Genomic DNA, 115,343 nt, shown 5'->3' on the forward strand with positions numbered 1-115,343 from the left:
CGGCGCAGCATATTCCGAGCGATACGACAACCTCTTTTGGCAACGGAAAAGGTCTGGGTGGTTCTCAAGCTACGCTCAGTATGCCGGGCGAAGATATTTTGGGACGCCTGAGCGGAACCGTTCGAGAGATTGAAGAAGTCACAGAAGCGACAGCCATCGGGCAGGTGGTCAGTGTGGAGAAAGATACGCTTACACTTGAAGTGTCCAAAAATGAAGGGTCGAATAACAAATCTGAAGGATCTATGCCGCATAAAAAACTAAAGTGGGACGAGCTAACTATGATTGTGGGCGATTCACAAAATCGCGGATCAGTAGCAGAATTAAGCACAAGTCTGATCGGGCAAACAGTAAGCGTTCAATACGAGAAAGAAACCGACCGGATTATAGAGATACGTTTTATTCATCGCCGTAAATGAAAAGCAGCGACTACATTTTCTAATGATGCTATACTAGACAGAACTTAACGACGAACGGGGGAAATGGATATGAGGGACTTCACACAATCATCCAATCAACAACAAGGTGCAGGGCAAGTAAGTGAATAATGGAAAAAGACTTACTTGAACCGGCTTTCTATAAAAAAACCGGGAGAGTGAAGTTTTGAAAAATTTATCCGTAATGATCGCTGAACACCGTTATTTAAAAGGAAAGCGTATTTCGCTGCGCCCGATTGAACTTTCGGACGATGCCCAAATGACTGAATATACGTCTGATGAAGAAACGACACGTTATATTTTTGCCGAACCCAAAAATTTAGAGCAAACCCGTCGATTGATCGCAGGCTACTATTTGCGTGAACCGATCGGTAAATACGCAGTCGTCTTGAACGATAGCGGTAAACTGATCGGAACGATCGAATTTCGGATCGAAGACCAGACGCGCAGCGGCGATCTAGGGTTTACGCTTAGTCGTCATTATTGGGGACACGGTTATATGACCGAAGCGGCCGAATTGATCTTGGATTTGGCATTCCGCGTACTTCAACTTGAGCGCGTCCATGCCGCCCATGAGACCGCGAACTTGGCATCCGGTCGATTGCTTCTTCGTATCGGAATGACCCATGAAGGCACTCGCCGCAAAGACCATCTTGCAGGCGGACGCCTGGTTGATAGCGCATATTATTCGATTCTAAAAGAAGAATATGAAGCTTAAAAAAGTTCTCTAAAGAGATATTTTTGCAGAAATTCTAACGTAACTAGAAGTGAAAAGGTGGAGAAGGAAATTCAGTGAAGGAATGTAATGTTCGCCTTTGAAATCGGGAAAATTCCAATCAAAATTTAATCCTTTTTCCCGATTTCAACACGCGACCGGAACGAATTTTCTTCGGAATCTTTTCACTTCCCGCGCAAAAGCAAATTCTCCAAAATCTAAGCTCTCTTAATGAGAGCTTTTTTTAATGAAATCACACAATTAAGCCGATATAAATTGAATTGGAGCGCATTTAACCTTCTCAGGTCAAAGAATAGGAAAAATCGCGAAGAAAGTAGAAAATATTGTCTGAAATGCGGAGTGACGCTTGCTTGCTTATCGTCTATAATGGGCGTATATACCTATGATTAGTAAATCTTAAGACTCATGGAGGGTTTTTATGAAACCGATGAAGGAACAGCGTGAGGATTTGATTCGTGTCACATCCAAGACGCTGTTTTCGCTATTGGACTCCGTTATCGATGCGAACACCTTTTTTATGGCTTATAACAATGGCAGACAAAATACAATTTTAAGTGCTTGGAATCGCGATGAAGAACTGATTACAGAAGGAGCCGTCTTACCTTATTCCGCTTCTTATTGCAGTCTGGTTGGCGAGAAAGACGCTCTCGTGATGATTGAAGATACGACCCAATCGCCGCTCACTTGCGATATGCCGGTTACTGTAGATATGGGCAAAGTCAGTTTTTTGGGCGTGCCGATTCGTTTGAAAAACGGAGATCTATACGGAACGATCTGTTCGCTGGATCGCGAGCATATTTTTACCGATCAAGATGGAGAGCGGTTAATGCACGTTGCTTCGGTCGTATCGGGTCTGATCCAATTGGAAGCTACGACGTATTTTGACGATTTGACCGGATTTTTGCGGTATAGCGCATTGGAATCGCTTTACGAACGAGAACTATCGGACGTAGCGACCTCTGTTATTTTTATGGATTTAGATAATTTTAAAGAAGTGAACGACGGCTATGGACATTCTACAGGAGACCGGGTTCTTCAGTCGCTGGCGCGCGCGATTCGCAAAGCGGCTGAACCGGATTGGTTATTGTGCCGCTATGGCGGCGATGAATTTGTCGTCGTATTGCCTACGAACGATGCAAATAAAGTTCGAAAAGCCGTAGACGATCTAGTAGAGGCGTTTCGGGAAGAAGATATGCCGCTAACGGATGAAGAAGAATCGCCGACGTTATCGATTGGCGTATGCCTCGAAGCGGATTCGCTACGTGAATATATCGAGCGCGCAGATATGGCGATGTATCGAATTAAAAAAGGTGGCAAAGCAGGCGTCAGCATCTTCCGCGTCGAAGACGAGCAAGCGGAACTCGATATGAGACAAGCGCTTCAAGGCGGCGAATTAGAACTTCATTTTCAACCGATTGTCGATGCGGAAGACGGACATTCTCTGGCTTACGAAGCTTTGCTTAGATGGAATCACCCGACGCGCGGCAGCGTACCTCCCGGAGAAGCGATCGAAGCAGCGGAAAAAGCGGGTCTGATCCAACAAGTCGATTTGTGGGTTCTGCGTGAAGCTTGCATGGCGACCCATCTGCTACGTCCGATTGAACGGATTCATGTCAATATTACGGTGAAATCACTTCGTGATCCGTATTTTGTCGAACAAGCGGAACAAGTTTTTTTCGAAACCGGTTGTTCGCCAGACAAAATCGAAATTGAGTTGAATGAAACGACGCAACGTTTGGATGCTTCGCATATTTTGCCGCAGCTTCTTCAATTACGTGAATGGGGCGTGACGTTCTCGCTGGACGATCTGGGAAGCCAATCTTCTTCGGGAATCGGTCTGCTGCAAGAACTGCCGATCTCGACTTTGAAAATCGATCGCGTGTTATCTCAAAATGCGGAGCATAACCCGATTAGTCGAGCGATGATTCGCGGAGTTGTCGCTATGGCGCAAGAACTGCAACTTTCTGTAGTGGTCGAAGGAGTCGAGACAGACAAGCAACATCGATTACTGCTATCGCTTGGATGTTTGCATATGCAAGGGTACTATTTTTCCAGACCTAAGCCGCTTCGGCAATTGCGTTTGGAAGAAAAACAAAGAAATAAAATCGCTTTTACCTCATAAGCCAAACAGGGTTTCCGAAAAATACGGGAATCCTGTTTTTATTTTTTTGAAAAATGTCTACAAGCTACCCCAAATTGTATCGTTTAAATCGCTAACGTCGCGGTTACATAACAAACGAGACACCATGGAAAATCGAGATTCGTATACCCGAGGAGGAATTCAACATGAGCGACTTGTACAAAATGCAAGACCCTACAACTCAGTTTACGAAAGCCGGACCGGAATTCGAACAACAACAAGAAGGTCCAGGTCTACAAAAAGACATGACTCCGATTCCGGATTCAGGTGAAACGTCTTATGTCGGCAAAGAACGTCTAGTCGGTCGTAAGGCTGTCGTAACTGGAGCGGATAGCGGGATTGGTCGCGCCGCAGCGATCGCTTATGCAAGAGAAGGCGCCGATGTGGTATTGTCGTATCTGCCGGAAGAAGAAGCCGATGCGCAAGAAGTCGTGAAGTTGATTGAAGCCGAAGGACGTAAAGCGGTAGCGATGCCGGGGGATTTAAAGGACGAAAGCTACTGCGTGAATTTGATCGAAACTTCGGTAAAAGAACTTGGCGGTATCGATATTCTGGCGATTGTAGCGGGTAAGCAGCAGTTCCGCGAAAGTATCGAAGAAATCACGACCGAGCAATTCGACGAAACGTTCAAAACGAATGTATATTCGATGTTCTGGCTGTGCAAAGCGGCGATTCCGCATATGAAGCCGGGTAGCTCGATTATCAATACTTCTTCGATCCAAGCTTATAGCCCATCGGAAATTTTGCTGGATTATGCGACAACCAAAGCCGCAATCAACACATTCAGCAAAGCATTGGCACAACAATTAGGTCCGAAAGGTATCCGTGTCAACGTGGTTGCTCCGGGTCCAGTCTGGACACCGCTGCAAGTCGCAGGCGGTCAACCACCGGATAAGTTGCCTGAATTCGGTTCGCAAACGCCGCTGGGTCGTCCGGGTCAACCGGTCGAAATGGCTCCGGCTTATGTCTTCTTGGCAAGCCAAGAGTCCAGCTACGTAACAGGCGAGACGCTGAATGCCAATGGCGGTATGGTTTCTCCATAACTATGAGTTCTGTATCAATAAAAAGGATGTTTCCCACATGGGAAACATCCTTTTTGTATTTATTTCTTTTACAGCGTCTTCGTCATAAATAAACTATTTACATCCAATACATAATCTCCAAAAGGTTCACATTCGACAAAACCATGCTTTTCATACAAGCGACAAGCCGGTGCAAAAGCTTCCATCGAACCGGTTTCCAGACTGATGCGTTGATATCCACGAGCACGTGCTTCTTCAAAGATATGCAGTAATAACTTCTCGGCGACGCCTTTACGCAGATGATTGCGGTCGGTCTTCATTGATTTCAGTTCGACATGGTGGTCGTCCAACTGTTTGATCGCCCCGCAGCCCATCAGTTCGTTGTTGTCCCACAACGTCCAAAATGTAATCTCCGGTTTGCGAAGCTTTTCCAAATCAAGCGCATGTACACTTTCCGGCGGCGAATGTAAGTGCATTTGCTGAAGATGATCTTCCAGTAATGCTGCGATCTCAGGTCCTTGCAGGTCGTCTATTTTGATTTGCAATGCGTTCCACTCCTTTAAGTGTCTCCAAAAGACAAGTTAGAGATCAATCATTTCTACTATTTAACGCGAATTTTTATGGAAAAACAAGAATAAACCTAACACCAGATCTATCTTTTATTTTAGCTCGCGATGAAATTCGATTTCATTTTTCTAACAAGGTGAAAGGTAATCGTGCAAGCGGCGACCAATCTCTTTTTAAATGCTTTATACGGAAGTTTGTTCAAGTACGATAAAGATCAAATGGAGTAAAAATAGGAGAGATAACTGTGATGAATATAGGAACGATAGGTACAGGCTCAATCGTAGAAGCTACTTTGTCTGCAATCGAACGATTGGAAAAAGTCACATGTACAGCGATGTATTCTCGGAAAAAAGAAAATGCAGAGATGCTCGCGAATCGATATCAAGTAGAGAATATCTATACGGACTTAAATTCTTTATTTACAGATTCCAATATTGATTTGATTTATATCGCTTCGCCTAATAGCCTGCATTATGAACATGCGTATCAAGCGCTGCAGCACGGCAAACATGTCGTCTGCGAAAAGCCTTTTACTTCGACGCTGCAAGAAGCAGAGCAATTAATCGCCTTAGCAAAAGAAAAAAACTTATTTTTATTCGAAGGTATCTCTAATATCCACCTGCCTAATTTGAAGATCGTACACGAACAATTGGACAAATTGGGACCGATTAAACTCATCCAGTGCAATTACAGTCAATATTCGCAGAGATATAACGATCTATTGGCAGGGCATACGCCGAATGTATTCAATCCTCGATTTTCCGGCGGCGCGCTGATGGATATTAATAATTACAATCTTCATTTGATCGTTGATTTGTTTGGGTTACCTGATTCTGTATCATACACCGCTAATCTTCATCCTAACGGAATCGATACTTCCGGTGTTGCAATATTGAAATATCCGCAGTGGATTGCGACTTGTACAGGTTCCAAAGATACGAGCGGGCTGAATTTTGTCTTGATCCAAGGAGAGCAAGGGTATCTTCATATTGTAGACGGAGCGAACGGCTGCAAAGAAGTTCGGCTGCATTTCCGGCAAGAGCCTGTCCAGATTTTTAACGCGCAGACTCAAGACGATCGGTTGTATTACGAATGGGAGCATTTTCGAGACGTATATATAAACAATGACGTAGCCAGATGCCATGAATTACTTGAACATAGCTATAGAGTGATGAATGTACTTACAACTGCTCGAAAAGACGCAGGGATCGTTTTTGCAGCAGACCAGTATCGATTGCGATCAATACGTATCGGTAATACTGCTCATATACAACATATCGAACAAATACAATGTAGAGATCATGGATGACATTTTGGAAAGGCGCAATTGTTCGTGATAGCCATGCGTGAGTAGCGTTTCGGTGCAAAGTGCAGCTAACGTCGAATCGTTGGCGGAGGTTACAGCGACCGTATTCATATTTTTATCACGAAGCGATGCAGCGACTTCGATCATCGAACGATTTTCTCCGGTATTGGAAACGATAAAAGACAACGTCGATGTATCGGGCTTCAAAGTCAGCAAGTAATGTTGATTCACATGGTTATGAGGAATAGCCGCAATACCGAGTTCATTCCATTTGATACAAGCTTGCTGCGCGATATAGTAATTGGTGTCGCTACCGTAGATATCGATCCGATCGGCGCGTTTCACCCAATCCGCGATTTTGGTCAACGTCGAAAGATTGAGCGAGCGACGTGTATCGTCTAAGGCTTGTCCATACAGATAAGGAACCGAATCGATAACTGCTTGGATATCACCTTGTTGAAGCGGAGGTTCTTTTTCAGCTTTCATCGAAGAAGACGTTTGCCGATATTGCAAAGCAAGCTTAAGCTGAAAGTCTGGATACCCTTGGGTACCCAGCTTTTTGCATAGGCGAACAATAGTCGATGCGCTGGTTAACGTTTGCTGAGCTAATTCATGCGCGGTAGAATAAAACACAACTTCGGGATCTTTTAAAATATAATCAACGATATGCTTTTCTTGCGAAGTCAGCTGAGAAGCATATTTTAATCGTTGCAGTAGATCGAACTCCATATTTTGCTTCATTCCTTTCTCAAGCCGCAATCTGTATCTATTTTATACTAAAATGTCTGATTTTCATGTACAGCATAGGAGGACGCCATATGTCCGAAGCTCGCGGAAGTCTGTTTCAACAGAACTTGTTACACAGCGGATTCAGCCCTTTTTTCCATGCCTACTATTATAAACAATGGAATGCTTATCAAATGGATTATCATATTCACGATTCGACCGAGATTATGTATTTGATGAGCGGAAGTTGTAGGGTCGACGTGAAAGTCGACGAGCGCGAAGAACATTATCGGTTAAAAAAAGGCGAGTTGATCGTACTGGACGCCAACGTGCCGCATCGATTGATTGTGGAGTCCGGTATGACGTGCCGGATGCTGAACGTCGAGTTTTCTTTTGCTCCGTTATCGTCGGACGAAGAATCTTCGCTGAGTATTCAAAAATTAGCCCATCAAGAATCGGTATTGGAGGAATTTCTATATACGCCTTTCTCAAGTCTGGTATTGCCCGATCCTGAAGAAGTCCTTTATACATTAAAATCGCTCGTACTGGAGTTAGATCGGCAGCATAATAAGTCTAGTATCATGGTGAATTTGTTATTCGCTGAATTATTGCTGCGTCTTGCACGATTGCACCGCGAACAGATTAATCCAAGTCGTCAGCAAGCCCATCATTATATCCGCAAAGCGACCGAATATTTGCACCAAAACTATGACCGAAATATTCGAGTCGAGGATATAGCGTCGGCGGTGAATTTGCATCCGGGATATTTGCACCGTTTGTTTAAACAGCAGACTGGGCGCACGTTAACCGATTATTTGAATCAACTTCGGATCGATAAGGCGAAAATGTTGCTTGCGGGAAGCGTGATTCCGATTGCCGATATTGCGGACTATGTAGGGATTGGTAGCCGCCAATATTTTCATCTGCTTTTTCGAAAATATACACAGTGTACGCCGACCGAATACCGAGCGCGCAATGAAGCAAACTCGTGGGCGAATGATTCGGAACTTTCAGACGAAATAAAAAGTGAGGATTTTTGACACTTTTTCATCCAAAGAGTCACGATATTGATAACGCTTCCCGATTCCCCTTTGGTAAGATGAGAACGTTAAGGTTCAGCACCAGAAAGCATCTACCAGCGGATATAGGGGGAATAGAAGATGGCGTTCAAAGTAGCTTTTATCGGGGCGGGAAGTATCGGATTTACACGAGGGTTGCTGCGCGATCTACTCAGCGTAACGGAGTTTGCCGATATCGATGTATCGTTTATGGATATCGATCAACGGAATTTGGATATGGTGACTGAGCTTTGCCAACGCGATGTGAATGAGAATGGGCTGTCCATTCAGATCCATTCCACGACGGATCGCAGTGAAGCCTTGCAAGGCGCCAAGTACGTATTTTGTACAATCCGCGTGGGCGGGTTAGAAGCTTTTGCTACGGATGTCGATATCCCGCTCAAATACGGCGTCGATCAATGCGTGGGCGATACGTTGTCGGCGGGCGGCATTATGTATGGACAACGCGGAATCGTAGAGATGCTCAATATTTGCCGAGATATTCGTGAACATGCGGCGCCGGATGTACTGCTGCTCAATTATTCGAACCCGATGGCGATGCTGACTTGGGCTTGCAACGTGTATGGCGGCGTGCGTACGATAGGGCTTTGTCACGGCGTACAGCACGGTCATCACCAGATTGCGGAAGTATACGGTTTGGAGAAAAAAGACGTCGATATTATCTGCGCGGGGATCAATCATCAGACGTGGTATATCTCAGCTACGCATGAAGGGCGCGACCTGACCGAAGGATTGCTCGAAGCTTTTGAAAATCACCCGGAATATAGCCGCACAGAAAAAGTTCGGATCGATATGCTGCGCCGATTCGGCTATTACAGCACAGAGTCAAACGGGCACCTCAGCGAATATGTGCCGTGGTATCGGAAACGCAGCGACGAAATCCAAGACTGGATCGATCTGAGCAGCTGGATCAACGGCGAGACCGGAGGATATTTGCGCGTATGCACCGAAGGCCGCAACTGGTTCGAGACTGATTTTCCGAACTGGCTCAAAGACCCGGCGTTCGAATACGGAGCTGAACATCGCGGCGAAGAACACGGTTCGTATATCGTAGAAGGTCTGGAGACCGGGCGCGTATACCGCGGGCATTTCAATACGATTAACGGCGGCGTCATTACGAATCTGCCTGCGGATGCGATTATCGAAGCCCCGGGTTATGTGGATCGCAACGGCATTTCGATGCCAGTCGTCGGTGATTTGCCGCTTGGAGCCGCGGCGGTCTGCAACGTGAGTATTTCGGTGCAGCGTCTAGCCGTCGAAGCAGCCGTACATGGCGACGACAAACTGCTGCGTCAAGCGTTTATGATGGACCCGCTTGTTGGCGCAGTCTGCAATCCGAAAGAAATTTGGCAGATGGTTGACGAGATGTTGGTCGCGGGAGAAGCATGGTTGCCGCAGTATGGCGATGCAATCGCATCAGCGAAAGAACGTCTGAACGCAGGTAATCTGATCCCGACGCGCGAAGGCAATCAAGGGGCGGCACGTCTCAAAGTCAAAACGGTCGAAGAAATGCAGCAAGACCGCGAAGCGGCGAACAAAAATGCGGGAGAATCGGATAAAGGCAAAGACCGCGAGAAAGTACAAGAAGTCTAAAATGGTCACGTCTGCATAGAGATGGATGAAACGAGCATCGTTCGCCTTAAAGCGAGCGGTGTTTTTTTCGATTTTGCGATAAGGATCGGGTACACTTAAAGAAAAGTTACATTTACGTTTTCTGATCGAGTTTGATAGAGAAAGGATCGAATTGAACATCATGAACAAAACGATTGGCATGCTCGCTCACGTAGACGCAGGCAAAACGACGTTCGCCGAGCAATTGCTTTATCATACGAACAGTATTCGAAACCGTGGACGGGTCGATCACCGGGATGCTTTTATGGATAGCCATGAGATTGAAAAAGCACGCGGAATTACGGTATTCGCCGGGCAAGCGGTAATGAGTTACAGGGATTCTATCTATTATATGCTCGATACGCCGGGTCACGTCGATTTTTCTGCCGAGATGGAGCGGGCGCTGCGCACGATGGATTATGCGGTACTGCTACTCAGCGCGGCAGAAGGCGTCGAAGGGCATACGGAGACAGTCTGGCAATTGCTGCGGCGTTACAACGTTCCGACATTCTTTTTTATCAATAAAAGTGACCGGGAAGGTGCCGATGTAGAGCGGGTACAGCATGAGATTCGCAGCCTGCTTACAGAAGATATGATCGATCTAAGTACGCATCTGGAGATCGACGAACTGGGGGACGCTCTAAAATTAAGCGAGACGCTGCAAAACTTTTTGGCGGAACGAAATGAACCTCTGTTAGAAGCTTATTTTGAAGAAAAAGTTACGAATGAGCAGTGGGACGCTGAATTGATTGCGATGATTGCACAGAGCCGTATTTTTCCGTGTCTGCATGGTTCGGCATTGCTTGATATCGGGATTTCCGATTTTTTGCACAAGTTCGATCGGCTTACGACCACGGATTATCCGTTGCAAGAACAAGCGCTTCAGCATTCTTTTGCCGGATATGTGTACAAAATCGGGTACGATGCTAGCGGAACACGGCTGACGTATATCAAAGCGCTGCAAGGTTCGCTCGGGGTACGAGAAACGGTAAGCTACATCAAGCGAAACGAGGAGCAGCAAAATTCGACTGAGGAAAAAGCAACGGCTCTTCGAATCTATAACGGCGAACGGTATACGCAAGTGGAGCGTGTATATGCCGGAGATCTATTTGCCGTTGTAGGCTTGAGTGGCACATATGCCGGCGGTTCAGTGGGTGAAACGATAAATGAACCGCTGCCTTTTGAAATGACGCCGACATTGACCGCTCATGTCTCTTTTCCAAAAGAGCTGCCGGTCAAAGACGTCCTGCATGTTTTTCGTATGCTAGAAGATGAAGATCCGGCGCTAGGTGTGATCTGGGAAGAAGAATTGCAGCAGCTCCATATTCGCGTAATGGGTTCGATTCAGCTTGAAGTGTTGACCGTCGTGTTGAAAGAAAGATTCGGCATCGATGTGGGATTCGGAACACCGGAAATCTTATATCGGGAAACGATTGCTGCGCCGATTGTCGGATATGGTCATTTCGAGCCGCTACGGCATTATGCGGAAGTCCATCTGCATATTCAGCCTGGCGAACGGGGGAGCGGCGTGATTTTTGAAGATCGGTGTCATGCCGACGATCTATCGGTAGGGTATCGGAATCTAGTCGGTCAGCATGTGCATGAACGCGAGCATCATGGGCTGTTGGCAGGAGCGCCGCTGACCGATGTGAAGATGACGCTACTGACAGGACGCGCGCACAATAAGCATACGCATGGCGGCGATTTTCGCGAAGCGACGTACCGGGCGATTAGGCAAGGGCTGGAGAAAGCGGAGAATATTTTGCTAGAACCTTGTTACCGATTTCGGATTCGCGCCGAATTGGAGCATATCGGGCGCATTATGGCAGACGTGCAGCAAGCGCATGGAATATTCGATCCTCCAGAAACGAGCGAGACGCATATGCTATTAACGGGAACGGTACCAGCTTCGACGTTTATGGATTATGCGGCGGAACTGGCTTCTTTTACACGGGGAAAAGGAACGCTGAGTCTGACCTATGGCGGCTATCAGCCTTGTCATAATTCAAGCGAAGTGATCGAACGCCGCGGCTATGACAAAAATGCCGATCCGATGTACACGTCTTCGTCGATCTTTTGCGCCAAAGGCGCGGGGTATTCGGTGCCGTGGGATGAAGCGGAAGCCGCGATGCACCTTGAGCTTCATTCCTAGGATGTTGCAAGCGTCCGCGTTGCGCGTTATCCTTGTAGATATACTTAAATTTATAAGGAATCGAGCGATAAATCGATGATTACACTGAAAAGCGAACGTGAAATTCAGAAGATGGACGAAGCTGGCGATTTGCTCGCCGCTTGTCACAAAGAAATTGCGAAGATGATCAAGCCGGGCGTAACGACGATGGAAATCGATCGTTTTGTCGAAAAGTTCTTGAAGCAACATGGCGCAACACCTGAGCAAAAAGGCTACAACGGTTATGAATATGCAACATGTGCGTCGATCAATGACGAAGTTTGTCACGGTTTTCCGCGTCGTCAACCGCTCAAGACCGGGGATATCGTAACGATCGATATGGTCGTGAACTTGAACGGCGGCTTAGCGGATTCGGCTTGGACGTATGCAGTCGGCGAGATTTCGGAGCAAGATCAGCGCTTGATGGACGTTACGCTTCGCGCACTGGAACTTGGAATCGAGCAAGCCGTGGTCGGTAATCGCTTAGGCGATATCGGGCATGCGATTCAAAGTTATGTGGAAGGCGAAGGATTTTCGGTCGTGCGCGAATTTACGGGGCACGGAATCGGGCCGACGATTCACGAAAAGCCGCAAGTTCTGCATTACGGAGAACCGGGCAAAGGGCAACGACTCAAAGAAGGTATGGTCATTACTATTGAGCCGATGGTGAACGTGGGAGTCTGGCAGACTTCGCGCGATGACAATGGCTGGACAGCGCGTACGCAAGACGGATTGAATTCCGCGCAATATGAGCATACGCTTGCGATTACCAAAGACGGCCCACGAATTTTGACGTCGCAAGATTGAGTCGTTTTTTGCAAAAAGAGGTACGAAAAAAGCACGGGATCCGATGAATATCGGGTTCCGTGCTTTTGATTTATCTTTAACTTTCCTCCATGCCGAGTTGTTGTTTGAGATGAGCGATGACCTGATCCTGGCTAAATTCCTCTTCGTCAGACATTGCATGGGCATACACTAAAGTGCGTCCGTTTACATCAAAGTAATCGGCATGTACATAAAAGTCGTCGCCATTGGCTACTAACGGTCGATCTTCAATCGCGACATAGGCGCTCGCGAAAATATGTTTCTCCGTATAACTTTTCTCGCCCCAATTTTTGACGATCGGCAGATAAACGGAAGCAAATTCGCCGTCTTGCGGATTTTCCAAAATCGAGACAATCGGATCATGTTCCCAGACGCCTAGGCCTTTACCGTCTAAAACAACAATCCCCATTCGTTCTTCATTGGCAAGCAACATGAGTTTGGTCGGATGCTCGGCATCGGTCGAATATCCTTCGTCCACGATCGTATCATCGGGATGAAACCCGTATGTTCGCAGATTCGAAGAAATATTGAAAATAAAGAAGTAAGAAAAGAGCAGGGCGGCAATCGCAACAACTAGAGTGAGCTCAACGCTGCGGCGTACTCTCATGTGATCCCTCCTTTGTATGTTGGGGCAACCTACAAATTAAGCAAAAAGCCCCTCCCTTTTATTGTAAAGGTCAGCAGTACAAAAGACCAGAAATTTCGCGATTTTCGGCGAAAAAAAGCCGCTTAACGGGAAAATTAACCGTTAGCAGCTTTTTTTGCGTTATTATGGCCCTAAAAGAACTTTTTTAGCGAAAATTTAACCTTATTTATGCATATGTCCAAAGTTAGATACTACCTGCACTGCCGTCTGTTGGTTTACCGCCTACGCCGGAAGTACGCATCGAATCTTGAACATCCGATTTTACGTCACGAGCCGCAGATACCGTATCTTCTTTCAATTCTTTGACTGCGCCCAGTGTTTCTTTGACAACTCCGGTCACTTCTTGGCTTTTTTCAACCAAAGCATGTCCATGTTCATTGATCGTTGGGCCGCTAGCACGTAGCGATTCTACAGCGTCCATTACCGTCAGGCGAATTTGCTCTCCTTTTTGCGTAGAGACGAGTACCGCTGTTCCGGCACCGATCAAAGCACCAGCCGCTGCTCCAATAACCGCAGTTGAAACAAAAGATTTATCCATAATTAAAACGCTCCCTTCGATTATGTTCTCTGCTCGTTATTACCCCAAGAAGAGCGGTTGTAACAAGAACTCTACATCGACCTTTTTACTTTTTACAAAAATCGCGATTTTTGAAAACCGCTGCTTAACATTTCATTGGTATCGTTGTACCGGACTGGATACGGTTTCCAGAATACAGATCGGGGAGCGGATTATGCTTAAAACTTACACACGTACACTGTTTGTCGTTCTAGCTTTTGTTTTATTATTAAGCGTAATGTCTCCGGCTTTATCGATGCGGTACGCATCTGCTGAAAATGAAGAACTTTCGACCAATGTGGCATCGCAAATCAGCAAAGTCACAGCAACGTTCCACGGAAATACGCAAACATCGAAAGGCTTCACTTGGCATACGCCATCTGACGTAACGAATACCGACGTAGAAGTCATTGAACAAGGTACAGCCGACTTTTCGGAAGCACTTAAATTCAAAGGGGAAAGCTACACTTCTACGAACTCCAATCTGGAAACGGTACATAAAGCAGTTGTAACGGGGCTGAAGCCAGGTCACGTTTATCAATATCGCGTTGGTGATGCTGAGCTTAACGTATGGAGTGCGGTCGGTACATTCCAAACCGATGATGGCAATCCATCGTTTACTTTCGTCGACCTTGCAGACACGCAAGCGAAAGAAGAAAGCGAAGCGATGTTATCCGCCCAAACGCTGCAAAAAGCGCTCCAAACCGTTCCGAATGCTGAATTTATCGTACATAACGGCGATATCGTAGATACAGGAACGAAAGAATCGCAATGGGATTGGCTGCTTGGTCATTCGCAAAATAGCCTGTTGCAGACGACGATTGTTCCGTCCGCAGGTAATCACGAAGACGAAAACTATGCGTTTATCGATCATTTTAACTTGGATACGCCGGAAGGTTCGGCAACCGAGACCGGAGCTTATTACTCGTACGATTACGGTAACGCTCACTTTATCGTATTAAACTCGAACGAAGATTCGGAGCAATACGCGAACTTCTCGGTCGATCAGGTGGAATGGATGAAAAAAGATGTCCAAACTGCAAAAGCAGCAGGGGCAGAATGGATTTTGGTCAATATTCATAAAGGGCCTTATACCACATCCAATCATGCGACAGACTCCGATATTATGGGTCCAAACGGGGTTCGTAACCAAATCGCTCCGCTGATGGCAGAGCTTCAAATCGATTTTGTTATGCAAGGGCACGATCATATCTATGCACGTACGAAGCCTATTAAAAGCGACGGCACGGCGGGGCAAGCGACTGTAATCAAAGAAGTCGTCGATGGGCAAACGGTTGAATACACAGTAAATCCAGACGGCAGTATCTATCTGATTCCTGCTACGGCTGGAGCGAAAGTGTATTACAAAAATGCAAAACCTGCACTCGGCGATGCTTATTACGCACTGTTTGAACGCGCTGAAGAAAATCACGCGGCTGAATATGGTCCAGATCCATCGAATAATACTCGCCCTGTACGCGGACAAGTTCAGAACTTTGTTGCGATCACGATTGACGGCGGTCGTATGACGGCAACGACGTATGAGATCGATCAAAATAAAAATGATGCAACACCGTTTGTAATCGATCGATTCGGAATCATCAAAAAAACCGAGTCGCCGGGTGGAAATGTACCGACGGTTCCTTCGGAACCATCGAACCCAGCGCCGACGACTCCGGCACCGACGTTCCCGGTTCCGTCTTCACCGGAACCATCTGTACCGGCGCCGTCGCCAACGCCTAACGTGCCGACGCCGGCTACTCCGGTTCCAAGCAATCCGGTTCCGGCGCCTACGAACCCAACGCCTGCACCGACAGACAACGGAAGCACGCCGCAACCTGCGCTGACGGACATCGCTGGGCATTGGGCGGAATCGGCAGTACGCCGAGCGCTGTCGGCTGGATTCGTTACGGGTTATGCTAACGGCGATTTCCGCCCGGAAGCAAAAGTCACTCGCGCTGAATTCGTTACGATGATCGTTCGCGCGCTTGATTTGCCCGTCGATCTTGGCACGTCATCGTCGTTCAAAGATCAAAATCGTCTCGGCACTTGGGCAGCGCCTTCTGTCGTTGCCGCTCTTGAAGCCGGGCTGATTAATGGCTATGCCGACGGCACTTTCCGTCCAAGCACCGTGATGACTCGCGCTGAATTGACGGCTACAATCGCACGCGCAGCCAAGCTGCCGATCGATCCTGCGGCGAAGTTGTCTTTCGCGGATGCGAACGACATCCCGAAATGGGCAGTTCCATATATCGCGGCGGCTCAAAAAGCCGGTCTTGCGAGCGGTACAGGCAATAGTCGTTTTGCTCCGAATCAACAAGCGACGCGCGCCGAAGCGGTAAGCATGATTTTGGCAATGGTGAACAACGGATAAACGTTTACTAGCTAACCACCAACATGATTCAATCAAGACCTCATTTTCGTAATTATGAAAATGGGGTCTTTAATTTGTTATGCTACATATACCGAACTATGCAGATTATCTGAAGGAGCTATCCTATGAATATTCAGTATCAGGATCAAACGATTTCTTTTCATGTCGAATACGCCAAACGCAAAAAAATTCATATCCATATCGAACCGAATGGCTTAATTACGGTAAAAGCGCCGAACGGAACGACTGACGAACATATTATTCAGGCCGTTACCGGGCAAGGGGATTGGATTTTGAAAAGTCTGGCGCAGCAACAAAAAGCACGTCAAGCTCCAAAACCGAAAGAGTACCGCGAAGGTAGCGAAGGCGATTTTCTGCATCTAGGTCGCCGCTGTCGTCTGGACGAATTGATTCACACCGAAGGGAGAACCGAAGAACAATTACGCGTCGATCTGAAAAAGTTTTATTTTGCTAGCTGCAAAAAAGTCGTCCATGAACGGATCGCCGCTTATGCCAAACAACTCAAAGTCGAGCCGAAATCGATCGAAATTATGGAATCGACCACCAAGTGGGGGAGTTGCGATTCGAAAAAACGACTCAACTTCAACTATCTACTGGCGATGGCACCCGTGCCTTTGATCGATTACGTCATCGTGCATGAACTTTGCCATATCCATCATATGAATCACGATCGCTCATTTTGGCGCAAATTGGGCAGTATCATGCCGGATTACAAAGAACGCGAACAACAATTGAATCGATATGGTAGTTTTATGGTGATGTAAAAAAGGATTTAACAGAGTTATGACCGAATTTTAACCTTAAAATGACAATGCACATGCGTACTGTCACTTTCGATCTTCCAGAGTTTGTTATACTGGCGGCGAACGAGGAGGTTAAACAAATGAACAAATATCATCGCTTTTTTATACATGTAGGTTGGTTAACTTCTTTGGTCGTTGCCGGAGGGCTGATTGCAGGAAGCACTTGGGACGATCAAATGACGGAGCCTAGCTCACCGCCTTTATCTATAGCTCCTTCTAATATCGCTTATGATCTACAAATCGATTCAACGAATTCTTTACAGAATCAGAAGCAAGTTTCCACTACACCTTTCAAACCTTCGCAAGAAATTTATTTGGACAATGGATGGACGGGGTGGAAAATAGAATCGAAAATCGATACGGATGATGAAGTTCAGAATATCCTGTACCGAACAGAAGATGCCGGAGCGACATGGATAAAGCTTGGCGATTCGGGCACAAAGACATTTCCGTCTGGAATAGTCGGAGCGATTCGTCTGGTGAATGAGCAGCAAGGTTGGATTGCGATTGATAACGACCAACCGGGCGAGCCGAATATTTATTCGACACAAGATGGAGGAGTCAGTTGGAGCGTTGCGGAGATGAAGATTCCTGCTGACTTTCGGCAAGCTAGATTTGAACCGAAAACTCCGATTTTATTCGATGGAACACAACTAGGGATCTATATCGCACAGACTGGATATGCAGCCGATAGGCACGACGTCAACCCTCTTTTGTTTTATGTGACAGCCGATGGGGGAAAAACTTGGTCAGATCCGCTTCAGAGCGAAAATGGCGAATGGAACGGTCTAGTATGGAAAACAAAGCGAATGGCTGATGGTGTCGGACGAAATTGGTCGATTACGATTGATGGACGTACCTGGACATTTGAACGCAATGGTTCGGTGAATAAGGAATAATCGAAAAAGTAAAAAGAATCCCTCCCAAATGGTTAGATAGCGGGTAAAATAACGGTAAGAAGAAGGGAAGTTGGCTTAGCCGAACCTAACCTTCGAAACTGTTATCCACTAGCCGATAGGGAGGGATTTTTGATGTGGAGAGTATTTTTCGGACCGAAGCAAAAAAAGCAGCCCAAGCGCCATATACCAACCCCAGAAGAAGTCGAAGAAATGTGGTTTCGCTACTTCTATGAAACGCATCCGAGACTTGAATTGAAAGAATGGGCACGCAGATTGCATATTTTTCGGTTTTGTCGTGCCAATGCGGATCAGACGGGAGACCGGGATCGCTTGATGGCGGCTTTTCGCGTGAACTCGTTGCAAGAACTGGAGCAGATCTGCGCTGAACTAGGCATTACGCTGGAACATTTGCCGGAAGTCGATGAAGCAACAGCGGCTGCCGACGGATTCCGTATTCCGAACTATATTCATTTGCGTCAGCCCGGTCATCTCAAGTTGTTCGGATTGCCTGCACATGTCTGGGTACGCCGCGAACGTCTGCTCATTACGATCTCGGATGCAGATAAGCCTTTCGATGTCACGCCGAGCACCATCAAAGCAGTCGAAAAAATCGAACGTAAACTTTTAGAACTGGGTCTGACCGAAAAAGTCGTCGATCCTCCGCTCAATGACAAACATTGTTTGGCGCCGAAATTTTATCCTGAATATTTCAACTGAGTTTCGGTTTTCTCTTTCTTCTCTTTCTGTAGCGTGCTAAAATACATCAGTTGTCTATAGAGAGAGTACCAAGAATTTAGGGGGAGAAAGAGCGCATGACACTTGCACCACGTATGTATGCCACGATTCAACATTTGTTTATGAAAGGCATTATTGAGACGGTTGAACTTCGCGAACAGCCAGAGAGTGAAGACGAAGGAAAACGGACTTACCTGCTGACTGCCGATGGCAAACCGAAATATACGCTTCGTATGGACGCACCGGAAGAAGTCGCGATGACGGAGCAGTTGTATAAATCGTACTCGGAAAGCCCGTTGTTGCCGAAAATGTTATATGCCGATCCGGTCAAAGGATATTGGGTTCAACCTTATATGAACGGAGAAACAGGCGAAATATTTGAACATCGAGGTTCGAAAAAAGTCTGGTTACCTCTGCTTGTCAGCGAGTTGCTGAATAAATATGAAGCGGACGAAGCCGGAGGCAAATGGGGACGGTTAACCGAACCTTGTTCGTCTTGGAGCGAATTCAACGAGCATGAATTGTCTAAAGCGCGCGAAAATCTGGAAGGGTTACAACCTGCCGAAGATTGCGAACGTGTTGCGTTACTGCTTGAGCCTCTAGCTCACACCGGAGATAAGTTCTTGTTGCATGGCAATATGGATGCGAGAAGTTTTGTTTTCCAAGAGCAAGAACTGGTGAACATTCTTGAATCCAAGCCGACAGCGGGACCGGTATTGTATGAGTTGGTACAAGCTTTCTGCTCGACGCCGGACGATCTTTCGCTCGAAGTGCTATTCGAAGCCTACGGGATGCTAGAACACAAAGCTGTGGATCAAGAGCGTTTGGTACAAGAAGCGTTGCTGCGCCTTTACTGCCAGATGGGCGTATGCGCCGCTGAAAAACGCAGCGAGTTAAGCGAGTATATGGCGGCTTGGCAATTTTGGCGGATGCTGTTGCCCGAAGCGTAATGCGTCGAAGATTTAATTTAGGTATCGAAAAAAGAAAATAAGCAAAGCGTTGGCTAAATTATAGCTAGCGCTTTTTTTGCGTTGACAAAATAAACATTCACGATTAATATCTAATTTAACGAATGACTAATTAGATATATGTTGAATTTGATAAAGGGGGTTAAATGATGCCGCAGGAGCAAGATCACAAACAAAAAGATTCGATCATCCGTAATTTTTTTGATGCCGAAGGATGCTTGAAAAGTATTCCGTCTCAATTGAAAAAGAAGCTGATTATACTGGAGCATTTGGTGGATCAACTAGACATGGATAGAGTGTATGAAGAAAAAGAAATCAACGAATTTATTCGGCGCTATCATGCGGATTTTGCCACGATTCGGCGGGAGTTTATTGTGCAAGGATTCATGACGAGAGAGAACGAAAAATATATTCGTCATCCATTGTCGAAAGCGCGTCGTTGGGAAGAACTATCTTGATTTGAAAGGAGTGCACAGCCTATGCAATTAGAAAAATTAGTCGCCTACCATAAAGCATTAGCCGATCCTACGCGTATACGTATGTTGATCTTGCTCAGCGAAGGTGAGCTGAATGGGCAGACGCTAGCGCAGCGCCTTAGCGTCACGCCTGCTACGATTACGCATCATGCGACAAAGCTCCGTGCAGCGAGTTTAATTCAAGAGCGGCGGGATAAAAATACGATTTATTTTTCGCTTGACGATTATTTTATTCGCACAAGCGGTTCGGCGACAGCGGATCTGATTTATCGGCGTACGGCTGAAGGTAGTGCGGGAGAAGTCGATCCGACGATCAGAGAGAAACGGGAAAAATTACGCGTCTCTGTATTAAAAAACTTTTTTACCACAGAAGGCCGCCTGAAAAGTATCCCGGCGCAGCTTAAGAAAAAGTTGATTGTGTTAGAAGAGTTGGTACAACGACTGGAACGAGGACGCAAATACGAAGAAAAAGAAATCAATACGTTTATTCAAACGTTCCACGAAGATTTCGCTACCTTGCGCCGCGAATTTATTATGCACCAGTACATGTTCCGCGAAAACAACATCTACGAGCTGAATCCGCCAGAACTTTGGCAGCGTTGGGAGACGTTGAAGTAAAAAAGCTGCCGGAAAAGTCCGACAGCTTTTGCATGATCGATTTACCGCTTGTCTTTCGGCACCGAAGTTGCCCACATGATCCACCAGATGAATAGCGGCTGAACAAGCAAGCGAAGCCACAAGTAAATCGGCGACGTGTAATGTTGACCCGGCATCGGAATATTCATGATTGCCGAGTAAATGTTCGCCGGGAAAACCGCGATCAGGAAGATCGAAATGATAATGCCCATCTTTTTGCGAATCGGCGGCACGAATAATAGAATCGCCAATATCCATTCGGCAACGCCAGAGATCCAGATGATCCATTTACGCAGTGGCACAAAATCAGGCAGCATTGCGGCAAAGCCGATCGTTTCTTGAAAATGATAAATTCCTGCTGCTATGAAAAGTAAAGCGAACAAGATCCGTCCAATCGTACGCGGGACGGTAGTGGGGGGATTACGGTCGGTCACGGCGTTCATCTCCTCATTGATGTAATCAGAGCTGTAATGGAAACTACCGTTTATTACCCGACTGAAGTTTGATGTACGCGCAAAATTATCTATAAAAAGGTATTTTGTATGAGTCTATCCAATTAGGTTTTCAGGATTCAATCCAGCTAAAGAATCGATGACAAATTTTCCGTCTTGGCTGATCAGCACATCGTCAAAATAAATCTCGCCACCGCCAAATTCTTTTTTCAAAAGCAAAACAAGATCCCAATGGATATCGGAACGGTTATCGTTGTCTGCATTTTCGTAGGCTTGACCCAGTGCGATATGCAGACTTCCGTTGATCTTCTCGTCAAAGCCAATATCATTCATGACCCGATTGATCGTCGGATGGGTACCGATTGCAAATTCTCCGATAAATCTAGCGCCTGCATCGGTATCTAGCAGCTCATTGAGCTTGATATTGTTGTCGCTACGGCAGTCAACGATCTTCCCTTGTTCAAACGTAAACGATACATTGTTAAAGTTTTGACCGAGATAAGAAGCGCGTGTGTTAAAAGCAATCGTGCCTTCTACCGAGTCGCGTACCGGCGCCGTATAGACTTCGCCGTCCGGCAAATTGACTTTACCGTCGCATTTGATTGCAGGCATATTTTGAATCGAAAAACGTAGATCGGTACCCGGCGCAACGATTCGCACACGTTCCGTTTTCGTCATGAGTTCTGTGAGCGGGTTCATTGCTTCCGACATTCGGCTGTAATCCATGGTGCAGGTATCGTATAAGAATTGCGTGTAGCTTTCGGTGCTCATCTCCGCCAATTGCGCGTAGGCTTTCGTCGGATAATTGAATAAAATCCATTTTTTCTTCGTTTGTTCTTCATTCACGGGGCGATACCATTTACGGTAGCTGTCACGCTTTTCAGCGGGTACGTCCGCATATTCCGAAATATTGTTTTCTCCTAAAATTAAGACGACAGCATCCATTTGCTTCATTTGTTCTAGTTTCATTTGAGCATCTAATCGGAATTGTTCTTCCGTACCGCTCAGCATCATGCGACGGTTCACCGCATAATCGCCATAATCGAGAAACGCGTAACCGCCTGCTGCATGGATTTCATCGATAAAAGGAGCCAACACATCGGCATTGTGAATATCCAGCGCACGAATTAAGACTTTTTCCCCAGGTTGAACACTTGCTGAATAATGAACAACAGTGCGAGCCAGTTGACGCAAACGCGGATCGGTCATGATTAAATTCCCCCTAAACATCTCATTCTTCGTTTTATCATAAAGTAAAACAGCAAACTTGTCTGTTAGCAAAAAAAGCCGCTCGAAATCCTTGATTTCCAAGGGTTCGAACGACTGCATAGAGAGCTTGCCGATTAAGGCGTAGGCTGTCCGGTCACGTTTGAAGCATTTTTTGTAACCGTATAGTTCAATGTATCTCCGCTCCAGAAGTAGAACGTTAATTTTACGGTTTCGCCGTCTCTAAGCGTATCTAGCAAAGCCGGTCGCAAAGTGATCGTACCCTTGTCGTAATCCGGGCTGAATGTCGATTCGAATTCTTTGAACGACGTCCAATCGTTAGGTCCTGCATTACCGCCTGACACATATACCGCTTCCATCGTCGCAAGCTTATCTCCGTTCCAAGTCACCGGAATAGTGAAGTCGGCATGCGTGCCTGCTGCGGCTTGAAGGACAGGCGTCTGATGAACGGTCACATAAAAGTTCCAATCTGGGCCTTTAGTAAATCCTGCGGTGATCACGCTATTGGTGCCCAATTTACCCGAAGACGTCAATTTTTTCAGCGTTGCGGCTGGCATCGTAAGGGTCTCGCCGTTTAACGTATAATCTTTGTTTTTCGTCAATCGCTTGCCGTCCGCTTTGAGAGAAGTGAGCTTATTGCCGTTCAGTTGAAGTTTTACGGCTTGATCTTGAATGGCTTCACCTTGTCTCAACTGAATCAGATCCGATTCCGCTACGGAAGAACGTTGTTTTTGACCAGAACGAATGATTTCATAGAGTTCCGGATCAGACCATGTGTACGCAGTACGGTTAAAATGCTGCCCGTTGTCCCACCACATCGTGGTCATCTGTTTTTGTTTGGCATAATACGTGAGGAATTCGAAAAACTTGAGCTTCTCGCCTTGCTCGATCGTATTGATATTTTTGTCGAAGCCGAGTAGCCCATATTCACCGAGAATGACCGGGATACCGCGAGCGGTGAACGTATCGTACACACGGTCGAAAGTCGTCACGAGATCGTTTCGCGTTGTCTCATCAAAAGTCGTCGTTCCCGCAATATTCACGCTAAAAGGCCAGTATCCATAGTAGTGGACGGTTGCAATCAGGTTTTTATCAGCTTTCAATTGGTCGAATGTTTGGTATAGCTCAGTCATACGCTCTTGGCTGGGCGAAGATTCAAGAGTAGGCAACACCAGCGGACGATCTACGTTTTTGCCGCCCGAGCTGCGTACGATTTTATGGAAAGACAAGTTTAATTCATCCAGTAAATCTTGCGCGACTGCTTCGTCTGTCGTTCCGCCATCGGTGAAGCGAGGTTCGTTCACGCTTTCAAAAGAAAGTTTGTGCGACTCGTTTTTGAATTTGTTCGCGATTTGTGTCCAGACTGCATTGTACCTAGCTAACGTCTCATCATGATTGTTTTCCATTTTGCTGATCCAGACCCACGAATCGTGATGTACGTTGATCAGCACATACAAATTCTCGGAACGTGCCCAACCGACCACTTCTGCGACGCGGTCCAAATAAGCCGGATCGATTTTGTAATCGGGAGCGGGTCCAATATGATTGTCCCATGTGACCGGAATCCGAATACTTTTGAATCCTTGCCGGGAAATTTGCTTGATTACCTCCCGCGTCACGCGCGGATTGCCCCAAGCCGTCTCGTCTGCACCGACAGAATCGAGCGTGTTCCCTAGGTTCCAACCCGGCTGCATCTGATCGACGTATTTCTGCATCTTGCTTTTCGGAGCGGGCTTGGCGGCGTTAGCGGTTCCTGTACTTAAAGGCGAGATGACCGTCAAAAGCACAGCAGCGAGCAGCAAAGCAAAAGCCGATTTTAAACGTTTCTTAACCATGTAAGCCTCCTTGGTATGTAGAAAATTTTAGCAGACAAACTTTTTTTGTAACCGCTTTATTATTACCCTGGCGAAGGTTAGATGAATATAAAACGTTATCGAAACAATACGGAAGATTTGAAAAAGCGTTGAACTCAATTTCACTGAGTTCAACGCTTTTTCTATGGCCTCATTACATTCTAAACCGCTTCATGTTCTACGCCGTCTTTACTCCACAGCTCTCTAAAATATTCGCTACGCTCCAATAACTCTTCAAAACTCCCTTGATCGATCAGTTGACCGCCGCGCATCAGCAAGATCAGATCTACTTGTCGAATGGCATGTAGACGGTGAGCGACGATGATTAGCGTGCGATCGCGGAAGGTCTCAAGCACGGTCTCCATTAACTGCCGTTCGCTGATATTGTCGAGTGCCGATACCGGCTCGTCGAGGACGATCAGATCGCGGCTTTGAGCCAACATTCTAGCGAATGCCAAGCGCTGCTTTTCGCCGCCGGATAGCTTAAGCCCGCGTTCGCCGACTTGCGTATCCAGACCTTCCGGTAAACTGCGTACTTTCGATTCCAATAGCGCGAGACGCAGAATATCATACAGCTCTGAGTCGTCTTTGACTTCGTCAAAGATCAGATTACCGCGCAGTGTATCGTCGAAGATCGGCGCATCTTGCGAAATATAAGAAAGATGCTGATACAGACTATCCAATTGCAGCTCGTCGATTTCGGTTCCATCGATGGTCAAACGACCGGAATCTTTTTTAAGCAAGCCAAGCAAAAGTTTAACAATTGTCGATTTTCCGCTACCGCTTAGTCCGACAATCGCAGTCGAAGAACTAGCCGGCAGTGAAAACGAAACTTGTTTGAGCAAAGGCTGATCTTTCTCATAACCAAATGATACATCCTCAAATACAATCTTCCCTTGGAGCTGATTCACTTGCATGCCTTGCTCCAAGTTACGGTCAGAAGGTGCATTTAATCCTTTTTCAAAGCGACGGTACGTGAGCGCATCTAATTTGTAATCGATATAGATCACATTGAATATCGCAATTGGCGAGTAGACTTTGTCGATCAGCAGCAGTAGAGCAAGCGTTACTCCGAGCGTAGAACGTCCGGCTACAATGTCTGTGATACCAACCGCAAGTACCACGATTTTGACTCCAATGATCAACAGTTCAAATAGCGCAAAAAAGGACTCATGGATCAACCGAATCTGCACGTTTTGATGTACGATCTGATTCGCGGTTCCGGTAAGTTTGTCGATTTCTTTTGAATATCTGCGATTTAAACGAAATACAACAAGCTCCATAAAGCCGCGAACCGAATAGCGGGAGAGCTTTTCTTGATGAGCAAGTAACGATTCTTTGATCGAATACAAAAATCGTAGCAGCAGCCGAGTCATCAGAAATACAACGATATAGCCGCCTGCAATGACCCACATGATCGTGGAGCTGTAAAATCCGATAAATACTAGGCTGAATAATAAGGTAGGTAGTAGTTCGGCGAAAATCCGCAAATAAAAGTTGTAGACGATGCCGGATCCGGCGCGTGCACCGTTCTCGATGACTTGAATCCATTCGCCTGTTCCGATATGGCTGTACGCTTGGTAATCCATCCGAGAGATTTTGCCTAGCGCCAGCAATTTGAGACGTTCTGTGATGCTTTTAGGAAGAGAGGTTTCCGGAGAGACCATGACGTAATTCAAAATAGCGCAACCTGCAAGAGCCAGTCCATATCCGATTAGCAATCCGGTAAGCTCGTTGATCCCCGAAGAAAAAGGAATGGCATCCAATAGACGCTGAAACGTATGAATGCCGTAAGCACTCAATAATTGCAAAGAAAAGCCCAACACAATATAGAAGAAAATGATTTTTTTATAAGGAGAAATCGAAGATTTTAACATGACAAATCCGCCTTTCGAAAATAGGTACGCGCAGTTAAGCGCAGCAAAAAGAGAATGCTTCCGCCGATGTGAAATTAAAGTGAATATGATCCAGAAGGCAGACTGCCCCCTTGATAGCCGGTACGCGTTTAAATCCGGCCCGAAATTCACTTACTCACAATCGTGTGGCGGAACATTCTCCTATTCACCCCGTTTCGAAAAGTTACATTTACTATAGCAAACGAGAGAGTGTAAAAAAAGAATTAAATTATTTTTAGAAACATGCAACTAAATCAGCAACTTGTCCGTCTAATAGATAACAGAAGATGATCGGAAAATATAAAACCCGTTCCCCGGCTCATGCGCCGAAAGGAACGGGTAAATGGAAAGGTCTAGTTTGCAATTGATAATTAGATGCTAGTCATTTGACCGAATGTCCATTCGCTAGTTACACGCTTCGCTGTGACATAACGGTTCGCCCAATACGAATTGGACAGACTTGCAATACTAACGCCTTTGCTGCTCGACGAATTGGCGAATTTGCCATTACCTACATAAAATCCTACGTGAGAAATACCGCGCCCCGTTGTGTTGAAGAACACAAGGTCCCCGACGCGAAGATTCGACTTTGCTACTGTTGTCCCCTGTTGTGCTTGACTAGCAGCGGTACGTGCGAGAGTAACCCCGAACTTTTTGAAGATGTACCGAGTGAATCCGGAACAATCAAAGCCTGCTGTAGTTGTGCCGCCATACTTATAAGGAGTTCCCGAAACTTGACTAACTGCTGAATTGATTGATGTAGAGCTGGCAGCATATGTGCTTGTTGCTCCAGATGTTAATACGATTGCTGCACCCAATACTGAAATCACGAGCTTCTTCAAAAATTTTTCCCCCTGATGCCTACGGAGTTAGCTAAGGGTTCGGTGGAAGGATTTTCCCTATATTCCCTCTGAGACAAGAATAATTCACCCGACATGGTTCCCCCGTTTTCTTGCAAAAAGAAATTCGGCAGTTATTAAGATTTTGTAACTATTGATACTTTAACTTATTGCCTGCTATTTTGTCAAACCTCGGTTTAAAGTTTCTTCTACCGCATGATTATAACAGTCCAAAAATGAAACACAAGTGACAAATTTGTAATAAACGCTAGGAAAAACGTCTGATTTTGTTACAATTGACGAAAATGAATTCAAATTTTGCCCATATTCTACAACTGATGTATGATAGGCTTATTCAAGCGGATGGCTAAGTTCTATCAAACTTTGTTACAAAGAAACCTTTTATGTTTTCGGCAGATCGACACGATTTGCAAAGAGGTTTTTCAAATAAAATTAGATTGGATATCAAATCCTTTCTCTAAGATTTGCGGATTTAACGTTACAAGATGCAGGATTCGAGCCTGGGAGGGCAGGGCGATGAACAGCAAAGAAATTCAAACAGAAATGGAACGTCAACGCATTATTCTTCATCAATTGGCGGATGAGTTCGGTTTTTTGGATGAACGTGTTTTGATGCAATCGCAAAAGCTGGACGAATGGTTGAATGAGTACGAGCGACATAAAAATCCGTAGACCCTATTTTGCGTGCTTCTATATAGAAGCATGCTTTTTTTATTTTTCAGGGTATACTCATGTATAGAATGAAAAAGAGCAGGAGGAATCCATATGGCTTTAGAAATCGAACGTAAATTTTTGCTGGATCGGACTCCGGATGAATTAATTGCCGAAGGCATATTTAATCGTCATTTGCAGCAGCGGATTGATCAAACGTATCTGGCACTCGATGAACAGCAAGAAGTTCGCGTACGTCGTCTGGTAGATACCGATACAGGCAAAGTCGAATATACGCATACGTTCAAGCAAGGCAACGGGATGAGCCGAGAAGAAATCGAATATTCCATTACAGAAAGTATTTACGAGCAGTTATTTAATGCTTCTGGCGCCGTGCCGTTAACCAAGACGCGTACAACTGGCGAATGGAATGGCTTGACGGTGGAATTGGATCATTACGATCAGCTCAATCTCACCGTTGCGGAAGTCGAATTCGATTCGATGGAAGCTGCCGAAGCTTTTGCTCCGCCGCCGTGGTTTGGCGAAGATATTAGTTCTCAGCGTCAGTATAGTAACAAGAAAGTATGGAAAGACCTGCAAAAGCAGCACGGAAAATAAAGAACGCTTATCGATTCGTCGCTGTAACTACAATCCTGTGATACACTAGGCAAGACGAATCATTAGAAAGAACATGTCTATAGAAAGAGGTGAGGATCATCGCAGTTCAAATTCATATCCAACACACGCCGAATCCGAACGCGGTTCGGATCGGAGCAGATGCGGTACTTTTCGAAGGTCCAAAAAGTACATCGGTGAAAGCAGGAGAAGAGACTGACCACGAACTCGCTGCAGTGCTTGTTACGATCGACGGCGTCGATAACATTTTCGGTATGCGTGATTTTGTAACGGTGACTAAACTTCCGGATGCAAGTTGGGACGATATTCTTCCACAGGTGGAAGAAGCGTTCAGCCAAGTCTACGCTTAAATTCGAAAGCGCTCCTTATAGGAGCGCTTTCGTTTTTTTAAATCCTGTATATTTTCCGATTAAGGTTGCAAGCATCGGTTATTACTATATATGAAGCAAAGTCAGCAGTAAGGCAAAAAGAAAGTAGGTATCACGTTGCGCATCAACAAATATGTGAGTGAAACAGGCTTTTGTTCTCGCAGAGCGACAGATCGGTTGATCCGTGAACAGCGTATTACGATCAATGGCGAAATTTGCGTAGCCGGAGCAGAAGTGGAGCCGGGAGACCTTGTTCAGATCGATGGACAAAATCTTCCTCCCAAAGAAGCGTCGGTATACCTAGCGCTTCACAAACCGAGAGGCATCGTGTGCACGCATGCCGAAGATGTAAAAGATAATATAGCGGATTACATGAATTATCCGGTGCGCATTTTTCCGATCGGTCGTCTGGACAAAGATTCGGAAGGATTGATTTTGCTGACGAACGACGGAAGTATCGTCAATCGAATGATGCGCGCCGAACACGGTCATGAAAAAGAATACGTCGTAACGGTAAATAAAGAAGTCACGGAAGAATTTTTGCAGCAAATGGCGGAGGGCGTCGAGATTTTGGATACCGTGACGCTGCCTTGCCGAACGTACCTGATTTCACCCGATCGTTTCGGTATTGTACTGACGCAAGGGATGAATCGCCAAATTCGCCGTATGTGCAAAGCTCTTGGATATCGTGTCACTAGACTTCGCCGGGAACGCATCATGAATATCGAATTGAGCGATCTACCCCTTGGGCAATGGCGCAATCTAACGGATCAGGAATTACAAGATTTGCTACAATTGCTGACCGAAAAAACCGAGTTAGTAAGATAAGCCGCCGCAAACCGCGTAATCCGTGGTAAAGTGGTGCAAAAGGCTACAACTGACTTAGAAGATAATCTATCTAATAGAAGCGAAGGAGCTGCTTTCCATGTTCGAATTCGACCAAATACCGTTTGCCGCAGAGTTTGCGGAAAATCCTGAGCCGAGATGTCCTTGTATTTTGCTACTCGATACGTCTTACTCCATGAGCGGACATCCGATCGAAGAGTTGAATCGTGGACTTTCTTCGTTCAAAGAAGAATTGATGACCGACAGTATGTCTGTGAAAAGAATTGAACTTGCAGTCGTTAGTTTTGGACCGGTGCAAGCCACTTCTGATTTCGGTACACCCGATGACTTCTATCCGCCAAGACTTACGGCGAGCGGCAATACCCCGATGGGAGCCGCGATTGAAAAAGCAGTCGCGATGCTGGAAGACCGCAAAAATGTATACAAGCAAAACGGGATTTCGTATTATCGTCCGTGGATCTTCCTGATTACTGACGGTGCGCCTACCGATGATTGGCAGCGTGCAGCTGCACTTGTGCGTGAAGGCGAAGCCAATAAATCGTTTATGTTTTTCGCAGTGGGAGTCGAAAGTGCCGATATGAATGTACTGAGTCAGATTGCGACGCGTACTCCGCTTAAGCTCAAAGGATTACGTTTCTCCGATCTGTTCTCTTGGTTGTCGAACTCGTTAAACTCTGTATCGCATTCGACGCCCGGCGATCAGATTCGGTTAGAAAATCCAGCTACGCCAGAAGGATGGGCATTGATCTGATGTGGAAGTACAGCAACGCTTCGGTCACAGGCACGTCGCACGCGAAAAAGGATACGGGATGTCAAGATTATTCGTTGTGCCGAACCTTGACCGATCCAGAAGGAACAGAAGTGCTGCTTGCCGCGGCTTCGGACGGAGCGGGTAGTGCTTCGTATTCGGATATCGGTTCCGGGCTTGCTTGTTCCACGTTTGCCGAAGCGGTAGAGCAGCATTTAAAAGACGGAGGCAAAGTCGAGACGTTGACTCGGCAATTTTGCGAAGATTGGCTGAGCCGTTTTCAACGTGCTATTCGCGCTAAAGCAGCTAAAATGAATTCGCGTTCGCGTGAGTTCGCCTGCACGTTTTTGGCAGTTGTAGTCAGCGGGGAAACTTCGGTTTTTCTACAAATCGGAGACGGTGCGATCGTACATTCAGAAAAGGAGGACGCGTATATGTGGGAATTTTGGCCGCAGCAAGGCGAATATGAAAATACAACGTATTTTGCTACGCAAAAAAGCGCAAAAACTTTTTTGCAGCACCAGATGTATGTCGATCGCTCTTTTGAAGAAGTGGCGGTCTTCACCGATGGGTTGCAACGTTTGGCTTTGCATTATCAGACGAAAACCGCATACGCTCCTTTTTTTCGTCCGTTTTTCTCTGTGCTGCGCCGCTTGGAAACGGAGCATGACGACCGTTATGACGAATCGCTGCATGCTTTTTTGAATTCCAATCGTGTGAATGAGCGGACAGATGACGATAAAACGTTAATTCTGGCAACTCGAATGACGCAAAAGGAAGAGTTGTCATGAAACGGGCGGCGCGTATCGTAAATGGGAGCGGCGTAGAAGTTCGTTTTGGTCAAGAGCTGGGTCGAGGCGGAGAAGGATCTGTATTTGCGATTGAAGGTCATTCCGACTTGGTCGCAAAGGTATACCATAAGCCGCTGTCCAAAGACAAACAAAGCAAGATCGAAGCGATGGTCAGACTTAAAACGGAGCAGTTGTTGCGTTTTACCGTCTGGCCGGTCGATGTGCTACGCGATGCAACGCGCCATGTGATTGGATTTGTCATGCCATGCTTGAAAGGGCAAGAGATTCATAAGCTTTACGGACCCAAAACGCGGCTCACCGAATTTCCGCAAGCCGGTTATTCGTTTTTGGTACATACTGCTGCTAATCTGGCTCGTGCTTTTGCAGCTGTACATGAAGCCGGGCATGTCGTAGGCGATATTAATCACAGTAATTTCTATGTCACCGATCAAGCGACTATATTGATGCTGGATTGCGACAGTTTTCAAATTCAATCCGGCTCGACTCGCTTTGGATGCGATGTCGGCATTCCGATGTATATGCCGCCTGAACTTCAAGGCGTGACGTCGTTCCGTGATATGGTTCGCAGCCGCAATCATGATAATTTTGGTTTAGCCGTCTTTATTTTTATGCTGCTTTTTATGGGACGTCATCCTTTTGCCGGTAAATATTCGGGTGCTGGGGATATGCCGATCGAACGTGCGATACGCGAATTTCGATTCGCTTACGGGGCGACAGCGCGTACGAAGCAGATGGAGCCGCCGCCAAGCGCTTTGCCGATCCAAGTGTTACCGGCAAATGTACGAAACTTGTTCGAACGTGCTTTTGCCCAAGAGTCTATGACGCGCAGACCGGATGCGCAAGAATGGATCACCGCCCTGCAAGAAATGAGTGCAACGCTCGTTACATGTACACGCAACCCTGCGCATCAATATCCAAGTCAATCTTCGGCTTGTCCGTGGTGTGCGATGGAATCGGCTACCGGCGGATTATTGTTTCGCTCCGCCGATCCGGCGCGCCGAACTTCTTCGCAACATGGAGCATCCCATCATACGTCGTCGGCGCACGGCAATCACCGCGTTGCTGGATTTCAATTATTTCAGGTTTGGACACAAATTCAGCGTGTACCTACGCCTACACCGGCTCGAACGCTTCCTGAACCGGCTACTCTGGCTTCGCAACCTTCGGCGCAAGTCGCTGCTTATTTGAGAAAAAGAAAATGGCGTGGTGCTTTATCGGTAATCTCTCTAGTCTCCGCAGTCGGAATTTATTTCTGGTTGCCGGGATTTTGGATGATTACAGCCGGAAGTTTTGTAGGGTTTAATCTGTTGCTGTGGCTTGCTGGATTCGGACGCCGTTCGCTACGCGACACGCGCAGCGAAGAGCGTGATCGGTTGCGAGAAAAATGGAACGACGTTTCTCGCCGATACGCAGAAGCATGCCGTTCCACAGCGTTCACCAAAAAGCTTCAAGAACTGGAGCAGGCGAAGCAAGATTATATGAGTCTGGAAAGCTTCAAAGCCAAAGAGTTAAAACGACTTGAGAAAAAGCAGCGCAGCGGACAAATCCAAGCTTATTTACGGCGCCATCGGATCGAACAAGCTCAGCTTGACGGAATAGGGCCAGGACGCAAAGCATCGCTTGCGCTATTTGGGATCGAAACGGCGTTGGAAGTTGACCCTAAGCGTCTGGCTAGAGTCCCGGGATTCGGACCTGCGAATACGCGTATGCTGCTCGCATGGCGGGATCGCATTGAGCGTCGCTTCGTATTTGATCCTACATTGAGTCGGATTCCGCAGACCGAGATTTTAGCGGTAGAGCGCGCGGTCGAAGCCCGAACCCGAGAACTAGAGCGTAAGTTGAGTCTGGGAGAATCGGAATTGACCCGGTTGTCGCTCGGTATCCGTTCGCGCCAAGAAACAGCGTTGCGCGAAGCCGGCGAAGCCGCGCAAGCTTTGGCACAAGCCGAACTCGACGTGCATATTTTATAAACAAAACAGAACTTTCAAAAAATGCAAAATCGGCGATCTATCTAGGTTGTCATGATTTTGCATTTTTGAATTTTAATTTCTACGTATTTTGCTATCGCATATTGAAAGAAGTTACAGTATACTAAATTGGAATGCTCATATTCGGCTGCCTCAATATTGGGTCGTAGAGCCGATGTGTCCGAATTCTGGGCATATCTTGATAAGCTGGGCCGGTGCTATTATGAACGAAAAGGAAACAATCAGCCTGGTGACGAGTTACGTCGGAAAGTTGCTGAGAAGACGCTTCGGTAAAGGCCCCGAATCCGTTAGCGTATTTTTGAATGAGCGTTGTATCGTGTTTCATTTGCGTAATTTTATGGGACCGGTCGAAAAGTTTTTGCTCACTCAAGAAGAAGAAAAAGCATTTCGGTATACGCGCGAACTTCTTATGGAATCGCTGCTGCCGGAATTACAAGTTTTTTTAAGAGAACATGCTGAGATTCAGGTGTCCGAATTTTATTACGACTGGGGCGTACATAATGCTTCCGGTGCAATCGTGGGACTGTTCCATCCTGTATCCGAACCTGCACCCGATTATCCGGGCAAAGCGGATGTTCATGAAAAAGTAATCGAAGTCACTGCTGCTATTCAGAAAGTTCCGGAGTATATTGATTCCTGGTGGGTCAATGCTCGAATGCTTGCCGTCTTTAGACAGGGTATAACCGTACTGCTGGAAAAAGAAATGGTGGAGCTAGGCTACACGGAAGTCTTAAAATCGGCAAAGCGAAGATTGGAAAAACGGATGTTGGAACAACAAGCCGATGCCGGCATTATTTTAAACCGAACCTTAACAGATTTGTATGCTGATTGGGACTTCAATATCGACCGAAGCATCGTCATTTACATATTTGAGGAATAAATTCGATAACGACTAAGATCGGTAACGATTCAGACATCTTATAGATGCGCTGATTAATCGGGCCGAAGAAGAGGTGCTGGCAACCTCTTCTTCGGTCTATTTTTATGGGGAAAGGATGGTCGGAATGCAGGAAAATGCGCGATATGTACTTTACATTGAAGACGATCGCTCTAGCATGTTGTTAATGCGTCACATTTTCAGGAAAAAATTATCTGAAATCAGGCTGTTGGAAGCAGAAACGATGGAAAAAGGCATGCAGCTTATTGCTCTGCATCGACCTAGTCTGATCCTTATGGATATTCAGCTTCCCGATATGGATGGGTACGAGGGGCTGCAACGATTATATGCCGATCCGAATACGTCGACGATTCCGATATGGGCGATCAGTGCAAGTGCGCTAAATGACGATGTGGAAAAAGGATTAACAGCGGGATTTCAGAAGTATCTAAGAAAGCCGCTGATGATGGAGCCGTTTGTTTATCAACTTCGAACTAGCCTTTTGCTTCATGAAATTGAAGAATAAACCTAACATGAATAAAGAAAATGTTCGTAAATCGTCGTATAATGGCGTTGAATGCTCACGTTCGATCATCTTTCGTCGTAGCTATACGTACAGGCGATCTTTACCGACTTTCTTTTTAGAATGTTAAAAGGCTGTACGCCTGCGCTTGGCTCAATCGTGATATAAGCCAAGCGCAGGATTCTGAACGCCGGGTATATCTTCGAAACATGAATGCGGGTGCTAAATTACACATGAATCATCCTGAAATCGTAGCTGCGACGACTCGCCACGTCGGAAAAATGCTCAGACAAAGTTTCGGTAAGGGGCCCGAAGCGCTGGACGTTTTTTTGGACGAGGTCAGTATTGTGATTACGCTGAAACGTTTTGCCAATCCGGCAGAAGACGCTTTATTAGCTCGAAAAGACGAGAAAACATTTCGGTATACGCGAGAATTGTTGATGAAATCGCTAGTTCCGGATCTCCAAACTTTTTTCGAGCTGGAGCTGGGTCTTCCGCATATGTCGATCTTTTACGATTGGAATATCGACCAAGCTTCAGGTGTGCTTGTCGGATTGGTGCAAAACGATTCTCAAACAAAAGAAGTCACGCAACCGTACAAGGGTCAAGAAGAAGTGCATGCACAGATTGCTGCTTTATTGGGCATGGTGCAGCGCGTTCCTGATGTTGTGCGGTCTTGGTGGGTAGATCCAAGCACGCTGCTTGTTTTTCGTAAAGGGCTGACGATTTTGCTTGAAAAAGAACTAAACGAAATCGGACAAGCAGATGCGTTAAAGACTGCCAAGCGAAAATTAGAAAAAAAACTCTTATGGCAAGAAGCGAAAATCGGCGATGCACTGGATCGAACGCTGACAGAGCTATATATCGATTGGGATTTTGATCGAGACGACAGTGTGATCGTATGTCGATTTAAGTGATGAGTGAGACTCTTGGGGGAGTCTCTTTTTTGTTTTGGGTGAGAGAGTAAATTTAAAATGCTTATCCGGTTTAGTGTGGAGCTGTGATACAATGTTGTACGGTGTCCGGCGGTAAGTCGGCGCTTTAATTTCAGGACGAACCGTAAGAGCGGTTGAAGAGGCAGGAGGCTTCCTATGAATCAAGTTCCTTTTATAGCGGTGGAAGGGGCGATCGGGGCAGGTAAAACAACGCTTGCTTCGATGCTTGCCGCAGAGCTGAATATGCCTTTGTTGAAAGAAATCGTGGAGGAAAACCCGTTTCTGGATAAGTTTTACCGGAATATCGACGAGTGGAGTTTTCAGTTGGAGATGTTCTTTTTGTGTAATCGCTACAAGCAGCTCGGCGATACCCAGTCGCAATTGATCGGGCAAGGAAAGCCGGTCGTATCGGATTATCATATTTACAAAAATCTGATTTTTTCCGAACGCACACTCAAAGGGCGAGAACGCGAGAAATACCGTCAGATTTATCATGTGCTGACTGATGATTTGGCTAAGCCGGATATTATTGTGTATATCAAAGCGAGTCTGGATACGTTACTTGCACGAATCGCCAAGCGCGGTCGTTCGTTCGAGCAAGCGATGGATCATGGATATCTGGAGCAACTGATCGAAGATTACGAATCGGCGATGGCTTCGCTTGCGATTACGGAGCCGGAAACGACGATTATTACGGTGGATGGCGACGATCTGGATTTTGTTGCGGAAGCCGACCATTTTGCCTATATTGCGGAGCAAGTGAAATCCAAGCTTGCCAGCGAGCACCTTCGCTAATCGTTGATTTGTTTTTTTATGAAATGATTTGATAAAAGGAGTTTGACTTTAATGACGACATATCCCTTGATTCCCAACGATGCTTTGATTACCGTAGCCGGTACAGTCGGCGTAGGCAAATCGACACTGACAGCGGCTCTCGCTGAACGATTGAGTTTTCAAACTTCGCTGGAAAAAGTTGACCATAACCCTTATTTAGAAAAGTTTTACCATGATTTCGAACGTTGGAGTTTCCATTTGCAAATCTATTTCCTCGCAGAGCGCTTCAAAGAACAAAAAGCGATTTTCGAAGCAGGCGGAGGGTTTGTACAAGACCGTTCGATCTATGAAGATACCGGTATTTTCGCAAAAATGCACGCCGATCAAGGTACAATGTCGGCTGTCGATTACGAGACGTATTCCAGTCTGTTCGAAGCGATGGTCATGACGCCGTATTTCCCGCATCCAGACGTACTGATTTATTTGGAAGGTAGCTTGCCTTCAATTCTAAGTCGCATTACCGAACGTGGTCGCGAGATGGAGATTCAGACCGACGTGACATATTGGGAGAAAATGCACGGACGTTATGCGGATTGGATCGAAGGATTTAATGCTTGCCCGGTGCTGCGACTCAATATCGATGAATACGATGTGCATGATCCGTCTTCGCTGGACGATATTATTGCGCGTATCGGAGTGGCAATCGAGCAATCCCGCAAAGTGAAAGCCAGCCTGAACGTCTGATTTCAAAGATCTGATTTTATTTCATTATCGGAGTTGATCGGCTATGAAGTTGTTTCGCCTATCGGCATGGATTCAAGATCGCAACCGAATTCAAGAGTTTTTACAAGATTGTTTTGTGAGTATCGACGTAGCAGGTGAACCGCAAAAAGAGTCGCTGTCGAACAATCTGGAATTTTTCAAAAACGAAATCCATGATGGCGACTACGTAATCGTTCCGATTGGCGGAAGTGTCTGGCTTGGCGATCTGGGCGATTATTATTACCGTGAAGATTACGAGCATCCAAGTGAACAAACGGCTCATCGAAGAGGCGTAACTTGGCTTGGCGTATTGCCGCAGGAAGCTCTAAATCCGCAATTACGCCATTTCATCGCGGAACATGAAGAAAATGAAGCTGAAATAGCCGAATTTTCGTATCCGATTGGACTTGCAGGGCTAGATGTTTTCGCTGCACAAGCACCGGGCGGGATGCTTCCTGGAATCGAACCTCACTCGACGGGTTCTACAGAAAGGTCAGATTCGTTCGCTAACGAGCATCAAGCCAAAAAGTCTACTTCGCTTATCGATGATGAGAGTGTGGATGCCGCGATTACAACATTGCGTGAGCTGCTTCAAAATGATGATCCCGAGCTGCGTCTTCGCGCAGCGGAGATCTTGTTGAAGTATGCCGCATCAAGCAAAAATTCTTTGCCAAACAAGTAAATAATCAGAGCTGGAAACCGCAGGGAGATGGGGTTTTCGGCTCTTTTGACGTAAACTGGTTTATGAGCTTCCGGCGTGCTAATATGAGTTGAATCAGACAAAAGAAAGTGGAGAGGCGTGAGAGAGTGGATTGGGATTTATTTTCGTTATTTAAATCACTGATTCTTGGGTTCGTCGAAGGGATGACTGAATTTGCACCTGTTTCCTCAACAGGGCATATGATTATCGTCGACGATCTGTGGCTGAAATCGAAAGAGTTTTTTGGTTCATCTTATGTAGCCAATACGTTCAAAATTGTCATTCAATTGGGTTCGATTTTAGCGGTCGTTATTTTGTTCCGAGAAAAGTTTTATGAACTTTTGGGACTCAAAGGTCGTCATTCCGGTGCTCCAAAAGGTACGCCGAAACTGAACTTGCTGCATATCTTTATCGGCTTGTTGCCAGCGGCTGTACTCGGACTGTTGTTCGACGATTATATCGATGAACATCTCTTCTCTCTTGCTACGGTACTGGGCGCGCTTGTGATCGGCGCAATCTTGATGATTGTAGCGGATTTGGTCATGCGAAAATCCAATCGTCGGGTTATTGAAAATGTAGATGAGATTACCTACGGAAAAGCGTTAGCGATGGGGCTATTCCAATGTATTTCGCTCTGGCCGGGATTTTCCCGCTCAGGAGCTACGATCTCCGGTGGTGTATTGGTTGGCATGAGTCACCGCGCGGCTGCCGATTTTACGTTTATTATGGCAGTTCCAATCATGGCGGGGGCAAGTCTATTGTCGCTGGCGAAAAACTGGCAGTACTTTACCCTTGATGCGCTGCCGTATTTTATCGTTGGTTTCTTAAGTGCTTTCGTATTCGCAATTATTTCGATTCGTTTCTTCTTGAAGCTGATCAACCGAATTAAACTGATTCCGTTTGCGATTTATCGGATCGTATTGGCGGCAGTCATTTACTTCGTATGGTTTTTCTAAAATGACAATTCAATAAAAATAAGTCCGTATGGCTTTGATGCCATGCGGGCTTTTTCATATCGGACAAAGGAGGTATCAGATTCAGATGAGGGTATCCGCTGCACTCAAAAATATACTTAAAGCATTCGTGTTTGTGATTTATTTTCCGATTTATCTCATTCAGACGGTCGGCGGTTGGTTATGGTCCAAAGTGCTAGAGCCTGTTATATCTTGGTTGATTGTACGAATTATTTATCCGCTCGTCGCTTGGGTCTGGACATCTATATTAGAGCCGATTTGGCGCTACGTACTGGAAATTCCGGGGCGTTGGATCTGGAAGCAAGTGCTGAGACCGCTACTTCGTTCATTATGGACCTATATCGTCTACCCGATTTTTTATACCTTGATCTACATCCCATTGCGGTTTTTGTGGAAATACGTGCTTAGAGGGTTTTATATTCATATTTTGCATCCCGTGATCCGTGCTTGTCGCCAAGTCGTACTCTGGATTCTTAAACTTCTACGTACAATCTGGACTTATATCGTCGTACGTCCGTTGGTTTGGCTATGGAAACACGTACTTTCGATTCCTTTTAAATGGTTAAACAAAGAAGTCGTGCAACCTATTATCCGTCAATTTCGCAAGTGGTTCCGATAAAAGTCCAATAAAAATGTTTACGATTCGGATACATTTCGTTGGCGTTTTCGAAACAAGGGGTGTTTACAATACAGGTATAGCAAACGTCAGCATCTTAGGAAAAGATACAGTTTTGACGCTTTTGTTCAAAAGCATAGCAAGCCGTTTGGTTTGGGGTAAAATAAGAAAAGAGGTTGGTTGATATGAATGAATAAGGGAAAACTTGTCGAATTGTGCAACTTATTTTGGTTAACTGACGTCTAAAAGGATTAGTAGTCTTTTCTTTATCACCTATACAGCGCATGACGCATCAGGAGGAATCAATATGAAGCATTTAAAACAATGGATGACGGTACTTACTTTGGTCGCTTTGGTTGTCGGAAGTTTTTCTTTTGCCGGAGCTGCGCAAGCTGCTGAAAGCACAGGGCAACTGATTATTATCAATAAAAAGACGAATCAACTCGCATTTTTCGATAACGGAAAGTTGAAAAAGACTTACTCGGTCGGAACAGGTCGTACGAATGATCTGACACCAGAAGGTAAATTCAAAATCGTAAACAAAATCAAAAACCGCCCGTATTACAAAGACAACATTCCAGGTGGCGATCCAAAAAACCCTTTAGGCGATCGTTGGCTCGGTCTTGAAGTCGGCAACACTTACGGTACGACTTATGCGATTCACGGCAATAACAAAGAAAGTTCGATCGGCAACTATGTAAGTTCGGGCTGCATTCGGATGCACAACAGCGAAATTCGCAGCTTGTTCGAGCAAGTCGACAAAGGGACATATGCGGTCATCACAAACTCAAGTCTGAGCTTCCAACAAATCGCGGCTAACAATGGCTACTCGGTAAGCGGCGATGGCGAATTTAAAGGCAACGTATTCGTAAACGGTAAGCTGCAAAAGATGGACGACAAAATCATGAACATCAATTCGACGTTGTATGTACCGCTTCGCGAAGGGTTCGAAATGCTGAACGGTAACGTAAACTGGAATGCCAAAAACATGACAGTAACCGCGACGGTCGGCAATAAAACGATCGTTCATACAGCAAAATCGAAAACAGCCAAAGTAAACGGCAAAACGGTGAATATGACAGCTTCACGTTTTGTTGGTAACAAATTGTATATCCCGCTGCGCGATGTATCGAAATTGTCGGGTTATACGGTGAAATGGTACGGGAAAGAAAATGTAGTGTCGTTGGTGGCGCCGAAGAAGTAAGGCGCTGCGGGGAATATTCGTTTCGGTCGCGTGTTGAACATTTCATTCCTTCGCTGAATATTCCCCTCCGCTAGTATTCTTCGTTGGGTATAGGGTCAAAAAAGTCCGTTTTCCACAATCGTGGGAAAGGGCTTTTTTTGTTGTTTATGCAAATACTATTCATTAATGCCTGCTAAATATCGATAATAAAGTGTTATTCCTTTTTTTAAGAAAGGAACGATCCATATAAAGATAAAAAGCACAAGGTGCAAAAAAACTTAGGGGGCTTACAGATGTCATTTTTTCGCAACACGAAGCTCGCCGTAAAGCTGGGATTGCTGCTTGGATTAGTACTCTTTTGCTCGATCGGTGCATTGATTGCTTTTAACACCAAAGCCGTCTACGACAAAAGTCTTCAGTATGGGGAATCGGTAGCGGGACAATCCGCGAACACAGCGACAAGCGAATTTATGACCGATATCAATCAAGTGACGAATACGCTGGAGAGTTTGAGTACGACATTGCTGGACGCTTCGAAAAATGGAACCATGAGCCGCGAAGATATTGTTCGCCTTTTGGAAGAGTATTTAAAGAAAGACGAAAAGGTATTTGGTTTTTATACCGGATGGGAGCCTAATGCTTTTGACGGCAAAGATTCCGAACATGTAAGCAAAGATGCGTACGATGATACAACAGGACGGTTTGTCCCTTACGTTGTGCGAGACGGAAGCACATTCCATTTTGAACCGATGCCTACGTATGAAGGGGCTGGCGAAAGCAGTAAATATTATGAGGAACCGAAAGCGACCAAAGCGATTTATTGGTCGGAGCCAACGACGTACGAAGTTGCCGGCAAAGAAACGTTGCTCGTATCGATCGTCGTACCTCTGCTAGACGAAAGCAATAACTTTGTTGGCATTGTCGGAGCCGATTTTACGATTGACGGGTTCCAGCAAAAGATTGCTTCACTGAATCCCGATGAAGGTTATGCGATGCTGGTGACAAGTGAAGGGTATATCGCTGCGCACGGTTCTAACCCTGAACTGACCAAAGCGGATGCTGAATTATCTGCCAGTGCTCAAGCTGTTATTCAGCGCATCAAAACGAATGAAACAAGGTTCTATGCTACAGTTGACGAGGGCAAGCCTGAATTGTTTATTTCTGAACCTGCCAAGCTGCAAGGCTCTGACGCTAACTGGCATCTCGTATCCGCATTACCGAAAAGCGTAATCCTTGAACCTTTTTACGATAGCTTAAAAGGGTCGGTCATCATCGCGATCTTGGCGGTACTTTTGCTAGCAGGCGTAGTTGCTTACACGATTGCATCGATTGTGAAGCAATTGAATCGTGTCAATGTTGTCGCAGGGCAGCTTGCACAAGGCGATCTGACACAAGAACTGCCTGTAAAATCGAAAGATGAATTTGGAGTTATGGCTGTGCATATGAATGAGATGATGAACACTTTGCGCCATACCATTTCGGTCATATCGGAACATGCTTTATCGGTCGGCTCGACTTCCCAGCAGTTAACCGCAGGAGCGGAAGAAACGAGTAAAGCCGCCGAACAAATGGCACTTACCGGAATCGAAGTCGCAAACAAAGCAGAAAAGCAGGTTGAGGAGTTAGTTCATTCTTCTCGTTCGATGAACGAAATTTCTACAGGCATCGGACGGATCGCGGAAGCAGCTTCCGAAGTCAGCAGTGCTTCTAAATCCGTGACGGAGCGAACTTCGTATGGATCCGAAAAAATGCAATCGGCGATCCATATGGTAGAGCGTGCCAATACATCGGTTCAATCTTCGATGACTGCGCTAGAACAATTTAAAAAGCGTTCCGAAGAAATTGGCCGCATCACGGGTATGATTACCAATGTAAGCCGTCAAACGAACTTGCTTGCGCTTAATGCTTCTATCGAAGCTTCGAGAGCAGGGGAGCATGGACGCGGATTTGGCGTTGTCGCTTCGGAGATTCGCAATTTGGCTGAGCAATCCAGGCAGTCGGCTGAAGATATTGCGGAGTTGATTCAAGCGGTTCAACAAGAAGTTTCGGCGATCGTTGAGAATATGGAAAAAGGAAGTACCGAGGTAAATCATATTGCCGAGGTGATGGACGAAAGCGGACAGCTATTCTCCTCTATCTCTTCCCAGATTGCAGACGTCAATCAACAAATCGAAGAAGTCTCTGCAATCGCCAAACAGATGTCGAATGAGTCCAATCAAGTCGATTCTTCACTGGAACAACTTAAGGCAATTGGTCTTGAAACGGCAACGAATGCCAATGAGGTCGCTTCATCCTCCGAGAAACAACTCGCTTCGATGGAAGAAATCTCAGCTGCATCGACTTCTTTGGCTAATCTCACACAGGAACTGCTAGAGTTGATTCAGCGTTTTAGAACTTAAGGCTGACAGGAATATAAATCTTTTGACTATGTACTTTTTGATATCGAACTTAAGGCTGGGCTGCGAATATGCAGTTCCAGCCTTTTCTTTTTACAGCTTTTAATTTTGCTGGCTTCCATCTAGCAATTGACGCGTATATGCGTTACCGTAGAAGAATAGATCGATAGGGAAGTACGGGTTGTGGAAAGGGGAAAAAGAATGGAACATATCGTAGAAATTCAAGGAGTCCGCATAGGCGAAGGAACACCGAAAATTTGCGTATCGCTGACCGGCTCAACTCAAGCAGAATTGAACGCGGAAGCGAAAAGTTTAGTCGATATCGAATTGGATATAGCCGAGTGGCGCGTCGACTTTTTTGACGAAGTAGAGCAGGTTGAATCTGTACTTGCTCAGCTTAAGGAGCTGCGGGAATTGCTTGGTGAGATTCCGCTTGTTTTTACATTCCGCAGCGCGCGTGAAGGTGGACAACGTGAGTTGCCGCAAGACTTGTATATTCAGTTGAATATGGCTGTAGCGGCTTCGGGGCATGCGGATCTGATCGATATCGAACTGATGATCGGAGATGATGTCGTACGTGAGCTTGCGGCCGAGATTCATCGTCTTGGCGCATCTACCATCATATCGAATCATGATTTTCACGAAACGCCTGCGCGAGAAGAATTGGTATCGCGTTTGCGCCGCGCACATGAATTGGGCGCGGATTTGCCGAAGATCGCCGTGATGCCTCAGCATCCGGGCGATGTACTGGCTTTGCTCGCTGCAACGTACGAAGTGAGTTCGCAGCTTCAAGCGCCGATCATTACGATGTCGATGGGCAAGATGGGCGCCGTTAGCCGAATCGCCGGAGAAGCGTTCGGGTCTGCGGTAACTTTCGGCGCCGCGAAAAAGGCGTCTGCACCAGGGCAGATTGCGGTATCGGAACTGCGTAGCATGTTGAATACACTGCATGATTGATGGTCTGAGAGTCTCGCAATTGAAATAAAAATCATATGTATAGATAGTAAAAAGCTGCGAACCGATAATGCGTTCGCAGCTTTTTTACATGATTACATAAGAGTAGCCGAAATCGATCTTCAAGTTTTGTACGATTCATTTACGAACCTAAATATCGATACAAGGTCGTTTTGCTAATCCCTGTTTTTTCGCGTATTTCAGCGATGCTAAATTCTTTACTTTCATACATTTGTATAGCTTTCATCACATTAGCATCCAATTTACGCGGGCGACCTAGCTTTGTGCCTTTTTCTTTGGCTTCGTCCATGCCTTTTTTGGTCTGTTCGCTTGTTAAATCAGCTTGCAAATCGAGCAGAGCTTTGACGTGTTCCAAAAAGTGATACCCTGAGCCGTCTTGAGTATTTATATTTTCGTTTAACGAATAAAGGTTAACTTTTTTTTGCTCAAGCTTTTTTAACAGATCGGCAAGATGTTTCATCGAATCGGCTAAAGAAAATAAACGAGTGACTACAAGTATATCGCCAGCTTCAACAGTATTCATCAGTTTATCGAATTGGATTCTCTGTTTGGCGGAAGAGTGTTCTTCTTTCAGAATCCGATCGCAAGATTTGCGTTTTAAAAGTTGGTTCTGATTTTCGCAGTTTGGGTCGTCTTGAGAAGGTCGCATGTAACCAATAATCATCTTAAAACTCCTAACTTCGTGTAGATAAAAAAATTATACCACATGTTTAGTTCCAAAATGGTTCCTTTTTGGTTCGAAAAGTGATAAGATCGGATTATTCGAATGACTTACACTCAAAATGAACCGGTCACATATCAAATAAAGGAGTAGATAGACATATGGTAGAACAGATTAAAAAAGATTGGTTTTCTAATATTCGTGGTGATGTATTAGCTGGAATCGTAGTGGCTTTGGCTTTGATTCCCGAAGCTATTGCTTTTTCAATCATTGCGGGGGTAGATCCTATGGTAGGTTTGTATGCGTCATTTTGTATCGCGGTCATTTTGGCGTTTATCGGTGGAAGACCGGGTATGATTTCGGCAGCGACCGGAGCGATGGCATTGTTGATGGTTCCTTTGGTTAAAGATCACGGTGTGCAATATCTATTGGCAGCGACTATTTTGACCGGTGTTATCCAATTGCTTTTTGGTATAGCTAAGGTCGGTAAATTAATGAAATTCATACCGAGAGCCGTGATGATCGGTTTCGTCAATGCTTTGGCTATTTTGATTTTTATGGCACAAGTTCCTCACTTCTTGGGTAGTTCGGTTTTGACTTATATTTTTGTTGCCGTCACTTTATTGATTGTGTATATGTTACCGCGATTTTTTAAAGTGATTCCAGCTCCTTTGATTGCAATTGTCGTTCTTACCGCTGCCGCGATTTTTGGGAGTTTGAATTTAAAAACAGTTGGAGATTTAGGGATCATCACGCAATCGCTACCTCAGTTTTTGATTCCGGATATTCCATTGACTTGGGAAACGTTGAAAATTATTTTTCCGTATTCGATCTCATTGGCAATCGTCGGCTTGGTGGAATCTTTGTTAACAGCTTCGATCGTCGATGACATGACCGGTACGGACAGCGAAAAAAACAAAGAAGCTCGCGGACAAGGCATTGCCAACATGGTTACCGGCTTTTTCGGGGGTATGGCAGGTTGCGCGATGATTGGGCAATCCGTAATCAATATCAAATCAGGCGGGCGGGGTCGGTTGTCTACGCTAGTTGCCGGAGTGTTCCTGATGTTTCTCATTTTGGTGCTTGGCAATATTGTCGTTCAAATCCCGATGTCCGTTCTTGCCGGGATCATGATTATGGTAGCGATCGGAACTTTTGAATGGTCTTCGTTTTCCTATTTGCGAAAAGCGCCTAAAAGCGATGCGTTGGTCATGATTGTTACCGTTGTGATCGTCGTAATGACTGATAATCTGGCGATCGGCGTTATCGGCGGTGTTATACTCAGTATGATATTTTTTGCCACTCGACTTTCTAAAGTAAGCGTCCAACGTATTTCTACGCAAACAAATATCACTTTCGAAGTGAGCGGGCAACTGTTTTTCGCATCGGCCGAAAGTTTTGTGCAAGCTTTTGCGTTTGACGTATCGGATGCCGATATTGTGATTGATTTTTCGAACGCGCATATTTGGGACGATTCAGCGGTAGGCGCAGTCGACAAAGTTGTATTGAAATATCGTCAAAAGCTTAACCGAGTTGCGATCATAGGGCTAAATACCTCCAGCGAAAAATTGATTCATCGGCTAGCGGTATGCCATGATCCGAACGCGTCGCTCAAATTACATTGAAGCGTTACTTATAGAACTGAAATCAATAGATGCAGGATATCAAAAAACGACCTCCGAATCCACATGAATATGGAATCAGAGGTCGTTTTGTATATGGCGTTATGCAGTAACTCGGTTATTCGCAGTCGCCTTGAGCCGCTCTTTTTAGATCAATCTTCGGATTCAGCGTGATCTCGAACGCCCGCCACCAGATAAAGCCCGGATCGTTTAGCGGAAGCGAAGCGCTGTCGTATTTCGCGAAGCGCCAGTCGTTAGAGTTCGGCGCTGCCTCGCCTTGCGGAACGCCAAAGCGGCGAACCACGCAAGTCGGAGCAGAGGTACCGATTCCGAATGCGGGCATAGCCGCGAGTTCGGCTGTGCGTGTCTGCATGTTGGTACGCAGCAGTTGCGTCAAATCATCGTAATCTTGCGGCGTATTGAAGATTTTCATGTTTTGATCGGCGGTCACATTCGTATACGGCGTGCGAGCACGAGATTCGGTGCGAATATTCGCGATCTCGATCGTTTTATACGAATAGTCTTTCAAGAAACGTTTGAACAACAGCGAGCCGTGCGCATCCAGCGCGATGCCGAGCGGTCGTTCCTGCGTTTCTTTTTTGAGGAAAAAGAAGCGGGACAATGCCATGCCAAGTCCCATTCCGATCTTGTTCCCCGCTGTATTCCAAGCGCTATACCCGAACAGACTGCCTGTTGCTGGCGAATTGAGAAGTTCCGGCGTCGTGACCAAGCCTGCCGAGCCATTGCGCGTGAAATCGACGACAATCGTTGGCATTTTAGCCTCGCGGTTAGCTTCCAGATACGCAATCGCGGCACCGATCTGATCTTCGCTCGTAAGCGCCAGCAATTCTAGTTCATAATTCGGATTGTTGATCGAACGGCCGTCTCCGGTAAACGTTGCGCCGACAATCTCGATATGGCGCAAAATATTCGTATGCACATCCATGTATTCGTACGTGTTCACAATTTCCGAACCGTCGCGGCCGAAATAGCGCACCGCTACAACCGGCTTGACCGGTTGAGTTGGAGCTTCGGTATGCAATTTCCCTGCCATACGAGCCATAAGCGAATGACCAAGACCGTCTGCATCCGGCAAAATGATCGCACGTTCTGGATTTTGCCCGCCGTTTCCGCTGAGCCATTCGTCGATATGATTTTCGATCCAATGAATTTCATTGGCTTGTACGCCTTGCGTCGAAGCATCGTCTACACCAAAAGCGACAAAATCAACGCCGGCATCGCGCACCAAAGCTTCCAGTACATAACGGTTGGTTTTGAATTTATGTTTGCGAGCATTGTAATAGTCTTCTTTGGAAAAATGAATCGTATCTTCGTAAGGCGTACCGTCTGGCTGTAGATCGTAACCGCTCAGCACATCGTCGAATTCGCTTTGAGCTAGACGAGGCTTCATCATGAGCGCGCGAGATTCATTGTAGGCTTCGATACTGAGACTTTCCGCCATCGTAGTCGTTGCAAGACGCATAACGGTATCTAGCAAAAAGACTGGTTTATTCGGATACTCCGTCTTCAATTGAGCGATGGTATCAAGCAACGTGGTTGTGGTTGGGTCGTAGGTTGGATAATCGCCGCCGCCATCTTGGCGCAATCTGCGACTGCCGATTAGACCGCCGTAAGCGAGCATATCGATCGACAAAATAAAACCGTCTGCTTCCGCGGCATGATCCTGTACAAATTGCCCGGCAGCGGAGGTATCGCCATACACGGCACCGCTTGTACCCACGACTTCGGTTCCTTCAATTTCTCCGGTGTCATCCATACGGTTTCGAATCACAGACGCATCCGGCGTCAACACTTCCAAGCCTGCCGCGTGTCCTTGCACAATCACATCATCCAGATTAGCTGGACGATCATCTAACGGAATATATACGATTTTTTTCATCAGAAACACTCCTTCGATTTTTGATTTGACGGTTCTTGCTACGGATCGATTGAGCAATTTGTCCGCCTTTACTCAATAAGGAGAAAATTCGGAACCTTTTACAACCGCTCACCCAAATAAATTTTTCTTCTCCAACCCCTCTACACGATGTACGCGAGATCACTTGTAGGGTTGTGCCTTTTTCGAAAATGGTTCTATCCAAATAGCAAAGGTTATAGTATGTTAATAAGAACAAGTGTTCTATTTTTGGTTGGCTAAAAGTTAATAGGAGGAGAAAAATATGCAAAATGAAACGATTGATCAATATCGACAAGAACTTCAACGTATCGCATGGCGAGCGTCTTATCAGGAGCGGAGACGCTATCGAAATGAAAAGATCGGTTTTGACGAGGCTATGCAGATTCAAGCAAATCTATCTTTTTACGAACCTATAAGATCTGATTTGAACGAGTATATTGAAATGATCCCTTTTGACAAAGGTAAGCAAGTAATCGAATCTTTATTTGCAAAAGGAAGTACGGAAGCGGAAATCGCGAAAAGTATGAAAATCAGTCAACAGGGGGTGAGCAAATGGAAACGGAAATCTCTGCAACATCTACGCCAAACGATGAATTCGTAAACTTGATTCAACGTTCCAGGGGCGGAGATCATCAAGCTTTAAGCAAAGTCGTAGAATTGTTAGAACCGGATATTCAACTATTAAGCCGCACCATGCGTATGGAACGTAGCGATGCTGCGCAGACTTTGAGGATGCAGTTAATCGAGCTGATCTTGGACAAGTGAAATTCAGGGGTTGAGCTTTTGCGTGACGACACACATAATAGATAAAAGAACTTCTTCACGTGATCCGCGCAGTACCTCTATATATGGCGGATAATTTCATGAACCGGAAATGGAGCGTCAATCCTTGCGAACATTTAAAAAAGTCTATATCGAAATTACGAGCGTATGCAATCTGTCTTGTCACTTCTGCCCGCCTACTGAGCGTCAAGCTAAGTTTATTAAGCCGGAGACATTTGCACAAATTTTAGATAAAATCGATCCACATACAAACCATATTTATTTACATGTCAAAGGCGAGCCGTTGCTGCATCCGAAGATCGATCTTTTACTCGATTTGGCACATGAAAGAGGCTTGAAAGTCAATATTACAACCAACGGTACGCTGATTACGAAAAATCGTGAAAAGCTGCTTGGCAAACCGGCGCTGCGTCAGATGAACTTTTCATTGCATAGTTTCGACGGTCATGCCGGATCCACGGATCGCGACGGTTATCTGAATGAAATTTTGTCTTTTGTACGCGACGCTTCGAGCCATGAGACATCCAGCAAAGTGTTATTTTCATTCCGTCTTTGGAACTTAACCGAAGATAACATGACCAACAACGAACGCAATCGTAACCGCGAGACGTTAGAACTGATCGAACGCGAATACGGTCTTGATTACCGGATCGAAGAAAAAGTCGAACGTGGTAAAGGGTTGAAAGTATCGGATAACGTCTATCTGAACCAAGACCACGAATTCCAATGGCCAAGTCTGAGCGCACCTGAAGACGATGGGAAAGGATTCTGTCACGCCCTTCGTAGCCATGCGGCGATTCTTGTCGACGGCACGGTTGTCCCTTGTTGCCTAGACGGAGAAGGGGTCATCAACCTCGGCAACGTCTTGGAACAAGAATTTTCCGAGATCGTCGAAAGCAAACGCGCCAACGATATTGTCTACGGATTTTCCCGCCGCGAAGCCGTCGAAGAACTATGCCGCAAATGTGGATATCGGACTCGGTTCGGCGCTTAGGAGCGCTACGAGTGCTGCGGGAGAAATTCGTTCAAGTCGCTGTTTCACTTGGAAAGCCTGCGGGATGAAGATTCGGGGAAGAAGCTTTCCAAGTTCAAAGGCGCCTTTCACTGAATTTCTCCCTTCGCTCACGCCCTTCCGATTCCATGGGGGAGAAACTCCAACGTAGCTGGAAGCGAAAAAGCGGAGAGAGGAATTTGATGTAGGAGCGTTAGCGTTCGCCTTTGAAATTGAGAAAACTCCTATATAAGAGTCTAATCACTTTTCTCAGTTTCAACACGCGACCGAAATCAATTCCTCTCGGAGCCTTTTCGCTTCCCCATGCAAAAAGTACCTTTCTCCACCTACCAAAACCGCTGAAACAAGCGGTTTTTTTACATTCGATTTGAAGGAGATTAATATGGAAAAAAGAAAAGTGAATTTAGAGCCGATGAATGAAGAAGAGTTTCGCGTTTATCGAGCGCGTGCGGTAATCGAGTTTGCCGAAGATAAGGTGAAAGCGGGCACTTGGAACGAAGAAGAATCTCTGAAGTTGTCGGAAGAATCGTATCGGAAATATTTGCCGGACGGTATTCATACAGAAGGTCATCATCTATACATGATTCGTCAACCGAATGAGCAAAAGCAGATCGGCAATATTTGGTTACATGTATCAGAAGCGCCAGCGGGAACCGTCGCTTTTTTATACGATATTGTAATCGAAGAAGAGTATCGCGGCAAAGGATTCGGACAAGCCACGATGCAGGCGTTGGACGAAGCGGCACGTTCACTCGGCGCAACGACGATCGGTCTACATGTATTCGGTCATAATGAGACTGCGCTTCATGTATATCAGAAAGCCGGATATGTTATTACCGATTATCAAATGTCCAAAAAGCTTTAATAGATGATATAGAAGAAAGACATCCCAGAGAAAGTGGAAGGGTGAGAAAACTTGAGAAAAAAAGCGATCGACGCATTCGTCAGAAACGAACGTGAAGCCAAGCTTGCGAGCTGGGCAGATACTTTAGCCGAACGTTTTGCGCAGCGCGCTGCCAAGCATGACCGCGAAGGTTCGTTTCCTTTTGAAAACTTCGAAGAACTAAAAGCGGCGGGTTATCCGAAGCTCACGCTTGCCAAACGTCAAGGCGGCGACGAGCTTTCGCTGTATGAATGGCTGCTTGTCCAAGAGCGAATAGCGCGCGGCGACGGCTCGACAGCGCTAAGTGCCGGTTGGCACGGCGGCATGATGCTTCATTACCGGGAAACGGATATTTGGCATGAGCCAAGCTATTCGCTATTTTGCCAAGACGTTCGAAATTCCGGCGCGATGATCAATAAATTCGCGAGCGAACGCGCGACCGGAAGCCCGACGCGCGGAGGTCGCCCCGAGACGACAGCTGTTCGCGTTGACGGCGGGTGGGAGCTGACGGGGCGTAAAACCTATAGCACGCTAAGCCCGATGTTGACTGATTTTATTGTGAGCGCAGGAATCGAAGATTCGCCGGAAATGGGTGATTTTATCGTTCGATTAGGAAGCCGATCTGAGACAATCGATGCAGTAGACGCTTCACCTTTTAGCGAATACAGCGGACAATTGCCTGATCTTGCCGAGATCGAGCGCCGCGCTGAAATTTCCAAGCGACACGCCGCTGAACTTCGCCAAACTGCGGGGGTCACATTGGAAGAAACTTGGGATACACTCGGAATGCGTGCCACAGGAAGCCATGATATCGTGTTGGATCAAGTCTTCGTACCGGACAAACACGTGATGAGCTTTTATGCGCCTGGGCAAAAAAAGGGCAGCATAGACGACGCTGACGGGTGGATGCTGCATATTCCGGCATGCTACATCGGAATCGCTTATGCAGCGCGCGACTATGCACTGGATTTTGCCAAAAGTTATACGCCGAACAGCTTGAATGAACCGATTATGACGTTACCTCATATCCGCCAATGGATCGGACAGATCGACAGTGAATTACGGCTAGCGCGTACTGCGCTATACGATATCGCGGATCGTTGGGATCGATTGCCGCATGAACGTTCTTTAATGCGACCCGAACTTGGCTGGGTCAAATACAATGCGACGCATCTGGCGAACGAAGTCGTAGACAAAGCACTCAAGATCGTCGGCGGTACAGGTCTATCCAAAAATTTGCCGCTAGAACGTTATTACCGCGATGTAAGAGCGGGTCTGCATAATCCGCCGATGGAAGATGCTGTGCTTCAAATGTTGGCGCAATCGGCTTTGAACGAATAGATTATGGATGTTCCGGATCATACGTAAGACCTGATTTTTTTATCTATTTTATTAAGTCTTACAAGGCTTCACACCTACTCCCCGACCGCTCTTGCGTCGGGTTTTTTTATGTGTCGGATTCTGGTAGAATAATACGTAAGTAATAAGAGAACAAGTATTCGCTTTTTTGGATATATGATGATTGACAATCCGAGGGTCGGGGAGGAAGTCAGATGAAGCTAATCGCAATGGTGAAAAGCCCGGGGCGTAGACGCGGAATTGCCGGGCAGGAACTAGACTTGCCAGGGATGCCGCGTACGCTGCGCGAATTAATTGAACAAATCGTGCAGCTCAGGGTCGCTCAATTTGAAGAACGTCGAACGAGCGACGAATTACTGCATGTTTTGACAGAGCAAGAGATTGATACGGCAGCGGCAGAGGGCAAAGTAGGTTTTCAAGCGGTGTATGGAGAGCAGCCTGCCGATCAAGCCAAAGCGGTAGCAGCGGCAATCTTAGGATTTGAAGACGGGCTTTACCGGGTCTTTTTGCGGGAAGAAGAAGTGACAGGGTTAGATATTCCGTTGACTTTGGCAGATGGAGACGAAGTTGTGTTTATGCGCTTTACGATGTTGGCAGGCGGGCTTTGGAATCGTTAGAAAAAAGGAGGAATACCTAAGATGAATCATGAGTTGCAAGAGCAGCAGGAACGTCAAGAAGATCAATATTTTGAAGACTTGAAGCAGCGTGCGAATCAGCTACAAGGTCAAGAAGCACGGCTTGCGAATGCTTTATTGGAGCTGTGCGAATACGGTTATGTCCATGCGCATCACGATTCGGTGCAGCAGTTGAAGCAAGTGCTGAAGCAAGCGGCTGGTCAGCAACCCGAGAAATTATTGGAGCCACTTGAAAACGTCGTGCGCGTATTAGCTGGCGAAGAAGTTGCAACGCGATTAGAAAAAATTCGCAAACAAAGCCCCGAGTATCCGTATGCGAATGGCTATATGCGCAGACCGTTTCGGACTTCCGATCCTTCGGCGCATTTGGTACGCATGCTGAGCAAGCTCATGGGCTTGTTGTGGATCGAAGCTTCGAAGTTTTCTTTGACGGATTACTTAACGCAGCGCGAATATTCTTCGACGCGTACGCGCTCTTTTTATCGAAGCAGCCAAGTATTGCCGGATCTGATTGCCCAGCATCTGGATGATCGCGACGAAGCGGTCGAATCTGCATTACGCGATATTATATTTGGCGAGAATCAGACAGCGTTACTGAGCCGGGAAATGATTTCTGGCATGTTAATGAGTCATCGCCCCGATGTGTATGAATGGGTCGGTAATTTGCTCGTTGCGGCTCGTCTGCAAGAAGGTCTGCGCCAATCGATTGTAGAAAGCGTGGATTTCGGAACGACCGAAGCTTTTATGTACATGCTCAAGCTGATTTTGGATCAAGGATTTGTACGCTATAGCTCGATTGTTCGCGCAGCTGCGGTCTGGACAGGGCTTCCGCTAGAAGTGACGGATGAACGAATCGTCACGCAGTTGTTGGAGAAAATGTACAGCGCCTTAAGCGATGCCGAGCTTCGAATGAAATGGACACAATCCAGCAACGCCCAAGAGGTATTTATCGGATTATTCGCTCAAGCGTTGATTGAAGAATCCGAAATTCCTTTTATTGTAAAAGGGATTATGGAACACGGTGCGCATTATAACAAAGTTGCCGCGCAGTATATGATTTCGATGAGTCAATACGAAGAACTGAAATATATGTCGGCATTAGATATTTTGAGCAGCGGCGAACGTGATCCGGAATTGCTGTATTGGATGATGAACAACTATACATATGATTATCAGCTTGAATGGAAGTCTGAGGAAGAATCGGACGAGCAGCAAAATCAGTTCGACAAAGACACCTTCCGGCTTAAAGTACTTCCGGCTCCCGGACTCGATGACAAAGAAACGCGGCGTCAACAATTCGAAGCTTTGTCTGCACTGCTCAGCGATAAATTAACGAAAGTAATCAAAGGCAATTCGGGAGCGCTCGACTTTTTATCGTATACGTACGATCCGGCGGGCATTTTGCGTAAAATGATGTATTTGACCGCTTACGATATGGATACACAATGGGTATCTAGATTGATCGATTTGGCGCCGATGATGAATGCGGATCGACGTCATGATCTTCTGCGGTTTTTCCTGAAAGATCCCGAAGATTCCAAGCAACGCGAGTTTGTATTTGCGATGTTTGCCGACAAAAGCTTATCGAACCGTGAATCGGCACTGAAAAGAGCGCGTAAGTTTGATCTGACCGATCATGAGCTTGAACGCGTCGAAAATATTTTGAAATTAAAAACCGGAGCGTTACGTCAAAATGCGGTTGCATTGCTGCTTGTACAAAATCGAGCTGCGTTAGAAAGTTCATTGAACCGCTTGCTGAGCGCCAAAACCGAGCTGCAACGCATCGCGGGGTTAGAGCTTTTGACCGAGCTATCTGCGGATGATCTGCGTTCAGACGATTATGAAGCATTGCGACCTTTGAGTGAAAAAATCGCATCGCCTACTCCGAAAGAACAGCAATTATTGAGCAAATTAGAAGTATCCAAAAGCAATGATCGCTATACAGCATCAAACGGTTTTGGATTGTACGATCCGAATCAGACCGAAGCTTGGCTGAAAGAACCTCAAGGAAAACCTGCGGATTTTGCACGATTTTTCGCTTGGGATGACGCTAAAATGACCGATTTTATCAAAGGATTAGATCAGTTGGTACATTCGCTTCGCGATACGGAATACGAAGTGCAATATTATAACAATTCCAAAGAAAAGTTATTGCTCGGCACGCAGTTCCGTCCGCTTTCATACAGCTTAAGCCAAGAGTTATCTATCTTGCAGCCGGAATACGCGCGATATTCGTCTATGGACAACTATCCGTTGGCTGATGAATGGAAAGCTTATTTAGCAAACAGCGGATTTGGTGCGAAAGAGCTTCTGGGTCTGCATATGATTGTCGAAACCAAAGAATTATCGGGCATGCTGGACGATTTTTATGGCGAGTTTTCCGATTATTACGATTATGACAAGATGCGCAAAACCCGTCTGTTGGACGGATGGCGTGAGCAGTATGTGTCAGGTCTATACCCGATCGAGCGTCTGAAGAAGTTATGGAAGGTTTTAGACAAATGCAAATATACGAGCACAGTGGGCACGCTGCTGAATCTTTTTTATGAAGATAGCGAACCGGAGTATCTTTTCGATACCGCTGCGGCTTCATTGGAAAAACTGTTTATCGAATTCCCGTCGGATGTACCGCAACAAGAACAAGCCGTCTGGCTGACTCTGGCGAGCGATTGGATGTGGGTGTTACGGCGGAACGTCTATAATGATGCTTCGTTCAAAACGTTTGTGTCGTGCGCGTTCCGTTACGACGATCGGCGTAGAGAACTGGGAGGAACGCATATCGGTTCTACACTCGACATACGGATGTTTTTCAAAGCGCATAGTCTCGGACTGCTTGGCGATAACGAAATCTATAAGCAGATTTTAGGCGAAAGTTCGAATTATATTTTACGTAATCTGACCACTCACGCGCCGGAAGAACTTCAAGGCAGCGAGCGTCTACAACAGATCATGAAGTCGATCGTGGATCGTTTGTTAGAAATCGAACTCGCACGCGGCGATCTAGCAACCGAAGTCACGCCGCTTACGATGTCGTTGCAGCGGATCGAAGGCTTGGATGCGTTGATTCGAATTTTAGTCAGTCTTGGCGGAGAAACGTTCGTACGCGGTTATATTTACAGCTACGGTCATAATCAGACGAAAAAAGAATCGCTTAGTCATCTGCTCAAAGTCTGCTACCCGGCAGAAGGTGACGATGCAGCGAAACTTGCCGAGAATCTAGAAGGTACCGGTATTTCCGAGAAAAGATTACTTGAAGCGGCGATGTATGCCCCGCAATGGATCGAGATCGTCTCGGCGCATCTAGGCTGGGAAGGGCTTCGCAGCGCAGCTTGGTACTTCCATGCGCATATCAACGAAAGTTTCTCGGCGGAAAAAGAAACGATTGTCGCGCATTATTCACCGATTACGCCGCAAGAATTCAACGATGGCGCATTTGATGTCCAATGGTTCGAAGAAGCTTATGCGACGATTGGAGCGGAGCGCTTTAAGCTGCTCTATGATTGCGCCAAATATATCTCGGGCGGGGCAAACCATCGCCGTTCGCAATTGTTTGCCGATGCGGTACTTGGGAAGTTGAATCTTGCCGATACGCAAAAACAAGTCGAGACCAAGCGCGGCAAAGATCAATTGCTTGCATACAGCCTGATTCCTTTGTCCAAAAAGAAAGAGTCGGATTTGCGCGAACGGTATGATTTTATTCAGAAGTTTTTGCTGGAAAGTCGTCAATTTGGTGCGCAGCGCCGCGCAAGTGAAAGCGCAGCGAGCCAGATCGCGTTAAGCAATCTCGCGAGAAGCGCAGGATATGCCGATTCGACACGCCTGCAATGGGATATGGAAGCCGGTAAAGTTGACGAGCTTCAAGCTTATATGGAGCCACACGCAGTAGATGACGTCGAAGTGCAGTTGGTCGTAAATGAACTGGGCTTACCGACGATTGTCGCTACGAAAAGCGGTAAAAGTCTCAAATCTGTTCCGTCCCGTTTGAATAAAAACGAATATATCGTACGGATCAAAGAAGTCAAAACCGAACTGACCGAGCAGCATCGTCGTTTTGTCCGTGAATTGGAACGTTCAATGGAGAATGGAGCGACGTTCCAGCTGGATGAATTGACGAAGTTATATCGGAATCCGGTGGTCGCTCCGCTCCTGTCCAAACTCGTTTTCCGGTTGCAGCAAGAGAGCGAAGATACGCCGGTTGTCGGTTATTTCCAAGCAGATAAGCAAGAGCTTGAGGATATTCAGACGAAGCAAGGTCGTTCACTGGATGCGAAGTCGAAACTGACGATTGCGCACCCGGTCGATCTGTATGGTAGTGGACAATGGCAAGAATTCCAGCGCGATATGATCGAACGTAATCTGCAAGCGGAAGCGAGCGAAGGAAATCCAATCGCGAAGCAGCCGTTCAAGCAGATTTTCCGTGAATTGTATACGCCGAATGCCGATGAATTAGCCGCTGTGACTTCTTCCTCGCGTTATGCCGGTCATCAAGTGCAGCCAAGCAAAACGGTAGCGCTGCTAAGAGGACGCGGCTGGACAGTGAGTTACGAAGAAGGTCTGCAAAAAGTGGATTACAAGCATAATGTGATCGCGACCTTGTATGCAATGGCAGATTGGTTCTCGCCAGCCGATACCGAAGCTCCGACGCTAGAATTGATTCATTTCAGCGATCGGCGTACGCATCAATCGTTAGCTTTAAAAGACGTGCCTCCGGTACTGTTTTCCGAGATTATGCGCGATGTCGATCTGGTTGTCAGCGTCGCTCACGTCGGCGGCGTCGATCCGGAAGCAAGCCTGACAACGGTTGAACTTCGCACCGCGATTCTAAGCGAGTCGTTATCGCTTCTTCGAATCGACAATGTGCGGCTGGAAGGAAGTTATGCTCATATTCAAGGTTCGCTTGGCGAATACGCTGTCCATCTGGGAAGCGGCGTTGCTTACAAGCAAGCGACCGGAGCGCTCAATATTATTCCGGTACATGCCGGGCAGCGAGGTCGATTCTTTTTACCTTTCCTCGACGAAGATCCGCGCACTGCTGAAGTCTTGTCGAAGATTGTGATGTTGGCGGAAGATACTAAAATTAAAGATCCGCAGATTTTGGAGCAAATTAAACATTAAATTCCATAATAGAGGATGTTGCCTGGTCGAAGAACTCGAATTTATCGAGGGTTCGATCAGGCTTTTTTAAGCGATTTTCGAAAAAGATTGACCCAATTCCCCTGTTCCGGGGTAATCATAGGTAGAAGCTGACGATTCGGCAATTTGCCGAAAAGCAGACAGCGATTACGGAAGGAGCGTATCAATATGGCAAAAACGATTATGGGCAAAATTCGTTCGAACGAAACAGGAGAGGGACAAGCGACACTCGGAACCTTTTTATTCGATTGTTTGAAAAAAGAAGGCGTCACCGAAGTGTTCGGCGTTCCCGGCGATTATAATTTCACACTTTTTGATACGTTGGAACAATACGAAGGCGTCAAAATGGTTCCTGCTCGCAACGAACTCAATGGCGGGTACGCCGCTGACGGTTATGCGCGGGTCAAAGGATTAGCGGCGCTGATCACGACGTTCGGCGTCGGCGAATTGAGTGCGGTCAACGCAATCGCCGGAGCATACAGCGAGAGTGTACCGATCGTGCATATCGTCGGATCGCCTAAATCTCAAAAACAAAAACAACAAAAGCTGATGCACCATACGTTAATGGACGGAGATTTTGATGCGTTCCGCCGCGTGTACGAACCGATCTCTGCATACACGGCAATCTTAACGCCAGACAATGCAATGGTCGAAATTCCGAAAGCGATCTTTATCGCGAAGCAAACGCAAAAGCCGGTTTACCTTTCGGTAGCACTTGACTTGGTTCAGCAGCCGATCGCAGTGAAAGCACCTAAATTAACGCCGCTCAAAACGAGCGATTCTTCGCTTAAATCCGCTATGCGCCATGCACGCAAAATGTTGAAAGCGGCAAAACACGTCGTGGTCGTCAGCGATGCTCAAGTGAAAAGTTGGAAGTGGCAACCGCTTGTACGTGATCTTGCGCAAAAAATGCAAGTCCCTGTAGCCACGACAATCATGGGGAAAGGCGGCTTTGATGAAAGTCATCCGAACCATATCGGGACGTATGGCGGTCCGACAGGCAGCGAAGGAATTCGTAAAATTGTCGAAAGCGCAGATTGCTTGATTATTCCGGGCTATGTTCCGTCTGACACCAATACGGGCGGTACCGGATCAGAGTTGAATGCGAAAAAAATTATTGCGATTCATCCGACTTCAACGGTGATTAGCGGGCAGACCTATTCCGATATTTTGGGAGCGGATATGCTGCGCGAACTGACGGAATCCGGTCTAACTGCCGAAGAACCGATTCCGGCTGCCGATTATCCTTATGATAGCGAAGCACAGCTTGCGGGTAGCCATGCGTTAACAGCGGATGAATATTATCCGTTGATCCAGCGTTTGCTGCAACCAGGCGATATTATTTTAGCGGAAACCGGTACATTCGCGTACGGCATGTCTCAGCTTCAACTTCCGCAAGGCGTGACATATATCGCGCAAGGTGGATGGCAAAGTATTGGGTACGCGACGCCTGCGACGATGGGTGCATGCACAGCTGCTCCTAAACGCCGAGTGTTACTATTTACCGGTGACGGTTCGCTGCAAATGACGGCGCAAGAATTAAGCTCGATGATGGCTTATGGTTGTAAACCAATCATTTTCGTGCTCAATAACCGTGGCTATACGATCGAGAAACATCTGAATTTCCGTACACCGAAAGATCAACAACCTTATAATGAGATTCCGGGTTGGGATTATCTCAAGTTGATCGAAGCGTTTGGCGGTCAAGCGTATACCCAGCGCGTTCATACGGTCGGGGAATTGGCGCGTGCTTTCCGCGATGCCGAACATCAACGTTCGGATAAGCTGTGCTTGATTGAAATGATCGTTCCAAATGGACTGGATGCGCCAGAGTATTTGCAACAGGTGAGCAAAGAAATGGAGCGTCAAGAAAAGAAATCTTAATCGATAGCGATGCCGACAAAGCGGGTGACCGAACAGGTCATTCGCTTTTTTTAGATCACAGATTTTAGAGCGCACTACATCATATAAGGAGGAACACGATGAAAAAAGTGATGTTTTTGATTGCCGGATTATTTTCAGGAATTTTGCTTGGCTTGATGCTCAAAGCTGTTCAATCGTTCAGCGGTCATAAAGTCTATCGATTATTGCTTAACGCCGATTACGTCCCGGTTTTAAAAGAATTTCGGTTAAGTGAATTTACGGAGTTCGTCATTCATCTGGTGATTTCAGCCGTCTTGGTCGTTGTGCTCGGAATCTTTTGGCAGTACCTGTCTTATCGTCCAAATCAGTCAGCATATACAGCGCGAAAAGTAATCGCAGGGACTGCACTGATTAGTATGGTGATCGGAGCTGCTTTGTATCCGAGGACTTTGTTGTCTTCAGGCGGTACACCTCCGATCAATAGCGTGCCGGCTTGGTTTTGGTGGCTATTCGCACATAGCATGTATGGAGCGATATCTGGCGTCTTGATTTATTGGATTCAAGGCAAAAGGAATAAAGAGAAAGGCTAAACTTAATTGTGATGCCACCCGCCCGATTCAATATTTATAATAATTTTTCCATAGCCATTACACTCACGAATTTGCCGTCTAAAACTCCTTGGTTTTGAAATATACCGACTTCCCGATACCCGGCTTTATGATATAAGCTTTGACCTAACATATTAAATGGAAAAGTGAATAGGACGAACTTGTAAAAGTTATTTTGCCTACCGCTCTCTTCTAACTTTTGAAGCAGTCGTTTCCCTATTCCTTTTCCGCGGTAATCTCGATGGATATAAATTGAAAGGTCGCCGACGCCGTCATACACGCTTCTTGTGCTATATGAATTGATAGAAGCCCAGCCGACGACTTGATTATTTTTTTCGGCTACAATTACCTGATAACGTCCTTGATGTTTGGCAAACCATTCAGACATATAAGCTTCATCTTTTAGATCCGTTTCTAGCGTAGCAATGCGGTCTTGAATGCCTTGATTATAGATTGTCAAAATGCTGTTCAAATCAAATGGGGTAGCTTGTCGCAAAATGATCATTTTGATCGCTCCTAGACATTAGACTTAGATTTTTAATAAACATTATATATTTTGCATAGAAATATAAAAGAATGCAATGAAATTATTTGCATTTTGCAAATTTAAAAGATATAACTGTATAAAGAGGTGAAGTGAATTGGAGAGTAACAAAAGAGAGATGTTTCAAATGATGACGCGGCGTTTGGGATTGTTGGACAAAAACTGCTGTAACGCGGGAGGGATAGGCATCTCGCTTGTTCAAAGTCATATCCTTTATGAAATTGATCGTAGACACCATCCGTCTATTCAGCAAGTAGCGGACGCACTCGCCATAGATATTACGACATTTAGCCGCCAAATTCAAAGTCTTGTCAAATTGGGTTTAGTTCAAAAAACTCCGCTGCCTACAGATCGGCGTATTTACATTTTATCTTTGACTACGCAAGGGAAGTTTGTGGCTACAGTTATTGATGAGCAGATGAATCATTATTTACAAGAAGTTTTTTCGCATATGTCTGAGTTTGAACGGGACATGGTCATCAATGCTGTTAAGTTGTTGAACGAAAGTATGGCAAAATCTAGCGTCTGTTGTACGCCAATAGGATAAGAATGATCCTGTTGGCTTCGTTAAATAATTGCAAAATGCAAATAAATTTTAGGAGGAATAATCATGCTTAACCCTATTTTTTCGAATATAACCAATGGCTGTGAAACGTTTTCACCAGAACCGGATAGATTACCCGTTGCAATCATTGGAGCTGGACCGGTAGGTCTTGCGGCAGCAGCTCAACTTTTCTCTAAAGGTGAACCGTTTATGTTATTTGAAGCTGGAAATGAAGTAGCGGCGAATATTCGAAAATGGGAACATATACGACTGTTTTCGCCGTGGCAGTATAATATCGATAAATTTGCTAAAGCGTTGCTGAACAAGACGAATTGGGTCGCGCCGCAAAACGAAGAAATTCCAACGGGAAAAGAACTGATTGAGCATTATTTAAAGCCTTTGGCTGCGTTGCCTGAATTAAGTCCCAATCTATATTTGAATACGAAAGTTACCGCGATCAGTCGTAAAGGTTTAAGCAAAGTAAAAACAAATGGACGTGAAAAACTTCCTTTCGTGATTCATACCGAACAACACGGATCTTCATTTATTTATGAAGCGCGTGCGGTTATCGATTCTTCCGGGACGTGGTCGAATCCAAACCCGCTTCGTTCAGACGGTATATGTTCTGATGGGGAAAAAGCATTTCGTGAAAATATTTTATACGGTATTCCTGATGTACTCGGCAAAGAAAAAAATCGATATAGCGGTAAAAAAGTGCTTGTCGTAGGAAGCGGACATTCTGCGATAAACACTTTGCTTGAACTTGTAGAGCTTCAAAAAGAAGAATCAGAAACTGAGATTGTATGGGCAATTCGTAAAGCGAATATTGAAGAGGTTTATGGTGGGCGAGAATTGGACGGGCTTCGGGCAAGAGGAGAATTAGGCATTCGTCTTCAAACAGAAGTCGAAACCGGCAAAATTAAGGTTCTTACCGCTTATCATATTGAAAACATTCAAAAACAAAATGGACAGATTCAGGTTTCTGGAATGGCAAAAGATGAACGGGTCGTTGTTGAGCATATTGATGAAATTGTAAGCAATACAGGTTCGCGCCCTGACTTGTCGATCATGCAAGAAGTACGAGTGTTGATAGATCCAAGCTTAGAATGTGCATATGAACTCGCGCCACTGATTGATCCTAACCTACATAGCTGCGGTACCGTTCGACCGCATGGAGAGAAAGAGTTACGTCATCCTGAAAAAGACTTTTATATCGCAGGCGCCAAAAGTTATGGAAGAGCGCCGACTTTTCTCATGGCAACCGGATATGAGCAAGTCAGATCTATCGTAGCCGCTCTAGTCGGAGATATGGATTCTGCGCAAAAAGTAGAGTTGGAACTCCCCGAGACCGGAGTATGCAAAGTGAACGCTAAACGTAAGGAGAGTTACTATGAATTGATGCAGGCAAAAGAAGTTATCCATTGCTGCATTTCTTCAAAAAGCGAAAAAAAGGAGGTCAAGCATTGAACCCTACAATTTACGATTGTATTGTAATCGGCGCAGGTCAATCTGGTTTGGCAACCGCTTATTATTTACAGGAAGCGCAACAAAATTTTATTATCCTGGAAAAAAGTCAAGAACATTTGGGATCATGGGCAAACTACTACGATAGCTTGACATTGTTCTCGCCCGTCTCGTACTCCGCATTGCCAGGACTCCCATTTCCAGAAGGTTCAAATGTTTATCCTCATCGAGATGAGGTTGTGCAATATTTGAAGTCTTACGCGGCAATGTATCGTTTTCCGATATACCTAGGGCAAGAAGTCATCCAAGTGGATAAGAAAAATCAGATTTATACGATCCAAACTGCCAGCGGAGAACAATTTTTCACGCGAGCTATCATTTGTGCAAGCGGATCATTCGTAAATCCTTATATTCCAGACATTTTGGATAGGTATAAATTTAGAGGAGAAGTGCTACATTCAAAAGATTATCGAAATGAGGAAGGCTTCCCAAATAAAAGGGTTATTGTTGTAGGAGGAGGTAATTCGGCAGTTCAAATAGCTGTTGAACTCGCTAAAGCAGCGAATGTTACGATGGCATCCAGAGGCCCAATCAAGTTCAAACCTCAAATCATTGCAGGAAAAGACATTCACTTTTGGCTAACGTTCCTTCGGCTTGACCGATCTCGGTGGGGCAAACGACTATTGAAAAAAAGCAGTGAGAGCGTTCTTGATACAGGAAAATATAAAAAGGCTATTAATCAAGGTAAGCCTGACGTCAAAAAGATGTTTAAATCATTTACCGAATATGGGGTAGTATGGGAAGACGAAACTCATGAACAGATCGATACCGTTATTTTTGCCACAGGCTATATTTCGAAGTTTGAATATCTCAGTAACCTAGGCATAGTCGATTCATCAGGAATACCTGCAACGTTTAACGATGAAAAGATTTATTTCGTAGGCGTGCCGTGGCAAACTTCGTTTGCTTCCGCAACCCTTAGAGGCGCTGGAAAAGATGCTCAAAAAGCTGTACGATCGCTGCTTGAAAAGAACTAATTCTTTTTGTGTTCCCATTATATTCATTGTTGCTTATATAAGTGATTCATTATATGATTATATAAAGTTTGAACATGAAAAGAATCGTGACTGGGGTGTAGCTATGGAAAAAAGTATTCAAAATATGGCAGAGGCCTACAAGCTATTGGCTGATAAAACGCGTTTGACGATCATTGCATTGCTTCAGGAACAAGAGCTTTGTGTTTGCGATATCACAGACGTTATTGGAATGTCACAGCCTAACGCTAGCCAGCATCTGCGAAAATTGAAAGCAGCGGGTCTGCTTAACGAAAAGAAAAAAGGGCAGTGGGTGTACTACTCCCTCAACCCGGATGCAGAATCCTATGTTCGTTGTGTGTATCCGTATTTGCCATCTATGAAAGACGAAATAGCAAAATCCAAAAATTGTTGCGATTCTCAGGCGGACGCATGACGTTTATCGCGATCATCATATTTTTGCTAACGTTGACGTTTGTGATTTGGCAACCTAAAGGGCTTAATATTGGATGGTCTGCTTCAGTTGGAGCTATCCTTGCACTTCTTTTTGGAGTCGTCCATTTATCCGATATAGGGATTGTCATAGGAATTGTGTGGAACGCCACGCTTGCTTTCGTAGCTATTATTTTAATTTCGCTTATTTTGGACGAAATCGGATTTTTTGAATGGGCTGCTTTACATATGGCAAAGCTTGCAAAAGGTAATGGTAAGCTGATGTTTGTTTATGTTGCACTGTTAGGGGCAGGCGTTGCGGCGTTTTTTGCAAATGACGGGGCAGCGCTCATTTTAACGCCTATCGTACTCGCTATGGTTCGAGCGCTCAAATTTGATGCAAAGATGATTTTGCCTTTCGTTATCGCGAGTGGTTTTATCGCAGATACCACTTCGCTTCCGCTCGTGGTCAGCAATCTGGTTAATATCGTTTCTGCCGATTATTTCGGGATCGGTTTTATCGAATATGCCAGTCGTATGATCGTTCCCAATGTTTTTTCAATCCTAGCAAGTCTGCTGGTATTATTCTTGTTTTTCAGAAAAAGTATTCCCGGCTATTACGAAGTTAGCCATCTCAAAAAGCCAGCCGAAGCGATCAAACATAAAAAACTATTTAACTTGTCTTGGGTGATTCTATCTGTATTGTTGATCGCGTATCTGATGAGCGAATTTATTCAAGTTCCCGTTTCCATAATTGCTGGAATCGTAGCGATTTTATTTATTTTGGCTGCAAGACGCAGTCAGGAAATCCAAACATGGAAACTGATCAGAGAAGCGCCGTGGGCGGTCGTGATTTTCTCGATCGGTATGTACGTCGTTGTTTACGGACTAAGGAATGTAGGATTGACGGATGAACTTGGTAAGGTCATTCAAGTGATTTCCGATCAAGGGCTTTACGTATCTACACTCGGTATGGGCTTTCTAGCTGCCGCATTGTCTTCGGTGATGAACAATATGCCTACGGTGATGATTAATGCGCTTGCTATCGATGGAACGAGCACTCAAGGAATGATTCGCGAGTCGCTTATTTACGCCAATGTAATCGGGAGTGACTTGGGACCCAAAATTACACCGATCGGATCGTTGGCTACTCTTTTATGGTTACATGTGTTATCGCGTAAAGGCATAAAAATTACTTGGGGAAGTTATTTTAAAACGGGGATTTTACTCACGATTCCAACACTGTTTATCACGCTAACAGGACTATATTTATGGTTACACTGGATTCACTGAACGCTAACTTCACGATAAAGGAGATTTACAACCATGAATAACAAACCGCTTGTTTACTTTTTATGCACAGGAAACTCTTGCAGAAGCCAAATTGCCGACGGATTTTTACAAGCACTTGGAAGCGACAAATATCAGGTGAAAAGCGCAGGACTAGAAGCGCACGGTTTGAATCCTCGTGCTGTTCAAACGATGAAAGAAGCAGGTATCGATATCTCGAATCATACATCGGACGTCATTGATCCTGAAATTTTGAAACAAGCCGACTACATTATTACCCTTTGTGGTCATGCAAACGATAATTGTCCGGTGGTACGTAACGATAAAGCTGAACGATGGCATTGGGGCTTCGACGATCCAGCTAAAGCGACAGGTACAGAGGAAGAAATTATCGCAACATTCGCTGAAGTTCGTGATTCGATTAAAGCGCGAATCGAGCAGTTCCTGAAAGAAGGCAAGTAAAACGGGTCACGCCGAAAAAATCTAGTCTTCGTAAAGTTAACTACAAAACGAATATGCTCAAGGATAAAAAAAGATCGTTGCAGAAATGCGAACGGTCTTTTTTGCATGAAAGTTTAGGCAAGCGTAGGTCTAATCATTCAGAAAAACGTTTCGAGAAATTTCATTGTATCGACAAGCATATGCGTTATCATTGGAATTGTAAAAATATCTTTAAAATTATTTTTGATATTAGTGACACAGAGCGAAAATTACCTTATAATTTAGTCGATTAAAGAATATAACAGTGAAATGAAATTACTAATACAAGGAGGGAGCGGCAATTCTATCTCTGCAAAAAGTCAGCAAGTCGTACACGGCGCAGGGTCAGACTTTCCAAGCTGTTCTCCCTGTCAGTATGGAGATCGAGACAGGCGGTATTCATGGCATTATCGGTACAAGCGGAGCAGGTAAATCGACTTTGCTTCGGCTGATGAATATGCTGGAACGACCGGACGAAGGAAAGGTATGGCTGGACGGTCGGGATCTGATGACGATGAGTGAACGCGAACTGCGTATCGTACGGCGCTCGATCGGAATGATTTTTCAACAGTTTAATCTGGTGCATAACCGCACGGTACACGGGAATGTCGCTGCGGCACTGGAACTGGCAAGAACGCCAAAAGCCGACCGCGAACGCCGGATCAAGGAAGTGCTTAGTTTTGTCGGATTGGAAGATAAGATTCGGCAGTATCCGGCGCAACTGAGTGGCGGTCAGAAGCAGCGCGTCGCGATCGCAAGAGCCATTGCAGGTAATCCGAAGTTGCTGCTTTGCGATGAGCCGACGTCCGCACTCGATCCACAAACGACGGAAGAACTGCTGAATACGTTGTTACATATCAATCGCACGCTAGGTGTCACAATCGTTATCGTGACGCATGAGATGGAAGTCGTGCGGCAGATCTGTACACGCGTATCCGTCATGGAAATGGGCGAAGTAGTCGATACCTTCGATCTGCCCAAACGCTCCGAAGAGATGATCCGTCCGAAGCTATCCTATCGGGAACAAATTCTCGGTCTGGTAGAAAAGGAGGAATCGCAATGAGTATGCAGCGGTTGATTGAGATTTGGACACAGTACCATGAACAGATTTGGGAAGCGATCGGTCAGACCTTCTACATGGTCGGGATGTCTACAATTGCGGCTATAATTCTGGGCATTCCGCTAGGAACGCTAATCTTTGTCACTCGTCCGGGTGGTATGTTGCAGCATCGGGCAGCTTCGACATTGTTGAACACACTGGTGAACGTGATTCGCTCGTTTCCGTTTTTGCTGCTTGTTGTCTTTATGTTTCCGTTCACGCGTGCTATTGTGGGTACGACTATCGGCACAACGGCGGCTACTGTTCCGCTTGCGATTGTCGCGATTGCCGGATATTCACGATTGGTTGAGCAAGCTTTGCTCGAAGTCCCTCGCGGCGTAATCGAAGCGGCTCGTTCCATGGGTGCTTCACGCCTGGAGATTGTCTGGAAGTTTTTGTACGTAGAAGCCAGGTCGGGTCTGGTACTGGGTTTGACGACGTCGATCGTGAGCTTTATCTCGTATTCGACGGTTGTCGGTATTGTCGGCGGCGGTGGTGTAGGCGATTTTGCGATTCGTTACGGATATCAGCGTTTTGAGATGGACGTTACGATCTGCATGATTGTGCTGATGGTTATTCTTGTCCAGATCGTTCAAGTCTTGGGTAGTACGCTTTCTCGTAAAATAGATAAAAGATAACGCAACGCAGAACAACAAAAATTAGCTTATGGGGGTCAGACATCTTTATGAAAAAGACAATGCTTTTGATTTTGACAGCTGTATTTCTGGTTTTGGCAGGTTGTGGGCAAGGCGCAACTCCTTCTTCGAATCAAGCCGCTAACACGAACGATTCCGGTGCTACCACAGAGAACACAGACAACAAAGAATTGACGACGCTCAAAGTTGCTTCGCTCCCTGCTCCTATGGATGCGATCTTGCTGCTCGTAAAACCACTGTTGGTTGAAGACGGCATCAATTTGGATATTGTTGAAATGTCCGATAATATTCAGCCGAACGATGCACTGGCAAACAAAGAAGTAGACGCGAACTTCTTCCAACACGTTCCTTATGCAGAAGCGTATAATGAAGCTAAAGGGGCAAATATCGTTCCGGTGCAGCCCGTTTACAACGCATTGTATGCCGGATATTCGAAAAAGTACAAATCGATCGATGAGTTGCCAAACAAAGCAATCATCGCGATTCCTAACGATCCGCCGAATATCGCGCACTCTTTGCTGCTGCTTGAGCAAAACGATATGATCGAACTTAAAGAAGGCGTAGGAATCAAAGCAACGCTGCAAGACATCACGTCGAATCCGAAAGACTTCCAGTTCAAAGAAGTCGATCTGTTGACGCTGAACCGTATGATGGACGATGCCGATCTGGTAACGATGTATCCCGCTTATGCAAAACCGCTTGGATTGTCGGCGAAAAAAGACGCGTTGATCGTCGAGAAAGACATGCAAGCTTTCGCAATCACGCTGATGGCGCGCGAAGATAACAAAAACGACCCGGCGATTCTCAAACTTGCTGAGCGCATGCGCGGACCCGAAGTCGAAAAGTTTTTGAAAGAAGAATATACGGATACGTATCCGGCGTTCTAAGAATTAAGAAGTTATAGCTACAATAGATTAAAGCCTTGCGGCGATGCCGCAGGGCTTTTTTTATACAATTCTTTGATTCAACCGATAAAAGAAAAGAGTGTGTTCGAGGAAGCTATAGACAGAGAAATAAGGGGGATGAGTTTTTTGATCAAACAAGCTTTTAAAAAATGGGGAAGCATATTGCTCGCTACTGCTTTGCTAAGCGGCGTAGCCGTATCGCTACAACCGCCCACGGTTCAAGCTTATAGCGTGTGGAATGTCTACAACGAAGCAATGCGACTAGACAAGCAAGGGAAATACGCACAAGCGATTGCCAAGTACGAGCAAGCCGGACGCGAAATGGCGGCAAGCGGCGAATACGGTAACGCGGGGCGAATGTACCGCAACGCGGGCGAAGCTTATGTGAAGCTCAAGCAATACGACAAAGCCGTGGTCAGCTGGGATTTGGAATCGGCGTATTATGCCAAAGTCAATCTGGTGCAAGACAGCATCGCCGTCAAAAGAAAAGCCGATGCGCTGCGCAGTTCGGTACAACTTTATTATGCTACGGGGCTATCATCGGGCGGGATGAAAAAGCGCAGCCGCAACCTGGCTCCTTTGGAACCGGCTAACGGTATTTTGCTGGGGGCGTATGCGGAGCAAAACAAAAAAGTACATCAGTCGGCGAGCGGGAAATTTTATACCGATAACTATCCGACATTCACAGGTAAAAAGCACGCCGGTTATCTGATTTATTTCACTTACGGTACGCCGCTCTCAACCATTCAATCGCATATCAATGCGGCAAAACGTAACGGAACCGCGATCGAACTTGGCGTACAGCCGCTTAAAGGCATGGGCGAGGTGCAAAACAACGCGTATTTACATCAACTAGCCAAAGACGCAGCCGCTTCGGGTGTGCCGATCTTTTTGCGTTTTGCCAATGAAATGAATGGCAACTGGACACCGTGGAAAAGCACGCCCAAAACCTATATCGAAAAATTCCGTTTAGTCGCGGACGTTTTCCACAAAGAAGCACCGGACAACGTAGCGATGCTCTGGGCACCCGGTGCGAACCCGATCGACAATCTGCAAAGTTATTATCCAGGCGACAAATATGTCGATTGGGTCGGCGTCAGTCTGTATTCGATCTACAATCCGACTGCCGACCCGCTTAAGCAAGGGATTGACCGAAGCAGTCATATCGCAAAATTGGACGCGGTGTATCAATGGTATGCCGACCGGAAGCCGATCATGATCGCAGAAGGCGGCGTCTCCTATATGTATCCGGAAAAAATGCGCGATGTCACGGATTGGTCGGTGTATCAAATGCAGCAGCTATATGCGACACTACCGATGAAATATCCGAAAGTGAAAGCCGCGTTCTGGTTCGATGTAGATGCCAAAGGAACCACGGATCGCGTCAAATATTACGGATTATCCAACAACGACAAAATGCTCAGCGCGTACAAAAAAGCGATTGCGAATCCGTATTACCTAAGCGCAGTCGGTGAACAAACGACGCTGTCGTACAATCCAATCACGACAAGTGTTCCAGCGGCAAAATTGAGCATATCCGGCTATGTCAAAACATGGTCGCCCACGTTAAGCAAAGTAATTTACAAAATCGGCGGTAAACAAGTTGGCGTGACGACTTCGGCACCGTGGACAGTCGAGATCGACTTCACCAAATATAAAGGCAAAACGATCACCATCGACGTACTGGCTTACGATAAATCGGGTAAATGGGTCACGATGCAATCGGTAAAAGCGAAAGTGCAATAATGAAGAAAAGCTTGCTCCTTACATGGGCAGGCTTTTTTGCTTTTGTGGTGACGATCTTTTAGATTAGAATAACGTGATAAAGAGCGAGCATGAAAAAAGCTTCGCTGCGTACACTTTCGCAGCGAAGCTGTAAATCTCATTTTTCAAAAAAGAAAATTAGTTATTTCCCGCTCCATACCACGTCAACGACATTAAATCCTTTTCGGCTGCCTGTGCCGGGTTTACCGTCAATCGTAACGGAGAAGGTTCCGCTAGAGTCTATAATAGTGATACTCGATGCGCTGACTTCTTCGAATTTACTAGTCGCGCCTTTTTTCGCAAAGTATTGTTTGTACGTATTTCCGAGCGTTAACAAACTTTGTTTGGTCGTGTAGCTGAACGTTGCAGACGGTTTACCCGTTGCGCCAGACGAACCTTGGATTAGATCGAAGACTTTTGCGTCAGACGTTAACGGGAAATCGGCAGGAATACTGCTTGGGCGTTGTACCGAAGAAGATCCGCCCGTGCTACCCGAAGAAGCAGAACCTCCGATAACGACGCGGCTATTTTTAGCATCGTATGTAACGGATGTATTCAGAGCTTCACCAATCGAACGTACAGGCAGATACGTGGTACCATTGTACGTGATCGGAGCAAGCGTTTTGCCATTGCCGTCTTTTGGCGCATAAGTTTTGCCATTCACGACAATGCCCAGACCGTAATTTAGCGAAGCGCGGATTTCTTTAATATTGGCTCCTGCGTACACCCCTGCTGATGCGGTGAGTGTAAGTGCGACACCGATTGCCGCAGCTGTTAACTTCTTTTTCATGAATAGATTCATCCTTCCCAAAATGTGATTGCCGACATCTTGGATGTAGTAGACTATTTGAATAGTAAAACCTGCCTGAATATGTAAGGTCGGCATTTCTCATTAACCCGCTTATGAAGTCATTAAACGAAGAAGAAGAAAATCGGGACAATTAGCGTCCAAACGGGATTTTCAAGCTTGAAACGGGTAAAAAACTTAGGTAAATGGTCGTGTGAACGGAATACATATGAAGGTAGAGATTGGAGTGGATATGAGATGGAATTATATTTTTCAGATAATTTTTTTAATGCCGGTCAGACCGAGATTTTGAACGAAGCCGGCGAAGCGGTAGGTCGATTGGATTTGCGTAGTCTGTTCGGTTCTGCGCTGGACATTTATGGCGCAGGAGGAGAATTGCTGTATACCGGACGTTTTCAAATGATGTTGCGTCGTTGGAAAGTGTTGAATGGAAATAACGAAGAAGTTGGAGTCCTTCGACCACGATTCACCATTCTCACCAAAAAGTTTAGTTATGATGCGGGAGTGCGCGGCGAATACGAGATCGAATCCCCGAATTTTTCGAAAGATTATGTGATCACACGAGACGGATCGGTAGCCGCAGAATTTTCGCGGACAAGCGGCTGGATTCGGAGCGGAGCATATCGGTTGCAAAATTATTCGGAACTGCCGGATTATGAGCTGATCGCGGTCGTGATGGGCGTGAATGCGATTCGCAAACGTCAACGTTCTGCGTCGAGTTCTTAGTAGGGAGGCACACTACGCGTGAAAAATTTGCTAGTCACCGGTTATCGGGCAAATGAGTTAGGTATTTTCAATCAAAAGCATCCAGGGATTCCTTTTATCCGGGAAGCGATCAAGCGTCGGTTGATTCCATTGATTGAAGAAGGACTGGAATGGGTGCTCACTCCCGGTCAATACGGTGTTGATCTATGGGCTTGCGAAGCGGTAATTGAGTTGAAAAAAGACTATCCGCAACTTAAATTATCCGTATTGGCGGCTTTTGCCGGGATGGATGAAAAATGGAGCGACGAGAAAAAAGAATATTGGCAGGATTTGCTCAAAGAGATCGATTATTACGGCTTGGTGAGTAAAGAATCGTATAGCGGGCCGTGGCAGTTCAAAGCGCGAGACGGATTATTGCTCCGTAAAAGTGACGCAATGCTGCTCGTCTATGACGATGAAGCATCGCCAGGCAGCCCGCGTTATTTCCGCGAAGCAGCACTTCAGATGCAGGCAGAAGTCGGATATCCACTTATACAGATTACGCCGGAAGATATTCAGTCGGTTGCTGAAGATATGCAGATGGACTTGACCGATGCCACTATGGACGGAGACGATTGGAACTGACTTTTATCAACAATGATGGTTGGAGCAAATGAAAGGAGGCAGTGAAGATGGAACTTTATTTTCGCGGAAATCAAATGCCGCTTGGCAAAGGCGTGATCCGTCAGATTGGCGGGGATCGTAAAGGATCAATCGATTATAACGGAGATAGCAAAAAAGGCATTTTTATTTTGGATGGCGACGATTATGTGCTATATCGCAGCAGCTTCGACCGTTCAACGAAACAATGGCAGGTTCGAGATGCCAGAGAAGAAATCGTAGGTTGGTTAAGCCGGGAAAAAGAGTTTACGAATTCGTATTTCGGATATGATGCGGGTCACCGCGGGTATTATCGGATTCTAAAAGATGCGGGCGGTTACCGGATCGAAGGAACGAACGGCGAAGCGGCTTTCGTCGATGTCAAAAAGCATTGGATGAGATCGGGCGAACACTGGCTTCAAACCGAAGAAGGTGTAGAAGTGAAAGTGAACGAGTATGAATGGGTCGCGGTGATGCAGAGTATAGAATGGTTTAATCAGAATCCGATGTGGCTTACGGCAGCAAGTGGAATGCTTCCATTCATTGTAGGTGGTGGACGTTAATCAATAAGAAAAGCGTAAAGATGACGGCAACCGCATCTTTACGCTTTTTTTTGGGTATATGAAAATACTTTGACTGCTATACGGAGATTATTTGCGGTTAAACGTAAATCCTTCTTCGATCAAATATTCTTCGGTTTCTTCGCGCGTCTCGAACGCCATCTCCAAGCTAGCACCGGAATAAATAAAGAATGTCTCGTCTTCGAATTTCAAAATCAATTCTTGTCCATCGCCGTCTGTCCAAATCTCGTCACCTGCTTCTACGATCGAAGCGGTATCTGTCGATTTTGGCGCTGCGGAATCTCCGTTTGGCGACAAAGAAAGAATCGAAGCTGCTAAAATTTCACGCAGCTGTTCTTCCGTGAAGTCACGTACGTTGACGAAGCCTTTATCATCCGTGTCATAACCGCCGATAAGCCCTGCGAATATATAACCGTTGCCGTTCGGATGGAAGCGATAGCCGACTGTTTTTTTCTCGTGGGCGCTGCCTTCAAAATGATAATTCACCCGTCCTAACGAAACGTCTTTCCGTTCCAGTTCAGGGAAGGAATCTAAAATTGCGATTTTTTGGTCAAAAGTAAGCATAATTAAGGTGAACCTCCAAAGATGTAAGTAGTGAACAAACCGATCTTGCTTAAGTCTCCGATTCGTCATTCTTTTGCTAGTATATCATTATCTACTTCTTGTTATGGGGAAAGATGATAAAAGTGTTGTTGGGTGAGGGAAGCGAAAAAACTGCGGGTAAAATTCGTTTCGGTCGCTTGTTGAAATCGGGAAAATTTGATTGGAATTTAATTTGGATTTTCCCGATTTCAAAGGCGAACATTCCATTCCTGCACTGAATTTCACCCTCCGTCTTTTCGCTTCCAGTTAAGTTGGCGTTTGAATAAAAGAAAGACGGCGAGATCGCCGTCTTTCTAGATGCTTAGATTATAACTGCTTATAGTAAGCCGACTAATTTCAAGCCATGTGCAATGCCGTCGTCTTCGTTGGTTTTGGTGACGAATTTGGCGACGGCTTTGACTTCTGGGAGGCCGTTGCCCATCGCGACGCTATTGGTGATTCCGCTGAGCATTTCCATATCGTTCAGAGCATCGCCGAACGCGTATTGACGCTCCGGCGGGATGCCGAGCTTTTCGGTAATTTTGCGAATGCCTTCGAGTTTGCTTCCGCCTGCCGGAAGAACGTCTGCGGAGATCGGGCTCCAGCGGATGAACGACAATGCAGGGAAGATCGCGTCGTATAATTGCTGATCTTCGGTGCTGCAAAATAGAGAAGCTTGATAGACCGAACCGGTTTGAATAAATTCAGCTTCGACTTGGGACAGCTTTACGTAGTTCAGCAGCATCCCAAAGCCTTGCGCGACGAATTCGTCATCGGGTACGGTCGCTCTCATTTCTTTGTCATCAATCAGAAGAACCGGGTGATTATGTTCCAGCGCGATTTTCGTCAGTTGTTCCAGCGATTCTTTGTGAATCGGGTTGGTGTAGATGACCTCACCGTTCAACACGACATATTGACCGCTATAGCTGACATACGTATCGATACCGAGTTGTTCGCGAATTTCTTTGAACATAAATTGCGGTCTTCCGGTTGCGATCGCGACGATATGCCCTTGATTTTGCAATTCGCGGATTGCGTCTTTAGCTGATTGGGGTACATTTTTTTGCTCGTCTACCAATGTACCGTCGATATCGAAAAAGATAATACTTTGTTCCATGTTCACGCCTCCGCTTATTTGATAAAAAAGATTAAAGCAATCCAGCCAACTTCAGCCCGTGTGCGATGCCGTCTTCGTTATTCGAAGTCGTCACCCATTTCGCAGCGTCTTTTGCTTCTTGCAGACCGTTGCCCATCGCGACGCTGTTCGGAATCCCTTGCAGCATTTGCAGATCGTTCAGCGCGTCCCCAAAAGCATATTGACGTTCCAAAGGAATCCCGAGTTTTTCTGTGATTTTACCGATGCCTTTGAACTTGCTCCCGCCAGACGGAAGAACGTCTACAGAGACAGGATGCCAACGAACAAAATCAAATGCGCTCACAAGCGATTCGTAAGGTTTTTCTTCGCCTTCTGCGCAGAACAGCAAAGATTGATAAATAAAGCGATCTTGATAATATTTCGGATCATGCGAAGGAAGCATCCCGATATTGAGGGTCGTAATACTTTCTGTCACGCGTTCGTGATCCGGCACATTCGCACGCATATCTTCATGATCCATATAAACGATCGCATGGTCATTTTCCAACGCAATATCCGTCAATCGTTGCAGAGCTTCAGCGTTTAACGGGTTCGTGAACACGACCTCGCCTTCAAGTACCACATACGATCCGTTGTAGCTGACATACGTATCGATATTCAGTTCTTTGCGGATATGCTCAAAAAAGAACGGTGCGCGTCCCGTTGCGATCGCAACGATATGCCCTTGTTTTTTTAAAGCCGCAATCGCTTCTTTGGTAGAATCGTTGAGTTGTTTCTCGTCGTTCAGGAGTGTGCCGTCAAGGTCGAAAAAAACAATGCTTCTCTCCATATTCGTGTCTCTCCTCCATGCGGATGTTACGACAAGTAGTTAAAGTGTCGCAGCAGTGCCGCTTTTTATATTGATTTATTTATCTCTTTCCATGCGCTCTCTGTCTATTCTAGTATAACACGACAAGGTCATGGGAACATTTGGTGAAAGTACGAATTTGTAATAAATGTCCACTCCAGAACATGCAATGCTTAAAGCGGAGAATAAAAAGGTGTGCTATAATAATTGCGAATTGGGTTGTAAGCGTTAACAGGTTAAAGATGGAAGGTTGGAACTTTCCTTTATTTCGTATCCACAGGAGGTAGACGATGGCACTTGGAACGAGCATGATTATACGTTTGCAAATGGATAAAAGACAGGTCACATTCGGCGAGGTAGCAGGTGCAATCGGCGATGGCGGCGGCGACGTGGTCGCGATCGACGTAATCCACGCCAGCCCTGAGCATACGATTCGAGATTTGACCGTCAATCTACCTGAAAAAATGCGAGATGCTGTACTGGAAGCGGTCGAAGCGTTACCGGGCGTAACGGTCGTGAACGTATCGGACCGAACCTTTTTGGCGCATTTGGGTGGTAAAATCGAAATTCAATCGAAATCGCCAGTCAAAAACCGCGAAGATTTGTCTCATGTCTATACGCCTGGCGTAGCCAAAGTATGCCGTGCGATTCATGAAGATCCGCAAAAAGCGTTTACGTTAACGATCAAGCGCAACACGGTGGCTGTCGTTTCTGACGGGACAGCCGTGCTAGGGCTTGGCGATATTGGACCGAGAGCCGCGATGCCGGTCATGGAAGGTAAAGCGATGTTGTTCAAGCAGTTCGCAGGCGTGGACGCATTCCCGATCTGTCTGGATACAAAAGACACCGAGGAAATTATTCGTACGATTAAATTGATCGCGCCGGCTTTCGGCGGAATCAATCTCGAAGATATCGGCTCGCCGCGCTGCTTCGAAATCGAACGTAGACTTTCGGAAGAATTGGATATTCCCGTTTTCCATGACGATCAGCACGGTACGGCTGTCGTAGTACTCGCAGGGCTTCTTAACGCGCTGAGCATCGTCGGCAAAAAGTTGGAAGATGCCAAAATCGTTTTGCTCGGCGTCGGAGCGGCAGGTTCGGCTTGCATCAAAATGATGTTGTCTGCGGGAGCGCGCAACGTCATTGCGGTTGATCAATGCGGTGCTCTGCACAAAGCGGAAAAATACGATAATCCAATGTGGGAATGGATTGCCGATAACTGCAATCCGAATGGCGAACAAGGCAAGCTAGATGAAGTCATCGCAGGAGCAGACGTCTTTATCGGCGTGTCTCGTCCAAATTTGCTGACTTTGGATCATATCAAATCAATGGCGGCTGATCCGATCGTGTTCGCGATGGCGAACCCTGATCCTGAGATCGACCCGGAACTTGCAGAAGCACACGTCCGCGTACTGGCGACAGGACGAAGCGATTTCCCGAACCAAATCAACAACGTACTGTGCTTCCCAGGCATGTTCCGCGGAGCTTTGGACTGCCGCGCGAGTGTGATTAACGAAGCGATGAAAGTAGCGGCGGCACAAGCGATTGCTTCTGTTGTCGAAGACGACGAACTGAACGAACAATATATTATTCCGAGTGTATTCAATGATAAAGTCGTAGATCGTATTCGAGATGCGGTCGTTAAAGCAGCGATGAAAACCGGCGTCGCACGCAGAATTCCACCCGAGTTTCGTTAAAAGTGTTAAGAGTTCGGAGATTTCGGTTAATAAAAAAGCGGATAAACCCGCTTTTTTATTAACAAAGTGAATGTTATGACAATAATATGAATTTAAGCTTTTCAAATCCATTACAAAGGTGTAATATAAATATATAAGCTATTAAAAATATAGTAACTACAGAAAAGAGGATGTCTTATGCAATTCGAAAACAAAGTCGTATTAATTACCGGAGCTGCCGGCGGCATCGGAATCGCTGCTGCTCAAGCTTTTGCCAAAGAAGGCGCAAAGCTAGCATTGGTTGATCTCAAACTCGAACCGCTGCAAAAAGCGGCTGAATCGTTGTCCGCAGCGGATGTGCTGCTTTTAACCGGTAATGTATCCAAAGAAGAAGACGTACAAAAATACGTTCAAGATACCGTCGACAAATATGGACGAATCGATGTTTTTGTGAACAATGCGGGTATCAATGGCGCTTTTGCTCCAATCGTGGATCAAACCGCAGAAAACTACATGAACGTGCTCGGTGTTAACGTTATGGGGGCATTTTTCGGACTCAAATATGTCCTTCGCGTCATGCAAGATCAAAAATCCGGCGCGATCGTCAATACCGCATCGAATGGCGGTCTGCTTGGAGCACCGGGAATGTCGGCTTACGTCGCATCCAAACACGCTTTGATCGCGCTTAACAAGACAGCTGCTCTGGAAGCGGCTGAATATGGAATTCGCGTGAACGCCGTAGCACCTTCGGGCGTAGATACCAACATGATGCGTTCGATCGAAACAAATGCTTCTCCGGGTCAAGAAGATTCGGCAAGAAAAAGCTTCGAAGCCAGCGTACCGCTGAATCGTTATGCGGAAGCTTCCGAGATCGCGGATCTGATGGTATTTTTAGCTTCTGAGAAAGCTTCCTTTATCACAGGTTCCTACTACCGCATTGATGGCGGACAAGGGGCGACTTCGGTCTAAGCTGAATCTATTTTGTGTATATTCCACAATAAAGATTGCCAAGAACCTTATCTTTCCTTTCAATAGGAGAGGTAAGGTTTTTTGTACGGTAAAAACGATCTCGACTCGGAGGGATGACGATGTTGCTGGAAGTGATTGCCTATACACCGGAAGACGCTGTCTTGGCGGTGCAAGGAGGCGCGGATCGGATCGAATGGATCGCCGATCCGTTATCCGGCGGTGTCACGCCGGATCTATCGCAAGCCGCGCAGATGCGTAGCGCGGTGCAAGTACCGATCCGCGTCATGGTACGGACGCGGGGAGGTTCGTTCGTCTACACGGAAGACGAACTGCGTGGGATGCGGCGAGATATTCGCCGCATCCAAGCCGTAGGCGGGCTTGATGTAGTGACCGGCGTATTAACGCCGGACGGTGCGGTGGATACCTCCGCACTGGAAGAACTGGTGAACGCGGGGCAGCGCCTTGCGTTCACGTTCCACCGCGCGTTTGACGAAGCGAAGCCGCTTCACCGCGCGCTGGAAGTGCTGTCCGTCTATCCGCAGGTGACGGACATTTTGACCTCGGGCGGCGCAAAGGCTGCGCCCAAAGGAGCCTCCGTGATTGCCGAGCTGCTGCGCCGCTCCGCAATCACGGAATCCAAGCCAGCACCGCCGCGGATCCTCGCCGGCGCCGGCTTAACAGCGGACAATTTGCGCCCTTTTTTGGACGCAACTCATGCGCGGCGCATCCATATCGGATCGGCGGCGCGCTTCGGCGGTAACCCGCTGGCGCGGATTGATCCGCAGCGGATCAGTGAGATCCGCCGAATCCTACAAAGTCATATTGAGCAGCGGTAACAAAGAAACCCGAGTTCGGTTCGAAGAAATCGTTCGTTCGGTGTATAGAGCATGAATCGGATATAATAAATAAGCTTCGCATGATCTGAATACTCAAAAAGGAGCTGAATCTATTAACTATGAAGCTTAACATTCGTTCTTCGCGCACAACCTTTATAGGCTCGATTTTATTTATACTCGCTGCAATCATCTATGTATTGACCGAAGCGATCGCCGCTTACGCGTGGCAAACTCCGCCTTACCGATATGCGTACAACTATATTAGCGATCTAGGCGTTGCAGGGCCGCTGAATATCGACGGACGCGAGGTGTTTTCGCCGCTTGCTTATGTAATGAACTTCGGATTTATGATGCACGGGATTTTGTTTGCTTTGGGGTACGGGTTTGCCTTGCCGCTGCTTACAGGGAAAAGTAAATGGATCGCTTTTGCCGCAGCTTGTGTTCACGGAATCGGAAATATTCTGATCGGAATTTTCCCCGGGGTTTCTTACGAAGGAGTAAGCCCGCATCTAACCGGTGCAGCGCTAGCGATTATCGGAGGGAATCTAGCTTTGATTTTTGCCGGATTATCGCTGCGTAGCCTGTATCCGCGTTTGCGCTGGGTTGGGGTCGGGCTCGGTATCTTCGGTATTTTGGCTTTGTTGATCATGGTGTCCGATCTATTCGGTCATCCAGCCGTGTTCGAACGGTTGTCGGTCTATACGATGACGGCTTGGGATCTGATCTTCGGCATAAGCTTGCTTATAGCTTCCGGAGTTCGATCCAAATCTATATTTTCGTAAAAAGCTAAAAAAGCTGCACACCGTTTTCCCATCTATAACGATGGAGAACAGTGTGCAGCTTTTTTACGTGTTGATCAAGCGTACCTACAGCATTTGAAAAGATTAATTTTCTTCGCCATGCGACAACAAAGTATCTAACGCACGGCTGTATTTCAGTAGACGCTTTTGATCTTTTTCCGAAGGCTTTTTGATCCGGGTCAGATCCATATTGTCTTGCAGATCCAAAATTTTCACCCGCGCCGCTAGCCTGTTCGGTTTGATCCGCAAAATGAACGCTGAATACGATTCGTTTTCGCGGCGAGATAGACGGTCAATCGCTTCGACGATTTCTTCCGAGAACCCTTCTTTGCGCAAATCTTCCAGCGTAAGCGGCGTATCTTCGACCACGTCATGCAAGACGGCGACGATCTGTTCTTCTTCCGTGAGCGCTTTGAGCATCAAGCGTACCGGATGAAAAATATAAGGACGTCCGCCTTTATCGGTCTGACCTTCATGATACTTGGCGGCAAGCGATATTGCTTTTGCAAGAGTAGCCATTGCGCTTCCTCCTTACACGGATCTATGATTTGAATCTACAACTTCGCTGCACGTCTGGGTCTACGCGTAGTCGGTCCCATTTCATGCGAATCTTTGTTTAGCGTTTTGATTAGACTGAACGCCATCATGATGATGACAAAAGAGAATGGGAACGCACATATAATCATCATGTTTTGCAGAGCTTGAAGCCCGCCTGAGTACAGCAATACGAGTGCCATAGCAGTCAGCATCAGACCCCACACGACTTTCAAAATATTATTCGGATTCTGTGCACCGCCTGTCGTCATCATCCCCAGTACAAATGTACCGGAGTCTGCGGAAGTGACGAAGAAGATTGCAATCAGACCAACCGCGAGGATTGAAGTTGCCATGCCAAATGGGAAGGTATGCAACATGCCGAACAGCGTTTCTTCAGGAATGAGTTGAGACAGCGTCGCTTTTCCGCTACGTTCAATCGCGATCGCAGATCCGCCAAAGATCGAGAACCAGATAAAGCCGATTACCGAAGGAGCCAGCAACACGTAAGCGACGAACTCACGAATCGTACGACCTTTCGATACCCGTGCGATAAAGATTCCGACGAATGGCGACCAAGAGATCCACCAAGCCCAATAGAAGATCGTCCAGGTGTTAATCCATTCGCGATTTTCCGGGTTAAGCGGTGCGATACGGAAACTCATGGTTACAAAGTTTTGCAAATAACGACCAAATGAATCGGTAAAAAGATTAAGCGTCAGTAGCGAAGCGCCGAATACAAATACAAGAAGACACAGCGCGGCTGCCAAGATCATATTGACGTTACTTAAAATTCGGATACCTTTATCGAGACCGCTCAGAGCAGAAGCCATAAACATGACGGTAACGATCAAAATAATAATGAATTGAATTAAAATATTGTTTGGAATTCCAAACAGATAAGATAATCCGCCGTTGATCTGCACAGCGCCGATACCAAGCGACGTAGCCACGCCGATTACGGTCGCAATAACCGCGATAATATCGATTGTTTTACCGATCGCGCCTTTTGCGTGGCGACCCAAAACAGGCGTCAATGTCGAGCTGATTAGTGCCGGTTCGCCTTTGCGGAACATCACATAAGCCAAAGACATGGCAACGAGACCATACACTGCCCAAGCATGAACACCCCAATGGAAAAAGGTATATTGCATCGCTTCGCGTGCGGCTTGTTCAGTTCCGACTTCGCCGGTAGCTGAACTTATCGCATAGTGATTAAGCGGTTCGTACGCGCCGTAGAATACAAGACCGATACCTACACCCGCGCTAAATAACATCGCAAGCCAAGTCGGACGCGAGTAGTCGGGAGTATCTTCTTGTTTCCCCAATTTAATTCTTCCTAAAGGGCTGACCAGTAAGTAAATACAGACTGCCACAAATGCTGTAACGGCGATTAAGTAATACCAGCCAAAAGTATCTGTGATCAAAGATTGCACATAAGCTGTAGATTGCTCCAGACTATCTGGGAAAAGAACCCCAAAAAGTACAAGCACAACAAGGATCGAAGCAGATATGTAGAATACACTTGTCGCTTGCTTCATTTTTTCACTTCCGTTTCGGATAAGTTTTCGGGATTGGTTGCTTGATATTACATACACGTAACTTCATAAAACGACGCAGCAATTCCACTTACCTTTTGCACAGAAAACGTTATCAATAGCGATATCATAAGAAATTTTTAGGGAAAAAATAAAATTAAAAAGCCGCTTTCCCAAAAGGAAAACGGCTTGGAGTCTTATCGCTTTACTTTTTTCTACAATTAGAAGTTGAAGTTATCCGGGTCTGGACCTGTGCGCTGATTATTATTCAGTGCTTCCAGCGAAGATACTTCTTCTGGCGTCAGGACAAAGTCGAACAGATCGGCATTTTCGATAATGCGGCTTTCTTTGACCGAACGAGTCAATACGACTACGCCTTTATCGAGTACCCAGCGAAGCAGGATTTGCGCTGGCGATTTGCTGTATTTCTCGCCCAATCCTTTAACTACTTCGTTGTCGAACAGTAGACCGCGTGCCAGCGGAGACCAAGCTTCCACTTGTATTCCTTTTTTCGCGCAATAGTCCAGCAGTTCGTTTTGCGTCAGCAGCGGGTGGAATTCCACTTGGTTGACAGCCGGTACGACTTCCGCGTCTTCCAGCAGATCATCGAGATGATGCGGTTGGAAGTTGCTGACGCCGATCGCACGAATACGTCCGTCTTTGTACAGCTTTTCCATTGCGCGCCATGTGTCTTTGTATTTGCCTTTTACAGGCCAGTGAATCAAATACAGATCCAGAACGTCCAGATCCAATTTTTCCATCGTCGCTTCGAAAGCCGCCAATGTTTCTTCATATCCTTGATCGCCGTTCCATACTTTTGAAGTGATAAATAGATCATCGCGGTTTACGCCGGACTCTTTAATCGCTTCGCCTACGCTTTTTTCATTTTTATAAGCTGCCGCTGTATCGATTCCGATATAACCGGCTTTAATCGCTGCGTTTACGGAATCTTTCGCTTCGCTTCCGTCTTCTACTTGCCATACGCCCAGACCGAACCAAGGCATTTCCACGCCGTTATTCAACTTCACTTTTGCTTTCAAATTCGTAGTCATCGAAAATTCCTCCTTATATTGTATTGCATCTAAATTTTCATAAACAAACCCATCTATAAGATACCCTTCGTGTCAAAATTTAATCGTTTTTTGCAAAAGAAACGAAAGTTTCGATTAGATTTCAGAGGTTTCGATCGGTTTGGTGTACGGCACTTTGATCAACACCAGAAGCCCGATCATCGCCATGATTACGAGCGAAAGTAACGCTGCTCGGCTTGCTAGAGTGCCATATCCCGCCAATGCCCAAGTGACACTGCCGTATACAAGCGGACCGAGTACGGAAGACAATTTGCCGGAAAACGCGAATAAGCCGAAAAACTGACCCCTTTTATCCGGGGGCGAAAGTTCGACGATCATCGTGCGGGAAGTCACCCAGAGCGATCCCATCGCAACGCCGTACAGACAAGCCGCAGCCCAGAAGACCGCATTCGAGAAAGCAAAAGCGGCAAGCACCAATGCGCCGATCAATACGAATGCGACGAGTGCGGAAGATATTTTGCCGCCGACTTTGCGTGTGATATGGCCAAATACGAACGAGCCGATAATCGCACACACCGTCGCGACCAGATACAGCAAAATAAATTGCCCGGCGCTAAAACCCATCACGGCGGTCGCATAAATACTCATCATCGCAATCGCCGTTGCCACGGCATCATTGAAGAAGAAGTACGCGATCATGAAGATGAACACGGCGCGATGCTTTTTGGCTTCTTTGAACGTGTGATAAATCTCGATATAGCCGCTGAAAAAAGACTTTCTTTTTCCATGTACAAGCCTTTCAGGAGCAGCAGGTTTTTCTTTGTAAAGCAAAAAGATCGGCAAAGAAAATAGAAGGAACAAAATAGCCGTCAAAATAAAAGCAAGCGGGTAATCGCGGCTGCCGACAATGCCATACACGACAAGTCCCATCAACGTTCCGATATAGCCGACAGCGACGCCAAAGCCGGATACAAGCGGAACTTGATGCCCTGTCGCAATATCCGGCAGCATATTATCGTAAAACAACTGACTGGAATTATAGAAGAACTTTGCAGCGGTAAAAAAGAGCAAGACCATCACAATCGACAAGGGTAAGCCAAACAAAGAAGAAGGGCTATCCGTATACGCGGTAAATCCCATCAAAAAAGTAAAGCCGATCGCTGCGATCGCAAAAGGAACTAAAAATGCTTTTTTGCGTCCTGTACGATCCATCCATACGCCAAGCAGCGGAGTAAAGATCACGAGCAGTAAGCCTGCCGCCGCGTTCGCATAACTGATAAAGGTACTGGAGATCTGATCCATCCGGGCATCGCCGCCAAGCACTTGCTGTAAATACAGCGGGAAAAAGATCGTGACGATATTCGACGAAAAAATCGTATTCGCAAAATCGAACAACGCCCAAGACAAAACCGGAAGCGACAAAAAGAGCCCCGCGAGACTCTCTTTTTTACGAGTGCGGCGAGGCGGTGTAGAAGCGGCAAACCAAGACATGGAAATCCCCTTTCTGGATATGACTCATCAATGATTGGATCATACCATTATCCGGCGGACTCTTAGTTGGTAGCTGGGCAAAATTTACGATCTACAAACAATTTTGATATTACGTTAACGAAGTCGTGCTCAAATCCAGCCAATTCACTTCGTCCGCGGTCAATTCGATTTCTGCACCTTGCTCGCAAGACAGCAATTCTTCGCGGTTTTGCGCCCCGATCAATGCGCACGTCGGGAACGGTTGATTTAACACGTAGGCAAGAGCGATTTGGATCGTCGTCGTGTTTTTTTGCGCGGCAAGCTGCTCAGCGCGGTTCAGGCGTTCCCAGTTCTCGTCGCTATAGAACACTCTGACCAGATCGGCGTTGTCACGAACTTCTTTGGTAAATCGTCCAGTGAAAAATCCGCGCGCTTGAGAAGACCATGATAATAGAGGAAGCTGAGTTTTTTTGTGCCACTCTAAAGTCTGCGCGTCTGCCGATACACAACCTGCCCAGAACGGTTCATTGGCTTTGGCGAGGCTGAGGTTCGGGCTGCTGAACGTAAATCCGACCAATCCATGCGACGCCGCGTAATCGTTCGCTTCTTGCAGGCGCTGCCAACTCCAGTTGGACGCGCCAATCGCGCCGATACGTCCAGCTTCGATATGCTCGTTAAGCGCTTCCAAGAGTTTGGCGACCGGTACAGATTCATCGTCACGGTGCAGCGCGTACAATTCAACGAAATCCGTCTGCAGTCGTTCCAAGCTTGTCATGAGGTCGCTGCGAATATCATCTGGCGTAACGCGGGGACCATTCTCGTCATGATGCGCGCCTTTTGTCAAAATAACGAGTGAATCGCGATTTCCGTATTCTTGCATATATTTGCCGAGCACTTGTTCACTTTGTCCGCCGCTATAAATATGTGCCGTATCGATCGTATTGCCGCCGATTTCCAAAAAGGCGTTCAGATTTTGAGCGACTTTCTCGTAACCGTCATGCGTAAAATAGTCAGAGCCTTTGATGAGTGTAGATACAGGTTTTCCAGCGCCTTTAATTTGGATATGTTTCATGAAGATCAACATCCTTTCGAAAGCAGGTTTTTAATATGCAAAAAGCAAAAGAGGATATTCGTTCAAAGAAGAACTGCTAGAATCTTGTTCTATGATGCGATTATAATGAATGAACGGAAGCTTGAAAATAATAATATATTGAATCGAATTAACACAATATTGTGATTAAGGAGTTCTCCATGAATAGACAAAAGGTATGGCTAACGTTGAAGCGACAAGCTTATTTTTGTTTGCCTGAATCTGTGGGTCATTACAGTCATCAACCGGAACATCACGTGAAGCGGGAAGAAGGAGCTTCGAACAACTTTAATATTCATTATGTGGCGTCTGGAAAAGGATACGTGGAAATCGACGGTACGGTACACGAACTACGCAGCGGGCAAGCCGTCTTGTACTTTCCGCTTCAGAAGCAGCATTACTACAGCAGCGAAGATGATCCGTGGGATATAAGGTGGATTCATTTTTACGGAGACCGATTGCACGATTATATGATTGAGCGCGGCTTTCATCGTCATTCGTTATGGACGCTTCGACAAAGCTCCAACTGGGAGCAAGCCCATCTGGAATTGCTGGATGAAGCGCAGCGCGATCAGATGCTTCATCAATCCAGGCTTTCCACGCTCACGTACGGGGTATTGGCAGAGTTCGTTCATCAAGCCGTTCCGTTAAAAAAGACGCGTATGGGAAAAGCAGAAAATCGAATTTTAAATTTGCTTCCGCAGATGCAGAGTCAAGCTTGTGAACCTTTTTTATTAAGCGATTGGTCAAAACAAGCAGGGGTAAGCGATTATTATTTTTGCAAACTGTTCAAAACGTTAATGGAAATGACGCCGATGGAGTTTATTACGCGTTCGCGTCTGCAAATGGCAAAACAATGGCTGTTGGAGCATCCGGATCGCAATATCGGCCAGATCGCCGAAGACGCCGGGTACCCGAGTGTAAGTTATTTCAATCGACAATTCAGAGCGAGCGAAAATAAGACGCCGACAGAATATCGTAAGCTTTATTGATTCGACAAAATCCCGCGAAAATAATAGGATACTAAAGAGGTTGATTGGAAGGAGAGAAGGAAATGGGATACACAGGCGGTTACGGATTTTCGTCTTCTGCGAACAATCGTAGAGGAGGTCGAATCCGCACGTTTGGCACGATAGCGTTATTGATTGCGAATCTGATTGCGCTTGCTCTGGGAATTGCCTATCTGTTCGTCGATTCGCCAGCAGGGATATGGAATCTGTATGGGATATTGCTGTTGTTTGCGCTACTTGGCAATCTGCATCTGGCGATGGGTAGAGGTGTACATAAAAGTTGGGAGTATGTGTACTTGGCGCTGCATGCGTTAGGATTAACAGCGGTGCCGATCTTGAATACGTTGGCTTCTTCGGCGGTACGCGATTACGATGCCCGAAGCACAGTGACCGTAGTCATTATGCTGGCTTTGTTTGCACTTGGAGCCGGGGTTTCTTTTTTGCGGCTGCAATACGGTACAGAAGAACGTGAAGAACGAGGCGGTGGACGCGGATATTCTTCATACGGATCGCAAAGCAAACGTTCCGGTAGCAAAATAATCATATCGATCGTTAAAGTGTTGCTGACCCTATGGTTTTTAGCTAACTTGTTAATTGGCTTATATTTCTCGGCGATTTTGCTGGGCGGTGCCAAAGCCGGATGGATGGAAACGATCTTGCCGGAATATGCGTTGTTTTTCGGGTTGAGTTTTTTGGGAGCGGCGGCGCTACTTGTTAAAATGTATGGTCGTAAACGTGGATTCTTGATCTCGTTATTCCGGGGTACGGTTCGCGTATGCGGATTGTTGATTTTGCTGATCACGGTACTTCCGCTTGCTTCCACGCCAAAAATTGTGAATGAAGCGCAAAAAGCGTATGAACAAGGATTTGGCAAAGATCCGATGAAGATTCAAGGCGAAAATATGATGCGTAGCGCTTTTTCGTTGCCGGATTATTTTTATGGCGCACGTAACGGCGATTACCGAGTGAAGACGGATATCGTCTTTTACGAAGGGCAAAAAAGTACCGGCGACGAAGGATTGAAGCTTGCGTTCGATGCGTATATGCCGCTGAAAGACGCCAAAAACTTGCCGGGTAAAGGTTCTGTCTTGATCCGTATCCACGGCGGCGGCTGGACGATCGGCGACAAAGGCGCAGGCAACTACGCACAGATGAACAAATATTTCGCTTCGCGCGGCTATGTCGTGTTCGATGTCCAATACGGACTGAGTAACGCGAAAAAGTTCATCGAATCCGCTGTCGTCCCTCCGCAAGTGGTAGGCGATTACGGGATCGACGATATGGTACGGCATATCGGTTTGTTCACGACGTATCTCGAAGAACACGCCGCAGAATACGGAGCGAATCCGGCTTCGGTGTTTATCTCAGGCGGCTCCGCAGGCGGACAATTAGCCGCAGCCGCAGGTCTTGCGCCAACGACGCAAGACTATGCCAATGTATTGGCTCCAGGAATCACCGTCAAAGGCATTATTCCGTATTATCCGGCAAATGGCTTAGCCGCTGATGTCAATGTCAAAGACGGACGACTTGGCGATCCTGCGACGTTAGTCAACGCAGACAGCACTCCGGCTTTGATCTATCAAGGCGAAAACGATAGCATCGTGAAGCGCGAAACCGCTGAAGCTTTCGTCAAAGCGTATCAAGAAGCGGGCAACAAACAAGTGGCTCTGGTCGAAATGCCGTTCGGTACGCACGGTAGCGATATGTATTTTGCGAGTTATTATAACGAGCCTTTCACTTATATGATGGAGCGTTTTATGAAGCAGTATCAGTAAATAAAAAAAGCCGCCTGTAGAAGACGGCTTGAAAATGTCGAGAAAGTTAGGTTGGTGGGGGAGCGTGCTGACTTCGAGAGAAATTCGTCAGCGTATGCTTACGATGTGTCTTTCTTCGAAAGCCTTTAGGTCGCTTGTTGAAATCGGGAAAAAGGATTAGAAATTTTATTGGAATTTTCCCGATTAACGATGCAAATTTGACGGTGTATGACCGGAAAATCTGCATCACAAAGGCGAACGCTTACGCTCCTTCACTGAACTTCTCTCTCCGCTCCTGTTTAGCTATAAGCTTAAACTTCTCACTAAGAAAGCCGTCCATAACAGGACGGCTTTCTTTATATTTAAAAAAAGGTAACTGTACGCACTTAGCGGAGGGAGACATTTTGTGAAGGAATGGAATGTTCGCCTTTGAACTTGGGAAAAACCAAATAAAAACTTCAATCTCTTTTTCCCAAGTTCAACAAGCGACCGAAACAAATGTCTCCCGCAGCGATGTAGCTCCCCGCCCGTACAGTCACCCTTCCTCCAACGGATAAGCAATGTCCGTCGGCACAACCAAGCCCAGCGCCTGAAGCTCGCCTACAATACAAGCCACATGATACCGATAAATTACAGCTTGCGACTCTTGAGACAGCGCCTTTTCTGCTTTTACGCTAGAGTCTTCTAATAAACTGTGACCGAGATGCGCGAACTCCTGCGAATCAGGATCGGTCAACAAACGAATCATCCGCATATGCGAATACGTATTGCGATATACGTCTAATTCTTCTTCGATCCGGCAGACTAATTCATCGTTTTTGCTCCGCGCAAAATCGAACTCTTCTTTGTACGTATCGTAAGCCGTTTGTAGGTCGGATAGATCTTTTTTGAGCGGGCTGATATGAACGCCGCCGCCTTGCTGCAACAATTGCTGAGCAAGCGAAGAGAGATGCTGCCGTACTTGCAAACGCGCTTTTTCCAAATTACGATCATGTTTGGGCGGGATCAATACGTAATTGACAAATACCGCTACGCCGATGCCAAGCAGCGTATCCAATACCCGATGCAGCGCATAATAGAAAGCAGATTCGTTAGCGTTCAAATTCAGCATAATCGCCAAAAACACGATACAGGCAATCGAGATCGATTTGTTCCAATTTAGCAAATTACATACGGCGATGACACAAATGATCCCGAAAGCTGCCAAATACGCATTATGCGGCAAGATAAAAGCGAATAGACCGCCAAGCGCAGCGCCGACCAAAGTGCCCATCGTACGGTTTTTGCCTGCTGTATAAGAACTGCTGATCGAGCTTTCCATCGCAATGATCGTTGCAATCGTCGCATAAAACGGATATTCCAATTGCAAAGCAGAAGAAATCAGTATGCAGAGCAGTACGGCTACCGCTGTTTTGATATTCCGCATCCCGATAGAAAATTTCATCTGTATTCAAGCCCTTTCGCGGCAGATTTGAAATAGAACGATCAAGATCCATTTTAATTCAAGGTATGTGAAATATTATACGTACTCTATGTATGAAGAGCAAGAATCGTCACAAAGTTGCACAGTTCCTTTCACCCAAGTTAAGGTAAAAGAAACAATAGCGTCACGAAAGGGGTAGTCACTCTTATGATCGAAGCTTTTATTTTTGATATGGACGGCGTAATTATCGATAGCGAACCGCTGCATTTCGAGGTGGATCGTCAAGTGATGGAGCATTATGGACATCTGACTACACAAGAAAAGTTAGAAGAGTATGTAGGGATGACGAATCCGGAACTCTGGAAAATTATTCGCGAAGAATACGGAATAAGTCAGTCGGTCGAAGAAATTATCGAATTTCAACTGAGTCACAAAAACGAAGTGCTGCGAGCTACGCAGATGGAGCCGATCGACGGAATCCGAGAATGGATCGCAACGCTAAAAGAAAACGGGATTCCGTGCGCGATTGCTTCTTCTTCGCCGCCGATCTTTATCGAAGCGGTGCTTAGTAAATTCAATCTACAAAACGAATTTCAAGTGATCGTAAGCGGCGAACAAGTTCCGAAAGGCAAGCCTGCTCCAGACGTTTACCTGCGTGCTGCGGAATTGCTTGGCGTAAATCCAGCTCGCTGCGTTGTGCTCGAAGATGCGCGTCACGGGATCGCGGCGGCAAAAGCTGCTGGCATGTATTGTATCGGCTTCGTTAATCTCAATTCCGGCAACCAAGACTTGAGCCAAGCGGATCGGATCATACAAAGTATTCGGGAGATTCAGATCGAAGACTTGAAGCAACTAGAAGCTAAATAAATAAAAAATCGAGAAAGCTACGTTAGGGAATGTCTACTAATGTAGCTTTTTTGTGCGAAATCACTTCTTGCCTTCACAATGTTCCGTTTGCTTCATGGATAAAAAAGGTAATAGGACAAGAGAACTTTCGATACTCTGCTTAAGCAACGAACATCAAAGGAGGATTCATCATGACGAATAATGAGCAAACCCCTCAAGAACATACGCTGGATCAAAGTTTAATGCTACTCAAAGATGGTTACGATTACATATTCAAACGGCGCAGAGAAATGGACACAGAGATTTTTCGTACGCGTCTGCTTGGACAACCCGCAATCTGCATAGGCGGTAAAGACGCGGCAGAATTGTTTTACGATACGACAAAGTTCAAACGTTCCGGAGCGATTCCGAAACGAATTCAAAAATCGTTGTTTGGCGTAGACGCTGTTCAGACCTTAGACGGAGAGGCTCATCGCCATCGCAAAATGTTGTTTATGTCTTTGATGTCGCGCGAACGTCTGGATGACTTTATGGAGTTGCTGCGTGAAGAATGGGAAGCGGCGGCGAAACGTTGGGAGCAAGTCGAAGAGATTGAATTATTCGGCGAATCGCAAGAATTGCTGTACCGCGCAGCTTGCCGCTGGTCAGGGGTCCCGATTGAAGAAGAAATCGTACGTGAGCGAGCCGACGATATGGGCAATATGGTCGAAGCTTTTGGCGCGATCGGACCTCGTCATGCGGCAGGAAGAAGAGCGCGGCGCCGTACCGAAGAATGGCTCGAAGGATTTATTATGGATGTGCGAGCGGGTGAATGTAAGGTTGCTGAAGACACGGCGGCGTATGCGATGGCGTTTCATCGGGATACGCAAAACCGGGAGTTAGATGCACGGATGGCGGCAATCGAGCTAATCAATATCGTTAGACCGATCGTTGCGATTGGTCGCTATGTCGTGTTCAGCGCTATAGCGCTACACGAACATCCGCAGTATAAGCAAAAATTAGCGGATAATGAACGTGTATACCGTCAATGGTTTGTTCAAGAAACGCGTCGGTATTATCCATTCACACCGTTTCTGGGTGCTTCGGTTATTCATGATTTTACTTGGAAAGGGCATGAATTCGAAGAAGGCACAATGGTGCTGCTCGATATTTACGGTACGACACATGATCCGAAATTATGGGACGAAGCCGATCAGTTCAAGCCTGAACGATTTGAACATTGGGGAGGTAGCCCGTTTGATCTGATTCCGCAAGGCGGGGGAGATCCTTATACCGGGCATCGCTGTGCAGGAGAATGGATGACCATAGACGCGATGCGAATCGGATTAGACTATTTGGCGAAGCGGCTGACTTACGAAGTACCGGAGCAAGATTTGGAACTGAGTTTGTCGCGGATGCCAGCTTTGCCGGAAAGTCGCTTCAAAATGAAAAATATACGCAGAACCGATAGCGCAGTGATGTCCTGAAACTAAAAATCCCCTAGCCTTTTTTGCAATAAAGGCTAGGGGATTCATATGTGATTATTTCGATGAACGAAGTTCAGCTACAGCTGCTTTTAACTGCTCCATCGCTTGTTCGATAACGCTTCGCGAACACGCAACGTTCATTCGCATATATCCGGCACCTTCGATACCGAACATGGTGCCGTCGTTCAGTGCAAGACCCGCTTTATGCAGCAAAAATTGCATCAAATCTTTGGCATTCATATTTAAGCCACGGAAATCGATCCAAAGCAAATAGGTCGCTTCTGGCAGTTTCACCGATAACTCCGGCAAATATTCTTGAATTTGCGCTTGTACGTACTCCATATTGCCGCGCACGTAGACGAGCAGTTCATCGAGCCATTCGCCGCCGTGACGGTAAGCCGCTTCGGTTGCAGTTGCACCAAGGGTGCTGATCGAACCTAGCCCGTGCATTTTGCTGACGGTACGTTCAAAAGTCAGACGAAGTTTACGATTTGGGATGATGATATTCGATACCGACAATCCCGCAAGGTTAAACGTTTTGCTAGGCGCGGTACAGACGATACAGTTATCGCGTGCAGCGTCAGATACGGCTGCAAACGGAATATGTGATTGCGCTTCAAAGATCAGATCGGCGTGAATTTCGTCTGCGATAACGAGAACTTCATGCTTCAAGCAGATGTCGGCAAGTTTTGCCAAGTCTTCGCGCGACCAGATATTACCGACCGGATTATGCGGGCTGCACAAGATCAGCATTTTCACGTCGTCGGCTAATTTCGATTCCAGATCGTCGAAGTCCATCGAATAATCGCCTTGCTCCGACACGCGGAGCGGGTTCATCACTAATTGGCGTCCGTTTTCGCGTACTACATTATAGAAAGGCGGATACACCGGAGTTTGAATCGCAATTTTGTCGCCCGGTTTTGTAAAAGCTTCTACCGCAAAAGCAAGCGCAGGCACAACGCCCGGTGTAAACGTGATCCATTCCGATTCAATACTCCAGTTGTGTCGGGTCTGCATCCAGTTCACCACAGCTTCGAAATATTGCGGAGTACGGAACGTGTAGCCAAATACACCATGCGTCACGCGTTGCTGCAAAGCATCCAAAACTTCTTGAGGGGCAGCGAAGTCCATATCAGCTACCCAAAGTGGGAGTGCGTCCGGCGCACCGAAAATCTTTTCGCGTCCGTCCCATTTTTCTGAAGCACTTTGTAGTCGGTCGATTTGTGTGTGAAAGTCGAAACGGCTTTTCAATGTCATTAGAAAAATCCTCCTTGATTCGGTAAGTCTATATCTGATTTATTATGAGACAGAACCTATTTAAAATCAACAAGCGAATACTCTCCAATTTTAGAAGTGAGAATGCTCTTTTTGCTGGATTTTGCATTGAAAGAAAAATTTTTGTAAGGTAGTACAGGGAATGAAAGTTCAAGATGAATCTGATAATTTCTAATGAATACGCAACTGCCAAGGAGGAAAAGAAATGATGAGTAAGTATAAGTTTACAGTCAGCAATTATCGAAAAAAAATCTTAACACTGGCTGTTGTATCTCTGTTAGCGGCTCCAGCTTTACCGTTTTCAAGTGCACATGCAGCAGCGCTGAGCCCTTCAAGTACGCCAGCTCCAAAAGCTTCAACGAATACAGCTCCAGTCAAGCCTGCTGCGGGTACACCTGCCAAGCCTGTTACGCCGGAACCTTTTTACGATATTGTTAAAGATCCGAACCGGGATGCAATCATGACCCTGTACAAAGAAGAAATCGTGAAGCCGGCAAAAGATCGCAAATTCCGCCCAAAAGCTGAAATCGGTCGCGCGGACTTTACCGTAATTTTAGGCAGAGCGATGAAAGCGAACGGTAGCATTTTCGATGTTTATTTCACCGATCCGATTCCGGATTGGGCGATTCGATATGTTGGAGGATTAAGCGCAGCCGGTATTTACGACGGTTATTTGGATGGAGGAAAATTTGGGCCGAAGCTTCCTGTAACGCGTGCCGAAGCGGCGGCAATGGTTGCGCGTGCCGCTCATTTGGAAGCACAACCTCTGCCTGAAGGTCTCGGCGGGATTCGCAATATTCCGGCGTGGGCAATCGACGATGTAGGCGCGGCTTATGCAGCGGGTCTAATCCCGGTGACAAGCACTGGAACGTTAAACCCGAACAAAAAAGTTACCCGTAGCGAAATGGCGGGCATGATTGCTCCGCTGCTGGAATCTGGTGCGTTTAAAGAGCCGTTTGTGCTGGAAGAAGATATTACGTTGCCTTAAATGCGAATGTTGTGGAGGTTGAAATTTCAATCTCTACAACATTTTTTTATTGCAGACAAAAAGTAGCTTTCTCCGAAAAGGTTTTATATACTGGAAAAGAAAAATTAAAGCGTTTACATAAAAATGAGATATTTATATTCCAAGAGGGGGTCATTCATCATGATATACAAAGACGCATCTCAAAAAGCGCAAACTCGCGTAAGCGATCTGCTTGCTCAAATGACGCTGGAAGAAAAAGTCGCTCAACTTACCTCTGCTCGAACCGGCAGTATGATTTCCGATGTACAAAATTTCGTTTTCTCTGCCGAACTGACACGCGAAAAAGTCCCGCACGGTTGCGGATATATCGGCAGAATAGGCGGCGCGACCGATCTATTACCCGAAGAAATGGCGCGCGCCATGAATCGAATCCAAAAACATTTCGTGGAAGAAACCCGGCTTGGGATTCCGGTATTGTTCATGACGGAAGCGACATCCGGCGTACTAAGCCGTAACCATACGCTATTCCCGCAAAATATCGGAGCAGGCAGCATGTTCGATGAAGAACCGATCCGCCGTATGGCTGATGCGATGCGCCGCGAAATGATCGCGACAGGCGAACGTTGGGCGCTTGGACCCGTCGTCGATGTGATTCGCGATCACCGTTATGGTCGATATGAAGAATCATTTGGCGAAGATGCGTACTTGGTGAGTCAATACGGCACTGCTTATGTACAAGGGCTGCAATCCGAGGATCTAACGCAAGGAATTATCGCAACGCTTAAACATTTTGTTGCGCAAGGCATCAGTGACGGCGGACGTAACTGCGGACCGGTGCATGTGACCGATCGCGAGTTGCTCGACGAATACGCCGTACCTTTTGAAGCAGCAATTCGTGATGCGGGCGCGCTATCCATCATGGCGGCGTACCATGAGATTGACCATGTACCGGTTCACGCTTCTGCACATGTTTTGCGGCATTTGCTTCAAGAACGATTGGGCTTTGAAGGGCTGACAGTATCGGATGGCAACGGCATTCAGTTAATCCAGTCGTTCCAAGAATATTGCGAGACGCAAGAAGAAGCGGTGAAGCTCGCACTCGAAGCCGGAATCGAATGTGAACTGGACTTTATGTTCGAAAAGTATTTGCGGGGTCTTGTTGAAAAAGGTGACGTCGCTATTGAACTGGTCGATTCTGCCGTGCGCAAAGTATTGGATCTGAAATTCCGTCTCGGACTGTTCGACCAGCCCTATGTAAACGAAGAAGCTACATCTTCGTCGGTCTGCACGCCGGATATGGTGGAGCTGTCCGAAGAAATGGCGCTGCGCACAATGACGCTGCTTAAGAACGAATCCAATCTTTTGCCCCTTGATCCGGCGCTCAAAAAAATCGCCGTGATCGGACCGCTTGCGCATGTCAAAGAATTTGGCTACAGCGATTACTCTTATCCGGCGCATATCGAAGATATGTATTATCATTCCGAAGGGTTGACGGAAGAAGAAGTACTAGCGCGTACGCTCTTTTTCAAAAAGAAAGATACCCGTTACGAAGATTTGTATCATCAAGATATGCCTACCGTATACGAAAGTATCGCGCAAGCGTTGCCGAATAGCGAAGTCGTTTACCGAATCGGAATTAAAGACACGACCGATTACGAAGGCAATGCAGACTTTTACCAGATCGAAGAAGCAGTGGCAGCAGCGCAAGATGCGGATGTCATTATTGCGGTGTGCGGCGATACAAGCGGGATGGGACGGCAAAACGATAGCGGCGAATCGACCGACCGCGTCGAGATTACATTGTCGCCTGAGCAAAAAAAGCTACTCCGCGCATTGAAAGAAACCGGACGCCCAGTCGTGTTAGTCCTTTGCAACGCACGTCCATTAGAGTTATTGGAAGAAAGCCAATCGATGGATGCGATTCTCGAAGCTTGGAAACCGGGAATGCGCGGAGGCAGCGCGATCGCGAAGACGCTAACGGGTGCATATAATCCGGGCGGGAAATTGTCGGTGACATTGCCAAAAGCCTTGGGACAATTGCCTGTACACTATGCACAACTTGCGACGGGGCATAAGCAATTTTGGCGTGGGAAATATTTGGAGATGGATTTGGCGCCGTTGTATCCATTTGGTTATGGTCTAAGCTATACGACTTTTGCAGCGGAAAACGTAACGTTCCAGCAGACCGATACCGGCATCATCGTGAACGCAGATATTCGCAATACCGGCGACCGTGAAGGCGATCAAGTCGTACAAGTGTATGTGCGTAAAAAATACGCAAGCGTTCTGCAACCGGAACGCGAATTGAAAGCTTTCAAGCGCGTATCGATCGAAGCGGGTCAGTCGGCATCGCTGGAATTCAATATTGATTTTGATTCGATCGGCTATCACGACCGCGATCTGAAGCTGGTGCTCGAAAACGTACAATTGGACGTGATGCTTGGATTTTCTTCGCAAGATATTCAAGCGGAAAAGACATTCCGATTGGAGTTTGCAGGCGGCAAACGAGAAATTCAGCGTAGAGTGTTTAGTAATTCAGTGTCTATTCGCTAAATGTAGGGCTCTACAAGCAAAGCCGCTTATCATCGCGATAAGCGGCTTCCTGCTTGCTAGAACGTCTAGTACAGAATTAAGCTGAACGCTGCGAATCAGCAGCTTTACGCAGCACGATAAAAGCAATCAGCGTCAAGATCAGATTGACGACCGCAACGATCCAATACGGCATTTGCAAGGCGGCGACTCGGCTTAAGCCTAAAGAGTCTTCGCCGAGCGATACGATCAAGCCGCCGAGCAGTGCGCCGATCGCGCCCATGCCCAGTGATAAGAATCGGAATACACTGCCGACTCGTCCCAGCAGATGATCGGGAACGGTACGCTGAATAATCGACGAACGCACGACATTATAGGTCACGATAAAAAAGGCGGCGCAGAAATAACAAACTCCTACGATATAAGGGCTACGCGTAAATCCTGCGATGCCATAGAAGATGCCTAGCGCAAGAAGCGACAGCAACATGACGGTGTTGGCTTCGTTGCGTTTGCGCCAGCGAGATACGGCTTGACTACCAATCACACTGCCTACCGTTGCGATTGCCAGCAAGATTCCGAAGCCAAACGAATTTAAGCCGAGTACGTCTTGTACGAAAAAGACTTGAGTAGCGACCATGCCTGAGAAAGTTAGCGTTACCAGAACCGACATAAGAGATAGTACTTGTAGTAAGAGGGTACTGCGTATGTATGTGAAGCCTTCTGACATTTCCCGAAGCCAACTTTTGCGCGAAGTTTTGACGGATGAGGTTGGCTCTGTCGGTGCAGCGTCAGGTCTGAAAGCACCGCGTAGCGTTAGCAAAATCAATATCGAAATCACGGCTGTAAAAGAATCCAGCATAAACGGGATAATCAGCCCAATCGTAACGATTAACCCGCCGAGCGATGCGCCGAGAATATCGCTCGTAATCAGCTGCCCTGCGGTAAATTGTCCGTTGGCTTTTTCAAGTCGGTCTGAATGGACGATGCGCGGAATCAAGGTCTGCACCGTGCTGTCGAAAGCAACCCGGCTCACGCCGATCAAAAAGGTGAATATCATTAAAAGCGGAATACTGATCATGTCCAGAGCGATACAGAGGGTCAATGCAATTAACGTAATCGCACGCAGCAAGCTTGAGACGACGACGATGTTTTTACGCGAATACCGGTCGATCAGTACGCCAATCGGGAGGCTGAATAGCAGCCACGGCAGCCGCATCGCAGTCGTGACGAGCGAAGCTTCGAATGTATCGCGGGTCATGTCGGATAGAAGCCACGGTACAGCCGTTAGCGTTAATCCATCTCCCAAAAAAGTGAGTGCTACAGCGGTAAACAACTTTTTGTAGTTCGAATTTTGACTTAAACTCAAATCCGGTGAAGGTGCTGCGGTCGTGAAAAAAGGCTTTTTTCCCATTTTTCGAAATCTCCTTTGACAAAATTTGAAATTTCCGAACATCAGATCGTTATTTCCAAACTAGGAAGGGTAAATAAATTTTAACATATACCTGTATAAACGCGCCGGTTTGTAAAAAGGTTAACGTTTGTCAGCCTCATGTGAATTTTAATTCGGTATAATGAATATATTGTCCGTCGGTTAATTCTTTTTCCACTACAGTAGCAGGGGTCGGAGGAATCATTATGTCGCTAGTCTTTGCCTTTTTAAAGAAGTACCGCACTGCATCTTTGCTGGCGCTTCTCATGATGGTGATCGAGCTGACCGTCGAGTTGGCACAACCTTACTTGATCTCGAAAATCATTGATGATGGCATCACCAATTCGAATTTAAGCGTCGTCTGGATGTGGGGAGGCGTGCTGCTGATCGGAACCTTTTTCGCTTTTGCGGCAGGGGTTGCCAGTTCTTTTTTCGCATCGTATGCCAGTCAAGGATTTGCAAGCGATTTACGGGAGACGCTGTATGACAAAGTGCAATCGTTCTCGTATTCGGTATTTAGTAAGTTCGCCACGTCTTCGCTGATTACACGCATGACCGGCGATATTACGATGCTGCAAGACACGATCTTCATGAGTTTGCGTTTTATGACGCGGGTTCCATTGGTCGTCATCGGTAGCGTGGCAATGGCGATGGTCGTCAATTTTAAATTGGGATTAATGCTAGCGCTTACCGTTCCACTGCTATTGGTATTCGTGCTATGGATTATGCGCCGCGCAGGTGCGATGTTCAAAAATGTACAAAAACGCCTCGATAAAGTAAACGGTGTGATTCAAGAAAATCTGACCGGTATTCGTCTGATACGCGTTTTTGTACGGATGAAGCATGAAAATGGTCGTTTCGCGGCTTCCAGCAATAAATTAATGAAAAACACGGTATCGGCTTTGCGTTTAACCGAGACTACGATGCCTTTCATCATGCTGGTGATGAATGCGTCGATTATCGCGGTATTGTGGTTCGGACGCGGATATATTGCATCGGGTAGCGCGAGTGTCGGCGAAGTCGTTGCGGTGGCAAACTACGCGCTGCGCACGATCGGAGCATTGTCTGCATTTTCGTGGATTGCGGTTACTTTTTCCCGCGCAGGCGCTTCGTCTCAACGGGTTAAAGAAGTGCTGGATACGTCGGACGGCGAATTCGTACAGACAGATGCTCAAGCCAAACCTATTTCGGCGGAATATCAATCTAAAGAAGTTGCGATCGCAGGTGCAGTCGAGTTCCGTAACGTCTCGTTCAACTATCCGACCAGCGAGATTCAAGTGTTGGAAAATATCTCGTTTGGAATCGGTGCGGGCAAACGGGTAGCGATCATGGGCGCGACGGGATCAGGCAAATCGTCTTTGGTGCAACTGATTCCGCATTTGTATGATCGGGAGGAAGGCGAGATTTTGATCGACGGTCGAAATATCGATGACTGGGATACGGAGCATCTACGCCGCAGTATCGGGTATGTGCCGCAAGAAGTATTGCTGTTTACCGGCTCGATTCGCGAAAATATCGCGTGGGGCAGAGAAGATGCTACATTCGAAGAAATCGTAGAAGCGGCTAAAATTGCACAGATTCATGAAACGGTTGAAAAGTTGCCGAACGGTTACGATACGCAGCTTGGGCAACGCGGCGTTAACTTGTCAGGCGGACAAAAACAACGGTTATCGATTGCTCGCGCATTGGTGCGCCGTCCGTCGATTTTGATTTTGGATGACAGTACAAGTGCACTGGATTTGGCGACAGAAAGCCGATTGCTTGGAGCTTTAGAAGATATTTCGTGTACGACATTTTTGATCACGCAAAAGATTAGCTCGACGCAAGCTGCCGATCTGATTTTGCTGCTGGATGAAGGGCAATTGATTGCCAGCGGTACTCATCAAGAATTGATGCGCACATCGGAACTGTACCGTCATATTTACGAATCTCAATTCGAACAGGGGGAAGCGTTGCATGCCTAATGGATGGACAGAAGCTTTCCGTCAGCCCAGACCGCCCGTTATTGCCGATCCTTCCAAAGCCAGCGGCGAGTATAAAAAGAAAAAGCGGGCGAAAAATGTCTCCGGCACGTTAGCTCGGATCTGGAAGTATTTAGCGCAGCGCAAGCTGAAGTTGAGTCTGGTTTTGTTTATGGTCGTGCTTAGCTCGGCTTTGTCACTGCTGGGTCCGTATATGATCGGCGTCGCGGTCGATGATTATTTGAGCGGCGACGGAGCTTTTTGGGGACTGGGATGGGTGTGGTTCCTCGTTGTACTTGGCATCGTGTATGTACTTGGACCGATCACGATGTTTTTACAAAGTATATGGATGATCGAAATCGCACAAGAAACGGTGTACCGGATGCGCGTGGATCTATTTTCGCATCTACATAAGTTGCCGATTCCGTTTTTCGGGAAACGTCAGCAAGGCGAATTGATGAGCCGGGTGACGAACGATATCGAGAACGTGAGCGCGACGCTGAACAGCTCAGCGATTCAGATTTTTTCGAGTATTCTGATTTTGTTCGGGACGCTTGGCGTAATGCTGAGTCTAAGCCCGCTGCTTACGCTGCTAACTTTTATCGTCGTGCCGCTGATGGCGGTTGGGATGCGCTGGATTACACGCCGCACCGGGCCGCTGTTCAAAGAACGCCAAAGCAATCTCGGTGATCTGAACGGTTATATCGAAGAAACGTTGTCGGGTCAACGCATCATTAAAGCTTTTTCGCAAGAAGACCGGGTAAAAAAAGAATTCGCCGTACGTAATGAAAAAATTCGGTTGTCTGGATTTTGGGCGCAAACGATCTCGGGCATGATCCCAAAGCTGATGAACAGTCTGAACAATCTGAGTTTTGCATTGGTTGCGGGGATCGGCGGGATTTTGGCGATCAACGGTCAAGTGACGATCGGCGTCATTATCGTATTCGTCGAATACGCGCGTCAGTTCACGCGTCCGCTGAACGATCTGGCGAACCAATGGAATACGCTGTTATCTGCGATAGCGGGTGCGGAGCGGGTATTCGAGATCATGGACGAAGAAGTCGAAAACAAAGACGAAGGCAAAGCATCGAAGCTTGAACATATCGAAGGCGCGGTGAAGTTCGAACGGGTATCTTTCGGCTATGACGAAGGACGCAATACATTATCGGATATTTCGTTTGAAGCGAAGCCCGGCGAGACGATTGCTTTGGTCGGTCCCACCGGAGCAGGCAAAACGACGCTGATCCAACTGTTATCACGTTTCTATGATGCAAGCGGCGGCAAAATCACCATCGATGGCAAAGAAATCGGAAGTATCCAGCGCGAAAATTTACGTTCGCATATGGCGTTTGTGCTGCAAGAAACATTTTTGTTCGAAGGGACAATTCGCGACAATATCCGGTACGGACGATTGGATGCGACAGACGAAGAGATCGAAGAAGCAGCGAAGCTTGCGAATGCCCATTCCTTTATCGTCCGGCTGCAAGGCGGATATGATAAAATGCTAAGCAACGGCGGTAGCGGCATCAGCCAAGGTCAAAAGCAATTGCTTGCGATTGCGCGCGCGATGCTTGCCGATCCGGCGATTCTGGTACTGGACGAAGCCACGAGCAGTATCGATACCGTCACAGAAATTAAGATTCAGCAAGGCTTGCAGCGTCTGATGAAAGGTCGAACAAGCTTTGTGATTGCGCATCGTCTCAATACGATTCGGCAAGCCGATCAGATTTTGGTACTGAAAGACGGCGGGCTGCTTGAACACGGTTCGCATGACGAACTCCTTGAGCAAGGTGGATTTTACAGCGGGCTGTATCACGGGCAAGGCGTGGAAGGCGAAGCCGGAGATTGATAAGGTGGAGGGGGATTTAAGATTTGTTGATTTACATCGTACTTGGATTGATGGTCATCTCAGCTGCGATGATCGGATACCGCTTCAAGCGTTACGGAGCAGAGTATCGCTTGGTCGAAAATGCCGCGATGATTATCGTGGTAGCTGTCGCGGCTTCCGTCAATGCGGAGGGCGGTTGGTTCAGCTGGATTAATTATATCTATATCGCGCTTGGAGCGGCGTATATCGTGTACGGGGCTTATGGGAAATATAAAGGCGGTACAGACGGATACGGACAATGATAGCAAATAATAACGAGTAAAAAAGCCGGAACCTTTTCGCTTAAGCGTAGAGGTTCCGGCTTTTTTAATACGGACGAACACAGTCGCCTAAACAGTTGTTTCTGTTTCAGTCGAAAAGAGCGCTGCCTCATACTCGCTTTTTAATATCGAATAAGCGGCAAGATCGACGTAACGTCCTTTTTCGAATTCGTGTTGGCGCAGGATGCCTTCTTGAACGAAATGAAGTTTGTCCATCAGCTTAATTGAAGCAGCATTGTCTGGATCGACGCGGGCTTCGATCTTGTTCGCTTCAAGTGAATGAAAGCCGAAATGCAAGACAGCGCTGATCGCTTCTGGCATCAAGCCTTTTCCCCAATGTTGCCGAGCCAGATCGTAACCGATCTCCATTCGGTGATGTTCTTTTTCAATACCAAGAAAGCCGCAAGTTCCCACAAAGTCACCGGTCGCTTTTTCTTCGATCATCCAACGTAGACCCGTCTGCTCTTGGAAAATCCGAGCGTGCCAGTTCATTTCGTCGTCGGCTTCTTCAATCGATTGAAAAGCTTCAAGCGGGAGATAACGCATCACTTCTTCATCTCCGTATAAGGCGAATAGCCCTTCGCGGTCGCTAGGCTTCGCTTGTCGTAATAGGAGTCGCGGCGTCTCTAACCTCGGAAACACACTCCAATCGAAATTTATCGATTCAATCTTGAATTCACTCATCTTTTTAATTCCTCCAATGTTTCTTGCCATCTTTGAACAACGGCTTGTAGATCATGAAGCTCAATCGTAATTCCGCTTGTTAAAGTCGCATATTTTGCTACATCAGCACGCACTTCACGTATTTTTGCTACGAACCGTGCGCGAGGATGCTTGGATTGTTCAAGCTCTGGTAACGTTTGGGCTTGTAGGGAGATCGTATAAGAGACGCCTTCGTATACGACTCCAATTAACGCTTTGCCGGTGCGGAGCATATTTCCGGTCGTTGTGGTTCCGAGCCACAAAGCAATCCGCAATTGCTCGGAAGATTCCGCATACACTTCGCCTGCACTTACCATCGCTTGATGCGGATATCCGTCTTCGTCTACGGTATGCAACGTCATCGCAAGATGCGCTTTATCTTGCAAATGCGTACCGTCAAACAACTGGTATAGCGTATCGTCTAGATTCATTTGTGCCTTTTTTGTCATCCCAATCGCCTTCCTTATGTAAAAAGTACGGGCAGCTCTAGAGTGCGAGTCTGCCCGTTTTCTAACCTTTGATTTGCTTACACCGGGTCTACTTGTACCGCGACTTGCTTGCCGCTGACTTGAATTCCGGTTTTTTTCGTGCCGCTGTCTTTGAGATCGCGCAATAATTCTTCGAGTAGTTCTTTTGCTTTCGCGCCTTCTTTGCCGGAGACTTTAACGACGAATTGCACGGAATCGCCGCTTGCGAGAATACGCTGCGCTTGATTTTTTTTCGTATCGTAATCGTGTTCTTCGATATTTGCGGTCAATCGAATTTCTTTCACTTTTGCTGGACGTGCCGCTTTTTTCTCTTGCTGTTTGTTTTCTTTGGCTTTACCCGAAGAAATGAGGGTGCAAGGAGGTGGGCTAGAGTACAGCGAAGTGCAGACCAGATCCACGCCCAAATCTTTAGCAAGTTTTAGGGCGTCTTTAGTCGGCATAATTCCTAACGCTTCGCCATTCACGCCCGTTACATCCACTTCGGCAGCTTTGATTTTTTCATTTTTAATCATGGAATAAACTCCTTTGGGTTGCGAATAATCTTATTGAAGCGATCAACACTTTTATTTTACCATGTGAAACCTTACGAAACGATATCGTTCATTTGCAAGAGATGACTTCAAAGGAATTTTTGCCCTAAAATTTTATAAATTATGTTACATTAAAAGCAAACAAGCAAACGTGATTTCATATACAAAAAAAGATGAAGATGACAGTGACGTGTCGATCTTTGGGAGGGATTGTAGATGTATTGTGACAAATGTGGAGCGGAGCAACCGAAAGGTGCCGCGTATTGTTTTTCGTGCGGAACGCGTTTGAACTCAGACGTAGAGAACAAGACGACAATCAATCTTAATAAAGGCAAAAAAGAGCAGGTAAAGGTAGAGCCAACCCCGACGCTTTTGCCTTCTGCCGTGTTATCTGGTCAACAAGGAGCGAATGATCGATATAATCCATCTGAAGCTAAGCCTTCTTTTTTTGCGAGAAGCAGCTCCTGGCTAGCTTTTGCCGTATTGGTGTTATTGATTGTAGTAGGAGTGTACGGATGGAATCAGTATCAAGCCCATATGGGTTCGCGAGTAGCAAAACTCCAAGCCGATGCCGCGAATTTTGCAACAAACGGTGATTATTCTTCAGCCATGAAGAGTCTCGAACAAGCTTCTTCGCTAAGAAAAAATGATGTGGCTATCGATACCGATCTACAAGATATCCAGACAGCGCAGCGCGTTCAAAGTGAAATGGATCAACTGCCCACATTATTCGATGCCCAGAAATTAGATGAAGCCGAGCAGATTGTTACAGCAGTAGATACGGAAATTGGCAAGCGATCCAGCCCTTTTTTGCAACGCGAACAAGCGGAGCTTACGCGGCACCAAACAAATCTTCGTATTGCACGTACACAGGAAAAAGCTAAAGGAACCGATAATGTGAACGATCTCGCTGCTTTGTTGACTGAAATGGAGCAGGTGGGTACGACTGAAGCGAAGCAAGTGCATACCGATATTACCAAGAAAATTGTAGCTGTCACTAGCCAGCTTGCTACGAAATTGCTTGACGAACAAAGTCTTTTGGCAGCCGTACAAACGGTAGAGCAAGGATTGAAGTATGCTCCGGCAGATTCTGAATTACTTGCGTTGAATGGTCAGATCGAATCGAAAAAAGAAGAAATTGAAAATCGAAAAAAAGAAGAAGAAGCGAAAGCTGCTCTAGCCGCTGAAGAGAAACGATTGGCGCAAGCAGCCGAAGAAGAACGTCTGGCACAAGCCCAAGCAGACTTCGTCCTCCAACAGATTGATCAACAAGAAGAAGCAAAATCTACTGTTCAATTGTTTTATGCCTATATCAATTCGTATGATTATAATCAAGCTTACAATTTGCTCGGCGGATCTTGGCATAAAGGAACGGGTTATTCCGATTTCTCGTCCGGTTACGACAATACGTATGATGTATGGATCGATTCGATTGATGCAGTACCCAATGAACAAAATACAGAAGTAACGATCTTTTTGACCGCTCAAGAAAGCACAGAATACGGAATGGTGTATTCTACGTATCGCTCCGTGTACCAGGTCGGTTATGAAAATGGCGTAATGAAAATCTTAAGTGGCAAAGGCGAGAAATTGTCTTAACTCAGTTCAGCAGCAAGATCAAGAACGGTAAAGGGGAGTCGGCGTTATCATCCAATTCCGACCCCCTTTACAAGTTCTTAGCCACAGGAGTATCATAAAAAGACAAGTTGTATACAAGTATTCAAGAAGGAGCGGATAATATGAAAATCGGAATGATCGGGCTTGGCAAAATGGGTTATAACCTCGTATTGAACTTACTGGAAAACGGGCATGAGGTAGTCGTGAACGACGTGAATCCGGCGCCAGGGCAAGAATTGGCGGAAAAAGGTGCGATAGCAGCAGAGTCGGTGGAAGCCCTGGTTGGCAATCTGCCAACGCCTCGCGTAGTCTGGGTAATGGTTCCGGCGGGAGCGATTGTAGACGGCGTATTGGAAGGTCTTTCGGGACTGCTTGAAGAAGGCGATATCGTCATTGACGGCGGTAACTCGCAGTACAAAGACTCGATCCGCCGTTCCGAAATGTTAGCGAAAAAAGGCATTTTCTTCTTCGATGCGGGTACAAGCGGCGGCATGTCGGGCGCACAAAACGGCGGTTGCTTTATGATCGGCGGCGACAAAGAGCAATTTGCTGTGATCGAACCGTTGTTCAAAGACCTTGCGGTCGAAAATGGTTATCTTTACACCGGACCTAGCGGTAGCGGGCATTATCTGAAAATGGTGCACAACGGGATCGAATACGGCATGATGCAAGCGATCGGCGAAGGATTCGAAGTATTGGAAAAAAGCGCTTTTGATTACGATCACGAAGCTGTTGCACGCGTATGGTCGAACGGTTCGGTTATCCGCAGTTGGCTGATGGAACTGACGCAAAATGCTTTTTCCAAAGATCCGAAGTTGGATGAAATTCGCGGTGTGATGCAAAGTTCCGGCGAAGGTAAATGGACGGTGCAAGAAGCGCTTGATCTCGAAGTGAGCACGCCGATTATCGCGCTGTCGCTGCTGATGCGCTATCGTTCGCTAGAAAACGATACGTTCCACGGTAAAGTGGTAGCGGCATTGCGTAACGAATTTGGCGGTCATGCCGTCGTCAAAGAAAACTAGCTCAAGGAGTGTTGCCTCGATGCACTACCCTTCGGCTTGGCTGCAAGGATCTTCACGCGGGGAAAGTATTGCCAGCCATCTACGATTGCAAATTATTAATGAGAGTATCAAGCCGGGCGAGATTTTATCGGAAAACAAAGTGGCAGAATTGTTCGAAGCCAGCCGTTCGCCAGTACGCGAAGCTTTCAAACTGTTAGCTGGAGAAGGCTTGATCCGATTGGAACGTATGGGTGCTGTCGTAGTCGGACTGGATCTTACGCATATTCAAGAGCTGTACGACGTGCGTTATCTGATCGAAAGTTTTGCGCAGCAACGATTGGCAAAGCGCGACAATGCGGCTATGCTGGTACGTTTGGAGCAAACGGTCGATCGGATGAAACTTGCGGTCAAGCACGGCGATGAAGTGGAGTTTGCGTTTCAAGATTTTTCGTTTCACGAAATGATCGTCCAAGAAGCCGGGCATACGCGGATTTGGCATCTATGGAACAGTATCCGCTCAATCGTCAGAACGGTCATGTTATTGACGACAGCGAATAGTTTTCGGCAAGGCAAAGAACGGATGGAGTGGGTTGCGGATAAGCATCTCACTGTGATTGAAGGATTGCGTTCGGGTAATGAAGAACAGATTGCAAAGATTGTAAAAGCTTATTTTGCAGATTCGGATGAAACATTAGGTCGCAGTTTGTCTTGAAAAGGCTGACTGCGGCTTTTTTTCTATCATTTAATCGTCGACGAAAGGGTGTTGAATTTACAATGAATCAATCTTGGATGATCGGTGTAGATATCGGAACAACGAGTACCAAAGCAGTGATCTTCGCAGAAAATGGACAAGTGATCGCGCAAGAAAATATCGGGTATCCGCTGCATACGCCTTCGCCTTCGGTAGCGGAGCAAGATCCGGATGAAATTTACCGAGCTACTTTGCAAGCGATTGCAGGAGCAATGCGCCAAGCGGAAGCCACACCGGAGCAAATCCTATTTGTATCGTTCAGCTCGGCAATGCACAGTCTGATCGGCGTTGATGCAGCTGGCAATCCGCTTACCGCTTGCCTGACATGGGCAGATAATCGAAGCAGCCAATGGGCGAAAAAGTTAAAATCCGAATTAAACGGTCAAGCGATTTACGAACGTACCGGAACGCCGATTCATCCGATGTCGCCACTGACCAAATTGCTTTGGCTTCGCCATGATCGCAGCGAATTATTTATTCAATGCAACAAATTTATTTCGATCAAAGAATATATCTTTTTCCGTCTGTTTGGCACCTATTTGATTGACCATTCGATCGCTTCGGCTACCGGATTATTCAATCTGGAAAAGTTGGATTGGGACGAAGAAGCTTTGGAGCTTGCCGGCGTTACGCCGGAACAATTGTCGAAACCTGTCCCGACGACCCATGTGGTGAGCGGGCTTCAACCTGCGGTAGCAAGCGAACTCGGACTCAGTATTGAGACTCCTTTTGTAATCGGAGCGAGCGATGGTGTGCTGTCGAATCTCGGTGTCGGCGCGATTTCGCCCGGTGTAGTCGCAGCAACGATCGGAACGAGCGGAGCGATTCGTACCGTCGTAGATCGCCCGGTGACTGATCCGAAAGGACGCTTTTTCTGTTATGCGTTAGCACCGGGGTTATGGGTGATTGGCGGCCCTGTCAATAACGGCGGAATGTTGTTCCGTTGGGTGCGCGACGAGTTTGCTGCGTCCGAAGTCGAGACCGCGAAACGGCTAGGGATCGATCCCTATGAAGTATTAACGCGAATCGCGGAGCAGGTTCGCCCGGGGTCGGAAGGGTTGCTGTTCCATCCGTATCTGACCGGAGAACGTGCGCCGCTATGGAACCCGGATGCCCGAGGATCTTTTTTCGGGCTCACGATGAATCATAAAAAAGAGCATATGATCCGCTCCGTGCTGGAAGGCGTTATTTTCAATCTGTATACGGTAATGCTGGCGATGGAAGAACAGATCGGACGTCCGCAAAAGATTCACGCGACAGGAGGATTTGCTAGATCGCCGCTTTGGAGGCAGATGATGGCGGATATTTTCGATCAGGAAGTGATTGTACCGGAAAGCTTCGAAAGTTCGTGTCTAGGCGCGGCGGTGTTGGGGCTTTATGCGTTAGGGCATGTTCCTTCATTGGATGTCGTAGAGTCTATGATCGGGGGTACGCATCGTCATGAACCAATCGACGAACATGCCAAAGCCTACAAACAATTGTTACCGATCTTTATCTCAGTGTCTCGCAGTCTGGAAAATGAATACGAATCGATTGCCAAGTTTCAGCGGGAAACCGCAGGAGAAGTATAAGAGTCCGGGGATAAAGGAAAAAGGCCGTCTACAATCTCACCGGGAAAGCAAGAAAGTAGACGACCTGTATTCCAACAGCACCGACGGTTCGGATGATTGCATTTGAGGATGAAATCAATCGTTTTGGGTATTCGGGATCGGAGCGACCGATCCGAAAATCCCGTCGGCGAAGGGACGGAGTGACCTTTCATTTATAAGAACCGGCAAAGCCGGGCTTACACAAATGGCTTAGAGACATCTGTTTTGGGTATAAAAGAGAATAGAGCAGGCAAGAAAAAGACATCAAAAAACCTCTTCTTATCATCAAGAAGAGGTTCAAAAAAGCGAAAGTCTCTTCTTATCTCTCCGTTCTTTTGTGCTTGCGTCCATAGAAGTAAACACAAAAGAACGAGCAAGAATTAGCACCGTGCCACGTATGTGGTCGGTTGCCGGGCTTCATCGGGCTGGTCCCTCCGCCTGCTCTTGATAAGATGTTCGATTCATCGTATAAAGTCGTTCCTATGTCTAAATTATGCCATGCTACGCGCGCGACTGTCAACGACTGAGACCGAGATCATGTTGAATCCCAAAGGTATGAAATGGAGGAATACAGAGATGACGACATGGAAAGTAACGTGTATTCAATATGATGTGGTTTACGGTGATCCCGATGCCAACTATGCCAGAGTGGAAGAGTTAATTGAAGAAGCTATGCAAGACAAACCGGACGTCATCGTATTGCCTGAACTTTGGACAATCGGATACGATCTGGAGCGACTGAGCGAGATCGCGGAACAAGACGCCGAACGTTGCAAAGCTTTTCTGAGCGAAACCGCTAAGCGCCATAATGTTCATTTGGTTGGAGGCTCTACAGCCAAACAAAACGATGAAGGCGTATACAATACGATGCTGGTCTATGACCGTACAGGTAAACAAGTTTCCGAATACGACAAAGCGCATCTTATTACCTTGATGGACGAACATATCCATCTCAAATCCGGCAGCGAAGCCGCAGAGTTCAAACTCGATGAAGTCAAAAGCGCGGGCGTTATCTGTTACGATATCCGTTTCCCGGAATGGATACGCGCGCATATGTCCGGTAGAGCCGATGTGCTATTCGTCGTTGCCGAATGGCCGGTCGAACGTCTTGAACATTGGCGTGCGCTATTGATCGCCCGAGCGATCGAAAATCAATGTTGGGTCATCGCTTGCAATCGTAGCGGCACCGATCCCGACCACGATTTCACCGGGCATTCCATGATCATTGGCCCTTGGGGCGATATCGTCGCCGAAGCAGGCAAAAGCGAAACGCTGCTCACTGCCCAAATCGACCTGACCGAAACGCAAAAAGCACGGAAGCAGATCCCGGTATTCGACGACCGACGCCCCGAGCTATATTTTTATGAAGATAAAATCAGCAAATAAAAAGTTATCTCAAGCGATTCGATTAAAAAACGATCTGAAACGTATCGCCATACACCAAAGTAACTTGAAATGAAAAGGCGGAGAGGTGAATTCAGAAAGCGACCGAAACGAATTTCCCTCGAAGCCTTTTCATTTCCCCCACTACAGCAACTTTTCAGACCGGATGATCAATCGAAGCTGCCATAATATCCCCATAATCCGGCGCCGAACTCGGAACATCACTCCACGTCATCGGCAGCTGCGGATCAGCAGGACGCCCCGTCAGCCGATTGAACATTTTAGCCGTCTCCACGCGCGAGATCAGTTGATCAGGACGGAAACTTCCATCGGAATAGCCAGCCATCACACCTTGCGCTACAGCAGCATCAATTGCAGACTTTGCCCAATGCTGCTTCGTATCACGGAATGAAGAAGCAGACCCAGATCCCCAACCGTACACATTCATTAAAATTTGAGCCATTTCACCACGAGTGACCTGACGATTAGGCGAGAACGTATTGCCGCCTGTTCCATCCATCCAACCATTCGATACTGCGAGAGCAATCTCGTCATTTGCCCAATAGGTAGAAGGCACATCTGTGAATTTGATCGAGTTAGAAGGAATCGGACTGACAATCAGACGGTGTAAAATCGCGGCGATTTCCGAGCGCATTACGCTTTGCTCTGGACGGAATAAATTATCGGGGTAGCCTTGCATATACGCTTGGTAGATTTGAGTATCGCCAACCGTCTTTTTGTCTTGCGCAAGCGGAGCAGCATGAGCGGAAGAAATTAAGCTGCCAATCAACAACGAAGAACCCAGCATTCCAAGACCTACACCACGGAACCTTTTTTTTGAACTCCAAAAGATTGGTTTAGACATCGTGAACGCCCCCGTTTCTAAGTAAAGTTGAGCGATATTCGTCTTTGCTTACTTATACATACACACCGCTTGTTTGCTTCAACCTTTTTATTCCATTTCCATGCAAAAAAAACCTGAGATTCTCGACAAAGAGAACTCAGGTTTGCGTAGTTATCGTTCATTATGAATGACAAAATGAATTACAGCGCAAACAGTAATTTTTCGTCAAACTCAGGTACCAGACCTTCGCGGGCAGCACGTGTTAATAACGAGCGAATGGCTTCGTACCCGTCTTCGCCTAAATTTTCCGTAAATTCGTTCACATACAGTTCGATATGCGAGTCCGCTACGTTCGCGTCCATTTCTTGTGCGTGTTCAAGAACATAATCACGCGAAGCTTCGGGATGCTTCCACGCATATTGCACAGAAGAACGAACCCATTCAGTCAGTTGCTTGTGATCCACCGCTCCGCGTTTGGCAATGATCGCGCCGAGCGGAATCGGAAGCCCAGTATCGGTTTCCCACCAGTCGCCCATATCCGCAAGCTTGTGCAGACCGTAATTTTGATACGTGAACCTTGCTTCATGGATCACCAGCCCCGCATCGATCTCTCCGTTTTGCACCGCCGGCATAATCTTTTCAAAAGGCATCACGATTACTTCTTTGATCCCGCCTGGAATCGATTGCGCCGCCCAAAGACGGAATAACAGATAAGCCGTCGAACGTTCGCTAGGCACAGCGATACGCTTGCCGGCAAGATCAGCGGCAGTTGCCGCGTCTTTGGTCAGCACAAGCGGACCGCATCCGCGACCAAGCGCGCCGCCGCAAGGAATCAATGCGTAATCGTTTAAGACCCACGGCAAAGCCGCGTAAGAGATTTTCATGACTTCGGGGCCTTCGCCGTTTGCTGCCCAGTTGTTGGTAATATCAATATCGGCATACGTGACCTCAAGCTCCGGTGCGCCTTCGATCAGACCGTGAGCCAAAGCGTGAAAAACGAATGTATCGTTGGGACAAGGGGAAAAAGCAATATTCAAGGGAAAAACACCTCCGGTAAAATTGAACTGGCTTGGCGAAGCGCCGAGAGCGCGTCGCCGATCTTCCATGCGCTGCGGTCGCGTGGGCCGACCGCGTTCGAGATGGCACGCAGTTCCATGGCGGGCAGCCCGAACTGGCGAGCGGCTTCCGCGACGCCGAAGCCTTCCATGCCTTCCGCGGCGGCGCCGGGCACGCGCGCGGCAAGCGCTTCTGCGCCGGCTTGCGTGCCGGTTGTCGTGGACACCGTCACGACCGGCGCCAAGCACGCTTGCAGGCCCGCGCTTTGCAGCGCGCGGGTGAGAGCCGCCGAGAGATTCTCCTCGGCGGGAATGATCGACGAGCCGAAGCCCAGCTCGTCAACCGAAATAAAGCCGTCTGGGCTATCCGAGCCCAAATCGGCGGCAACCATGCGGCTCGCAACGACGAGCGAGCCGATCGCAGCGGATTCTGCGAATCCGCCTGCGATGCCCGCGCTGACGACGCGGCTGTAAGAGCCGCCCGCAAGCGCTTTTGCCGTCGCGGCGGCTACCGCAGCCGGGCCGACGCCGCCCGCGATGACGACAAAGCGGTCGTCGCCGTTAAGCCCGCTTCGGACAACTTCGCTTTCGGCTTCAACCGCCGTAACAACCAAAATTCGTTCAGTCCGCGACTGGTACATTCGATCGACTCCCTGTATGATGAAATAGGTCTTTTAGCCGTGGACATCAAAGACACGATAATAAGTCTACACTTAACGGTAACGCTAAAGCGAACGCTTGTAAAGTTTGCTTCAGGTGCCTACCTAACCCTACATGCTAACTTTGAACAGAAAGGAGCATTCACAACATGCCGGAAGTTGACGATCATTTGGATTACGGATTGTCCGTTTTATTTATCGGATTTAATCCAAGTTTGCGTTCCGGGGAAACCGGGCACCATTACGCCAATCCCCGTAATAACTTTTGGCGCATATTGGAACAATCGGGATTAACGCCGAGACGTTATCACCCGACAGAAGATCAAGATCTATTGAAGCTCGGCTTTGGATTTACGAATATCGTCGCGCGTCCAACACGAGGCGTTGAAGATATAGCCCGCGAAGAATATAAAGAAGGCCGCGAAATTTTGCGAAAGACCTTATCTACCTATTTACCCAAAATCGCTTGTTATGTCGGAAAAGGCGTATATACCGAATTCAGCGGACGAAAAAAAGCGAATTGGGGGTTTCAGCCTCAATCGCAGGTCGATGGCGTGATCGATTTTGTAGCGCCTTCATCCAGCGGTCTCGTTCGGATGCCGATGAAAGAGATCGTCGAGATCTATACCGAGCTTCGTTTGGAGTTGGAAGATGACCCGGAAAATTAAAATACCCCTCAATCCTTAAGAAACAACTATAGAAAAAGTCGATTACTGCCGATATAGCTAATAACGCAAGATTAGATTTTGAGCAAAACGTACAGCAGGAAAGGAGGAGCTTATGGAAACCGTAACGGGAACTTACAATATCGGTCTTGTCATTGTCTCCTGTGTCATATCGATACTTTGTTCATATTCGGCACTTAACCTGGCAGGGCGGATTCATTTGGCTCATGGCAGATTACGTATATTTTGGTTAACAGGCGGAGCCGTTTCAATGGGAATTGGAATCTGGTCGATGCACTTCGTCGGCATGTTGGCTTTCCAATTGCCTATGCATATGACGTACAATATTCCGCTTGTCATTTTATCGATGGTAGCTCCGATATTGGCTTCGTTTATTGCATTATGGACGGTCACTCGAAAAAAACTCACTAGACGGGCGCTTCTGATCGGCGGACTATTGCTCGCTTCGGGCGTTGTCACGATGCACTACACCGGAATGGCAGCGATGGCGATGGAGATCAGCTACAATCCGTGGTTAGTAACGTTATCTATTGTGATTGCGGTTACGGCATCGATTGTCGCTTTGACTTTTATGCGCGAATTGCGGCAAGAAGGTAGCCGGATTTTGTATAAATGGGCAAGTGCTTTAATTATGGGCGCGGCGATTGCCGGGATGCATTACACAGGAATGGCGGCAGCTCGCTTTCATATGCACCCGCATATTTCACCTGTACTTGGCGGAAATCAGGTCGATATGGAAAGTTTGGCTTTGATTATCGCGCTGAGCAGCATTTTGCTGATCGGATTTACGATCTATGGCGCTTTTATCAACGGTCGTCTGACTTTGAAAGATCAAATGATTCGCGAGCAGGAAAAATGGTATCGGGCGCTTTACGAAAATAACGTAGACGGTATTTTATCGATTGATACTCAAGGAAAGATTATCGATAGTAATCCGGCTATTTTGGACATGACCGGTTCTAAGCGCGAAGATTTTGTTGGGCATCCTGTAGAAGTGCTGAAACAGTTTTTTTCACCCGATGTATATCGACAAGCCCAATTGAAACATGGCGAAGCTTTTATGAACGATGCGATCTCGTATGAAACCCAGATTGTACATCCCAATGGTCAAGCGATGCACTTGGGCGTGATCAGCGTTCCGATTTTGGTCGATGGCGAAACGACCGGAACTCATATTATCGTCCGCGACATTACCGAGCAAAAGAAAACGCAAGAGAGAGTCGAGCACCTTGCGTATCACGACGAACTGACCAGTCTGCCGAATCGCCGGCAATTTAATCTTCGCGTCGAAAAGTTTATTCAAAAAGCGCGCGGCACAAAAAGAATGGCAGTTATGGTGCTGGATATCGATCGCTTCAAAATGATTAACGACTCGCTTGGACATGCTTACGGCGATGCTTTTTTGCAAAAAGTCGGACAGCGGATTTCCGAAGTAGTCGATCCGGAAAAAGTTATATTGTCGCGTATGGGCGGGGATGAATTCGCGTTAATCTATCATTCGTTTACATCCGATCAAGAAGTTGCGAGATTGGCGCAGCGGATCGTATCGGTCATTCAA

General features: G+C 46.6%; 107 protein-coding genes and 2 riboswitches (2 of these 109 running past the window's edge). Of the genes, 77 read left to right on the forward strand and 30 right to left on the reverse strand.

Annotation, left to right across the window (positions count from 1 at the left end):
- The 4 genes from NOM90_RS05980 to NOM90_RS05995 form a co-directional block, all read left to right on the forward strand.
- On the forward strand, positions 1-416 hold the 3' portion of the coding sequence (locus NOM90_RS05980) for a hypothetical protein (protein WP_255940687.1). The gene continues 82 nt to the left of window position 1, outside the view; 416 of the gene's 498 nt are visible here — the last part of the coding sequence; the start codon falls outside the window, past its left edge; its stop codon occupies positions 414-416.
- 184 nt (positions 417-600) lie between these two features.
- Entirely contained in the window at positions 601-1,152 is a 552-nt protein-coding gene (locus tag NOM90_RS05985; protein ID WP_255940688.1) for a GNAT family N-acetyltransferase, read from the forward strand.
- Positions 1,153-1,588: 436 nt separating this feature from the next.
- Positions 1,589-3,292 (forward strand): bifunctional diguanylate cyclase/phosphodiesterase, encoded by a 1,704-nt coding sequence (locus tag NOM90_RS05990; RefSeq protein WP_255940689.1) that lies wholly within the window; start codon positions 1,589-1,591, stop codon positions 3,290-3,292.
- A 164-nt stretch (positions 3,293-3,456) separates the two neighbouring features.
- Positions 3,457-4,353 carry an SDR family oxidoreductase gene (locus NOM90_RS05995; protein ID WP_255940690.1) on the forward strand — a complete coding sequence of 299 codons (897 nt, stop codon included), beginning with the start codon at positions 3,457-3,459 and terminating at the stop codon, positions 4,351-4,353.
- A gap of 68 nt (positions 4,354-4,421) precedes the next feature.
- On the opposite strand, the gene NOM90_RS06000 is transcribed toward NOM90_RS05995, so the two are convergent.
- Positions 4,422-4,877: a GNAT family N-acetyltransferase gene (locus NOM90_RS06000; protein ID WP_255940691.1), complete on the reverse strand. Its 456-nt coding sequence runs from the start codon at positions 4,875-4,877 to the stop codon at positions 4,422-4,424.
- Positions 4,878-5,146: 269 nt separating this feature from the next.
- On the opposite strand from NOM90_RS06000, the gene NOM90_RS06005 reads away from it, so the two are divergent.
- On the forward strand, positions 5,147-6,208 hold the full coding sequence (locus NOM90_RS06005) for a Gfo/Idh/MocA family protein (protein WP_255940692.1): 1,062 nt from the start codon (positions 5,147-5,149) through the stop codon (positions 6,206-6,208).
- Here the strand turns inward: NOM90_RS06005 and NOM90_RS06010 are convergent.
- Positions 6,140-6,934 carry a MurR/RpiR family transcriptional regulator gene (locus NOM90_RS06010; RefSeq protein WP_255940694.1) on the reverse strand — a complete coding sequence of 265 codons (795 nt, stop codon included), beginning with the start codon at positions 6,932-6,934 and terminating at the stop codon, positions 6,140-6,142. The two genes, NOM90_RS06005 and NOM90_RS06010, sit on opposite strands and share 69 nt — an antisense overlap.
- 89 nt (positions 6,935-7,023) lie before the next feature.
- Here NOM90_RS06010 and NOM90_RS06015 point away from each other — a divergent pair, with 89 nt between their 5' ends.
- From NOM90_RS06015 to map, 4 genes are all read left to right on the forward strand, one after another.
- Complete coding sequence (locus NOM90_RS06015; protein ID WP_255940696.1) at positions 7,024-7,971, forward strand: AraC family transcriptional regulator; 948 nt, start codon at positions 7,024-7,026, stop codon at positions 7,969-7,971.
- Positions 7,972-8,091: 120 nt separating this feature from the next.
- A complete protein-coding gene (melA, locus tag NOM90_RS06020) occupies positions 8,092-9,603 on the forward strand; it encodes an alpha-glucosidase/alpha-galactosidase (RefSeq protein ID WP_255940697.1) in 1,512 nt (503 codons plus the stop codon).
- A 160-nt stretch (positions 9,604-9,763) separates the two neighbouring features.
- Positions 9,764-11,773: a GTP-binding protein gene (locus tag NOM90_RS06025; protein ID WP_255940698.1), complete on the forward strand. Its 2,010-nt coding sequence runs from the start codon at positions 9,764-9,766 to the stop codon at positions 11,771-11,773.
- Positions 11,774-11,848: 75 nt separating this feature from the next.
- Positions 11,849-12,598, forward strand: a complete 750-nt coding sequence (gene map / locus NOM90_RS06030) for a type I methionyl aminopeptidase (protein WP_255940700.1) — start codon at positions 11,849-11,851, stop codon at positions 12,596-12,598.
- 76 nt (positions 12,599-12,674) lie between these two features.
- Here map and NOM90_RS06035 read toward each other — a convergent pair whose 3' ends face one another.
- A complete protein-coding gene (locus NOM90_RS06035; protein ID WP_255940701.1) occupies positions 12,675-13,223 on the reverse strand; it encodes a hypothetical protein in 549 nt (182 codons plus the stop codon).
- Positions 13,224-13,446: 223 nt separating this feature from the next.
- On the reverse strand, positions 13,447-13,800 hold the full coding sequence (locus NOM90_RS06040) for a YtxH domain-containing protein (RefSeq protein ID WP_255940702.1): 354 nt from the start codon (positions 13,798-13,800) through the stop codon (positions 13,447-13,449).
- 193 nt (positions 13,801-13,993) lie between these two features.
- Here NOM90_RS06040 and NOM90_RS19215 point away from each other — a divergent pair, with 193 nt between their 5' ends.
- From NOM90_RS19215 to NOM90_RS06085, 7 genes are all read left to right on the forward strand, one after another.
- The gene (locus tag NOM90_RS19215) at positions 13,994-16,192 is read left to right on the forward strand and encodes an S-layer homology domain-containing protein (RefSeq protein WP_305120938.1); all 2,199 of its coding nucleotides are present in this window, start codon (positions 13,994-13,996) and stop codon (positions 16,190-16,192) included.
- Between the two features lie 125 nt (positions 16,193-16,317).
- Positions 16,318-16,977, forward strand: a complete 660-nt coding sequence (locus NOM90_RS06060) for a M48 family metallopeptidase (protein ID WP_255940703.1) — start codon at positions 16,318-16,320, stop codon at positions 16,975-16,977.
- 119 nt (positions 16,978-17,096) lie between these two features.
- Complete coding sequence (locus NOM90_RS06065) at positions 17,097-17,915, forward strand: WD40/YVTN/BNR-like repeat-containing protein (protein WP_255940705.1); 819 nt, start codon at positions 17,097-17,099, stop codon at positions 17,913-17,915.
- A gap of 132 nt (positions 17,916-18,047) precedes the next feature.
- On the forward strand, positions 18,048-18,632 hold the full coding sequence (locus NOM90_RS06070) for a hypothetical protein (RefSeq protein ID WP_255940707.1): 585 nt from the start codon (positions 18,048-18,050) through the stop codon (positions 18,630-18,632).
- A gap of 95 nt (positions 18,633-18,727) precedes the next feature.
- On the forward strand, positions 18,728-19,600 hold the full coding sequence (locus NOM90_RS06075; protein WP_255940709.1) for a hypothetical protein: 873 nt from the start codon (positions 18,728-18,730) through the stop codon (positions 19,598-19,600).
- Positions 19,601-19,767: 167 nt separating this feature from the next.
- Positions 19,768-20,076 (forward strand): DUF2087 domain-containing protein, encoded by a 309-nt coding sequence (locus tag NOM90_RS06080; RefSeq protein WP_255940711.1) that lies wholly within the window; start codon positions 19,768-19,770, stop codon positions 20,074-20,076.
- 21 nt (positions 20,077-20,097) lie between these two features.
- Positions 20,098-20,712, forward strand: a complete 615-nt coding sequence (locus NOM90_RS06085) for a DUF2087 domain-containing protein (protein ID WP_255940712.1) — start codon at positions 20,098-20,100, stop codon at positions 20,710-20,712.
- 41 nt (positions 20,713-20,753) lie between these two features.
- On the opposite strand, the gene NOM90_RS06090 is transcribed toward NOM90_RS06085, so the two are convergent.
- The 5 genes from NOM90_RS06090 to NOM90_RS06110 form a co-directional block, all read right to left on the reverse strand.
- Positions 20,754-21,164, reverse strand: coding sequence for a DoxX family protein (locus NOM90_RS06090; protein ID WP_255940714.1), 411 nt, complete (start codon positions 21,162-21,164; stop codon positions 20,754-20,756).
- A 114-nt stretch (positions 21,165-21,278) separates the two neighbouring features.
- Positions 21,279-22,391, reverse strand: a complete 1,113-nt coding sequence (locus NOM90_RS06095) for an aminopeptidase (RefSeq protein WP_255940716.1) — start codon at positions 22,389-22,391, stop codon at positions 21,279-21,281.
- A 134-nt stretch (positions 22,392-22,525) separates the two neighbouring features.
- Complete coding sequence (locus NOM90_RS06100; protein WP_255940718.1) at positions 22,526-24,244, reverse strand: cellulase family glycosylhydrolase; 1,719 nt, start codon at positions 24,242-24,244, stop codon at positions 22,526-22,528.
- A gap of 179 nt (positions 24,245-24,423) precedes the next feature.
- A complete protein-coding gene (locus NOM90_RS06105) occupies positions 24,424-26,139 on the reverse strand; it encodes an ABC transporter ATP-binding protein (RefSeq protein ID WP_255940719.1) in 1,716 nt (571 codons plus the stop codon).
- 389 nt (positions 26,140-26,528) lie between these two features.
- Positions 26,529-26,999 carry a C40 family peptidase gene (locus NOM90_RS06110; protein ID WP_255940720.1) on the reverse strand — a complete coding sequence of 157 codons (471 nt, stop codon included), beginning with the start codon at positions 26,997-26,999 and terminating at the stop codon, positions 26,529-26,531.
- Between the two features lies 1 nt (position 27,000).
- Positions 27,001-27,139, reverse strand: a riboswitch (cyclic di-AMP (ydaO/yuaA leader).
- Between the two features lie 394 nt (positions 27,140-27,533).
- Here NOM90_RS06110 and NOM90_RS06115 point away from each other — a divergent pair.
- From NOM90_RS06115 to aroD, 18 genes are all read left to right on the forward strand, one after another.
- Entirely contained in the window at positions 27,534-27,689 is a 156-nt protein-coding gene (locus NOM90_RS06115; RefSeq protein WP_255940721.1) for an aspartyl-phosphate phosphatase Spo0E family protein, read from the forward strand.
- Between the two features lie 93 nt (positions 27,690-27,782).
- A complete protein-coding gene (locus NOM90_RS06120; RefSeq protein ID WP_255940722.1) occupies positions 27,783-28,286 on the forward strand; it encodes a CYTH domain-containing protein in 504 nt (167 codons plus the stop codon).
- Positions 28,287-28,375: 89 nt separating this feature from the next.
- A complete protein-coding gene (locus tag NOM90_RS06125; protein WP_370866574.1) occupies positions 28,376-28,654 on the forward strand; it encodes a NifU N-terminal domain-containing protein in 279 nt (92 codons plus the stop codon).
- A gap of 135 nt (positions 28,655-28,789) precedes the next feature.
- Positions 28,790-29,500 (forward strand): pseudouridine synthase, encoded by a 711-nt coding sequence (locus NOM90_RS06130; protein WP_255940723.1) that lies wholly within the window; start codon positions 28,790-28,792, stop codon positions 29,498-29,500.
- Between the two features lie 97 nt (positions 29,501-29,597).
- A complete protein-coding gene (locus NOM90_RS06135) occupies positions 29,598-30,269 on the forward strand; it encodes a vWA domain-containing protein (protein ID WP_255940724.1) in 672 nt (223 codons plus the stop codon).
- Positions 30,269-31,057 (forward strand): PP2C family serine/threonine-protein phosphatase, encoded by a 789-nt coding sequence (locus NOM90_RS06140; protein WP_255940725.1) that lies wholly within the window; start codon positions 30,269-30,271, stop codon positions 31,055-31,057. The genes NOM90_RS06135 and NOM90_RS06140 overlap by 1 nt, the downstream gene beginning before the upstream one ends.
- Entirely contained in the window at positions 31,054-33,048 is a 1,995-nt protein-coding gene (locus NOM90_RS06145; RefSeq protein WP_255940726.1) for a protein kinase domain-containing protein, read from the forward strand. The genes NOM90_RS06140 and NOM90_RS06145 overlap by 4 nt, the downstream gene beginning before the upstream one ends.
- 220 nt (positions 33,049-33,268) lie before the next feature.
- Positions 33,269-33,946, forward strand: coding sequence for a Na-translocating system protein MpsC family protein (locus NOM90_RS06150; protein ID WP_255940727.1), 678 nt, complete (start codon positions 33,269-33,271; stop codon positions 33,944-33,946).
- Between the two features lie 124 nt (positions 33,947-34,070).
- A complete protein-coding gene (locus NOM90_RS06155) occupies positions 34,071-34,469 on the forward strand; it encodes a response regulator (RefSeq protein ID WP_255940729.1) in 399 nt (132 codons plus the stop codon).
- A gap of 230 nt (positions 34,470-34,699) precedes the next feature.
- Positions 34,700-35,383 (forward strand): Na-translocating system protein MpsC family protein, encoded by a 684-nt coding sequence (locus tag NOM90_RS06160; protein ID WP_255940730.1) that lies wholly within the window; start codon positions 34,700-34,702, stop codon positions 35,381-35,383.
- A gap of 174 nt (positions 35,384-35,557) precedes the next feature.
- Positions 35,558-36,196 carry a deoxynucleoside kinase gene (locus tag NOM90_RS06165; RefSeq protein ID WP_255940732.1) on the forward strand — a complete coding sequence of 213 codons (639 nt, stop codon included), beginning with the start codon at positions 35,558-35,560 and terminating at the stop codon, positions 36,194-36,196.
- A gap of 51 nt (positions 36,197-36,247) precedes the next feature.
- Positions 36,248-36,919, forward strand: coding sequence for a deoxynucleoside kinase (locus tag NOM90_RS06170; RefSeq protein ID WP_255940734.1), 672 nt, complete (start codon positions 36,248-36,250; stop codon positions 36,917-36,919).
- 43 nt (positions 36,920-36,962) lie between these two features.
- Positions 36,963-37,619 (forward strand): hypothetical protein, encoded by a 657-nt coding sequence (locus NOM90_RS06175; RefSeq protein WP_255940736.1) that lies wholly within the window; start codon positions 36,963-36,965, stop codon positions 37,617-37,619.
- Between the two features lie 125 nt (positions 37,620-37,744).
- A complete protein-coding gene (locus NOM90_RS06180) occupies positions 37,745-38,593 on the forward strand; it encodes an undecaprenyl-diphosphate phosphatase (RefSeq protein WP_255940738.1) in 849 nt (282 codons plus the stop codon).
- Between the two features lie 85 nt (positions 38,594-38,678).
- Positions 38,679-39,230 carry a hypothetical protein gene (locus NOM90_RS06185; RefSeq protein ID WP_255940740.1) on the forward strand — a complete coding sequence of 184 codons (552 nt, stop codon included), beginning with the start codon at positions 38,679-38,681 and terminating at the stop codon, positions 39,228-39,230.
- A gap of 304 nt (positions 39,231-39,534) precedes the next feature.
- Positions 39,535-40,431 carry a L,D-transpeptidase family protein gene (locus tag NOM90_RS06190; RefSeq protein WP_370866575.1) on the forward strand — a complete coding sequence of 299 codons (897 nt, stop codon included), beginning with the start codon at positions 39,535-39,537 and terminating at the stop codon, positions 40,429-40,431.
- A 272-nt stretch (positions 40,432-40,703) separates the two neighbouring features.
- Positions 40,704-42,809: a methyl-accepting chemotaxis protein gene (locus NOM90_RS06195; RefSeq protein WP_255940742.1), complete on the forward strand. Its 2,106-nt coding sequence runs from the start codon at positions 40,704-40,706 to the stop codon at positions 42,807-42,809.
- 198 nt (positions 42,810-43,007) lie between these two features.
- Positions 43,008-43,763 (forward strand): type I 3-dehydroquinate dehydratase, encoded by a 756-nt coding sequence (gene aroD / locus NOM90_RS06200; protein WP_255940744.1) that lies wholly within the window; start codon positions 43,008-43,010, stop codon positions 43,761-43,763.
- Positions 43,764-43,902: 139 nt separating this feature from the next.
- Here the strand turns inward: aroD and NOM90_RS06205 are convergent, their stop codons facing one another.
- Positions 43,903-44,445, reverse strand: coding sequence for a recombinase family protein (locus tag NOM90_RS06205; RefSeq protein WP_255940745.1), 543 nt, complete (start codon positions 44,443-44,445; stop codon positions 43,903-43,905).
- A gap of 158 nt (positions 44,446-44,603) precedes the next feature.
- Here NOM90_RS06205 and NOM90_RS06210 point away from each other — a divergent pair, with 158 nt between their 5' ends.
- Positions 44,604-46,067, forward strand: coding sequence for a SulP family inorganic anion transporter (locus NOM90_RS06210; protein WP_255940746.1), 1,464 nt, complete (start codon positions 44,604-44,606; stop codon positions 46,065-46,067).
- Positions 46,068-46,182: 115 nt separating this feature from the next.
- Here NOM90_RS06210 and NOM90_RS06215 read toward each other — a convergent pair whose 3' ends face one another.
- Entirely contained in the window at positions 46,183-47,964 is a 1,782-nt protein-coding gene (locus NOM90_RS06215) for a DUF4127 family protein (protein ID WP_255940747.1), read from the reverse strand.
- 280 nt (positions 47,965-48,244) lie between these two features.
- Here NOM90_RS06215 and NOM90_RS06220 point away from each other — a divergent pair, with 280 nt between their 5' ends.
- The 9 genes from NOM90_RS06220 to NOM90_RS06260 all read left to right on the forward strand — a co-directional run bounded on the left by NOM90_RS06220 (position 48,245) and on the right by NOM90_RS06260 (position 60,240).
- The gene (locus tag NOM90_RS06220; protein ID WP_255940748.1) at positions 48,245-48,583 is read left to right on the forward strand and encodes a sigma-70 RNA polymerase sigma factor region 4 domain-containing protein; all 339 of its coding nucleotides are present in this window, start codon (positions 48,245-48,247) and stop codon (positions 48,581-48,583) included.
- Complete coding sequence (locus NOM90_RS06225) at positions 48,535-48,747, forward strand: helix-turn-helix domain-containing protein (RefSeq protein ID WP_255940750.1); 213 nt, start codon at positions 48,535-48,537, stop codon at positions 48,745-48,747. The genes NOM90_RS06220 and NOM90_RS06225 overlap by 49 nt, the downstream gene beginning before the upstream one ends.
- Before the next feature lie 124 nt (positions 48,748-48,871).
- On the forward strand, positions 48,872-49,759 hold the full coding sequence (locus NOM90_RS06230) for a radical SAM/SPASM domain-containing protein (RefSeq protein ID WP_255940751.1): 888 nt from the start codon (positions 48,872-48,874) through the stop codon (positions 49,757-49,759).
- Between the two features lie 400 nt (positions 49,760-50,159).
- Complete coding sequence (locus NOM90_RS06235) at positions 50,160-50,642, forward strand: GNAT family N-acetyltransferase (RefSeq protein WP_255940752.1); 483 nt, start codon at positions 50,160-50,162, stop codon at positions 50,640-50,642.
- Between the two features lie 51 nt (positions 50,643-50,693).
- Positions 50,694-52,001, forward strand: a complete 1,308-nt coding sequence (locus tag NOM90_RS06240; protein WP_255940753.1) for an acyl-CoA dehydrogenase family protein — start codon at positions 50,694-50,696, stop codon at positions 51,999-52,001.
- Positions 52,002-52,213: 212 nt separating this feature from the next.
- Positions 52,214-52,636, forward strand: a complete 423-nt coding sequence (locus NOM90_RS06245) for a hypothetical protein (protein ID WP_255940754.1) — start codon at positions 52,214-52,216, stop codon at positions 52,634-52,636.
- Between the two features lie 21 nt (positions 52,637-52,657).
- Positions 52,658-57,769 carry a DUF4132 domain-containing protein gene (locus NOM90_RS06250; RefSeq protein WP_255940755.1) on the forward strand — a complete coding sequence of 1,704 codons (5,112 nt, stop codon included), beginning with the start codon at positions 52,658-52,660 and terminating at the stop codon, positions 57,767-57,769.
- Between the two features lie 186 nt (positions 57,770-57,955).
- The gene (locus NOM90_RS06255) at positions 57,956-59,671 is read left to right on the forward strand and encodes an alpha-keto acid decarboxylase family protein (RefSeq protein ID WP_255940756.1); all 1,716 of its coding nucleotides are present in this window, start codon (positions 57,956-57,958) and stop codon (positions 59,669-59,671) included.
- 98 nt (positions 59,672-59,769) lie between these two features.
- Positions 59,770-60,240, forward strand: a complete 471-nt coding sequence (locus NOM90_RS06260; RefSeq protein ID WP_255940757.1) for a hypothetical protein — start codon at positions 59,770-59,772, stop codon at positions 60,238-60,240.
- A gap of 34 nt (positions 60,241-60,274) precedes the next feature.
- On the opposite strand, the gene NOM90_RS06265 is transcribed toward NOM90_RS06260, so the two are convergent.
- On the reverse strand, positions 60,275-60,763 hold the full coding sequence (locus tag NOM90_RS06265; RefSeq protein ID WP_255940758.1) for an arsinothricin resistance N-acetyltransferase ArsN1 family A: 489 nt from the start codon (positions 60,761-60,763) through the stop codon (positions 60,275-60,277).
- Between the two features lie 157 nt (positions 60,764-60,920).
- On the opposite strand from NOM90_RS06265, the gene NOM90_RS06270 reads away from it, so the two are divergent.
- From NOM90_RS06270 to NOM90_RS06315, 10 genes are all read left to right on the forward strand, one after another.
- Positions 60,921-61,349, forward strand: coding sequence for a MarR family winged helix-turn-helix transcriptional regulator (locus tag NOM90_RS06270; RefSeq protein WP_255941826.1), 429 nt, complete (start codon positions 60,921-60,923; stop codon positions 61,347-61,349).
- A 63-nt stretch (positions 61,350-61,412) separates the two neighbouring features.
- Positions 61,413-62,813: an NAD(P)-binding domain-containing protein gene (locus NOM90_RS06275; protein ID WP_255940759.1), complete on the forward strand. Its 1,401-nt coding sequence runs from the start codon at positions 61,413-61,415 to the stop codon at positions 62,811-62,813.
- On the forward strand, positions 62,810-63,847 hold the full coding sequence (locus NOM90_RS06280; RefSeq protein WP_255940760.1) for a flavin-containing monooxygenase: 1,038 nt from the start codon (positions 62,810-62,812) through the stop codon (positions 63,845-63,847). The genes NOM90_RS06275 and NOM90_RS06280 overlap by 4 nt, the downstream gene beginning before the upstream one ends.
- Positions 63,807-64,280: an ArsR/SmtB family transcription factor gene (locus NOM90_RS06285; RefSeq protein WP_370866576.1), complete on the forward strand. Its 474-nt coding sequence runs from the start codon at positions 63,807-63,809 to the stop codon at positions 64,278-64,280. The genes NOM90_RS06280 and NOM90_RS06285 overlap by 41 nt, the downstream gene beginning before the upstream one ends.
- Positions 64,277-65,569 (forward strand): arsenic transporter, encoded by a 1,293-nt coding sequence (locus NOM90_RS06290; protein ID WP_255940761.1) that lies wholly within the window; start codon positions 64,277-64,279, stop codon positions 65,567-65,569. Before NOM90_RS06285 ends, NOM90_RS06290 begins: the two co-directional genes overlap by 4 nt.
- Positions 65,570-65,602: 33 nt before the next feature.
- Positions 65,603-66,028, forward strand: a complete 426-nt coding sequence (gene arsC / locus NOM90_RS06295; protein ID WP_255940762.1) for an arsenate reductase (thioredoxin) — start codon at positions 65,603-65,605, stop codon at positions 66,026-66,028.
- Between the two features lie 319 nt (positions 66,029-66,347).
- The gene (locus tag NOM90_RS06300) at positions 66,348-67,109 is read left to right on the forward strand and encodes a methionine ABC transporter ATP-binding protein (RefSeq protein WP_255941828.1); all 762 of its coding nucleotides are present in this window, start codon (positions 66,348-66,350) and stop codon (positions 67,107-67,109) included.
- 2 nt (positions 67,110-67,111) lie between these two features.
- Complete coding sequence (locus NOM90_RS06305) at positions 67,112-67,783, forward strand: methionine ABC transporter permease (RefSeq protein WP_255941829.1); 672 nt, start codon at positions 67,112-67,114, stop codon at positions 67,781-67,783.
- A gap of 47 nt (positions 67,784-67,830) precedes the next feature.
- A complete protein-coding gene (locus NOM90_RS06310) occupies positions 67,831-68,688 on the forward strand; it encodes a MetQ/NlpA family ABC transporter substrate-binding protein (RefSeq protein WP_255940763.1) in 858 nt (285 codons plus the stop codon).
- A 144-nt stretch (positions 68,689-68,832) separates the two neighbouring features.
- Positions 68,833-70,452 (forward strand): glycosyl hydrolase, encoded by a 1,620-nt coding sequence (locus NOM90_RS06315; protein WP_255940764.1) that lies wholly within the window; start codon positions 68,833-68,835, stop codon positions 70,450-70,452.
- A 160-nt stretch (positions 70,453-70,612) separates the two neighbouring features.
- Here the strand turns inward: NOM90_RS06315 and NOM90_RS06320 are convergent, their stop codons facing one another.
- A complete protein-coding gene (locus NOM90_RS06320) occupies positions 70,613-71,260 on the reverse strand; it encodes a stalk domain-containing protein (protein WP_255940765.1) in 648 nt (215 codons plus the stop codon).
- Positions 71,261-71,515: 255 nt separating this feature from the next.
- Between NOM90_RS06320 and NOM90_RS06325 the strand changes: the two genes are divergently transcribed.
- The 3 genes from NOM90_RS06325 to NOM90_RS06335 are packed head-to-tail and all read left to right on the forward strand — an operon-like array spanning position 71,516 to position 73,185.
- Complete coding sequence (locus tag NOM90_RS06325) at positions 71,516-72,004, forward strand: LURP-one-related family protein (protein WP_255940766.1); 489 nt, start codon at positions 71,516-71,518, stop codon at positions 72,002-72,004.
- A gap of 18 nt (positions 72,005-72,022) precedes the next feature.
- Entirely contained in the window at positions 72,023-72,607 is a 585-nt protein-coding gene (locus tag NOM90_RS06330; protein WP_255940767.1) for an SLOG family protein, read from the forward strand.
- A 47-nt stretch (positions 72,608-72,654) separates the two neighbouring features.
- Positions 72,655-73,185, forward strand: a complete 531-nt coding sequence (locus tag NOM90_RS06335) for a hypothetical protein (RefSeq protein WP_255940768.1) — start codon at positions 72,655-72,657, stop codon at positions 73,183-73,185.
- An 87-nt stretch (positions 73,186-73,272) separates the two neighbouring features.
- Here NOM90_RS06335 and NOM90_RS06340 read toward each other — a convergent pair whose 3' ends face one another.
- The 3 genes from NOM90_RS06340 to NOM90_RS06350 form a co-directional block, all read right to left on the reverse strand.
- Positions 73,273-73,767, reverse strand: a complete 495-nt coding sequence (locus tag NOM90_RS06340; protein WP_255940769.1) for a hypothetical protein — start codon at positions 73,765-73,767, stop codon at positions 73,273-73,275.
- A 355-nt stretch (positions 73,768-74,122) separates the two neighbouring features.
- Positions 74,123-74,902 carry a Cof-type HAD-IIB family hydrolase gene (locus NOM90_RS06345; protein WP_255940770.1) on the reverse strand — a complete coding sequence of 260 codons (780 nt, stop codon included), beginning with the start codon at positions 74,900-74,902 and terminating at the stop codon, positions 74,123-74,125.
- Positions 74,903-74,933: 31 nt separating this feature from the next.
- Positions 74,934-75,710 carry a Cof-type HAD-IIB family hydrolase gene (locus tag NOM90_RS06350; protein ID WP_255940771.1) on the reverse strand — a complete coding sequence of 259 codons (777 nt, stop codon included), beginning with the start codon at positions 75,708-75,710 and terminating at the stop codon, positions 74,934-74,936.
- A gap of 308 nt (positions 75,711-76,018) precedes the next feature.
- On the opposite strand from NOM90_RS06350, the gene NOM90_RS06355 reads away from it, so the two are divergent.
- The 4 genes from NOM90_RS06355 to NOM90_RS06370 all read left to right on the forward strand — a co-directional run bounded on the left by NOM90_RS06355 (position 76,019) and on the right by NOM90_RS06370 (position 79,991).
- Entirely contained in the window at positions 76,019-77,425 is a 1,407-nt protein-coding gene (locus tag NOM90_RS06355; protein ID WP_255940772.1) for an NAD-dependent malic enzyme, read from the forward strand.
- A gap of 177 nt (positions 77,426-77,602) precedes the next feature.
- Positions 77,603-78,373 (forward strand): SDR family NAD(P)-dependent oxidoreductase, encoded by a 771-nt coding sequence (locus NOM90_RS06360; protein ID WP_255940773.1) that lies wholly within the window; start codon positions 77,603-77,605, stop codon positions 78,371-78,373.
- Positions 78,374-78,492: 119 nt separating this feature from the next.
- Complete coding sequence (locus tag NOM90_RS06365; RefSeq protein ID WP_255940774.1) at positions 78,493-79,209, forward strand: copper homeostasis protein CutC; 717 nt, start codon at positions 78,493-78,495, stop codon at positions 79,207-79,209.
- Between the two features lie 119 nt (positions 79,210-79,328).
- Positions 79,329-79,991, forward strand: a complete 663-nt coding sequence (locus tag NOM90_RS06370) for a DUF998 domain-containing protein (protein ID WP_255940775.1) — start codon at positions 79,329-79,331, stop codon at positions 79,989-79,991.
- A 102-nt stretch (positions 79,992-80,093) separates the two neighbouring features.
- Here NOM90_RS06370 and NOM90_RS06375 read toward each other — a convergent pair whose 3' ends face one another.
- The 5 genes from NOM90_RS06375 to NOM90_RS06395 all read right to left on the reverse strand — a co-directional run bounded on the left by NOM90_RS06375 (position 80,094) and on the right by NOM90_RS06395 (position 85,654).
- A complete protein-coding gene (locus NOM90_RS06375) occupies positions 80,094-80,528 on the reverse strand; it encodes an HD domain-containing protein (protein ID WP_255940776.1) in 435 nt (144 codons plus the stop codon).
- Positions 80,529-80,563: 35 nt separating this feature from the next.
- Positions 80,564-82,084, reverse strand: a complete 1,521-nt coding sequence (locus tag NOM90_RS06380; RefSeq protein WP_255940777.1) for a glycine betaine uptake BCCT transporter — start codon at positions 82,082-82,084, stop codon at positions 80,564-80,566.
- A gap of 218 nt (positions 82,085-82,302) precedes the next feature.
- Positions 82,303-83,133, reverse strand: coding sequence for an aldo/keto reductase (locus NOM90_RS06385; RefSeq protein WP_255940778.1), 831 nt, complete (start codon positions 83,131-83,133; stop codon positions 82,303-82,305).
- Positions 83,134-83,247: 114 nt separating this feature from the next.
- Positions 83,248-84,603: an MFS transporter gene (locus tag NOM90_RS06390; RefSeq protein WP_255940779.1), complete on the reverse strand. Its 1,356-nt coding sequence runs from the start codon at positions 84,601-84,603 to the stop codon at positions 83,248-83,250.
- Between the two features lie 109 nt (positions 84,604-84,712).
- On the reverse strand, positions 84,713-85,654 hold the full coding sequence (locus NOM90_RS06395; RefSeq protein WP_255940780.1) for an aldo/keto reductase: 942 nt from the start codon (positions 85,652-85,654) through the stop codon (positions 84,713-84,715).
- Positions 85,655-85,833: 179 nt separating this feature from the next.
- Between NOM90_RS06395 and NOM90_RS06400 the strand changes: the two genes are divergently transcribed.
- Together NOM90_RS06400 and NOM90_RS06405 are read left to right on the forward strand one after the other, a co-directional pair.
- Entirely contained in the window at positions 85,834-86,664 is an 831-nt protein-coding gene (locus NOM90_RS06400; RefSeq protein ID WP_255940781.1) for an AraC family transcriptional regulator, read from the forward strand.
- 62 nt (positions 86,665-86,726) lie between these two features.
- On the forward strand, positions 86,727-88,457 hold the full coding sequence (locus NOM90_RS06405; RefSeq protein ID WP_255940782.1) for an alpha/beta hydrolase: 1,731 nt from the start codon (positions 86,727-86,729) through the stop codon (positions 88,455-88,457).
- 514 nt (positions 88,458-88,971) lie between these two features.
- Here the strand turns inward: NOM90_RS06405 and NOM90_RS06410 are convergent.
- Positions 88,972-89,880 carry an FUSC family protein gene (locus NOM90_RS06410; RefSeq protein ID WP_255940783.1) on the reverse strand — a complete coding sequence of 303 codons (909 nt, stop codon included), beginning with the start codon at positions 89,878-89,880 and terminating at the stop codon, positions 88,972-88,974.
- A 186-nt stretch (positions 89,881-90,066) separates the two neighbouring features.
- Here NOM90_RS06410 and NOM90_RS06415 point away from each other — a divergent pair, with 186 nt between their 5' ends.
- A complete protein-coding gene (locus NOM90_RS06415) occupies positions 90,067-90,726 on the forward strand; it encodes an HAD family hydrolase (protein ID WP_255940784.1) in 660 nt (219 codons plus the stop codon).
- A 170-nt stretch (positions 90,727-90,896) separates the two neighbouring features.
- Positions 90,897-92,171 carry a CYP152 family fatty-acid peroxygenase CypC gene (gene cypC, locus NOM90_RS06420; RefSeq protein WP_255940785.1) on the forward strand — a complete coding sequence of 425 codons (1,275 nt, stop codon included), beginning with the start codon at positions 90,897-90,899 and terminating at the stop codon, positions 92,169-92,171.
- A 54-nt stretch (positions 92,172-92,225) separates the two neighbouring features.
- On the opposite strand, the gene NOM90_RS06425 is transcribed toward cypC, so the two are convergent.
- Entirely contained in the window at positions 92,226-93,428 is a 1,203-nt protein-coding gene (locus tag NOM90_RS06425; RefSeq protein WP_255940786.1) for a MalY/PatB family protein, read from the reverse strand.
- A 223-nt stretch (positions 93,429-93,651) separates the two neighbouring features.
- Between NOM90_RS06425 and NOM90_RS06430 the strand changes: the two genes are divergently transcribed.
- Positions 93,652-94,434, forward strand: a complete 783-nt coding sequence (locus NOM90_RS06430; protein ID WP_255940788.1) for an S-layer homology domain-containing protein — start codon at positions 93,652-93,654, stop codon at positions 94,432-94,434.
- A gap of 159 nt (positions 94,435-94,593) precedes the next feature.
- The gene (locus NOM90_RS06435; RefSeq protein WP_255940790.1) at positions 94,594-96,966 is read left to right on the forward strand and encodes a glycoside hydrolase family 3 N-terminal domain-containing protein; all 2,373 of its coding nucleotides are present in this window, start codon (positions 94,594-94,596) and stop codon (positions 96,964-96,966) included.
- A gap of 76 nt (positions 96,967-97,042) precedes the next feature.
- On the opposite strand, the gene NOM90_RS06440 is transcribed toward NOM90_RS06435, so the two are convergent.
- Positions 97,043-98,353: an MFS transporter gene (locus NOM90_RS06440; RefSeq protein WP_255940792.1), complete on the reverse strand. Its 1,311-nt coding sequence runs from the start codon at positions 98,351-98,353 to the stop codon at positions 97,043-97,045.
- A 224-nt stretch (positions 98,354-98,577) separates the two neighbouring features.
- On the opposite strand from NOM90_RS06440, the gene NOM90_RS06445 reads away from it, so the two are divergent.
- The 3 genes from NOM90_RS06445 to NOM90_RS06455 are packed head-to-tail and all read left to right on the forward strand — an operon-like array spanning position 98,578 to position 102,462.
- Entirely contained in the window at positions 98,578-100,335 is a 1,758-nt protein-coding gene (locus NOM90_RS06445) for an ABC transporter ATP-binding protein (RefSeq protein ID WP_255940793.1), read from the forward strand.
- On the forward strand, positions 100,328-102,181 hold the full coding sequence (locus NOM90_RS06450; RefSeq protein WP_255940794.1) for an ABC transporter ATP-binding protein: 1,854 nt from the start codon (positions 100,328-100,330) through the stop codon (positions 102,179-102,181). Before NOM90_RS06445 ends, NOM90_RS06450 begins: the two co-directional genes overlap by 8 nt.
- A 23-nt stretch (positions 102,182-102,204) precedes the next feature.
- Complete coding sequence (locus NOM90_RS06455; protein ID WP_255940795.1) at positions 102,205-102,462, forward strand: hypothetical protein; 258 nt, start codon at positions 102,205-102,207, stop codon at positions 102,460-102,462.
- Positions 102,463-102,549: 87 nt separating this feature from the next.
- Here NOM90_RS06455 and NOM90_RS06460 read toward each other — a convergent pair whose 3' ends face one another.
- The 3 genes from NOM90_RS06460 to infC all read right to left on the reverse strand — a co-directional run bounded on the left by NOM90_RS06460 (position 102,550) and on the right by infC (position 104,182).
- Positions 102,550-103,164 (reverse strand): GNAT family N-acetyltransferase, encoded by a 615-nt coding sequence (locus tag NOM90_RS06460; protein ID WP_255940796.1) that lies wholly within the window; start codon positions 103,162-103,164, stop codon positions 102,550-102,552.
- Positions 103,161-103,631 carry a pyridoxamine 5'-phosphate oxidase family protein gene (locus tag NOM90_RS06465; protein ID WP_255940797.1) on the reverse strand — a complete coding sequence of 157 codons (471 nt, stop codon included), beginning with the start codon at positions 103,629-103,631 and terminating at the stop codon, positions 103,161-103,163. The genes NOM90_RS06460 and NOM90_RS06465 overlap by 4 nt, the downstream gene beginning before the upstream one ends.
- A 77-nt stretch (positions 103,632-103,708) precedes the next feature.
- On the reverse strand, positions 103,709-104,182 hold the full coding sequence (infC, locus tag NOM90_RS06470; protein WP_255940798.1) for a translation initiation factor IF-3: 474 nt from the start codon (positions 104,180-104,182) through the stop codon (positions 103,709-103,711).
- 234 nt (positions 104,183-104,416) lie between these two features.
- On the opposite strand from infC, the gene NOM90_RS06475 reads away from it, so the two are divergent.
- From NOM90_RS06475 to NOM90_RS06495, 5 genes are all read left to right on the forward strand, one after another.
- A complete protein-coding gene (locus tag NOM90_RS06475; protein ID WP_255940799.1) occupies positions 104,417-105,799 on the forward strand; it encodes a zinc ribbon domain-containing protein in 1,383 nt (460 codons plus the stop codon).
- Between the two features lie 140 nt (positions 105,800-105,939).
- Complete coding sequence (gnd, locus tag NOM90_RS06480) at positions 105,940-106,839, forward strand: phosphogluconate dehydrogenase (NAD(+)-dependent, decarboxylating) (protein WP_255940801.1); 900 nt, start codon at positions 105,940-105,942, stop codon at positions 106,837-106,839.
- Between the two features lie 19 nt (positions 106,840-106,858).
- Positions 106,859-107,530, forward strand: coding sequence for a GntR family transcriptional regulator (locus tag NOM90_RS06485; RefSeq protein WP_255940803.1), 672 nt, complete (start codon positions 106,859-106,861; stop codon positions 107,528-107,530).
- A gap of 62 nt (positions 107,531-107,592) precedes the next feature.
- Positions 107,593-109,140, forward strand: coding sequence for a gluconokinase (gntK, locus tag NOM90_RS06490; RefSeq protein WP_255940805.1), 1,548 nt, complete (start codon positions 107,593-107,595; stop codon positions 109,138-109,140).
- Between the two features lie 334 nt (positions 109,141-109,474).
- Positions 109,475-109,612: riboswitch (SAM riboswitch) on the reverse strand.
- Positions 109,613-109,734: 122 nt separating this feature from the next.
- The gene (locus tag NOM90_RS06495; protein ID WP_255940807.1) at positions 109,735-110,544 is read left to right on the forward strand and encodes a carbon-nitrogen family hydrolase; all 810 of its coding nucleotides are present in this window, start codon (positions 109,735-109,737) and stop codon (positions 110,542-110,544) included.
- A gap of 154 nt (positions 110,545-110,698) precedes the next feature.
- Here the strand turns inward: NOM90_RS06495 and NOM90_RS06500 are convergent, their stop codons facing one another.
- The 3 genes from NOM90_RS06500 to NOM90_RS06510 all read right to left on the reverse strand — a co-directional run bounded on the left by NOM90_RS06500 (position 110,699) and on the right by NOM90_RS06510 (position 113,081).
- Positions 110,699-111,406 (reverse strand): S-layer homology domain-containing protein, encoded by a 708-nt coding sequence (locus tag NOM90_RS06500; protein WP_255940808.1) that lies wholly within the window; start codon positions 111,404-111,406, stop codon positions 110,699-110,701.
- A gap of 179 nt (positions 111,407-111,585) precedes the next feature.
- On the reverse strand, positions 111,586-112,422 hold the full coding sequence (locus tag NOM90_RS06505; RefSeq protein WP_255940809.1) for a 1,4-dihydroxy-6-naphtoate synthase: 837 nt from the start codon (positions 112,420-112,422) through the stop codon (positions 111,586-111,588).
- Positions 112,419-113,081 carry a futalosine hydrolase gene (locus NOM90_RS06510; protein WP_255940811.1) on the reverse strand — a complete coding sequence of 221 codons (663 nt, stop codon included), beginning with the start codon at positions 113,079-113,081 and terminating at the stop codon, positions 112,419-112,421. The genes NOM90_RS06505 and NOM90_RS06510 overlap by 4 nt, the downstream gene beginning before the upstream one ends.
- Before the next feature lie 167 nt (positions 113,082-113,248).
- On the opposite strand from NOM90_RS06510, the gene NOM90_RS06515 reads away from it, so the two are divergent.
- Together NOM90_RS06515 and NOM90_RS06520 are read left to right on the forward strand one after the other, a co-directional pair.
- Complete coding sequence (locus NOM90_RS06515) at positions 113,249-113,767, forward strand: mismatch-specific DNA-glycosylase (protein ID WP_255940812.1); 519 nt, start codon at positions 113,249-113,251, stop codon at positions 113,765-113,767.
- 112 nt (positions 113,768-113,879) lie between these two features.
- On the forward strand, positions 113,880-115,343 hold the 5' portion of the coding sequence (locus tag NOM90_RS06520) for a bifunctional diguanylate cyclase/phosphodiesterase (RefSeq protein WP_255940813.1). It continues 963 nt past the right edge of the window; the window shows 1,464 of its 2,427 coding nt (coding positions 1-1,464); it begins with the start codon at positions 113,880-113,882; its stop codon lies off the right edge, out of view.

It is taken from the genome of Saccharibacillus sp. JS10 (assembly GCF_024436065.1).
Lineage (GTDB): Bacteria > Bacillota > Bacilli > Paenibacillales > Paenibacillaceae > Saccharibacillus.

Coding starts and splice junctions, on each gene's coding strand:
- NOM90_RS05990 (WP_255940689.1), top strand. CDS start 1,589: ATGAAACCGATGAAGGAACAGCGTGAGGATTTGATTCGTGTCACATCC.
- NOM90_RS05995 (WP_255940690.1), top strand. CDS start 3,457: ATGAGCGACTTGTACAAAATGCAAGACCCTACAACTCAGTTTACGAAA.
- NOM90_RS06005 (WP_255940692.1), top strand. CDS start 5,147: ATGAATATAGGAACGATAGGTACAGGCTCAATCGTAGAAGCTACTTTG.
- NOM90_RS06010 (WP_255940694.1), bottom strand. CDS start 6,934: ATGGAGTTCGATCTACTGCAACGATTAAAATATGCTTCTCAGCTGACT.
- NOM90_RS06015 (WP_255940696.1), top strand. CDS start 7,024: ATGTCCGAAGCTCGCGGAAGTCTGTTTCAACAGAACTTGTTACACAGC.
- melA (WP_255940697.1), top strand. CDS start 8,092: ATGGCGTTCAAAGTAGCTTTTATCGGGGCGGGAAGTATCGGATTTACA.
- NOM90_RS06025 (WP_255940698.1), top strand. CDS start 9,764: ATGAACAAAACGATTGGCATGCTCGCTCACGTAGACGCAGGCAAAACG.
- map (WP_255940700.1), top strand. CDS start 11,849: ATGATTACACTGAAAAGCGAACGTGAAATTCAGAAGATGGACGAAGCT.
- NOM90_RS06035 (WP_255940701.1), bottom strand. CDS start 13,223: ATGAGAGTACGCCGCAGCGTTGAGCTCACTCTAGTTGTTGCGATTGCC.
- NOM90_RS06040 (WP_255940702.1), bottom strand. CDS start 13,800: ATGGATAAATCTTTTGTTTCAACTGCGGTTATTGGAGCAGCGGCTGGT.
- NOM90_RS19215 (WP_305120938.1), top strand. CDS start 13,994: ATGCTTAAAACTTACACACGTACACTGTTTGTCGTTCTAGCTTTTGTT.
- NOM90_RS06060 (WP_255940703.1), top strand. CDS start 16,318: ATGAATATTCAGTATCAGGATCAAACGATTTCTTTTCATGTCGAATAC.
- NOM90_RS06065 (WP_255940705.1), top strand. CDS start 17,097: ATGAACAAATATCATCGCTTTTTTATACATGTAGGTTGGTTAACTTCT.
- NOM90_RS06070 (WP_255940707.1), top strand. CDS start 18,048: ATGTGGAGAGTATTTTTCGGACCGAAGCAAAAAAAGCAGCCCAAGCGC.
- NOM90_RS06075 (WP_255940709.1), top strand. CDS start 18,728: ATGACACTTGCACCACGTATGTATGCCACGATTCAACATTTGTTTATG.
- NOM90_RS06080 (WP_255940711.1), top strand. CDS start 19,768: ATGCCGCAGGAGCAAGATCACAAACAAAAAGATTCGATCATCCGTAAT.
- NOM90_RS06085 (WP_255940712.1), top strand. CDS start 20,098: ATGCAATTAGAAAAATTAGTCGCCTACCATAAAGCATTAGCCGATCCT.
- NOM90_RS06095 (WP_255940716.1), bottom strand. CDS start 22,391: ATGACCGATCCGCGTTTGCGTCAACTGGCTCGCACTGTTGTTCATTAT.
- NOM90_RS06100 (WP_255940718.1), bottom strand. CDS start 24,244: ATGGTTAAGAAACGTTTAAAATCGGCTTTTGCTTTGCTGCTCGCTGCT.
- NOM90_RS06105 (WP_255940719.1), bottom strand. CDS start 26,139: ATGTTAAAATCTTCGATTTCTCCTTATAAAAAAATCATTTTCTTCTAT.
- NOM90_RS06115 (WP_255940721.1), top strand. CDS start 27,534: ATGAACAGCAAAGAAATTCAAACAGAAATGGAACGTCAACGCATTATT.
- NOM90_RS06120 (WP_255940722.1), top strand. CDS start 27,783: ATGGCTTTAGAAATCGAACGTAAATTTTTGCTGGATCGGACTCCGGAT.
- NOM90_RS06135 (WP_255940724.1), top strand. CDS start 29,598: ATGTTCGAATTCGACCAAATACCGTTTGCCGCAGAGTTTGCGGAAAAT.
- NOM90_RS06140 (WP_255940725.1), top strand. CDS start 30,269: ATGTGGAAGTACAGCAACGCTTCGGTCACAGGCACGTCGCACGCGAAA.
- NOM90_RS06145 (WP_255940726.1), top strand. CDS start 31,054: ATGAAACGGGCGGCGCGTATCGTAAATGGGAGCGGCGTAGAAGTTCGT.
- NOM90_RS06150 (WP_255940727.1), top strand. CDS start 33,269: ATGAACGAAAAGGAAACAATCAGCCTGGTGACGAGTTACGTCGGAAAG.
- NOM90_RS06155 (WP_255940729.1), top strand. CDS start 34,071: ATGCAGGAAAATGCGCGATATGTACTTTACATTGAAGACGATCGCTCT.
- NOM90_RS06160 (WP_255940730.1), top strand. CDS start 34,700: ATGAATCATCCTGAAATCGTAGCTGCGACGACTCGCCACGTCGGAAAA.
- NOM90_RS06165 (WP_255940732.1), top strand. CDS start 35,558: ATGAATCAAGTTCCTTTTATAGCGGTGGAAGGGGCGATCGGGGCAGGT.
- NOM90_RS06170 (WP_255940734.1), top strand. CDS start 36,248: ATGACGACATATCCCTTGATTCCCAACGATGCTTTGATTACCGTAGCC.
- NOM90_RS06175 (WP_255940736.1), top strand. CDS start 36,963: ATGAAGTTGTTTCGCCTATCGGCATGGATTCAAGATCGCAACCGAATT.
- NOM90_RS06185 (WP_255940740.1), top strand. CDS start 38,679: ATGAGGGTATCCGCTGCACTCAAAAATATACTTAAAGCATTCGTGTTT.
- NOM90_RS06190 (WP_370866575.1), top strand. CDS start 39,535: ATGAAGCATTTAAAACAATGGATGACGGTACTTACTTTGGTCGCTTTG.
- NOM90_RS06195 (WP_255940742.1), top strand. CDS start 40,704: ATGTCATTTTTTCGCAACACGAAGCTCGCCGTAAAGCTGGGATTGCTG.
- aroD (WP_255940744.1), top strand. CDS start 43,008: ATGGAACATATCGTAGAAATTCAAGGAGTCCGCATAGGCGAAGGAACA.
- NOM90_RS06205 (WP_255940745.1), bottom strand. CDS start 44,445: ATGATTATTGGTTACATGCGACCTTCTCAAGACGACCCAAACTGCGAA.
- NOM90_RS06210 (WP_255940746.1), top strand. CDS start 44,604: ATGGTAGAACAGATTAAAAAAGATTGGTTTTCTAATATTCGTGGTGAT.
- NOM90_RS06215 (WP_255940747.1), bottom strand. CDS start 47,964: ATGAAAAAAATCGTATATATTCCGTTAGATGATCGTCCAGCTAATCTG.
- NOM90_RS06220 (WP_255940748.1), top strand. CDS start 48,245: ATGCAAAATGAAACGATTGATCAATATCGACAAGAACTTCAACGTATC.
- NOM90_RS06225 (WP_255940750.1), top strand. CDS start 48,535: ATGGAAACGGAAATCTCTGCAACATCTACGCCAAACGATGAATTCGTA.
- NOM90_RS06235 (WP_255940752.1), top strand. CDS start 50,160: ATGGAAAAAAGAAAAGTGAATTTAGAGCCGATGAATGAAGAAGAGTTT.
- NOM90_RS06245 (WP_255940754.1), top strand. CDS start 52,214: ATGAAGCTAATCGCAATGGTGAAAAGCCCGGGGCGTAGACGCGGAATT.
- NOM90_RS06250 (WP_255940755.1), top strand. CDS start 52,658: ATGAATCATGAGTTGCAAGAGCAGCAGGAACGTCAAGAAGATCAATAT.
- NOM90_RS06255 (WP_255940756.1), top strand. CDS start 57,956: ATGGCAAAAACGATTATGGGCAAAATTCGTTCGAACGAAACAGGAGAG.
- NOM90_RS06260 (WP_255940757.1), top strand. CDS start 59,770: ATGAAAAAAGTGATGTTTTTGATTGCCGGATTATTTTCAGGAATTTTG.
- NOM90_RS06265 (WP_255940758.1), bottom strand. CDS start 60,763: ATGATCATTTTGCGACAAGCTACCCCATTTGATTTGAACAGCATTTTG.
- NOM90_RS06270 (WP_255941826.1), top strand. CDS start 60,921: ATGTTTCAAATGATGACGCGGCGTTTGGGATTGTTGGACAAAAACTGC.
- NOM90_RS06275 (WP_255940759.1), top strand. CDS start 61,413: ATGCTTAACCCTATTTTTTCGAATATAACCAATGGCTGTGAAACGTTT.
- NOM90_RS06285 (WP_370866576.1), top strand. CDS start 63,807: ATGCTCAAAAAGCTGTACGATCGCTGCTTGAAAAGAACTAATTCTTTT.
- NOM90_RS06290 (WP_255940761.1), top strand. CDS start 64,277: ATGACGTTTATCGCGATCATCATATTTTTGCTAACGTTGACGTTTGTG.
- arsC (WP_255940762.1), top strand. CDS start 65,603: ATGAATAACAAACCGCTTGTTTACTTTTTATGCACAGGAAACTCTTGC.
- NOM90_RS06305 (WP_255941829.1), top strand. CDS start 67,112: ATGCAGCGGTTGATTGAGATTTGGACACAGTACCATGAACAGATTTGG.
- NOM90_RS06310 (WP_255940763.1), top strand. CDS start 67,831: ATGAAAAAGACAATGCTTTTGATTTTGACAGCTGTATTTCTGGTTTTG.
- NOM90_RS06320 (WP_255940765.1), bottom strand. CDS start 71,260: ATGAAAAAGAAGTTAACAGCTGCGGCAATCGGTGTCGCACTTACACTC.
- NOM90_RS06325 (WP_255940766.1), top strand. CDS start 71,516: ATGGAATTATATTTTTCAGATAATTTTTTTAATGCCGGTCAGACCGAG.
- NOM90_RS06335 (WP_255940768.1), top strand. CDS start 72,655: ATGGAACTTTATTTTCGCGGAAATCAAATGCCGCTTGGCAAAGGCGTG.
- NOM90_RS06340 (WP_255940769.1), bottom strand. CDS start 73,767: ATGCTTACTTTTGACCAAAAAATCGCAATTTTAGATTCCTTCCCTGAA.
- NOM90_RS06345 (WP_255940770.1), bottom strand. CDS start 74,902: ATGGAACAAAGTATTATCTTTTTCGATATCGACGGTACATTGGTAGAC.
- NOM90_RS06350 (WP_255940771.1), bottom strand. CDS start 75,710: ATGGAGAGAAGCATTGTTTTTTTCGACCTTGACGGCACACTCCTGAAC.
- NOM90_RS06355 (WP_255940772.1), top strand. CDS start 76,019: ATGGCACTTGGAACGAGCATGATTATACGTTTGCAAATGGATAAAAGA.
- NOM90_RS06360 (WP_255940773.1), top strand. CDS start 77,603: ATGCAATTCGAAAACAAAGTCGTATTAATTACCGGAGCTGCCGGCGGC.
- NOM90_RS06365 (WP_255940774.1), top strand. CDS start 78,493: ATGTTGCTGGAAGTGATTGCCTATACACCGGAAGACGCTGTCTTGGCG.
- NOM90_RS06370 (WP_255940775.1), top strand. CDS start 79,329: ATGAAGCTTAACATTCGTTCTTCGCGCACAACCTTTATAGGCTCGATT.
- NOM90_RS06375 (WP_255940776.1), bottom strand. CDS start 80,528: ATGGCTACTCTTGCAAAAGCAATATCGCTTGCCGCCAAGTATCATGAA.
- NOM90_RS06380 (WP_255940777.1), bottom strand. CDS start 82,084: ATGAAGCAAGCGACAAGTGTATTCTACATATCTGCTTCGATCCTTGTT.
- NOM90_RS06385 (WP_255940778.1), bottom strand. CDS start 83,133: ATGACTACGAATTTGAAAGCAAAAGTGAAGTTGAATAACGGCGTGGAA.
- NOM90_RS06390 (WP_255940779.1), bottom strand. CDS start 84,603: ATGTCTTGGTTTGCCGCTTCTACACCGCCTCGCCGCACTCGTAAAAAA.
- NOM90_RS06395 (WP_255940780.1), bottom strand. CDS start 85,654: ATGAAACATATCCAAATTAAAGGCGCTGGAAAACCTGTATCTACACTC.
- NOM90_RS06400 (WP_255940781.1), top strand. CDS start 85,834: ATGAATAGACAAAAGGTATGGCTAACGTTGAAGCGACAAGCTTATTTT.
- NOM90_RS06405 (WP_255940782.1), top strand. CDS start 86,727: ATGGGATACACAGGCGGTTACGGATTTTCGTCTTCTGCGAACAATCGT.
- NOM90_RS06410 (WP_255940783.1), bottom strand. CDS start 89,880: ATGAAATTTTCTATCGGGATGCGGAATATCAAAACAGCGGTAGCCGTA.
- NOM90_RS06415 (WP_255940784.1), top strand. CDS start 90,067: ATGATCGAAGCTTTTATTTTTGATATGGACGGCGTAATTATCGATAGC.
- cypC (WP_255940785.1), top strand. CDS start 90,897: ATGACGAATAATGAGCAAACCCCTCAAGAACATACGCTGGATCAAAGT.
- NOM90_RS06425 (WP_255940786.1), bottom strand. CDS start 93,428: ATGACATTGAAAAGCCGTTTCGACTTTCACACACAAATCGACCGACTA.
- NOM90_RS06430 (WP_255940788.1), top strand. CDS start 93,652: ATGATGAGTAAGTATAAGTTTACAGTCAGCAATTATCGAAAAAAAATC.
- NOM90_RS06435 (WP_255940790.1), top strand. CDS start 94,594: ATGATATACAAAGACGCATCTCAAAAAGCGCAAACTCGCGTAAGCGAT.
- NOM90_RS06440 (WP_255940792.1), bottom strand. CDS start 98,353: ATGGGAAAAAAGCCTTTTTTCACGACCGCAGCACCTTCACCGGATTTG.
- NOM90_RS06445 (WP_255940793.1), top strand. CDS start 98,578: ATGTCGCTAGTCTTTGCCTTTTTAAAGAAGTACCGCACTGCATCTTTG.
- NOM90_RS06450 (WP_255940794.1), top strand. CDS start 100,328: ATGCCTAATGGATGGACAGAAGCTTTCCGTCAGCCCAGACCGCCCGTT.
- NOM90_RS06460 (WP_255940796.1), bottom strand. CDS start 103,164: ATGAGTGAATTCAAGATTGAATCGATAAATTTCGATTGGAGTGTGTTT.
- NOM90_RS06465 (WP_255940797.1), bottom strand. CDS start 103,631: ATGACAAAAAAGGCACAAATGAATCTAGACGATACGCTATACCAGTTG.
- infC (WP_255940798.1), bottom strand. CDS start 104,182: ATGATTAAAAATGAAAAAATCAAAGCTGCCGAAGTGGATGTAACGGGC.
- NOM90_RS06475 (WP_255940799.1), top strand. CDS start 104,417: ATGTATTGTGACAAATGTGGAGCGGAGCAACCGAAAGGTGCCGCGTAT.
- gnd (WP_255940801.1), top strand. CDS start 105,940: ATGAAAATCGGAATGATCGGGCTTGGCAAAATGGGTTATAACCTCGTA.
- NOM90_RS06485 (WP_255940803.1), top strand. CDS start 106,859: ATGCACTACCCTTCGGCTTGGCTGCAAGGATCTTCACGCGGGGAAAGT.
- gntK (WP_255940805.1), top strand. CDS start 107,593: ATGAATCAATCTTGGATGATCGGTGTAGATATCGGAACAACGAGTACC.
- NOM90_RS06495 (WP_255940807.1), top strand. CDS start 109,735: ATGACGACATGGAAAGTAACGTGTATTCAATATGATGTGGTTTACGGT.
- NOM90_RS06500 (WP_255940808.1), bottom strand. CDS start 111,406: ATGTCTAAACCAATCTTTTGGAGTTCAAAAAAAAGGTTCCGTGGTGTA.
- NOM90_RS06510 (WP_255940811.1), bottom strand. CDS start 113,081: ATGTACCAGTCGCGGACTGAACGAATTTTGGTTGTTACGGCGGTTGAA.
- NOM90_RS06515 (WP_255940812.1), top strand. CDS start 113,249: ATGCCGGAAGTTGACGATCATTTGGATTACGGATTGTCCGTTTTATTT.